This window comes from Arcobacter sp. AHV-9/2010, assembly GCF_004116575.1.
Taxonomy (GTDB): Bacteria; Campylobacterota; Campylobacteria; order Campylobacterales; family Arcobacteraceae; genus Aliarcobacter; species Aliarcobacter skirrowii.
This window is the reverse complement of record NZ_PDKH01000003.1, coordinates 57672-173014: the sequence shown is the minus strand read 5'-3', so window position 1 is coordinate 173014 and position 115343 is coordinate 57672. Positions and strand designations below refer to the sequence as shown.

Genomic DNA, 115343 nt, shown 5'->3' with positions numbered 1-115343 from the left:
GATATGCCAGATGAGTTTTTTGAAGAGTTATGGAAAACTATAAAACAGGGTATTATATGGAGAAATATAATAAAAAATAGAACAAAAAATAATGGTTATTATTGGGCTGATACTGTTATTAGTCCAATTGTAGATATAAATAGAGTTATTACTGGATATATAGCTGTAAGTAGAGATATAACAGATTTTGTACACAAAAATGAAGAGCTTGAGTATCGTGCAAATTATGATTTATTAACTAGTCAATATAGCAGAAATAAACTACTTGAAGATATAGAAAAATTTGCATCTCCTATTTTAATAGTTATAAATATTGATAGATTTTTACAGATAAATGAACTATATGGTCATAAATTTGGAGATGAAGTTTTAAAGAAATTTAGCCAATTTCTTAAAAGTGAGTGCATTAAAGAGTTTAAAAATTTTAATCTTTATAGATATGGAGGGGATGAGTTTGCTATCTTATTGGAAAATTACAATCAAGATTCACTTTTATCTTCTGTTAGAAATATTTTAAGAGATTTAGAAAATAAAATTATTGTAATTGAGGATAAAGAGATTAATTTAAATCTAAGTTGTGGTATCTGTGTTGAAAAAACTGATATTTTACTAAGTGCAGAAATGGCTTTACAAATATGTAAAAAAAATAGAGTAGATTTAGTAGTGTATGATGAAAATATTAGTCCACATAAAGAGTATCAAAATAATATTTTATGGTCAAAGAAGATTAAAGAAGCTATTGAAGAAGATCGTGTTATTGTATTTTTTCAAGCAATTGTAAATAATGAAAATTTAAAGTATGAGAAATATGAGGTATTAATTCGTATAAAAGATAGAGATGAGAATATCATATCACCATTTCTCTTTTTAGATATTGCTAAAAAAACAAAACAGTATCTTAAGCTAACTAAAATTGTTATAGATAAAAGTTTTGAAATGTTTAAAGATAAAGAAGTAGAATTTTCTATAAATTTAACAAATGAAGATATATCTAACAAAGAGATTAATGATTATATATTTAAAAAATTTGATGAGTATCCCAATATTGCTAAAAAACTTGTTATTGAATTGGTTGAATCTGAATCAATAGTAGATTATGAAATTGCTATTGAATTTATAAAAAGAGTAAAATCAAAAGGTTGTAAAATTGCAATTGATGATTTTGGTAGTGGTTATAGTAATTTTGAATATTTAATAAAATTAGAAGCTGATTATATTAAAATCGATGGCTCTTTAATTAAAAATATAGTTACTCAAAAAGAGTCATTTGCTGTAGTTTCAACAATAGTTAATTTTGCAAAACAGATGGAGATTAAAACAATTGCAGAGTTTGTTGAGAATGAAGATATATACAAAATCATTAAAAACATAGGTGTTGATTTCTCTCAAGGCTACTATTTTACTCCACCAAAAAAGGAGTTGGATTAGTAAAAATAATTTATTTATATGAGTTTTATTATTTAAAAAGCCTATATAAATGGATTATATTAATTATAAAGTCCATAAGATTAAAAAATAATATTTATTTGTAGAATTTATACATAATTTAATATTATTTTAATACTATTCAAAATCAAAATTTATAATAAATTATAGATTTAGAATTGTAAATTAAATAAGAATTATAAATCTATATTTTAAATATAAGTTTGGTAAAAAATTAAACAAAGGTCGCACAATGTTAAGTAGAATAAATACAAAAATGAAGTTACTACTATTTCCAATTATATTTTTGTTAATAGTAGTAGCAGTAGGTGCTGTATATATACATTATAGCAGTATAGCAGATGCAAGAAATACAATTGCAATAAAAACTGATATTTTTATTCAAAATATATTAAAAGGTAGAATATCGGTATATCAATTTTTAAGAAATCCAAGCCAAGAGGCTGCTAAAAAAGTTAGAGAAGATTTTGAACTACTTCAAAATGATGTTGAATCATTTAAATCTACACTCTATTTAGAAAAAAATATAAAACTATCAGATGAGATAATCTATCTATCTAAAGCATATGTTAATTTTTTTGATAATTTTGCACCAACTAGAATAACAAATTTCCAAAATGGAATTTTACAAGAGACAAGTGATGTGCTTGAGAAAATTTCTCAAATGGTTAAAATAGGTGCAGAGCTAGAAAATAGACTTCACGAAATTAATATAAGCGCAATAAAGTTGAAAGAAGAATCAAATCAGTTTTTAAATAATTTGTTAATTACAATCTCAATTATTGCAATTTTACTATTTTTAGTTTTCTCTTTATATATATCACAAGTAATAGTAAACTCTTTAAATAGATTCAAAGATGGTCTTTTAGGGTTTTTTGCATACTTAAATAGAGAAGCAAATGATACTATCCTTTTAGATGAAACTTCTAAAGATGAGTTTGGAGTTATGTCAAAGGTTGTAAATGAAAATATCTTAAAAACAAAAAAAGGTATTGAAGAGGATAGGGTTTTAATAGATGAAACAATAGCTGTTTTAGGTGAGTTTGAGCAAGGGGATCTTTGTCAAAGACTTCATATTGAAGTATCAAATCCAGCTTTAAAACAGTTAAAAAATGTAATAAATAGTATGGGAGATATTTTAGAAAAAAATATTGAAAATATTTTGGATGTTTTAGAGAAATATTCATCATACAACTATTTAAGTAGAGTATCTACAAATGGTTTAAAAGAGCAACTATTAGAGTTGGCAAATGGTATAAATAGTCTTGGAGACTCTATAACTAATATGTTAGTAGATAATAAAGCAAATGGTATGACACTGGATGAAACTTCTGATATTTTATTAATAAATGTGGATAAACTAAATATAAGTTCAAATGAAGCAGCAGCATCTTTAGAAGAAACTGCAGCAGCTCTTGAAGAGATAACAAGTAATATTAGAAATAATACACAAAGTATTGCAAAGATGTCACAACTTGCAAATGGAGTAACAAAAGCTGTAACAGATGGACAAGAGATGGCTAATCAAACAACTATTGCTATGGATGAGATAAATACACAAGTAAATTTGGTAAATGAGTCAATTAGTGTAATTGATCAAATTGCATTTCAAACAAATATTTTAAGTCTAAATGCAGCAGTTGAAGCAGCAACAGCAGGAGAAGCTGGAAAAGGTTTTGCAGTTGTTGCTCAAGAGGTGCGAAATCTAGCAACAAGAAGTGCAGAGGCTGCAAAAGAGATTAAAGAGATAGTAGAAAAAGCTACACTAAAAGCAAATGAAGGTAAAAGTATTGCTTCAAGTATGATAGATGGATATAAAAATTTAAATAATAATATCTCTTCAACAATGAATTTAATAGCAGATATAGAGAATGCTAGTAAAGAGCAACTATTAGGAATAGAACAGATAAATGATGCAGTAAATCAACTTGATCAACAAACACAACAAAATGCAATGGTTGCTAGTCAATCTCATGATGTTGCTGTAAGTACAGATAAGATAGCTAAACTTATAGTTTCAGATGCAAATCAAAAAGAGTTTGAAGGTAAAAATGATGTAAAAGCAAAAGATTTTGGTATGGATAAAGAGCTTAAAGAGCATATTTTAGCAAGTGGGAAAACTACTAAAACTAATAAAGAGATTTCTAAACCAAAAATTAGTAGCACAAAAGAGATAAAATCTAACTCTAAAATCAAGGATGATGAATGGGAGAGCTTTTAAGAAAAATAATCAAATAACTCAAAAAATAATGCAGAGTTCTATTTCAAGACTCTATTTAAAACTTTAAATAGAGTCTTTTTATTACTAATAGATGAAGTTAGATTTTATCAATATCAAAAAGATAGAATTTTTTTATAAATTCATCATCTATATCTATAATTTTTCTCTCATTAAGGCTCTGTAAAACAGATTTTGTACAGTTTACATCACCTGGCCAACGCCTAGTAAATCCATCAAGAGAGTTTTTGTTTGTTCCATCAAGACAGATAGTATTTCCTTCTATATGTAAATCTCTATTTGAATCCATATTATTTGTTACTCTCCAAATTAGCATATAAGGATTTTCTATATCATTTGTCTTATAATCAACAATTACTAAAATTTTTATATGAGAATATAGAGGTTTCAACTCTTCAAAAAGATATTTTTGACTTCTAGTTTTATCTACACTTATAACACAAACTGGATTTTTTGTATCTTTGTAATACTGTTTTAAACCTTTTATCTCTTTTGTAATATCCTGCATTTTATTTAAAAGTTCACTATCTTCTAAAATAGAAATTCCTAACTCTTTTATCTCTTCACCTGTGCAATCAATTCCAAGTTTTCCACCAACTGCAAATTTAGGAGATGTATGGTCAAGATGATCCGTAGCACCTTTTGAGACTAAAAGATCATCAACATTAATTCTATTTAAAATATATCTTATTATCTCATCATGTGAAGTTAATTTTGGAGCATCAGAGTTCACAAAAATTGCGTGTTTTACAAAACTCATCTGTCCAACTCCCCAAAATGCATGCATCATTTGACTCGCATGTCCTGGATAAAATGTATTTATTTTTGCCAAAATAAGATTGTGATAAACACCATTTTCAGGCATATAATAATCAACTAAATCAGGTGCAGTTGTTCTTAAAAGTGGTAAAAATATTCTCTCTGTTGCATACCCCATATATTTATCTTCTAAAGGTGGTTTTCCAACAACTGTTGCTAAAAATACTGGATCTTTTTTGCTTGTAATTGCACTAACTTCCATAAAAGGAAACTCTTCATCAAGTGTGTAATAACCTGTGTGATCTCCAAAAGGTCCTTCAATTTTTAGTTTGCTTGTATCAACAAATCCTTCTATAATATAGTCATTATCTTCTGGAACCCAAATATCATTTGTAATAGATTTTACAAGCCTTGCTGGTCTATTTTTCACAAAGCCATAAAGCATTAGCTCAAAAACTCCAATTGGAAGTGGAGCTTGTCCACACCATATATACATAGGGTCTCCACCAATTCCAATGCTTACTGGCATCTTTTTACCAGCTTTTTTGTACTCATGAAAAAAGTGATTACTATCTTTATGAATTTGCCAATGCATTCCAAGAGTGTTATCAGGGAATACTTGAAGTCTATACATTCCTAAGTTTTTTAGCTCGCCATTTAAACTTTGAGTATAAACTTGCCCCATAGTAATAAATGGACCAGCATCCTCTTCCCAAGTTGTAATAACTGGTAAATCACTAAGTTTTGCATCGCTTCCAAGCTTTATAATCTCTTGACAAGAACCTTTACCTTTAATTTTTTTTGGAATGGCGTTTTTTAGTGAGAATAGTTTTGTAAAAGTTGAGATTTTTTCACTAAATGTTACAGGCGGTTTTAATTTTAAAAGTGATTCAATCTCATTTGCTATCTTATCACCATCACCAATAAATAGTTTAACCGCCTCTTCATTACAAAAAACATTCATTAAAACAGGTTCTTTAAATTTTTTATTATTTTTTCTATCAACTACATTTGTAAATAAAATTGCTTTTGAATCAGCTTTCTTAACCTCTACATAAGCAACATGCGGAATTTCTAAATTTATATCAAGTTCATCATCTATTATCTTTAAAAGATTATGTTTTTTTAAAAGTTCAATAGCTTTTTTCATCTCTACCTCTACTTAAAGTATTTTTGGATTTAACTTTAGCATTATATTTATTAATGCTATCTTTCATTTATGAGAATTAAATATATGTTTCATTTTGTATCAATTAAAATAGCTATTACTTTTTTTCACATATTAGAACTAGAAGTCGATTAATTGGGCTTTGTAAAATATAAAAAATTAAAACAAATGATATTTTTTTGCCTTTTTTACACACTAAATTATGATTTTTGTTCAAAAGTATAATAAATATTTGTTTACTTCATAAAATTTGTGTACAATCAAATTTGATTTTTAATTTTTGAACTAGGAAAAAAGATGTCAGCTGAAATAGTCTTATCTTCTGTAGTTTTTGTTGTAATAGGTTTGATACTAGCAGGTGTTTTTGTACTTACAAAATTCATAGGACCTAACAATAAAAACTCAGTTATAAAAAACAATGTTTATGAAAGTGGTGTTACAAATCCTATAGGAACAGCAAATGTAAGATTTTCTATTAAGTTTTATCTTGTAGCAATCTCATTTTTACTGTTTGATGTTGAAGTAATTTTTATGTTTCCTTGGGCTGTAAATGTTGTTGAACTGGGCTATGCGGGATTAGCTAAAATGTTCATCTTTATGGGATTACTATTTATTGGGTTAATCTATATTTATAAGAAAAAGGCTTTATCATGGGATTAGGAGTTGAGTCAACTTTAGGTGATAATATACTTACAACAAAGCTAGATGCTGCTGTTAATTGGGGAAGATCTTACTCTCTTTGGCCAATGGCATTTGGAACTGCTTGTTGTGGTATTGAGTTTATGGCAGTAGCTGCTGCTAGATATGATGTTTCAAGATTTGGTGCTGAGGTTGTAAGATTCTCTCCAAGACAAGCGGATTTACTTATTGTTGCTGGAACAATCTCTTATAAACAAGCTCCAATTTTGAAAAAAATTTATGAGCAGATGTGTGAACCAAAATGGGTTATATCTATGGGTGCATGTGCTTGTAGTGGTGGTTTTTATGATAACTATGCAACTGTTCAAGGAATTGATCAAATAATTCCTGTTGATGAGTATATAGCTGGTTGTCCTCCAAGACCTGAAGCTGTACTTGATGCAATTATGAGAATTCAAGAAAAAGCTAAAAACGAATCAGTGTTAAAAGATAGAGTTAAAGAGTACAAAGGATTTTTAGATGCTTAAGTGTGATTTATTAGTTGATTCAAAAGATTTAAGATCTACTCTTTTAAATTTAAAAAATAACCAAGATTTTACTATTCTTTTAGATATGACTGCAGTTGATTATCTAAAATTTCCTGACTCTACACCTTCTAGATTTGCAGTTGTTTATGTTTTAAGAAGTAGTGACTTTAAAAAAGAGACAACTGTAAAGGCTTTTGTAGATGATAATACTTTAAGTGTTGATTCTGTTCATGATCTATTTGCTTCTGCAAATTGGGCTGAAAGAGAGGCTTATGACCAATATGGGATTAAATTCTTAAATCATCCAAATTTAAAAAGAGTTTTAAACCATAAAGAGTTTGTAGGTCACCCTTTAAGAAAAGATTACAAGATTACAGATGGACAAATTAGTAAAGAGACTGATGATTTAATGGATGAGATGACTCCTTTGTTAAAATCAAAAGGGTACTCTGATCAAGAGATTGAAGATTTAATGCTTTTAAATGTTGGACCATCACACCCAGCAAGTCATGGAACTATTAGAAACTTTTTAGCAATGGAGGGTGAGACAATCACTGCTTGTGTTACAGAGATTGGATATTTGCATAGAGGATTTGAAAAAGCTTGTGAACATCATACTTATTCGCAAGTAATTCCTTATACAGATAGATTAAACTACTGTAGTGCTATTTTAAATAATATTGGTTGGGCAAAAGCTATTGAAGAGATGCTAGATATTGAGATTACTCCTAGAGCAAAGATGATTAGAGTAATTATTGGTGAGTTAAGTAGAATAATTGATCATATCGTTTGTAATGCTGCAAATATGGTTGACCTTGGTGGATTAACAAGCCTTTGGTATCTATTTTCTGCAAGAGATAAAGCTTATGATCTATTATCAAAACTTACAGGTGCTAGACTTACAAATACTTACACAAGAATTGGTGGATTAGAGTTTGATCTATATGATGGTTTTGCTGCTGATTTAGAGGATGTTTTAAAAGCTACAGAAAGTGGTGTAGATGATGTATTATCACTAATTGCACACAATAGAATATATCATGATAGAACTCAAGATGTTGGAGTTATTAAAGCTGATTTTGCTTTAGCAAATGGAATTAGTGGACCAAACTTAAGAGCAACTGGTGTTGCACATGATTTAAGAAAAGATAAACCATACTATGGATACGAAAACTTCGATTTTGATGTAGTTGTTGGAAGTCATGGAGATGTTTATGACAGAATGATGTGTAGATTTGAAGAGATTACGCAATCAATTAAAATTATTAGACAAGCTATGAAAAATCTTCCAGATGGTGCAATTAATGTATATGCTCCAAATGCTGTTTTACCACTTAAAAAAGATGTTTATGGAAATATTGAAGGTTTGATGAATCAATTTAAACTTACATTTGAAGGAATCATGGTTCCAAAAGGTGAATATTATAGTTCAACAGAGGCTACAAATGGTGAGTTGGGATTCTTTATTGTAAGTGATGGAAGTGGAAGACCATATAAAGTAAAATGTAGACCACCATGTTTTTACTCACTTGCAGCTTATTCAAAAATTGTTGAAGGTACAATGCTTGCAGATGCTGTTATTACAATGGCTAGTTTGAATTTTATTGCTGGGGAGTTTGATAGATAATGAGTAGTTTTAAATATACACCGCAAAATGAAGCAAAATTTCAAGAGTATGTTTCAAGATATCCAAAAATTGACTCTTGTATGTTACCAGCACTTTGGTTAGTTCAAGAGCAAGAAGGTTGGGTAAGCCCTGAAGCTATGGTTTATGTAGCTTCAAGAGTAGAAAAAAGTCCTATGCAAGTATATGAAGTAGCAACTTTTTATACTATGTTTAACTTAAAACCAAAAGGTAAATATCATATTGAATTATGTAAAACTGTATCTTGTATGTTAATGGGTGCAAGAGAGTTAAAAGCTTATATAAAAGAGAGTTTAGGACTTGAACCTGGACAAACAAGTGCTGATGGACTATTTACTTTTAGTGAAGTTGAGTGTCAAGGTGCTTGTGGTGATGCTCCAATGATTGCACTAAACAATGTTTATCATGGAAAATTAACAAAAGAGAAGTTAGAGAAAATAATTTGGGAGTGCAAAAATGATAACTAAAATAGTAAGTAAAAATTTTGATATCCCAAATTCACATAAACTTGAAGTTGCACTTGCAAATGGAAGATACTCTTCTATAGATAAACTTTTCACTATGAAACCTGAAGATGTAACTGCTGAAGTTACTGCATCAGGACTTAGAGGAAAAGGTGGAGGAGGAGCTGCTTGTGGTCCTAAATGGGAACTAATGCCTGCCGTTGATGAAAGACCAAGATATTTAATAGTAAATGGGGATGAGAGTGAACCAGGAACTTTTAAAGATAGACAAATTTTTCAATACGACCCACATCTTTTAATTGAAGGAATTATCTGTACTTGTTGGGCAATTCAAGCAAATCATGCTTATATTTATATAAGAGGTGAGTATAAGTTTTTTATTGATAGATTAAATGAAGCAATCCAAGAAGCTTATAAAGCAAAAATTATTGGTGATAAAATCATGGATAAATATGATTTTAAAGTTGATATTACAGTTCACAGAGGTGGAGGAGCATATATTTGTGGAGAGAAATCTGCACTTATTGAATCTTTAGAAGGTAAAAGAGGACATCCAAGACTTAAACCTCATGGAAAAGAGTGTGAATGGTTTTATGATAATCCAGCAACTGTAAACAATGTTGAGACTATCTCATCTGTACCAAATATTGTTGAAAATGGAGCAGAGGGTTATACAAAATATGGTACAGAAAAATCTCCTGGAACAATGCTTTTTGCAATCTCAGGACCTGTTAAAAACCCAGGTGTTTATGAACTTCAATATGGAAATAAAATGATTGATTTCTTAAATGAAGTTGGTGGTGGGATGCTTGAAGGTAAAAAACTAAAAGCAGTTATTCCAGGTGGAACATCTTGTCCTATATTAACAGCCGAAGAGGTTGAGAAAGCTGTATTAGATTATGAATCAATGTGGGATATAGGTTCAACTTTAGGTACAGGAGGTATGATTGTAATTGATGATAGTGCATGTATGGTTGATGTTGCTAAAAACATTATTGAGTTTTATCATCACGAATCTTGTGGACAATGTACACCTTGTAGAGAGGGTTGTGGTTGGATTGATAAAATTATAAGAGATATACTAGAAGGTTGTGGAACTTCAAATGATTTACAAACTATTTTAGATGTGTGTGAAACAATGAATGGAAAAACAGTTTGTGTTTTTGCACCTGCTGTTAAAGATATTATTGCAAGTATTATTAAGAAGTTTAGAAGCGAATTTGACGCTTATATTAAAAATAATCAAAACTAAGGAGAACAAATGGCAAAAAATACAATGACTTTTACAGATAACAGAACTGGTAAATCTTATGAGTACAATATTATTGATGGTACAAGAGGACCAAGTGTTGTAGATATTTCTACTTTTTATAAAGACTCTGGAATGTTTACATTTGACCCAGGATATACTTCAACAGCAGCTTGTGAGTCAAAAATTACTTTTATTGATGGTGAGAACTCTGAATTAAAATATAGGGGAATTGATATTGCTGATTTAGCTGGTAAACACTCATTTTTAGATGTATCATATCTGCTAATGAATGGAAGATTACCAACTAAAGATGAGTCAAAAAATCTTGATTTAGAGATTAGACATAGATCATTTGTTGATGAGGGAATTATTAGACTATTTGATGCACTTCCAGATAGAGCACACCCAATGGCAACAATGGCATCTGCAACAATGGCACTATCTGCATTTTATAAAGATCATTTACATTTAGAAGATGAAGATGAGTATAGAACAATGCAAAATAGAATTATGGCAAAAATGCCTACAATTGCAGCGATGGCTTATAGAAATTCAATTGGAACACCACTAATTTATCCAGATATTAATAGATATTTCACAGAAAACTTCTTATATATGTTAAGAGCATATCCAGGTGGGAAAATGAAATATTTAGGAAATGGTAAAAATCAAGAGATTTCTCAAATAGAAGTTGATGCACTTGATGCTATTTTAACACTTCATGCAGACCATGAACAAAATGCTTCTACAACAACAGTTAGAAATGTTGGATCAACAGAAGCTCATCCATATGTTGCAATAGCTTCTGGTATTTCAGCACTTTGGGGAGCAGCTCATGGTGGAGCAAATGAAAAGGTTATGGATCAATTAAGAATGATTGGTGATGTTAAAAATGTACCTTCATTTATTGCAAAAGCAAAAGATAAAAATGATCCATTTAGACTTATGGGATTTGGACATAGAGTTTATAAAAATAGAGATCCAAGAGCTGAAACATTAAAAGGGCTACAAGTAAAACTAAGACAAGAGTTAAAGCTTGATTCTAAACTTTTAGATATAGCTGCTGCTGTTGAAGAAGCTGCTTTAAGTGATGATTACTTTAAACAAAGAGGTCTATATCCAAATATTGACTTCTACTCAGGAGTTATTTTAACAGCACTTAAAATTCCAGTAGAGATGTTTACACCAATATTTGTTATAGGAAGAACTCCAGGATGGATTGCTCAATGGGCAGAGTTCAAAAGAGATCCAAAACATAAAATTGCTAGACCAAGACAATTATATACAGGTAAATAAATAATAAGGGGATATGAATTTATGGCTGATCAAGTTAGTATAACAATTAATGGAGTTCAATTTCAAGCTACTAAAGGTAGCTTGTTGATTGATAAATTATTGGATGAGAAAATCCATATCCCTCACTTTTGTTATCATCAAGCGTTGGGAAAAGATGGAAATTGTAGAATGTGTATGGTTGAAATAGAGGGTCAAAAAAGACCTCAAATTGCATGCGATACACCAATAAAAGATGGAATGGTTATAAGAACAAAGGGTTCAAATATTGAAAAAGTTAGACGAGATATTTTAGAACTTGAACTTATAAATCACCCAATTGACTGTCCTACATGTGACCAAGCAGGAGAGTGTAAACTTCAAGATTACTATATGGAATCTGGATTTTATGCTTCAAGAGTAAATCTTGATTATAAAAATAACGCAAACAAAAGAGTTGATTTGGGTTCAAATGTGATGCTAGATCAAGAGAGATGTGTTTTATGTCTTAGATGTGTGAGATTTTGTAAAGATATTACAAAAACAGGTGAGTTAGGTGTAATTAGTAGAACTGACCACTCTGTAATTGGAACTTTCCCTGGAAAGCCACTTAATAACCCTTATGCTATGAATGTTGTTGATTTATGTCCAGTTGGAGCATTAACAAGCAAGGATTTTAGATTTAAACAAAGAGTTTGGTTTTTACAAAGTTTTGAGGCTATTTGTAATGGTTGTTCGAAAGGGTGTAATATAAGTGTAGATCATAGAAAAGAGAAATATAAAGATGATATGATTTATAGATTTAGACCTAGAGTAAATAAGGCAGTAAATGGTTGGTTTATGTGTGATGAGGGAAGATTGTCTTATCATAATGAATCAAATAATAGATTCGAAACAGCTTTAATAAATAATAGTGAATCAAACATTTCAAATACTATTGCAAATATCTTCAAAGAGTTATCTACTTCAAAAGATATTTTGATGCTTTTAAGCCCAAATCTATCTTACGAAGAGATGGCAAATTGTAAAAAATTGTGTGAAAAATTAAATATAAAATTAAGTGGTTACTCTCCAAACAGTTATGATGAGAGTTTTGCTGATGATTATTTAAGAAAAGCAGATAAAAGTGCAAATAGAGCATCATTTAAAGAGTTAAATATTGATGAAACTAAAGAGTATTTTGAATCAGCTTTAAATAGCTCAAAAACTATATTTATTGTAGAAAATAGTTATTTCGAAAATAATTTAGAGGCTCTAAAAGATAAAAAAGTAATATCTTTATTTTCTCATAACTGTTTAACAATAGCAAAATCAAATATAGCTTTAGGTGTTGCATCTTTTTATGAAAAAAGCGGTACATATATAAATTGTGATGGAATTAGACAAAAAGTTGTTTCAAAAATAGATAGAAATAAGCCTATGAAAACTATAACTACAATTATAGAAGATATTAAATATATGATTGAGAAGGGAACTATATGAGTAATACAATTATTATTCTAGTAAATATTATCTTAGCCGTAGTTCTTGCAGTTGGACTTACTCCTGTTTGGGTTTGGTGGGAGAGAAGAATTGCTGGATTTATACAAGATAGAAGTGGTCCAAATAGATGTAATATTGGACCTATGAGATTAGGTGGACTAATTCAGGCTTTAGCAGATATGTTAAAGCTTGTTTTTAAAGAGGATTTTACTCCAGCTCATGTAAGACATAAATTCTTTTTTACAGTTGCTCCTGTTGTTGTTTTTATGGCTTCTTTTTTGACTTTTGCAGTTATTCCTTATGCAGATGTTTTAGTTATTGATGGTGAAGCTCATACAATGCAAGCAATTCCAACAGAGCTTGGAATTATGTGGTTTTTAGCATTTGCAGGACTTAGTGTTTATGGAATTATTCTTGGTGGTTACTCATCTGGAAACAAATATGGACTTTTGGGATCTATTAGAGCTTCAGCACAAGTTATATCTTATGAAGCTGCAATGGGATTATCATTGATTTCTATAATTATCTCTTACGGTTCAATTCATCTAACTGATATGGTAAATGCACAAACAGGAACTTATCTTGGAGTTATTCCAATGTGGGGAATTTTTATTCAACCACTTGCTGCAATAATCTTTATAGTTTGTTCATTTGCTGAAACTAATAGAGCACCTTTTGACTTAGCAGAAGGTGAGAGTGAGATTGTTGCTGGATATCACACTGAGTATAGTGCTATGAAATTTGGACTTTTCCAAGTTGGTGAATATGCTGCTATGAGTGCTTCAAGTGCACTAATAGTAACTTTACTTTTTGGTGGATATCAAATCCCTTGGATGGATACAGCTTCTATAAAAGAGAATATTGATTATGTGATTATGGCACTGGTTATTCTTCTTCCAATTAAAGTATTTATATTTACAAGATGGATGAAGAAAAATAATAAAGCTGTAGGAAATGATAGAAGTAGAGAAAAAGAGACAAAAATTTTAACTTTTGTTTTCTGGACTTTATGTTTAGGTGTTGTAGCACTTTTAATTTCATTTTTAACAACAGGTCTTGGAGAAAATGGAGTTAATATTGCAACAGCAGTTATTCAAGTTGGAGTATTTTTAACAAAATTCTTTTTAATGGCATTTGTATATATTTGGGTTAGATGGACACTATTAAGAGTTAGATATGATCAACTTCAAATGTTAGGATGGAAAGTTTTAATTCCATTAGCACTTTTAAATATAGTAATAACAGCAACTTTTGTTGTGGTAATAGGAAATTAATATGGCAGTAAAAGTAGTACCAAGATATGGAAAATCGTTAAAAGATAAGTTATTTCTTCCAGCAATTGCTGGAGGAATGAAGACAACTTTCAAACACTTCTATAAAAATTTAAAAGATCTTGATAACTTAAATACTTTACAGTATCCAGAGGTTCAACCAAGTGATATTACTGAAAGATATAGAGGTGTTCATAGACTTACAAAGCATGATGATGGAAGTGAAAAATGTGTTGCTTGTTTTATGTGTGCAACTGCTTGTCCAGCTGAGTGTATCTTTATTGAAGCTGAAGAGAGATTTGATGGAGTTGATGAAAAAAGACCAAAAGAGTTTAAAATAGATCTTCTTGAGTGTGTATTCTGTGGATATTGTGTAGAGGCATGTCCTTGTGATGCTATACGAATGGATACTGGAATTTTTTCATTTACAGCTTCTACAAGAGAAGAGTTTGTACTAGATAAAAAAGCTCTTATGAAAAATGAGAGATCAAAGGATTTTGAATAATGGCTGATATAATTTTTATTGCTTTAGCATTTTTTGCAATTACAGGTGCAATTGCTATGCTTGTATATAAAAGCCCAATGTATAGTGCATTAGGACTTCTAATTACAATGTTAAGTATTGCTGGAATGTTTGCACTTTTAAATGCAACACTACTGTTTATGGTTCAAATAATAGTTTACGCAGGGGCTATTATGGCGCTACTGTTATTTATTTTGATGTTCTTAAATATTAAAGATGAAGATCTTCCACAAGAACCAGCAAAATATAAATTAATAGCTTTGGGTGTAGCTTTAATGATCCCTTTAAATATCTTAGTTTTAAAAGCTGTTTCAAATCTTCCAGCTAAGGATTTGTATCCAATAGAAAATAGTGATTTTGGAGATATAAAACCTGTTGGAATGATACTTTATAATGAGTGGATTATAGCATTTGAATTAATCTCAATTCTTCTATTAATTGCTCTTGTAGGTTCTGTTGTTCTTGCTAAAAAAAGAGATACAAAACTAATTTCAAAGGGGGATGAATAAGATGATGACACTAAATTCATTCGCATTTTTATCAATGATACTTTTTTCACTTGGTGCAATTGGAGTAATTGCTAGAAGAAATATATTTGTTGTTTATATGTCAATTGAACTTATGTTAAATGCAATTACACTATTTTTAGTAACTTTTGCAAGATACTATTTTGATATAGATCCACAAATTATAACTATTATGGTTATATCAATTGCTGCTGCTGAGGCTGCAATATTTTTATCTGTAATTATTCTTCTATTTAGAGCTAAAAGATCACTTGATACAGATATCTTTACATCTTTATCTCAAGGAGAAAAAAGATGAGTACAAATTTACTAATATGGATAATCTTAGCACCACTTATTGGTGCAATATTAAATGGTGGTTTATACTTTTATAGTATTAAAAAACAAAAAGTTTCTGAACTCTATTTTGCAGCTATTGGAACAGTAACACCATTTATAGCATTTATCATTACACTTTGTCTATTTTTGAATATGGTAAGTGAAAATATAGTTTATAATCAATACCTATTTACTTGGTTAAATATTGGTTATTTAAATATTGATATGGCTCTTTTGGGTGATAATCTATCAATTTTTATGTCAATGTTTGTTACATTTGTTGGTTGGTTAATTCATATTTACGCAGTTGGTTATATGAGAGGTGATGAAGGATTTGGTAAATTCTTTGCTTACTTTAATCTATTCTTAGCATCTATGTTAATTCTAGTTCTTGCTGATAACCCAATTATTTTATTTATTGGTTGGGAAGGTGTTGGAGTTTGTTCATATCTTTTAATTAAGTTCTATTATGGAAGTAAAGAGAATGTTGAAGCTGCAAATAAAGCATTTATAGTTAATAGAGTAGGGGACTTTGGATTTTTACTAGGAGTTGCTGCGCTATTTTTTGCTTTAGGAGAAGTTGATCTATCTTTCTCTTCAATTGAAGAAAATTTAACAAATATTTCAAATGGTTGGTTAGTGGTAATTGGTATATTACTATTTGTTGGAGCAATGGGTAAATCAGCTCAAATTCCACTATATACTTGGCTTCCAGATGCAATGGCAGGTCCAACTCCAATTTCAGCACTAATTCACGCTGCTACAATGGTTACAGCTGGGGTTTATATGGTTGCAAGATTTCACTTTTTATATAGTGGAATTGAAGAGATTGGAATTTTTATTGCATATATTGGAGCATTTTCAGCTCTGCTTGCAGCAGTTATTGCAACAAGACAAACAGATATTAAAAAGATACTTGCTTACTCAACAATGAGTCAATTAGGTTATATGTTTATAGCTGTTGGTTTAGGTTTTTATGCAAGTGGACTTTTCCATGTATTTACACACGCATTCTTTAAGGCAATGTTATTTATGGGAGCTGGAGGAGTTATTATTGCACTTCACCATGAGCAAAACATATTTAATATTGCAAAACATAGAGCAAAATTACCAATTATATCTGCAACATTTTTAATTGGTGTTATTGCAATATCAGGAATTCCTCCATTTTCTGGATTCTTCTCAAAAGATACAATCTTAGCAGCAGCATTCCAAGAGGGTCAATATTTAATTTATGGTTTAGCACTATTTACAGCATTTTTAACAGCATTTTATATGTTTAGATTATATTTTATTGTATTTGTTGCACCAAATAAAAGTGCCCATAAAGATTATGTTTATACAAGCAGAACAATTACATTTCCATTAGTAATTCTTGCAATTGGAGCAGTTGGAGCTGGTTTTTTAAACTTCCCAGCGGTATTTGGTGGAACTCATTTAGTTGATACATGGTTAAGCTCTCTTAACTCAAAAGCAATTACTCTATCTCATAGTACAGAGTATATACTAATGGCACTTTCAGTAATAGTTGCTGCAAGTGGTATATTTATTGCTTATAAGAAATATGCAAATTATGATTTAGATAAACCAGAGTTAGAGACAGGATTTATTGGAAGAAAACTTTATGTTGATGAGCTTTATGATTTACTATTTGTAAAAACTACAAAAGCTCTATCAAGATTTATTGATAAAGTTGTTGACGATAAAATTATTGATGCCTTTATTATGAAGTCTTCAACAAACTTTGTTGAGATTGGTAAAAAAGTTGCATTAATTCAAAATGCAAATGTACGATTCTATGCAGCATTTATGCTAATTGGAATGGCTTGTATATTTGTATATTTATATATTTCATTAGGGTTATAATATGAGTGCAGATATTCTTTCATTTATTATATTTTTACCAGCTGTTGTAGCAATTGGATTAATGATTACTACAAAAGATGTAAATACTATTAGAAATATAGCATTTTTAACAACAACTGTTATTTTAGCGCTTGTATTAAAAATCTATATTGAGTTTGAACCAAGTGCTGGTATGCAGTTTGTTACAAATGTATCTTGGATAGAAACATATGGTATTAATTACTATATTGGATTAGATGGTTTCTCTTTAACAATTCTTATGATGATTGCAATTTTAATTCCAACATCATATCTTCTTTTATGGGAAGGAAAAACTAAAGGTTATTGGATAAATATGCTTTTAGTTCAAACAGGAGTTACAGGAGCACTACTATCACTTGATGTAATTTTGTTCTACTTCTTTTGGGAGATTATGCTTCTACCAGTATTTTTAATGATTGGTCAATATGGATTTGGAGATAAAGTATTTACAACTATTAAAGTAACAGTTTATACAATGGCTGGATCACTTTTAATGTTAGTTGGTATTTTATATCTTGGAGTTGCTTACTTTAATGAGTTTGGAGTTTGGTCTTTTGCTTATGATAACTTAATGATGGTAACAGAGCTTGATAGATCAACTAGAGTTTGGTTGTTTTTAGCATTCTTAGCTGCATTTGCTATTAAAGTTCCACTTTTCCCACTACACACTTGGATTATGGAGACATATAAAAATGCTCCAACAGGTGCTGTGTTTTTACTATCATCAATAATGGCAAAATTAGGAGTTTATGCAATTGTTAGATTTTTAATTCCAATTTTCCCAGATGTTTATGTTGAATATGCGACTTGGTTTGTAGTTCTTGGTCTATTTGGTTTGGTATATTTTGGAGTTGCAGCGCTTATGCAAGATGATATTAAAAGAATGTTTGCATACTCTTCAGCTTCTCACTTAAGTTTTATTGCTGCTGGTATATTTTCACTAAATAGTTATGGTATTAATGGAGCACTATATTTAGTAATTGCTCATGCAATTGCAACTGGAGCACTATTTTTGCTTGTTGGTTTAATGCAAGAGCAAACTGGATTTAAAACAATTAAAGATTTAGGTGGAATTGCGAAAAAAGCACCAATATTTACATTTATTTTTGCAATTATGCTTTTTGCAAATGTTGGACTACCTGGAACAAATGGATTTGTATCTGAACTTCTAATTATTTTTGGAGTATTTAATTTTAACCCTTATTTAGGAGCAGTTGCAGCACTATCAGTAATTATTGGAGCTTCATATATGTTATGGATGTTTCAAAGAGCAATATTACAAGATAGACCAGAAGGTTCAATTGAACTTAAAATGAGAGATTTAAAAATCAAAGAGATTATTGGATTAATTCCGTGGGTTATTTTAGTGTTTATAATGGGTGTTTATCCAGAGATTTTTATTGATAAATTTGAACCAACAGTTACTCACTATTTACAAGATATTTTACAAATTGGAGCAACAAAATGATGAGTGAATTTATATATTTAATGCCAACTTTGTTGGTATTGTTTGGAGCTATTACACTACTTTTTATGAGTATGTATGAAAATATTACTATAAAGAGCCATATATTTGTATCATCACTTTATTTAGTTGTTGCTTTGGTATTTGCACTTTTTAATGTAAATACACTATATTCAGTTCAACCATATGAAGGATTTTTGAATAATGTATTAACATTTGATACTTTTTCAAACTTCTTTAATATTCTTCTAATTTTAGGAACACTTCTTACAATTTTAATTGGTGAGCACTACATTCAAAATAGAAAATATTTTAAAGGTGAATTCTTTAGTATTTTGTTATTTGCTCTATTTGGAATGATGGTTTTAGCACAAGCAAATGAACTAATAACTGCATTTATTGCATTAGAAATTGCATCATTTAGTGTTTATATTATGGTTGGATACAATAGAGATGACTCTAAAAGAGTTGAAGCAATTTTTAAATACTTAGTTTTAGGTGCTTTTATTGGAGCATTTTATCTTCTTGGAACAGTATTAGTTTACGGAGCTGTTGTAAGTACAAACTTAGCTGATATATACAGTTATGTTTTAAATCCAAATAGTCAAACTTTACCATTAGTTTATATAGGATTAACACTAATTTTATTTACATTTCTATTTAAAATTGCTGCATTTCCATTCCAATCATGGGTACTTGATATCTATAGAGGTGCCCCAATGGTTATTACAGCATATATGGCATCAACATTTAAAATTGCAATTTTCTCATTCTTCTTAAGAGTTATGCTAGAGTACATATCTCCAATAGTTGATTTTTGGGATGGAATATTACAAGTAATTATTATATTAACACTAATTTTTGGAACATGGTTAGCAATCACTCAACAAATAGTAAAAAGAATGTTAGCAGCTTCATCAATTGTTCATACAGGATATTTACTACTAGCATTTTTAGCATTAACATATGCGGATGATAAAATTATAAATATTGATGCTGCTTATGCAATAATGTTCTATTTAATTGCTTATCTGTTATCAGCTCTTGGAACTTTTGGTTTAGCATCACATATAATTTCAGATACAAATGCAAAAGTTACTTATGATGACTTTAAAGGTTTAGCAAAACAAAGACCATTTTTAGCAGCAATGATGACAATATTCCTTTTATCACTTGCTGGAATTCCAGGAACTATTGGTTTTATAGGAAAAATTTATGTATTTACAGAGACTATAAAAGCTGGATATATTGCTCTTGCTGTTTTAGCAATAGTTGCAACAATTATCTCTATGTATTACTACTTAAGATTAATTGCAGTTATGTATTTTTATCCTGCAAATAGTGAGTGCATAAGTCAAGAGTTTGATGATAGTAGAGTTTCAACTTATGCAACACTTTTCGTAGCTATTCTAACAGTGATTGGAGGAATTGGATCTGCTATTGTATTCTTTATACCTGCATTAAATATTGATACATTAATTAATTTTGCACAAGTAGCAGTACAATCTCTTTTTCTAAAATAGAGTATAATTTTTACACACTTATTAAATAAACATTTAGCCTTTAATAGGCTAAATGTAACTTTTCTACAATCTTACAGATAAAACCGATAAAATAACATTTACTTGATATATATTAAATCTATATTTAGATATTATTATGTGTAAAAATTAAATCTTGAAGAAAGGATAGGATATGAGTGACCTAATAGAGGGTTATTTAGGAAAAACAACAGAAGGTAAAAAGAGCAGACTTCCTGCAAAACTTGATTTTATTCAAAGTTTTACAGGTGGATTTTTAGCTCTATTTATGTGGGCACATATGTTACTTGTTGCATCAATTTTAGTGTCAAATGATTTTATGTACCAAGTTACTAAATTATTGGAGGGTAGTTTTATATTTGAAGGTGGAAATCCACTTTTAGTATCTATTGTTGCTTTAATTATTTTTATTATTTTTATAGTTCATGCTGCTTTAGGTATGAGAAAATTACCAGGGAATTTTAAGCAGTATCAAGTAATAAAAGCTCACTCTAAAAGTATGGGTCATGATGATACAAAACTTTGGTTTACACAAGCATTTACAGGTTTTGCAATGTTCTTCTTAGGTTCAGTGCATTTATATGTAATTATGACTCATCCAGATCAAATAGGACCATATGAAAGTAGTGCTAGAGTTTGGGATGAGTATATGTGGCCACTATATATTCTTTTACTATTAGCAGTTGAATTCCACGGAACAATTGGTTTATATAGACTTTGTGTTAAGTGGGGATGGTTTGATGGTGAAAATCCAAAAGCTACTAGAAAAGCACTTAAAAAAGTTAAATGGGCTTTAACAGTATTTTTCTTAGTTTTAGGATTTGCTTCACTAGCAGCTTATATGAAAATCGGTTATGAAAACTCTAAAAATAATATTCCAAGAGATTCATTCCAGCCGTCTGCTAAAATTATGAATTATGAAATGAAAACTAAAAGTGTTGGAGGAATCGCATAATGAAAATTAATTACTGTGATGCATTAGTAATTGGTGGAGGACTTGCAGGTCTTAGAGCTGCTGTTGCTGCACAAAAAAAAGGTTTAAGTACTATTGTATTATCTTTAGTTCCAGTTAAAAGGTCTCATAGTGCTGCTGCTCAAGGTGGTATGCAAGCATCTTTAGGTAACTCTAAAATGAGTGATGGTGATAATGAAGATTTACACTTTGCAGATACTGTAAAAGGTAGTGACTGGGGATGTGATCAAGAAGTTGCTAGAATGTTCGTACACACTGCACCAAAAGCTATTAGAGAGTTAGCAGCTTGGGGGGTTCCTTGGTCAAGAGTTGAAAAAGGTACTAGAGAAGCTGTTATAAATGCTAAAAAAACAACTATTACAGAAGATGAAGATAGACACGGACTTATTACTTCAAGAGATTTTGGTGGTACTAAAAAATGGAGAACATGTTATACAGCTGATGCAACTGGACATACAATGTTATTTGGTGTTGCAAATGAAGCTTTAAAACATAATGTTGATATTAGAGATAGAAAAGAAGCTATTAGTTTAATTCATGAAGATGGAAGATGTTATGGGGCAGTTGTAAGAGATTTAATTACAGGTGAATTAGAAGCTTATGTTGCTAAGGGAACTTGTATTGCAACAGGTGGATATGGAAGAGTATTTAAACAGACTACAAATGCTGTAATTTGTGAAGGAACAGGTGCTGCTATTGCACTTGAAACTGGAATTGCAACATTAGGAAATATGGAAGCAGTACAATTCCACCCAACTCCAATTGTTCCATCAGGAATTTTATTAACAGAGGGTTGTAGAGGAGATGGTGGAATCTTAAGAGATGTTGATGGTCACAGATTTATGCCAGACTACGAGCCAGAGAAAAAAGAGTTAGCATCAAGAGATGTTGTATCAAGAAGAATGATTGAACATATTAGAAATGGAAAAGGGGTACCTTCACCTTATGGTTACCATGTATGGTTAGATATCTCTATTTTAGGTCGAGAACATATTGAGAAAAATCTAAGAGATGTTCAAGAGATTTGTCAAATATTCAACGGTATTGATCCAGCTGATGAGGGTCCAAAAGGTTGGGCACCAGTTCTTCCAATGCAACACTACTCTATGGGTGGAATTAGAACTAAACCAACAGGAGAATCTCAAAACCTAAAAGGTCTATTTGCTTGTGGAGAGGCTGCTTGTTGGGATATGCACGGGTTTAATAGACTTGGAGGAAACTCAGTTTCTGAAACAGTTGTTGCTGGTATGATTATTGGTAACTATTTTGCAGATTTCTGTTTAGAAAATGATGTAACAATTCCAACTTCTGTTGTGCAAAAATTTGTTGATGAGCAAGAAGCATATATTGATGAGATTTTATCTTACAATGGAAATGAAGATATCTTTAAAATCAAAAATAGAATGAAAGAATTAATGGATGAGAAAGTTGGTATCTTTAGAAGTGGTGAACCACTAAAAGAGGCTGTTGAAGAGTTAAAAGAGCTTTTAGCTAAAACTAAAAAAATCAGAGTTAAATCTAAAGAGAGAGCTGGAAATCCAGAACTTGAAGAAGCATATAGAGTTCCAAAAATGTTGAAAGTAGCACTTTGTGTTGCTAAAGGTGCAAGAGATAGAACAGAATCAAGAGGTGCTCACTATAGAGAAGATTATTTAATGAGAGATGATAAAAACTGGTTAAATAGAACTTTAACATCTTGGCCAAATAAAAATGATATGGAACCAACTATAACATATGAACCACTTGATATTATGAAAATGGAGATGCCACCAGCATTTAGAGGTTATGGTGCGAAGGGTATGATTATAGAACATGAGGCATCTGCAATTAGACAAGCTCAAGTTGATGAGATTACAGAAAAAATGCAAAATGAAGGTAAAGATAGACACGCTATTCAAGATGCATTAATGCCATTTAATTTACCAATGAACTACAAAGAGAAAAACGAAAGAGCAGGAGATAAATAATGAGCGCACAAAAAGGTAGAGAAATTACAATTTCAGTTCTTAAATATAATCCTAGAAGTAAGGTTTCAAAACCTCACTTTGTAGAGTTTAAATTAGAAGAGACTCCAGGTATGACTCTTTTTATTGCATTAAACTTAATTAGAGAAAATTATGATGCTGATTTATCTTTTGACTTCGTATGTAGAGCTGGAATTTGTGGAAGCTGTGGAATGATGGTAAATGGAAAACCTGCACTTGCTTGTAGAACACTAATTGCAAACTATCCAACTGGAAAACTACAATTAATGCCAATGCCTGCATTTGAATTAATCAAAGATTTATCAGTAAACACTGGTAAATGGATGGATGCTATGAGTAAAAGAGTTGAGTCATGGATTCACTCAAATGAAGAGGTTGATATCTCAAAAATGGAGCAAAGAGTTGATCCAAAACTTGCAAACGATACATTTGAGCTTGATAGATGTATTGAGTGTGGTATTTGTGTTGCTTCTTGTGGAACAATGCTTATGCGTCCAAACTTTGTTGGACCAGTTGGATTAAATAGAATTGCAAGATTTGATATAGATCCACATGATAACAGAACTGCTGAAGATTTCTATGAATTAGTTGGAGATGATGATGGAGTATTTGGTTGTATGTCATTAATGGCATGTGAAGACCATTGTCCAAAACATTTACCACTACAAAACAAAATTGCTTACTTAAGAAGAAAATTAGTAGCACTAAGATAAAAATTTATGAGAGTTTTACTCTCATAAATCCAAATAATAGAAAAAGTTAAATATCATATTTAAATGGTATTTAACTTTTTTTATTTTAGGAGAGAAGATGAGTTTAGCAAGTGACTATTTTTTACTTTATCATGGATTAGTATTTGAAAAGAGTTTGGATTTAGAGCCTTTAAAAGATAATTTAGATGATAATCATTTAACAATTTTTGCACTTATAATTTGTGCAAATAGAAAGAACTATGATAAGTTTATAAACTTGGAATCATTTAAAGATTTATGCAGACAGCTAGATATAAAAACTCCAACAAGTTTAAGTGAGTTAAATCATATTCAATATGAGATTGTTGATAAGATTGCAAAAAATAGTACAAAAAATAGTTTAGATACTATTCATAACTCTCTTTTATACTTAAAAGATCAACATATAATAAACCAAGAGAGTTACACAAAACTTACTTCACTATTTGATTACAAAGAGTTAAATTTAAATATTGAAAAGATTGATACGAAAGAAGAGATTGAAAAAAGTTCATATAAAGATTTAAAAGCCAATTTTGAGAACTTAATAAAAGATTTACAAGAGTATATAAAAAGTAGTGAATTAAAAGATGAGCTTGAAACTATTAATGAGTATTTAAATAATCAAAAATTTTCTATTGGAATAACAGGTGTTATGAATGCTGGAAAATCAACTATGTTAAATGCTTTAATGGGCAAAGAGATTTTAGGAAGTGCAGTTGTTCCTGAAACAGCAAATTTAACTATCGTAAAACATAATCCTACTCCAAATGCAAAAGTCTTTTATTGGGATAAAAAAGAGTGGGAAAAGATTGAAAATAGTGCAAAAAATTTAGAGAGTATGAGAGAGTTTGTTGAAGAGACAAAAAGAGTATTTAAAGATGATTTAAAAAATTATATAAAAGATGTGTCAAGATTTGATGAAGTTGATATAAATGATTTAAAATCTTATACATCAGCAGATCATAGTGGAAAAAAATGTAATCTTGTAAAATATGTAGAGTTGGGGGCTGATTTAAAGTTTTTAAGTGATGGTATTGAAATAGTTGATACTCCTGGACTTGATGACCCTGTAATTCAAAGAGAGGAGATTACAAAAGAGTATATAAGTAAGTGCGATATGATGTTGCACCTTATGAATGTATCTCAAAGTGCAACATTAAAAGATGTTGAGTTTATAATTGATGCTGTTTTATATCAAAATATCTCTAAACTATTAGTTGTAATTACACGAGCAGATACTGTCTCTAAAAAGAGTTTGGAAGAGGTTATAAACTATACAAAAACTTCAATTCAAAGACAACTAAAAGCACAAAATAAAGATTCACAACTTGACCATATTTTAAAAAGTATAAAATTTATTCCAATATCTGGATATATGGCACTTCTTCATAGAACAGGTAGAGAAGAGGAGGCTTTAAAAGCTGGATTTAAAATCGAAGATACTGGAATTTTAGATATTGAGGATTATTTATACGATTCACTTTTTGGTACAAATTCACAAAAAGGTGATTTGGTAATTCAATCAACAAAAACTCAACTCTCAAGACTATTAGAGAAACAAATAAGCTTCTTTAACTATGAGTTAAAACTTCTTGGAAAATCAAAAGATGAACTAGAAATTGAACTATCTGAGCTTAAAAAGAATAAAGAGAAAAAACAAAGAGTTTTATTTAGTATAAAAGAGGATATAAACTTTTATAAAAGTGATGCAAAGAACTATATAGAATCACTTGATACATTTTTACAAAGTGAGTTAATAGAGCTTCAAAATGTTGTAAAACAAAGAGTTATAAATGATGTTAGATATAGTTTCCAAAAAGATAAAAAAAGAGCTGATGAACAAAGAGTTAAAACAATAGTTCAAACAGCTATTAAAGATGGAATTATTGATATTATTAGAGATTATAGATATAAATTTATAAAAAAATCTCAAACAATTGGTGAGCAGTGTGAACAAAAATATCATGATTTAGGATTTACTTTAGGACACAAAAATGATAATTTTGATGCTAGAGGATTTTTCCAAGATGATTTTAAAAGTGGTTTTTTAACTTCAAGTAATGAAGTATTGGTAAATTTAATTGTAAAAGAGACAAATAATTCAAAAGAGTCAAAATTAAATGAACTAGAAAGAGCTTTACAAGATGTTATAAAATCAGAGTTTGAACCAATTGTAAAAGATATTCAAAGTAAAGCAAAATCTTTAAGCCAAGTATTAATTGATAACTTCTTTAAAACTTTAAACACTCCAGTTATTGCTTATGAACAGAAGATAAAAAATGATGAAGCAACTTTAGAAAAAGAGATACAAAATTTCAAAGAAAATGATGAAAATAGAGCTAAAAATTCAGTTTTAATACATCAAAATATTAAAAAACTAGAGTCAATATTAGCAGATATTAAAGGATTAAATTAATGAGTGCAAATTTAAATATCTTAAAAAATTTTATTGAAGAGTATAATCAAAATCTTAGCGATAAAGAGATTGTTTATGAAGATGGATTAGTTGGAGAGATTAAAAAAACGATAGATAAACTTTTGGATGAGAAGTTTTTACCATCTAGTGAATTAAAAACAATTTTAAACAAACAGATTCGTCGTGCTAGATACCCAATGGAAGTTGCAATTACTGGACAATTTAGTGCAGGAAAATCGACTTTTTTAAATGCACTTTTATCTAGAAATATTTTACCAACAGGAATTACACCTGTTACTTCAAAAGTAAATTTTATAAATTATGGAGATGAGTTTAAATTAAAAATAACTTACTACTCAGGAGCAACAGAGTATGCACCAATTGAGAGTATTGCTGATTTTACAGATCAAAGACAAGATGATATGAAAAATATCAAATACTTAACACTTTATGCTCCAATGCCAATTTTAAAAGATATCTCATTTGTTGATACTCCAGGTCTTAATTCACAATCACAAAGTGATACAGATGTTACAAGAAGAGTTCTAAAAGATGTTGGTGGAATTATATGGCTTACACTTATTGATAATGCTGGAAAACTATCTGAAGCTCAAGTTTTAGAAGAGTATATGCAACACTTTAAAAATAAATCTTTGTGTGTTTTAAACCAAAAGGATAAATTAACACCACAGCAAGTTGAGACAACAACAAACTATGTAAAAGATAAATTTAGTAAATATTTTGCAAAGGTTGTCCCAATATCTGCTATTAAAGCTTTAAAAGGAAGAGCTAGTCATAAAGATATATTAATTGAAGATCAAAATAGAGATTTTATAAATAGTTTAAAAAATGAGCTTAAAGATGCCAATGAGAGCAAAATTGACTCTTTATTAAGAGAGTATAAAAATAGTATTAAAAATATAAAAAATAGTGATACAAGTGATAATACAAAACTTCTTGAAGAGTCAAATATTCAAGAGGTTTTAGATTTTATTAACAATTCAATAAGACCACAAGCAGCTGAAGCAAAAGAGTTTGCAATTAAAAAAGATTTAAGAAGTTTTTGTGATATTTTAATAAAAGAGTACGAGACAATTTTAAAAGTATATGATGCTTTAGTTGAAGTTTTAACTAACACAGAAGAGAAAGTTTTAAAAGCTTTTGATGAGATATTATCAAAATACTCAAAAGATCTATTTACAATATATAACTCACTAATTTCAGTTATGGAAAAAATAGCTCATGAAACATTTAAAAATATCAAAACAAAAAAAGCTTTTAGATTTGATGAGTCTAAAAATTTCTTTGGCGAAAAGATAGAAAAAGTTGAATATGAAACTTATTGGATAGATTCAGATGCAGTTTATAAAGCCCTTTTTTATGATGACCAAACAATTGATAAGATGTTTAAGCGTTCAATTAAACTTCTTAAAAATGTTGAATTAGATAGTGATGAGGCGTTTAGAGATGTTTATAGAATGATTAGAAATGATGTTGTAAATTGGCAAGAGCCTTATGAGCTTATAAGAAAGAATAGAGAGATTGCATCTGATGCTGAGTTCTCAAATACAAGACACTTTGCAGCAAAAGTTTATGAAAATGTTTTAAGAGAGTATCATAAAGCAATATTAGAGAATATTTCAGCTTTAAGAAAGAAATTTGCATATTTTAATGGAGCTTTGTCTTATTCATATATTCAAACAACACAAGCAACTATTGCTCATTTTGAGCAACAAATTATTGAAAGTGAAGAGCTATATAAAAAAGAGCCAACTAGATTTTCAATCTCTCATCCAAGAGAAGATGAGATAGTTGCAAAATTAAAAGCAAATTTTGCATTTGAAAAAATAGAGGATTTTTTAACATCAAAAAGAAACTATCTATTTAAAATTATAAAATACTCTAAAGAGCAATATTTAGAGATAAATCAAGATAGAATAGAGTTTGTAAAAAATAGAAAGAATCAATATTTAGAAAAAATTAAAGATTTAGAAAAGATAAAAAGTGAGATTTAAATGATAAAAAATATATTAAAAAATCAAAAATATATAGATATCTCTTCAAAAAATATAAAAGAGTCTATAGAGTTTTTACTTGAAGAGAAGATATATTTTGGAATAGTTGCAAATATTAAAAATATTAGTTTTAATCCAAAATTACCAGAAGATGTATTAAAAAATTTAAATGAGTACTCACTTTTTTCATTAGCTGGTTATACTTTTGAATCAGCATATACTAATGAGAGTGAATTATTCTTTGAAGCTGGATTTGGGCAAGATAATTTTGGAAGTCTATTAAAAGTACCATTTCAATCAATATTTCAAATAATTGTGGATGAAAATATATTAGTCTTAAATTTATGCGCAACTATAGAAAAAGAGAACAAAGAACCAAAGAAAAACTCTTTTGATGTTTTTAAAAACAATCCAAAAAATAGAAGATTTAATTAAAAAATAGTTTTAAAACTATTTTTTAGGCGAGAATTTAAATAGCGCTGATCCCCATGTAAGACCACCACCAAAGGCATCAAAAAGTACAGTATCACCAGCTTTTATTCTTCCTTGTTCATAAGCATAGTTCATAGCCATAGGAATTGATGCAGCTGAAGTATTGGCATATTTATCAACAGTTACAACAGTTTGTTCATCTGTTAAATTTAAAGCTTCACCAACTGCTTTTATAATTCTATAGTTTGCTTGGTGAGGAATAAAATGATTTATATCTTCATTTGATAAATTATGTCTTTTCATCATCTCTTGTACATCTGAAGTTAAAGTTTTAACAGCTAGTTTAAAAGTCTCATTCCCTTTCATAGAGATACATGCCATTTTTGCATCTAAAACCTCTTGAGAGCAAGGATGTTTACTTCCACCACCAGTTGTTTTTATTAAATCTTCATAAGTTCCATCACTAGAGCAACTAACATCAATAATAGCTTCATTTTTATCATTTGTTGCACTAATAATTGCAGCTCCAGCACCATCTCCAAAGATAAAACAAGTAGTTCTATCTTCATAGTTTAAAATTGAGCTATATTTTTCAGCACCAATAATTAGTACATTTTTTTTCAAACCTGACTCAATAAATGCTTTTGCAATATTTAAAATATATACAAACCCTGTACAAGCAGCACTAACATCAAATGCCATAACATTTGTAATACCAATTTTTGATGCAATCAAACAAGCAGTTGAAGGCATACATAAGTAATCAGGAGTAACTGTTGCACAAATAATTAAATCAATCTCATCTTTTGATATATTTGCTCTTTGTATAGCAACTTCAGCAGCTCTTGCTCCTAAATCAGAAGGAGCCTCGTGATCCTCAGCTAATCTTCTCTCTTTTATTCCTGTTCTTCTTGTAATCCACTCATCAGTAGTATCAATAATTTTTTCAAAGTCTGCATTTGTCATAATCTTTGGTGGAATGTAAGCACCAATAGATCTAAAAGCTGCATATATCATAAATTAATCCTTCATTATAAAGTAGTTGCAGTTGTTTCGCAATTACTCTCTTCTTCTTTAGCAGAATATTTTGCTAATCTCTTCTCAATAATATCTTCAAGATTTGAACTAGCAGATAAAAGTGATTGGAATATTGCATTTTTTATAGCTTTTGGATTTGATTTTCCATGAGATATAATAACAGGTGCTTTAACTCCAAGTAAAGGTGCTCCACCATATTCAGCATAATCAACTTTTACTTTTAGATTTTTAAATACTTTTCTCATTAAAACTGCACCAGTAATTGCAATTAAAGAGCGTTTTAAATCTTTTTTCATAATTTTACTAATTGTATCAGCAACACCTTCTGCCGTTTTTAATAGAATGTTTCCTACAAAACCATCACAAACAACAACATCAACAGTTCCTTTGAAAATATCATTACCTTCAACATTACCAGCAAAGTTTGGAATTTTAGAGATTAGTTTATAAGCTTCTTTCGTAACTTCGTTACCCTTGCTCTCCTCTTCACCATTGCTTAAAAGTCCTACTATTGGTTCATCCAGTCTTAATACAGTTTGAGCATAAGCTTGACCCATAACTGCAAATTCAAATAAATTTTTAGCATCACTATCCACATTTGCTCCAACATCAAGCACCAAAGTATTTTGATTTTCACTTGTAGGCATTAATGTAGCAATTGCAGGTCTACTTACACCTTTGATTCTTCCAATTCTTAAAGTAGCCAGTGACATAGTAGCACCTGAGTGTCCAGCAGATACAACAGCATCAGCTTTTCCTTCACGAACTAATTCAATTGCTTTATAAATTGTTGAATCTTTTCTTTTTAATGCATCAGTTGCATGATCATTCATACTAATTACATCTTTAGTATCAATAATTTCAATTCTATTTAAAAATGTAGTAGGGATTAGTTTTGATAAAATATCTTTATCACCAACAGCAAGTGCTGTAAAGTTATTGTTGTTTCTAATGGCTAATATAAGCCCTTCTATAATTGGCTCAGGACCGAAGTCCCCGCCCATTGCATCTATTGCTATTCTTATCATTAGTTTTTATATTCACCAGTGTTTGGATTAACCATATGAGGCATTTTCCAAGAACCATCACTATCTTTTACAGGTTTTTTAAGTGTAATTTTATAATGCGTTCTTCTTTTAGCCGCTCTTGAGTGTGAAACTCTTCTTTTTGGTACTGCCATATTATTCTCCTTTTAAAATTCTTTTTCAAAATTAGTGTTGTCATTTTTACAATCACTACATAAATAGTAATCACTTTTTATACTATTTATTTCACTTTTAATAATTTCATCAAAATCAATAATTTCATCAACTTCAATTACTAAAAAATCATCCTCTATGCCTTTAAAAATACCATTTGATATAAGAAGATTTAAATCCTCATTTAACTTTAACTCTATATCTTTAGGACATCTAGAACAATCAACTAAAACTTCACCTGTAAGTTTTGCTTCTATTTTTACTAAACTAGGTGAAATTCTACAAAAAGTACCTTCAATATTTACTGAATCAAAAGATACTTTTAAATCTTTTTTATCTTGTGGTACTTTTTTAAACTCTATTTTCATAGTTTATTAACAAATCTCTCTTTGTGAGAAGAAAAATGCAATTTCGATTGCAGCATTTTCTAATGAGTCACTTCCGTGAACTGCATTTGCATCAATTGATTCAGCAAAATCAGCTCTAATTGTTCCAGCTGCTGCTTCTTTTGGATTTGTTGCACCCATTAACTCTCTATTTTTTGCCATTGCATTAACACCTTCTAAAACTGAAACTACAACTGGTCCAGAGATCATAAATTCAACTAAATCTTTGAAAAAAGGTCTACTTGCATGAACTGCATAAAAAGCTTCAGCATCAGCTTTGCTTAATTGCATTTTTTTAGTAGCTGCAATTTTTAAACCAGCACTTTCAAATCTGTCTAAGATTTTTCCTACAACATTTTTTGCCACTGCATCTGGTTTAATAATTGATAGTGTTCTTTCCATCTTTAATTCCTCTTTATTTTTTTAAGTCGCGGATTATATCTGAAATCTTATAAAAAAGCAAGTTTTTTAATAATTATTCAACTACTGGTTCACCAGCAGCTCCTCTATCATCTTTTTCAATTTTACTAGAACCAGCTTGATCCCAAACTATACAACCCTCTGTTGGACAAGCATCAGCACATGCAGGTGCATCATTATGTCCAACACACTCTACACATTTATCTTTATATACATAATAAATATCTTCACCTGTTGGGTTATCATCATTATCAACAATTGCTCCAACTGGACACTCATCTAAACAAGCATCACAGCTTATACAAATATCAGTAATTAAAACTGCCATATTAATATCTCCATAATTTTTTTAGAAACTTTAGCTAAGTAAAAATAAAAATATTATTAAAGATAATTTTTATCTTTTAAAAAACTTTTTTATATTTAAGCTATTTCTAAATTTTTTTTGTTAAAATTGCACCATCAATTTAAAATTTATACAAAAGGATTAAAAATGTTAGTTACAAAAAAAGCTCCTGACTTTACAGCTACAGCTGTTTTAGCAGATGGAATGATAGTAGAAGATTTCAACCTATACAAAAATATTGGAGAAAAAGGTGCAGTACTATTTTTCTGGCCTTTAGATTTTACTTTCGTTTGTCCATCAGAAATTATTGCATTCTCAAACAGAATTAAAGAGTTCGAAGAGAGAGGAATTCAAGTAATTGGTTGTTCAATTGATTCACAATTCTCACACTTTGCATGGAGAGAAACACCAGTTGCAAATGGTGGTATTGGAAGAGTAAAATTCCCAATGGTTGCTGATATTACAAAACAAATTGCAAGAGATTATGATGTATTATTTGGTGATTCAGTTGCACTAAGAGGATCATTCTTAATTGACAAGGATGGAACAATTAGACATGCAGTAATCAACGATTTACCACTTGGAAGAAATGTTGATGAGATGATTAGAATGGTAGATGCAATGTTATTTACTAATGAGCATGGAGAAGTTTGTCCAGCTGGATGGCAAAAAGGTGACGAAGGAATGAAAGCAGACAAAGAAGGTGTTGCTGAATATTTAGGAAAAAATTCAGAAAAACTATAATCTTAGTTTAAATTTATAAAAGAGGTTATCTACCTCTTTTATCTCACCTTGACAAATTATAAAATATTAATTAAAATTTCACTTTACTTTATTACAAAGCTACAAAAAACTACAAAAAAAATAGATATATTTCTATCTAAATTCAAAGGTAACAACTTTTATGGAAGAATCTAAAGAAGAACAAAAAACAAAAACTACAAAAAAAACAAGAACACATGTACCTGTTGAAGGTTATAGGATAGAACAATTAAGAGAACTTCCTCTTGAGACTCTAATTGATATTGCAAATGAACTTGAAGTTGAAAATCCTCAAGAGCTAAAAAGACAAGATTTAATGTTTATGATACTTGCTTCTCAAATTGATGCAGGTGGTTTTATATTATTTACAGGTATTTTAGAGATAAAAGAGGGGGGATTTGGTTTTTTAAGAGCAATTGATGGAAATTTCTCTGATACTTCAAATGACTCTTATGTTAGTGCTACTCAAATTAGAAAATTTGCACTTAGAACTGGAGATATTGTTACAGGACAAGTAAGACCGCCAAACAAAGATAGCGAAAAATATAATGCTTTACTTAAAATAGAAGCCATAAATTATCTACCAGTAAAAGATTCTAAAAATAGACCACTATTTGATAATTTAACTCCTTTATACTCTACTACAAAATTTAAGTTTGAATTTGATTCACAAAAATTAACAGGAAGAGTTTTAGATCTTTTTGCTCCAATGGGTAAAGGTCAAAGAAGTTTAATAGTGGCACCTCCAAAAACTGGTAAAACAGAGCTTTTAAAAGAGTTAGCACATGCAATTAGCAAAAATCACCCTGAAGTTACTTTGATGGTTTTATTAATTGATGAAAGACCTGAAGAGGTTACAGATATGCAAAGAAGCGTAAAAGGTGAAGTTTATAGTTCAACATTTGACTTGCCAGCTCACAATCATGTTAGGGTTGCTGAAATTGTAATTGAAAAAGCAAAAAGACTTGTAGAGATGAAAAAAGATGTTGTAATTTTACTCGATTCTATTACAAGATTAGCAAGAGCTTATAATACAGTTACTCCAAGTAGTGGAAAAGTTCTTTCAGGAGGAGTTGATGCAAATGCTTTACACAAACCAAAAAGATTTTTTGGAGCTGCTAGAAATATAGAAGAGGGTGGAAGTTTGACTATTATTTCAACAGCACTTATTGATACAGGTTCAAAAATGGATGAAGTTATTTTTGAAGAGTTCAAGGGAACAGGAAACTCTGAAGTTGTGTTAAGCAGAAATGCAGCTAATAAAAGAGTTTATCCAGCTATTGATATTGTTAAATCAGGGACTAGAAAAGAGGAACTTCTTCTAAGTCCTGATATTTTACAAAAAACATGGATATTAAGAAATGCAATTGCAGAGATGGATGAAGTTGATGTTCTTAAATTTTTATATCCAAAAATGCAAAAAACAAAAAACAATGATGAGTTTTTTGCCTCAATGAATGAGTGATAATTACTTAAAACCTTCTTAAAAGTGTGTATAAATGTAAAATATTTACAAATTTGTAGATATTTTACATCCTTTTCAGCAAAATCAAATAAACCTTCTGGTAAGATTGTTTCCCGAAATTTGAACTAAAGGAAGGACAATGGCAAACTTAAAAGAGATTTTAGAGTATCTAAAAAGAACTAGCCCAGCACAAAATGAGTTTCATCAGGCCGTTGAAGAAGTAGTACACTCACTTGAACCACTATTTGATAAATACCCAAAATATAAAGACCAAAAAGTTTTAGAAAGGTTGTTAGAACCTGAAAGACAAGTAATGTTTAGAGTAACATGGATTGATGATAAAGGTGAAATCCAAATCAACAAAGGTTATAGAATACAGTTTAGCTCAACATTAGGACCATATAAAGGTGGATTAAGATTCCATCCTAGCGTAAATACGGGAATTATTAAATTCTTAGGATTTGAGCAAATATTCAAAAATGCTTTAACTGGTTTACAAATTGGTGGTGGAAAAGGTGGAAGTGACTTTGATCCTAAAGGAAAAAGTGATAATGAAATCATGAGATTTTGCCAAGCCTTTGTAGTAGAGCTTTATAGACATATCGGTGCAACTACAGATGTTCCAGCAGGAGATATTGGAGTTGGTGGAAGAGAAATTGGATATATGTTTGGTATGTATAAAAAATTAGCAAACAGATATGATGGAACTTTTACAGGTAAATCTTTAAAATGGGGAGGTTCACTTGCAAGAACTGAAGCAACTGGTTATGGTTGTGTATATTTTGCAAAAAATATGCTTGATGCTAGAGGAGAGACTCTTAAAGGAAAAAGATGTGCAGTATCAGGTTCTGGAAATGTTGCAATTTACACAATAGAAAAACTATATCATTTAGGTGCATTACCTATTACTTGTAGTGATTCAAAAGGTATGATTTTAGATGAAGAGGGAATTGATTTAGATTTACTTAAAGAGTTAAAAGAGAACCAAAGAACAAGACTTGCAGAGTATGTAAAATATAGAAAAAATGCAAAATATACTCCTGTTGAAGATTATCCAGCTGGAAGAAATGCAGTTTGGTCTGTTCCTTGTTATGCAGCATTCCCAAGTGCTACTCAAAATGAGTTAAATTTAGAAGATGCAAAAGAGCTTATTAAAAATGGATGTTTTTGTGTAAGCGAAGGTGCTAATATGCCATCAACGAATGAAGCTGTTGATTATTTTGTTGAGAAAAAAATAGCTTATGGACCTGGAAAAGCAGCAAATGCTGGTGGAGTTGCTACAAGTCAATTAGAGATGGCACAAAATGCGGCTATGATTAACTGGACATTTGAAGAAGTTGATGCAAAATTAGAGCAAATTATGCTAGGAATTTTCCAAAGAGTAAGTAAAACTGCTGAAGAGTTTGGACAGCCTACAAACTTTGTTTTAGGAGCAAACATAGCTGGATTTAGAAGAGTAGCTGATGCTATGATTGAACAAGGTGTTGTTTGATAAAAATATAGTTTAAGGAACCTTCCTTTCGCTCAAAACTTGACTGTTTCTTATTGTTTTTTAGCTATAATTTTGCGAAAAAATTAAATAAGGAATAGTTTGAGAGTAGGACTTTTTGACTCAGGTATTGGTGGATTAACAATACTAAATTCTATCATAAAAATGGTAAATCACACAGAGTTTTTTTATGTTGCAGATACATTATATACTCCTTATGGAGAGAAGGATAAATCAATTATCTTGAAAAGATGTGATGATATTACAAACTATTTATTAGATAATTATAAGATTGATATTTTAGTTATTGCTTGTAATACTGCAACATCTGTAGCAATAAAACACTTAAGAGAGAAGTTTAAAGATTTACCAATTATTGGAGTTGAACCAGCACTCAAACCTGCCATAAATTTTTCAAAAAACTCAAATATTGCTATTATGGGAACACCATCTACAATAAATGGTGAAAAATATAAAGAGTTAGTTGCAAATTTAACAAAAGATAAAAAATTAAATTTATACCATATTCCTTGTTCTGGTTTAGCAAAAGAGATAGAAGATGGAGAGATAAATAATCCTAAAACAAAAGAGATGCTAAAACTATATTTAGAACCTTTAAAAGATAAAAATATTGATAGTTTAGTTTTAGGTTGCACACACTATCCAATAATAAAAGATGAAATAAGCTCATTTTTTAATAACAACATAACACTTTTTGATTCAGCAAATGCAGTTGCAAAAAGATTATTTGAACTAAGTCTTTTAAAAGATTATGGAAGACATAGCTCAAATATAACTATTTTATATAGTAGTAAGATAAATTTCGATAAGGTAAAATTTATTTTAAAAGATAGTAAATATGAGCTAAGAGAGTGTAAAATATGAGTGAAAATATAGTAGAAAATAGAGTTTTAGCTCTAAAATATAGACCAAGAAGATTTGAAGATTTAGTAGGACAAACTACAATTTCACAAACACTATCTTTGGCTTTAGATTCAAATAGATTATCTCATGCTTATTTGTTTTCAGGACTTAGAGGAAGTGGAAAAACAAGTACAGCAAGAATAATGGCAAAATCATTTTTATGTGAAAAAGGACCTACAAGCAAACCTTGTGAAGTTTGTGAACACTGCATTAGCTCAAATAGTGGAAGGCATCTTGATATTATAGAGATGGATGCTGCTAGTAATAGAGGAATTGATGATATAAAAGATTTAATAGAGCATACAAAGTATAAACCAAGTAGTGCTAGATTTAAGGTTTTTATAATCGATGAGGTTCATATGCTTACACCTCAAGCATTTAATGCACTTTTAAAAACTCTTGAAGAGCCTCCAGGATTTGTAAAATTTATACTTGCAACTACAGATGCACTAAAATTACCAGCTACAATTTTAAGTAGAACTCAACACTTTAGATTTAATAAAATTTCTCAAAGTGATGTTGTAAATCATATTTCATCAATTTTAAATAAAGAGCAGATATCTTTTGAAAAACAAGCACTTGAGATTATTGCAAAAAGTGGACAAGGAAGTTTAAGAGATACATTAACACTTCTTGATCAAGCTATAATTTTTTCAAAAGCAAATATAGATGTTGCAAGTGTTGTTGATATGCTAGGGCTTATTGATCCACAAATGATGGATAAAATATTTAAAACTGTTTTAAATAAAGATGATTTTAATCCACTTTTGGAAGAGCTTCAAAATTATGAAGCAAATCAGATTTTAAATGAGATGACAAACTATTTAAAAACTGCAATGCTTGAAAAAGATAGCAGATTTAATACATTTTTTTACGAGAGATTTTTTAGAATAATTGGTGATTCAAAACACCTTTTATCACTTAATAGTGATGATAGTTTTGTAATTATTTTAACTTTTATGAAACTTATAGAGGCTACAAATTTAAAAACTATTGATGAGATTTTAAATCAAGTTGAATCTATAAAACCAATTCCTGAGCAAAAAATAGAGTTAAAATCTGAATTAAAAGTGGAAACAAAAATAGAGCCTTTAGTAGCTCAAAATAGTTTAGAAGCTAAGGTTGTTACAACTGATGTTGATGAAGTTGTTTATGAGGCTATTGAAGAAGAGAGTGATATTTTTATGGATAAGTATCAAATCTTAATTGAGAAGCTTTACGATAGAAGTAGTGAACTTGGAGAGTGTTTTGAGAGAAACTTTATTTATAATGGTTTTGAAAATGAGACTTTAAATATTGTATCTTATGCTAAAGATGAGGATAGAAACTTCTTATATAAATATTTTAATCTAATCAAAACATTTACTTGTGATATTTTTGGAGTAAATACTAAAATAGATTTTAAAAAGGAAGATGCCACCATAAGCCAAACAGCAAAGCCAATAAAAGAGCTAAGTGAAGTTTTTAATCCTAAAGAAGAGGAGAGTTTTGCTACAAGTTCAGGTTGTGTTGCAAGTAGTCTGGATAGTGGAGTTGAGAGCTTAAATCAAAAAGAGCTTGAGGTAAAAGATCTTTTAAATACAAAGATGATAAATCAAGCAAAAGAGCTTTTTGATATTAAAAGAATTGTAGTAAAACCAAAAATTTAATAGGAGAGATTATGAAAAATATATTTAAATTGGCACTTTTTTTTGCTATTTTTTTTAATGTAGTTTTTGCAAATGATAACTTAGTAATTGAGTTTGAGAAAAAAAGATTGAGTCAAAATCCAAATATTGTTTTAAATAGCGTAGAGGTTTTTTATAAGAAAAAACTTGATATAAAAGGTGATTGGAGTGCATATATACTAAATTTAGATTTAGATACACAAGATGGAAATATGAGAGTAAAAGATATTCTGTTTTCAAATAATCAAGTGGTTACCACTGAACTTTTTGATTTAAAAAGTGGTACCTCTTTTGGCTCTAATATTGCACCTGATATGAATGAGAGTTATTATGATAATTCAAGATTAATTGCTGGAAAAAGTAGTGCAAAAAATAGATTAGTTGTTTTTTCAGATCCCTTATGTCCATATTGCCAACACTATATTCCACAGCTTATAGATTTTGTAAATAAAAATGAAGAGAATATTGCTTTATACTACTATGCTTTTCCACTTACTAGAATTCATAAAGCATCAAATGATTTATCAAAACTAATAGAAATAGCTAAACAAAGTGATAAAAACATTCTAAAAAAAGCTTATGAGACAAGATGGGAAAAATATTTTGATGCAAATAGTGAAGATAGAAAACTTATCTTAAATAGTTTTAATAAGGCTTTAAAAACTAATATATCTTTAAAAGAGCTTGAAGATGAAAAATATCAAAAAGCCTTAGAAGATGAGGTTTTAATGGCTGAAAAACTATTGATTAATGGGACGCCAACTATTTATGTAAATGGTAAAAAAGATAATACAAAAGAAGAGTATAAAAAGTTAAAAGGAGTTAAATAATGCAAAAATTAGTTATTGCAACAAGAAGAAGCCAATTAGCACTTTGGCAAAGTGAGTATATAAAAGCTGAGCTTTTAAAACACTATCCAGATATGGAAGTAGAGCTTCAAGAGTTTACTACAAAAGGGGATAAGATTTTAGATGTTCCTTTGGCAAAAATTGGTGGAAAAGGGCTTTTTACAAAAGAGCTTGAAGTTGCAATGCTTGAAGGAAGTGCTCATTTAGCTGTTCATTCACTAAAAGATGTTCCAACACAGTTTGAAGATGGGCTTGTTCTTGCTGCTGTTTCAAAGAGATTTAATCCACAAGATGCACTTTTAAGCAACAAATACAAAACAATTGAAGAGCTACCAAAAGGTGCTGTTGTTGGAACTACAAGTTTAAGAAGAAGAATGGCTATAAAGATGTTAAGACCTGATGTTGAACTTAAAGATTTAAGAGGAAATATCAATACAAGAATAGCAAAACTAAATGCAGGTGAGTATGATGCAATAATACTTGCAGCAACTGGAATAGAGAAGTTACATTTGCAAAATGAGGTTAAATATTTTACTCCTATTTCAACAGATGTTATGATTCCATCTATGGGACAAGCGACTTTAGGAATTGAGACAACAAATGATCCAAAAATTATTGAGATAGTAAAAGTTTTAAATGACAAAGATGCACAAATTGAGTCAACAATTGAGAGAGGTTTTGTAGATACTTTACAAGGTGGTTGTCAAGTTCCAATTGGTGTAAAAGCAACAATTCAAGATGAAAAAAGTGTAAAAATATCTGCAATTGTAGGACTTCCTGATGGAAGTGAATATATAAAAGATGAAAAAATCATAGATATAAATAGTTTTGAAAATGCTGGAAGAGATTTTGCAAATGAGTTTATAAAAAAAGGTGCAGTTGAGCTTCTAAAAAGAGCTGAAGCTATGGCTTTTAAATAATAATTTCTATGATTTAAAAGCTAGTTTCTAGCTACACTATTTTGATATATTTCTTTTTCAAGACTTTATTAAATGAACGGTTCCTTTAAAATGGGAACCATTTAAAAGGAGAAAATATGAGAATAAAAATCGAAGATACACTTTTTTGTTTAGTTGATGTTCAAGAGAGACTTTTCCCACATATTGGGAATAAAGATGAGCTTTTAAGAACTCTTCCAATACTTGTAAAGGGAGTGAAAACTTTAGATGTTCCTATTATTGTAAATGAGCAGTATAAAAAAGGAATTGGTGAAACAATAGAGCCTTTAAAAGAGCTTGTAAGTGAGTATGAAGCTTATGAAAAAACTACATTCTCTGCTTGTCAAAATAGCGATATTTTAAATGCTTTTAAGAAATCTGGTAAAAAAAATATTGTAGTTGCTGGAATAGAGACTCATGTTTGTGTTCTTCAAACTTGTATTGATTTGCTTGAAAATGGTTTTAATGTGATTTTAGTAACAAACTGTTGTGGAAGTAGAACAAAGCTTGATCATAAAATGGCAATAAAAAGATTAATTCAAGCAGGTGCTGTGCCTACAACCTATGAATCAATTTTGTTTGAACTAACTTTAGATTCAAAAAACCCAAACTTTAAAGCAATATCTAGCTTGATAAAATAGAACTTTGCATTATTTGCAAAGTTCTTTTAACGCATCCTCTATTTTCAATGGTGGTCTTACTATAAAAGCTTTGTTGTTTGAGACTAAAATTGGTCTTTGTATTAAGATTGGGTTTAGCAAAACAGCATCTATTAGCTTCTCTTCATCTTTTATATTTTCTAGTTTTAACTCTTTGTAAATCTCTTCACCTGTTCGCACTATTTCAAAAATAGAGATATTTAATTTTTTTAAAAGCTCTTTTAGTTCACTTTTTGTTGGTGGATTTAGTAGATAATCTCTTATTGATATTTCATAACCATTTTGGTCTAAAAAATCTTTTGCACTATTTGATTTTGAGCAAGAGATATTGTGCCATAACTCTAATTTTTGCATTTTAACTCCTAAAAATAAAGGTTTATTGTAGCTAAAAATGGTTTGGAGATGATTTATTTCTCTTCATCTTTAATTTTAAATTCTTTTATTTGCTTTCCAAGATTATATAGTCACTAATCATTATAAATATTTTTAAATGTATCAAAAATAACTTTGTTTCCAAAAATTCCTAGATGATTGTTATCATAATATAAAGGCTTACCTTCAATTGAACCATAACAGAAACTATCATCACATAGATATTCTGTAGGATCTATAATTTTAATATCACACTGTTTTGAAGCTAAATCTTGAATTTCCCAAATTCTTTTATTCCTTTTAATATAATCAGATTTTTTAATTTTTATGTCTTCAAATGTAATGCTACTTTGTTGTTTTATTAAACTAGTTGGAACACTTACAGATATCTCAGGGATTGGTCTTGTTATATACATTTTATTGGTTTTTTTTCTTATATCACAAAGAGTTTTTATATATGAATTTTCAATTTTATTAATATATTCATCATTATATTCTTCATAAATTTTGTCATTATTGAAGAAAAAAAGTGGTAATCCAAAAAAGTTTTCTCTTCCCACTTCGTTTGGACCATAAAAATAATATGGCATACGATTTATTACTAAAACTTTATCTGCTAGTTTGCTTTCTTTTAATAAAGTATCTACATAATTTTTACAATCGAATTCTCCTCTACCTTTTTCCATACCAAATCTTGTATAAATAACATTTTCTATTAATGGACAACCACCTTGATTAAATAAAGAGAAATTCCAATTATATTTTTTTGATAAATCTTCTATAATTTTGCTACTAGCACCTGCATGACTATCTCCTAATAATAAAAGAGTACTTCCATTATTTAGTATTTCTGTACTGAATAATCCTTTTGAATCAGATAATTTATCTCCTTTACCAAATTTTTCAATATTTTCAATAAGTGCTTTCTTTTCTTTTGAAATAAATAATCTGTCAATATTATTTATTAATGCTAATTTAATAATATAAAAAATAAAAATAAAAACTACTAATATAGATATGTATAAAATAAATTCTTTTTTTGAGTCCAAATATGATAATTTTTTTCTAGTAGGTGTTTCTATGTACTGGTAAGACAAATCAGAGAGTATAAAACTCAAACTAATTCCTATTAATACAAATAGAATATCATTACTTAAACTATATTTATACAAAAATACAACAAATATCCAATGCCATAAATATAGAGAGTATGATCTTGCTCCTATATATTGCATTACTCTATTTGATAATAAAAAATTATTTGAGTTAGAGAGTATTATAAAGGCAGTTCCAATAACAGGTAAAATTGCATAATAGCTAGGATATACTTTTTGTTCGTTTATAAATACTAAGCCTATTGATATGATTATTAAACCAATATAAAATATTAATTTTTTGTAAGTGAATATATTTTGTTGTCTTTTTTCAATGAAAAAAATTAATCCACCTACTAAAAATTCCCAAATTCTTGTTGGTAAAAGATAAAAAGTAGCTACAGATTTTATTGGAGCAAAAATAATATTTAAAACAAAAGAACTAATTAATAAAAAAATAATTGATAAAATTAATATTTTAAACGATTTAAATATTTTATAAATAATAATTAAAAAAATTGGGTATAAAAAATAAAATTGTGCTTCTATACCTAAAGACCAAGTATGTAAGAGATATTTATCTAAAGCAGAATTATCAAAATAACCAGAAGTTTTCCAATAAAATATGTTTGAAACAAAAGCTATACTAGCAATAGTTTCTTTAATTAATGAGTTATATAAACTATTTGGAAGAACAAACCAACCATATAATATTAGAATAATAATAACAACCAACAAAGCTGGTAAAATTCTTCTGATTCTTGATAACCAAAATTCAAAAATTTTAAATCTATTATCTAGTAGCTTATTAACTATTATTGAAGTCATTAAATAACCTGATATAACAAAAAATATATCTACACCAATAAAACCACTATGTAAACCAATTAAAGAAAAATGAAACAGTATGACAAATATTACAGCCCAAGCTCGTAAGCCATTTATATCTTTCCTAAATAATGAGTTATTTATCATGAAGATTACTCAAAAAATAATTTAAATAAATTTTTTGATGAATTATTTTTATTTTTAACAATTTTATTTCCCCTAAAACATATAAAATAGGAATAATTTTCCGAAATAGGAAAAGATTATATACATATTATTCCTAATAATAAATTAAAGAGGAACAATAAGCCGAATTTTTTTAATAGATTGTTTCGTGTAGAGTTTTTTTATGAAATTAACACAACAAGATAAAGCAAGATTATTGGGCATTGATGCAAGAACTATAAGAAAGTGGCGAAAAGATAGACCATATTTATATGAAATTATAGAGAAGGGTTTCGCATTTGAAGAGTTTTTAAAAACTGCTCAAGAAAAAATAGATGATTTAAAAAAGCTTGAAGATAGTTTGAAAATAGATAGTATTAATAAAAAATAGAGTAAAAGATTAAAATCTTATAACTCTATTTTCAAGTTTTAGTTTTACTTTTTGATTAACTTCAATAGTATCATCAAAGCTATGTATTAAAAACTCTTGATTATTTGCAAAAACAACAACTTCATAAAAGTTTCCATAAAAGATAATCTCTTTTATAACACCTTCAATATCGCCATCATCTGATATTTTTATATTTTCAGGTCTTATATATAAGTTCTCATCAATTTTCGTAACTTTTCCTAAAAAGTTTGCACAATACAGATTAATTGGTCTATTATAAAGCTCTTTGCAAGTTCCAGTTTGTAAAATATCCCCACCATTCATAATAGCAATTCTATCAGATAAGAAAAAGGCATCCTCTTTATCGTGAGTTATAAATAGTGCAGTTATATTAAACTCTTTTATGGTCTCTTTTAACTCAACTCTTAAAATATTTCTAAGCTCTGTGTCAATATTGCTTAAAGGCTCATCAAGAAGAAGAATTTTTGGTCTGTTTATTAAAGCCCTTGCTAGTGCAACTCGCTGTTGCTGTCCACCACTTAATTCGTGTGGATATTTATTTTCATGACCTTTTAGTTTTGTTTTTTCTAAAATCTCTTTTAATTCATCTTTACTAGCATTGCTTCCAAAAACTATATTTGAAGCTACATTTAAGTGAGGAAGCAGAGCATAATTTTGAAAAACAATTGCAGTTTCTCTTTGGTTTGGTTCTATATTTGTTTTGTTATCAAAAACAACTTTACCATCTATTTTTATCTCTCCACTATCAGGTTTTTCAAGTCCTGCTAACATTCTTAAAAAAGTAGTTTTTCCACTTCCACTTGTTCCTAAAATTGTGAATATTTCACCCTCATATAAATCAAAATTTATGCTATTTGCAACACAAATATCACCTTTGCAAAATATCTTTCTTAAATTTTTTATTTCAACTATCTTTTTCATTTTGTTTTTCTTCTTTTTGGTTTATAAGCTAAAAATATAACTGCAATTGCAGTAGTGGTTACTAAAATAAGTGATGGAAAACCCGTTTTATAAAGCATCTCATTACTTGCTAATTCATAAATTCTAACTGCTAAAGTATCAAAATTAAATGGTCTTAAAATCAAAGTTGCTGGTAACTCTTTTGCAATATCTATATATAAAATTAAAAAGCCACTTAGTAAATATGGCTTTAATATTGGAAGATAGATTTTAAATATTGATTTGGCTTCATTTTCGCAAAATATTCTTGATACATCATCAATAGATGATGGAATTTTACTAAAACCATTTTCAACACTTCCAACACTTGCTGCAAAATATCTTGTAGTGTATGCAAAAATCAACACTATAAATGAGCCACCAAAAAACATCACTCCCAAACTTCTATCTATAAAATTTGAGATAATAAGCAATCCAACAGCAACAACAGCTCCAGGAATTGAGTAACCTAGCATTGATAATTTATGAGTTGCGTATGATATTTTTGTTGGAAAAAATCTTAAAAAATATACTATTAAAAATGCTAAAGATATTATAAACAAACTTGAAGCTATGTTTAAACTTAAAGTATTAAACAAATACTCAAATGTTGTAAAATCAATTGTAAAAATATCTAAAAATGCCCAATAAATCAAAATTGATGTTGGAATAAAAAGTGTAATTGAAGCAACTATAAAAGAGATTAAAAATGCAAAAAAATTCTCTTTTCCTTTTAACTCTATTTTTGATGCTCTTTGGCTGCTATTTGTTGAGCTTGAGAAACGAAGTTTTTTTCTAATATTGTACTCTACTAAAAGAAGTGAAAATACAAAAATAAGAAGAACAATAGCTATATTTATAGCTGTTGCTAAATCATCAAATCCAAACCAACTTTTAAAAATACCAACACTAAAAGTCTCAACTCCAAAATATAAAACTGTTCCATAATCACTTAAAGTCTCCATAAGTGCTAGAAGTGCTCCACCAAAAAGTGCTGGATAAGCAAGTGGAAGATATATTTTGAAAAAGGCTTTTGTAGAGCTTATTTTTTGTAAAGATACAAGTTCAAAAATAGATTTTGAAATAGAGCCAAAAGATACTCTTGCCATAATATAAACATAAGGAAACATGGCAATTGAGAATATAAAAATTGCTCCATATATATTTAAAATATCAATTTTTAAAGTGGGGTTTGCAAGAATATGAGAAAATATTCCTCTATACTCAAAGAATCCAACATAAGTGTAACCTAAAATATAAGCTGGATATGCTAAAGGAAGCACAAAACACAAAGCAAAAAATTTGCTTCCAAAATATGTAAATCTTGCACTTAAATATGAGGTAATTGTTCCTAAAATTAGTACACCAAAAAGTGTACCAATAAGTAGTATGGTACTATTTTTACTATATTCATAAATATAACCATCTTCTAAAAAAGTTTTTGAAAAAGAGCTATTTATAAAGAAGTAAAGTATTAAAATAATAATGGGAAATGATATACTTAAGCCCAGAATTGGGGCTAAGTATTTTTTGAAACTTTTTATCTCCATCTTCCTTTAGAAGCTATCTCTACAGCCTCTTGCGTATATTTTCCAACTTCATTTAAAGGAATTGTATCCTCTTTAAACTCTCCCCACGAAGCAACTGTTCCAGCTGGTTTTACCTTTGGATTTACAGGGTATTCATAATTTCCGTTAGCCAATTCACCTTGAGCTTCAATACTTGTTAGATACTCAATTAATTTTATAGCATTATCTTTATTTGGAGAGAATTTTGTAATACTTGCTCCTGAGATATTTATATGAGTTCCTGTTGTCTCTTGAGCTGGAAAAAATATAGCTAACTCTTTTGCAATTTGTGCATCAATTTTATCTTCACTATTTGCCATAACTCCAAGATAGTAAGAGTTTACAATAGCAATATCAGCTTCGCCAGATGCCACAGCTCTAATTTGATCTCTATCACTTCCTTTTGGATTTCTTGCAAAATTATCTGAAAGTCCTTTTGCAAACTCTAAAGCTCTCTCTTCTCCATGATGAGCAATTATTGATGCCATAAGAGATTTATTGTATGCATGAGTTGATGATCTAGTTATTACTTTTCCTTTAAATTGTGGTTTTGTAATGCTAAAATAGTCACTCAAATCTGCTTTATTAACATTTTTTGGATTATAAACAAAAATTCTAGCTCTTTTTGTAATAGCAAACCAGTTGCCATCTTCATCTCTTAAGTAAGATGGGATATTCTCATTTAAAGTTTTTGAACTAACACTTTGAGTTAATCCTCTTTGTTTTGCTAAATATAAATTTCCAATATCAGCAGTTATTAAAATATCAGCTGGACTATTTGCACCCTCAATTGATAGTCTTGAAACAAGCTCTTCAGCTTTTGCAGTTACAAGATTTACTTTAATTCCTGTTTTTTTCTCAAAATCTTTAAATATCTTTTTATCTGAATCATAGTGTCTTTGTGAATATACATTTACTTCATTTGAAGCAAAAAGTATTGATGAAAAAAATATTAAAATTAGTGTTATTTTCTTAAACATTTTATCTCCTTTTTTTATCTCTATTTTGAAATTTCGAAATATTATAGTAACAAAGCTTTGAAGTAACTTAGTATTAAGAATGATTATCAGATATTTTTTATTTAAATTTATAAATTATTGGTATAATAACACATTTTTTAATAGGAAAATAGATTTATGATTTTAATGATTGATAATTATGACAGCTTTACTTACAATATTGTTCAATACTGTTTAGAACTAAAAGCTGATTTGAAAATAGTAAGAAATGATGAGTTAACTTTAGAGCAGATTATAGAGTTAAATCCAAGTAAAATTATAATCTCTCCAGGACCAGCTACTCCAAATGAAGCTGGAGTTTGTTTAGATGTAATAAAATATTTTAGTGGCAAAAAACCAATTTTTGGTATATGTTTAGGACATCAAGCAATAGCACAAGCTTTTGGAGCAAAAGTAGTTCGTGCAAAAAATTTGATGCATGGAAAAACTTCAAAAATAAAGGTATTAAAAGATACAAAGATATTTGATGGTTTACCAAGTGAGTTTACACAAACAAGATATCACTCTTTAATAGTTGAAAAACAGAATCTTCCAGAAGAGATAGTAGTTACTTCAAAAAGTTTGGATGATGATGAGATTATGTCTTTAGAGATTAAAGATAAAAATGTTTTTGGAGTACAATTTCACCCTGAGTCTATTTTAAGCGAATATGGACATAAGATGTTTGAAAATTTTTTAAAGGTTTAAAATATGTTTTCAAAAGTAGCCTATAGCACTCTTTTTTATATTGTTCTCATTTTTATCCTATATATGATGTTTATTCAGGTAAATGATGTATTAAGCATCTCATATAAAGAGGCTTTAAACTACTTTGAAAATTTTTCTGTTTTGACACTTTTAATAAAAATATCTACAGCTTTTTTTGGACAAAATGATTTAGCACTTAGGTTCCCTTTTGTAATTTTCTATTTTTTGAGTGTTATTTTAATGTACAAAATTACAGATGGTTACTTTAAGCTACCAAAAGATAGATTTATTACAATTTTAATTTTTATGTTTTTACCAGGACTTTTAAGTGCAGCAATTCTTGTAAATAGTGCAATAGTTGTTACATTTTTCACACTTTCATATATATATTATTATAAAACTTACAATAAACATCTATACTATCTTTTACCATTTTTACTACTAGTTGATAACTCATTTGCTATATTGTTTGTAGCACTATTTTTATACTCATTTAGAGATAGTGATAAAAAGCTTATGTCTATATCTTTAGCTTTAGCAATCATCTCATTTTTTGTTTATGAATTTAGAGTTGAAGGGACTCCAAAAGGGTTTTTGCTTGATACATTTGGGATATATGCAGCTATATTTTCTCCAGTACTCTTTTTATACTTTTTATATGCAATTTATAGAACAGCTGTAAATAAAAAAGTTGATTTAATATGGTATATAAGTGCTACGGCATTGGTATTATCAATAATATTATCTTTTAGACAAAAAGTATATATTGAAGATTTTGCTCCATTTGTTGTAATTTTTGTACCTTCAATGATGGTGATATTTTTTCATGCTTATAGAGTTAGATTAAAAGAGTTTAGAAGAAATTATAATATTTTTGCCTATTTTGTACTATTTTTTCTATTTTTAAATGTTCTGTTTACTTTTGTAAATAAACCACTCTATCTAATTTTAGATAAGCCAACAAAACACTTTGCAAATGAGTACCATTTTGCAAAAGAGTTAGCAAATGAGTTAAAATCAAGAGGAGTTGAAAATATTGTTACTAGTGATAAAGTCTTAGCTTTGAGATTAAGATTTTATAAAATAGGTGATAAAGAGGATTATTTTTTATCTTCAGAAGAGTTTTACAACTATGATGAAAAAATTGTAATAACATATTTTGGTAAAGAGATGCTAACTTTTTATCTTAAAAAACTATGAAGAAGTCATTTTTTATTTTAGAACTTATTATAATTTTAACTATATTTTCAATAATTTATTCAACTATTTACATAAAAGATTCAACTTACAAATTTAATCTATTTGTCTCTAAAATAGAGTTATATCTTAATTTTTTAAGATATAAAGCTTTAATAGATGATAAAACAGATTTAGAAAACTCTACTTGGCATAAACAAAGATGGACAATGAAATTTTTAAGATGCAGAGAAAATGAAGGTGGTGGAGTTTATATCTCAATTTATACAGATAATAACACTTTAGGGCATACAAATAAAGAGGAAGCTTTAAAAGATCCATTAACAAATAGATATATTACAAATTCAAATTTTTGCAAAGATGATGATAAATATAGCCCTTTTTCACTTTTAAGAAATTACAATGTAAAAAGTGTTGATATATCTTGTAATAACACAACATCTCTTGGGCAAATATCTTTTGGTGAAGATGGAAGAGTATATTCAAAATTATCAAATGTTGATAATGAAACTTATGAGTATGAGATAACAAAACCTTGCTCTATAAAATTTACTTCAAATAATAATTATGAAAAAGAGATAATAGTTTATCCTAAAACTGGTTTTATAAATAGATTATAACAGATGATAATATTTTAAAAATATCCAGTTTTGAATATTTTGAATAAAGTAAAGTTTAAGAGCAATTAGATATAATGCAAAACTTTTTTAGAAAACACTCAAAGGTTTCCTAGAATGGTAGTATCGTTTCAAATATATTTTGAAAATTACGAGAAGCATGAGTAGGGCTATAGCTACTCAAACCAAATATTATAAAGGAAAGAAATGCCTACTATACAACAGCTTATTAGAAAAGAGCGAAAAAAAGTGGTTGAGAAATCAAAATCACCAGCTTTAAAAAAATGTCCACAAAGAAGAGGAGTATGTACAAGAGTATATACAACAACTCCAAAAAAACCTAACTCAGCTTTAAGAAAAGTTGCAAAAGTTAGATTAACTACTGGAATTGAAGTTATTTCATATATCGGTGGAGAGGGTCATAACCTTCAAGAACACTCAATTGTGCTTGTAAGAGGGGGAAGAGTAAAAGATTTACCTGGGGTTAAATACCACATTGTAAGAGGTGCGTTAGATAGTGCTGGAGTAAATAACAGAACTGTATCTAGATCTAAATATGGTACAAAAAGACCAAAAGTTAAAAAATAAGTAGAAGGATAGAAAATGAGAAGAAGAAAAGCTCCAGTTAGAGAAGTAATGGCTGATCCTATCTACAATAGTAAAGTTATTACAAAATTTGTTAATGCAATTATGCTAGATGGTAAAAAATCTGTTGCAGAAAAAATCCTTTACGGTGCAATAGATAACCTAGATAAAAGAGGTGAAGAGAAAGGTTTTGATCTTTTTGAAAGAGCAATAGAGAATGTTAAACCTCTTTTAGAAGTTAGAAGTAGAAGAGTTGGAGGAGCTACATACCAAGTTCCTGTTGAAGTTAGAGCTGTAAGAAGACAAACTTTAGCACTTAGATGGCTTATTGATGCTTCAAGAAAAAGAAATGAAAGAACAATGGTAGAAAGATTAGCAAACGAACTATTCGAAGCTGCAAACGAAAGAGGAGCATCTTTTAAGAAAAAAGAAGATGTACATAGAATGGCAGAGGCTAATAAAGCATTTGCACACTACAGATGGTAGGAATTAAATATGGCAAGAAAAGTACCCTTAAATAGAGTTAGAAATATTGGTATTGCTGCACACATTGATGCAGGAAAAACTACAAGTACAGAGAGAATTCTTTTTTATACAGGAATCTCTCACAAAATTGGTGAGACTCATGAAGGTACAGCAACAATGGACTGGATGGAGCAAGAGCAAGAAAGAGGTATTACAATTACTTCTGCAGCAACAACATGTTTTTGGAATCACCCAAAAACAAATGAACAGTTACAAATAAACATCATTGACACTCCAGGTCACGTTGACTTTACTATTGAAGTTGAGAGATCTATGAGGGTTCTTGATGGTGCTGTTGCAGTATTTTGTTCAGTTGGTGGGGTTCAACCACAATCTGAAACAGTTTGGAGACAAGCAAATAAATATGGAGTTCCTAGAATTATCTATGTAAATAAAATGGATAGAACAGGGGCAAACTTTTTTAGTGTTATGAATCAAGTAAAAGATAGATTAAAAGCTAATCCAGTTCCACTTCAAATTCCAATTGGTGCAGAAGATCAATTTAGAGGAATGGTTGATTTAGTAAAAATGAAAGCTTACACTTATACTCTTGATGCACAAGCTGGTGAGATGTATAAAATTGAAGATATTCCAGCTGATTTAGTTGATACTGCTAATGAATACAGAGAAAAACTAATTGAAGCTGCTGCTGAAGCAAGTGAAGATTTAATGGATAAATACCTTGGTGGTGAAGAGTTAACTGAAGAGGAAATTACATCTGGAATTAAAAAAAGATGTTTAGCAATGGAAATTACTCCAATGGTTTGCGGAACTTCATTTAAAAACAAAGGTATCCAACCATTACTTGATGCAGTTGCTATGTATTTACCAGCTCCAACTGAAGTTGCTGATATTAAAGGTGAGACTCAAGATGGTGAGGCTGTAACTGTTGCTTCAACTGATAAAGGTGAAGTTGCAGCATTAGCATTCAAAATCATGACTGACCCATTTGTTGGACAATTGACATTTACAAGAGTATATAGAGGAATTTTAGAGTCTGGAACATATGTATATAACTCAACAAAAATGAAAAAAGAGAGAATCGGAAGATTACTTAAAATGCATGCAAACTCTAGAGAAGAAGTTAAAGAGCTTTATGCTGGAGAAATTGGTGCAGTTGTTGGTCTTAAAGATACAATTACAGGTGATACACTTGCAAGTGAAAAAGATCCAGTAATTTTAGAAAGAATGGATTTCCCAGATCCAGTTATTAGTGTTGCTGTTGAGCCAAAAACAAAAGCTGACCAAGAAAAAATGGGTATTGCTTTAGGAAAACTAGCTGAAGAAGATCCATCATTTAGAGTAAATACAGATGAAGAAACAGGTCAAACTATTATTTCTGGAATGGGTGAATTACATCTTGAAATTCTTGTAGATAGAATGAAAAGAGAGTTTAAAGTTGAAGCAGAAGTTGGAGCTCCACAAGTTGCATATAGAGAGACTATTAGAAATGCTGTTAAGCAAGAGTACAAATATGCAAAACAATCTGGAGGTAAAGGTCAATATGGACATGTTTACTTAGAGATTAAACCTCTTCCAGCTGGTAGTGAACCAACATTTAAATTCAATAATGAAATTAAAGGTGGGGTTGTACCAAAAGAGTATGTTCCAGCTGTTGAAAAAGGTGCATTTGAAGCAATGCAAGGTGGTATCTTAGCTGGTTACCCAATGGTTGATATTGAAGTTACACTTTATGATGGAAGTTACCACGAAGTTGACTCATCTGAAATGGCGTTTAAATTAGCTGCTTCAATGGGATTCAAACAAGGTTGTAGAAGTGCAGCTGCAGGTGCAGTATTACTTGAGCCAATTATGAAAGTTGAAATTGAGACTCCAGAAGAGTACATGGGAGATGTTATTGGGGATTGTAATAAAAGAAGAGGACAAGTTCAATCTATGGATGATAGAGCGGGTATCAAACTTGTTACTGCAATGATTCCATTATCAGAACTATTTGGTTACTCAACAGATTTAAGATCTATGTCTCAAGGTAGAGCAACTTACTCAATGTTGTTTGATTCATACCAAGAGGTTCCAAGAAATGTATCTGAAGAGATTATCAAAAAAAGAAACGGATAATTTCATTAATTTAGGTTTTTTTAAAGGGGATGTGCTTTTGCATATTCCCTTTTTTTATTAGATTTATATGAGATATTTAATACAATCGATTTTTCATATAAATTTAAAAAAAGTTGGATGAATTGAGATTAGAAAAAAGTTGTGAACACTTAAAAAAGATTGAAAATATTGGTGTAGTTCTTAAACCAAATAGTCCAGAACTAAAAGATGCTTTTTTAAAAGTACAAAAACTATTTTTGGATAAAAATATAGAGTTGATTTTAGAAAAAAATAGTGCGCAAATGATTTCTCAAAATGGATTAGATTTTGATTTAATGTGCCAAAAATCTGATTTTTTAATCTCTATTGGAGGAGATGGAACACTTCTTGGAGTAGTTAGAAAATCTTTTAAATATAATCTTCCAGTTTTAGGAATAAATTTGGGAACTTTGGGGTTTTTAACAGATTTAAAACTAGAAGATTTACCAACTTTTATTGAAGATTTACTAATAAATGATTATAAAATTGAACCAAGAATGATGATAGAAGCACAAATAGGAGATAGAAAATTTATAGCATTTAACGATATAGTAATATCTAGAAAAAATCTATCTTCAATGCTTGAGATAAAAGCAAAAATTGATAAAAAAGAGTTTAATACATATTATGGTGATGGTTTAATAGTATCAACTCCAAGTGGTTCAACTGCATATAATTTATCTGTTGGTGGACCAATTGTTTATCCACTTACAAATGCGTTTATAATAACTCCAGTTGCAGCTCACTCACTAACCCAACGACCAATAGTTGTACCAGCTGATTTTGAAATTGAGTTTAAAACACCAAGTGATGAAGCGACTGTTATAGTTGATGGTCAAGACCTTTATGATTTAAAGCAAAATGAGATTGTAAATATTAAAATATCAAAAAAGAGTGCAAAGATGCTTTATAGAACAAAAAGAGACTTTTTTAAAGTTTTAAGTGAAAAATTAAGATGGGGTAACTAAGTTTGATAACAAGAGTTTATATAAAAAATTGTTTAAGTTTTAAAGAGCTTGAATTAGAGTTTAATAGTGGATTAAATATCTTTACAGGTCCAAGTGGAGCTGGAAAATCTATTTTGATGCAAGAGTTTTTAGCACTTTTTGGATTAAAAGAGATAAAAAGTGAGTTAGCTGAGCTAAATATAAATAATTCAAAAATAAAAAATGAAGAGTTTGATATAAACTTTGAAGAGGATATTGTTTTAAAAAGTATTAAAAAAGATAAAACAAGATATTTTTTAAATAATCAAAGCATATCAAAAAAATCACTAAGTGAGATATCAAATAGTATAATTAAATATTTAAGCTTAAAAGATACAAGTGATTTTAAAAGTGAAGTTTTAATAGATTTTTTAGATAGATATGCAAGTAAAAATTTTAGTGGATTTAAAGCACTTAAAAATGATTTTGTAAACAACTATAAAGAGCTTGTTGAGATAAAAAAGAGATTAGATAAATTAAATGAAGATGAGAAAATTTTAGAAGATTTAAAAGAGTTTGCAAGATTTGAGATATCAAAAATAGAAGAGATAAATCCAAAATTAAATGAGTATGAAGAGTTAAATAGTCTAAAAAAATCTCTTGCAAAAAAAGAGAAGATAGAGAGAGCTAGTTTAAAAGCTACAAAAATATTTGAGCATGTTAGTGGAGTTAATGAACTTTTAGAAATTTTAGAGATAAATAGTGCATTTTTTGATGAAGCTATAAATGAGCTAAATAATATTTTAGAAAAATCAAATGATACTTTAGGAGAGCTTGAAGATATTGATATTGAATCAACTCTTGATAGAATTGAAAAGATATCAAATCTAATAAAAAAATTTGGTTCAATAGAAGATGCACTCAACTATAAAGAGCAAAAACAAAAAGAGCTAGATAGTTATATGAATATTAGTTTTGAAAAGAGTGATTTAGAGAAAAAATATCAATCTTTGCAAACTTATGTTTTAGATTTAGCAAATAAGATGAGTGATTATAGAAAAGAGGGATTAATAAGACTCGAAAAAGATGTAAATTATTATTTAGAGTTTTTATATTTAAGTAGTGCAAAAATTGATTTAAAAAATCAAGAGCTTGATAGTAGTGGAGTTGATTACATAGACTTTAAGTTAAATCAAGTATCTTTGCAAACAATAAGTTCTGGTGAATACAATAGATTAAGACTTGCACTTTTAAGTGCAATTTCAAAACTTGATATTGGTGAAAATGGAATTCTGTTTTTAGATGAGATAGATGCAAATTTAAGTGGAAAAGAGAGTGAAGCAATAGCAAATGTGCTCATAAGCCTAAGTAAAAATTATCAAATATTTGCAATATCACACCAAATACAGCTTACATCAAGTGCAAATCAACACTTCTTGGTTGAAAAAACCAATGGAGTTTCAACTGTAAAAGAGTTGAATAATAATGAAAGAGTAAATGAAATAGCAAGAATGATAAGTGGCGAAAATGTTACAAATGAAGCAATAGAGTTTGCTAAAAATATAATAAAATCTTAATTTTTCTACAATTTTTATAATAAATGGTATAATCAAACATTTGTTGAAATGGAGAGATAAGATGATAAATAATATATCAATAAAAGCCAAACTTTTAATATTATCAATTCTTACTATAGTTATAATTTCACTTGCAGTTGCATTTGTTGCTATTTACTCTATAAAAGAGTATTCAAATGAGGGAATTGAGAACTATAAAAAAGAGGCTTACGCAAAAAAAGAGGAAGAGCTTAAAAATTATGTCTCTTTGGCTATGAAGACAGTTGAAGCGTATCATGCAAGAACTGATATAGAAAAAGTTAAACTTGAGTTAGAAGAAGAGCTTAAAAAACAGACTATGTTTTTATTTACTATTTTAGAAGGTGAGTATCAAAAATATAAAAATACAATATCAGAAAGCGCTTTAAAAGAGAGATTAAAAAATATTGTAAACTCTACTAGATATGGTTCTACTGGATATTTTTGGATTAATGATTTCGATGCAGTTGTTTTAATTCATCCAATAAATCCATCTTTAAATGATAAAGATATGTATAACTACAAAGATCCAAAAGGTAAACAGATTTTTAAAGAGTTTGCCTCTATTGCTAAAAAAAATCAAGAGGGATTTATTGATTATGTTTGGCCAAAACCAGGATTTACTGAACCACAATTAAAAGTCTCTTTTGTTAAACTATTTGCTCCTTATAATTGGGTTATTGGAACAGGTGAATATGTTGAAAATGCTACAGCTAGAATTCAAGAAGAGGCTTTAAAAACAATATCTGATATGAGATATGCAAATAATGACTATTTTTGGATTAATGACTCACATCCAAAAATGATTCACCACCCAACAAATCAAGCTTTAAATGGAACGGATTTAAGCACTTATGCAGATCCTTATGGAACTAAACTATTTGTAGAGATGTCAAAAATTACAAATGAGAAAAAAGAGGGTGGACTTGTAAAATATTATTGGGATAAACCAAATAAGAAAAATGATCCAAAAGAGAAGTTCTCATATGTTCAAAGGTTTGAACCTTGGGATTGGATAATTGGAACAGGTGCATATGTTGATGATATAGAAGAAGAGATTGCTTTAATGCAAGCTAGTGCTAATAGTAAAATAAATTCTATAATATATAGTATTATAGGCTTCTCTTTATTGATTATGCTTATTGCTAATTTAATATATAGCTATTTAGTAAATCATGCAATTATAAGACCACTTGATGAACTTGATATTGCAATAAATGATATATCAAGTGGAAATGAACAAGCTGATAGAATTAGAAAAAAATCAAATGATGAGATTGGAAAGATTGTTGATAGCTTTAATGGATATATTCAAAAATTAAAAGATGGATATGTAGAAGATGGGAAAGTAATTGCAAATGTTGATGAGGTTATTGAAAAGATCTCTCAAGGATTTTATGTATATAAAATTGAAAAGACCTCTTCAAATCCTCAAATTCAAAGTTTAAGAGACTCTATAAATGAGATGATTGAAAAGACTAATCAAAATCTTAATACTTTAAATAACACTTTGGTTGAATATGGTAGTTCAAACTTCTCAGATAGCAACTCACAAATTGATGTTACAAAAGTAAATGGAATAATGTCTTCACTTGCTACAAGTACTCAATTAATTGGTCATACTGTATCTGAGTTTTTATCAATGATAGTATCAACTGGAACAAAATTAAATGATGATACAGCAATTCTTTCAAAATCTGCAAAAGAGTTATCAACTTCAGCAACAGAACAAGCTGCAAGTCTAGAGCAAACAGCAGCTGCGATAGAAGAGATTACATCTATTATTAAACAGAGTGTTCAAAAGACTTCTCAAATGTCAATTCTGGCTTCACAGCTTCAAAAATCATCAAAACAAGGTGAAACTTTAGCTTCTAAAACAAATGAAGCAATGGATCAAATTAATAAAGAGGTTAGTTCAATAAATGAAGCTATTGAGGTAATTGATCAAATAGCATTCCAAACAAATATTCTATCTTTAAATGCAGCTGTTGAAGCTGCAACTGCTGGAGAGGCTGGAAAAGGGTTTGCAGTTGTTGCACAAGAGGTGCGAAACTTAGCAAATAGAAGTGCAGAAGCAGCAAAAGAGATTAAAAATATTGTTGAAATAGCAACTTCAAAAGCAAATGAAGGTAAAGAGATAGCAAATAGTATGAAAATTGGCTATACAGAGTTAAATAAAAGAATTGATGAGACTATTGTTTTAATAGAAGATGTATCAAAAGGTACAAAAGAGGAAGAGATAGGAATACTTCAAATAAATGATACTATTAATATTCTTGATAGAGTAACTCAAGTAAATGCTAACTCTTCAAGAGTTATAAGTAATCTTGCAAGTGAAGCATCAAGTTTATCAAGTAATCTTTTAAAAATAGCAGATAGAGCTAAATTTAAACAAGTAGATCCTAGCATTATTGAAGATATAGATTTAGTATTTAAAGTTTCAAAACTAAAAAATGATCATGTAAAATTCAAGCTTACAAACTTTGATAAAATAGGTCAAGGAAAAGTTGCTTGGAGTGTAACAAAATCAACAGAGTGTGATTTAGGAAAATGGATTATAGAACAAGAGAAAAATGGTTTAGTATTTACAAAAAATCAGAACTGGAAAACTTTAAAAGAGTATCATGAACTTGTGCATACAAGTGTTCAAGAGTATATTAATGAGGATTGTAAAAAAAGCCCTGATAAGAGTAGATTAAAAGAGTTATCAAAGCAACTTGATACATCAATTTTTAAAGTATTTAAATCGCTTGATCAAGTTAAAATTGATAATATATCTAAAAAAACTAATCTAAAAGTAGAGACAACAAAACCTGAAATAAATAAGCCAAAAGAGATAACAACAGAGGCTAAAGATATAAAAATTTTAGAGCAAAAACCAAAACAAGAGTTTAAAGCTTCAAAATCTGATGATGAGTGGGAGAGCTTCTAAAGCTCTTTGCTTGTCGCAAAACTTAAGATTTATCAAAAAAAAGATACAATCCCCTAAAAATTTAAATATTTTATTATATAAAAAATCAAAGGAATTTTATGAGTAAGCAAAAAGTTGAGTTGCTCTCACCTGCTGGAAATTTGGAAAAATTAAAAATTGCAATAAATTATGGTGCTGATGCTGTGTATGGTGGAGTTAGCCACTTTAGTTTAAGAATTAGAGCTAGTAAAGAGTTTACATTTGAGACATTTAAAGAGGGAATTGATTATGCTCATGCAAGAGGAAAAAAAGTTTATGCCACAATAAATGGCTTTCCTTTTAATGCTCAAATTGAGTTATTAAAAAAACATATAGCCTCTATGGCTGCATTAAAACCAGATGGTTTTATAGTTGCAGCTCCTGGAGTTGTTAGACTTTGTAGAGAGATTGCTCCCCAGATTGATATTCATTTATCAACTCAAGCAAATGTTTTAAACTATCTTGATGCTCAAGTTTTTTGGGATATGGGTGTTAAAAGAATTGTTGTAGCAAGAGAGATATCTTTAAAAGATGTTATTGAAATAAAAAAACATCTTCCAGATATGGAGATAGAGATTTTTGTTCATGGTTCAATGTGTTTTGCATATAGTGGAAGATGTTTAATTAGTGCTGTTCAAATGGGAAGAGTTCCAAATAGAGGCTCTTGTGCAAACGATTGTAGATTTGAATATACTTTATATGCTGGAAATGATGAACATGGAAGTCTGTTTAGACTTGAAGAAGAGCCAGGAGTTGGAACATATATTTTTAACTCAAAAGATATGAACCTTGCATCGCATATTAAAGAGATACTTGATAGTGGTGCAGTTGATAGCTTAAAAATAGAAGGAAGAACAAAATCTCCATACTATGCAGCAGTAACTGCAAAAGCTTATAGAGAAGCTATTGATGACTATTATGATGGTAAGTTTGAGGCTTCAAAATATCAAAAAGAGCTGCATACTACAAAAAATAGAGGTTTTACAGATGCTTATTTAATTCATAAGCCATTTGAAAAACTAGATTCTCAAAACCACGATTATGCTTTAAGTAAAGGCTCATTTGAAGTGACAGGTCTAGTATCTGAAGATGAAGAGCATTTTTATTGTAAATATAAAGTTTATCCAAATGAAGATATTGAAATCTTCACTCCACACAACACAGTTTTACAAGAGTGCGATAATGAGATTGGAAGAGTATTTAAAAAAGAGAATGGACTATATTATATAAATTTTAAAAAGATTTTAACACAAGATAATAAAGAGTTACAAAGCGTTCATAGTGGAAATGTAAATAAAATAAAACTTCCATGTAAATTACCTTATTTAACAATGTTTAGAGTTGAAAATATTGATAGTAATATAGAATAAGATATGGTTTTTTTTAGAGTTACAAATAGTATAAATATAAAAATAACAGATGGTACAATATTAAAGTATGATAGATTTAAAGCACCAGTTAGTTTAGAAAATGAGACGGTTTATATTACAACTTATGATGATTTTAAAGATTTGCAAGAGATTTTTTCAAAGGTTGATAAAAACAGATATCTTGCTAAGAGTTTAAATGAAAAAAGTGTAAAAGATAACCCAAATTTTCCAACTGAAATTGGGATTAGTTTTGAAAATGAGTATAAAATAAAAGAAGAGTTCAAAGATAATATTTTTTTTGATATAAAACCAAATTCACTTTTATATAGTCTTAATAGTTTTCATAAGCCTATTATTAAAGTTGCACTTATTGGAAGTTTAGGCTCAACAATTAGCGATATGATTAGCTCTATGGCTGCGCTTAGAATTTTTTATGAAAAGTTAAAAAGTATATACTCAAAAGTTGAGCTTGATATTTTTATTAAAGCTTCAAATAATAGCTACTATAAAAGAGACAAAAGTATTTATGAAACTCAAAAATATATAAATGGTGTATATCCACTTGCAATAAATAGTAAAACTATTTGTAAGTATGACTATTTTGTAGATAATAGTGTAGATATTAGTAAGATATTGGATATAAATATAGTAGATGCATGGCTTTATAAGTTTGGAATAGATTATAAAACAATTCCAAATTCTAAAAAGTATAGTGAACTTAATTGTGAACATTTTGAATTATCAAAAGGTTTAAGTCAAAAAATTATTGATGCTAAAAAAAGAGGTAAATTATTACTTTTTCATCCTTACAGTGCAACTATAAATAAATCAATTCCTCAAAATTTTGCTATTGAAATTTTAAAAGGTTTAATAGATAAATTGGATGATTATGTGATTATAACAACACTTTTAATTGATTCAAAAATAAAATCAGATAATTATATAGATTTATCAACATATTCAAAAACAATAGAAGATTTTATCTATATCGTTTCATCTATGGATAAGATAATCACAGCATATACTTCAGCTCTTCATATAGCAGATGCTTTTATGATACCAACTGTTTGTATAGCAACTTTTAAAGATTATGAAGAGGGTTTGAAATATTATAACTATACTAAAACAATCTATGTAAAAGATAGTTCAAAAAATTTATCAAAGTTTATTTATGAAAATGATACTTTAACTATAAATAAGTTTGAAGAGTGGCGAAATTTAAAAATAGAGGATATTATAAAAACCTTAGAAAGTTTTTGATACAATATGTATTAAAAATTTTAAAAATAGGATAATAAAATGAGATTTATTTCGATTATTATGGGTAGCAAATCTGATTATGATATTATGAAAAATTGTGCTGATACTTTTGAGCAGTTTAATGTTAAGTATGAGCTAATTATATCTTCAGCTCATAGAAGTCCTGAAAGAACTAAAGAGTATGTTAAAGAGGCAGAAGAGAAAGGTGCAGTTGCATTTATTGCTGCTGCTGGAATGGCTGCACACTTAGCAGGAGCTTTAGCAGCAACTACAACAAAACCAATCATTGGAGTTCCTATGAAAGGTGGTGCAATGGATGGTATGGATGCTATGCTTTCAACTGTTCAAATGCCAGCTGGTATGCCAGTTGCTACTGTAGCACTTGGGAAAGCTGGGGCAATTAATGCTGCTTATTTAGCAATGCAAATTTTAGCTATTAATGATAAAGATTTAGCTGCAAAATTAAAAGAGGATAGAGTTGTAAAAGCTAAATTAGTTGAAAGTGATTCAAAAGATATAGAAGTAATTTTATAAATGAAACCTATTGCGCTATTTACTATTCCAAATTGTAAATGGTGCAAAGAAGCTATAGTATACTTAAAGAGTAGAAATCTTAAATATAATCATATAGATTTAACAAAAAACAAAAAAGCTTTAAATGATTGTCAAAAAAGATGTCAAGGTGCACCTGTTTTTTTAATTGGAAATAGTTGGATTTGTGGCTTTGATAAAGAGAAATTAAATAAAGAGTTAGGAATAAAATAGAATGCTTACTTTTTCACAAATGTTATTAAAACTTCAAGAGTTTTGGGCAAAAGAGGGGTGCAATATTGTTCAACCTTACGATATTGCTGCAGGTGCTGGAACTTTTCATCCAGCAACCTTGCTTAGAAGTCTTGATTCAACTCCTTGGAGTGTTGCTTATGTTGCACCATCAAGAAGACCAACAGATGGAAGATATGGAGAGAATCCAAATAGGTTAGGAAGTTACTATCAGTTTCAAGTTTTAATAAAACCAAGTTTAGAAAATATTCAAGATCTGTATTTACAATCTTTAGAGTATTTGGGGCTTGATTTAAGCAGGCACGATATTAGATTTGTAGAAGATAATTGGGAATCTCCAACTTTAGGAGCTTGGGGACTTGGATGGGAAGTTTGGCTTGATGGTATGGAAGTTACTCAATTTACATATTTTCAGCAAGTTGGAGGACTTCCTTGTGATCCTGTTGCTGTTGAGATTACTTATGGAACAGAGAGACTTGCAATGTATCTTCAAGGTGTTGATTCTGTTTTTGATATTGTTTGGAATGAAAATAAGCATGGAATTACAACTTATGCAGATGTTCACAAAGAAGCAGAGTATCAATTCTCTAAATATAATTTTGAAGTAGCAAATACAACAAAACTATTTAGAGATTTTGATGAAGCATTTAATGAGTGTAAATCTTGTTTGGAAGCACAACTTCCACTTCCAGCTTATGATCAATGTATGATAGCAAGTCACGCTTTCAATACTTTAGATGCAAGAAAAGCAATAAGTGTTACGGAGAGACAAAACTATATATTAAAGGTGCGAGAACTTGCACAAGCTTGTGCTGTTATGTATAAAGAACAGGAAAAAATGCGTCAAGAAAGAGTTAGGGGCTAACTCTTTTAGCATTTTTTGACTTTTGTAGAAAGTTAAGAACTTTCACAAAAGGCTGGTGCGAACTAACGAAGTGTATCAATCGTAGCGAATGAAATGAGCTAGATTGTTGTGAGATGAACAATAGGAGTAATTTATTGAAAATAGAAGATATTTATAATTACTTAAATGAGCTTTCCCCTTTTGAACTACAAGAAAAATGGGATAACTCAGGACTTCTAGTTGGAAATATGAGCGATAGTTTTGAGAGTTTGTATCTTAGTATGGATTTGGATTTGGAACTTGTAAAAAGTTTAAAGCCAAACTCTTTAGTTATAACTCATCATCCACTTATTTTTAGTGGTTTAAAAAGAGTTAATTACGATACTTATAGCACTAAAATTTTAAAAGAGCTAATAAAAAAAGATATTGCACTAATTTCTATGCACACAAATATTGATAAAACACATTTAAACAGATTTGTAGTTGAAGAGATTTTAGGTTTTAAAATAGTTAATCAAAATGAGTTTATAGCAAATTGTGAAGTCAATATGAGTTTTGATGAGCTATTAAATTATCTATCAAAAAAATTAAATTTAAAAAATTTAAAATATGTTAAAACAAAAGAGAATATCAATACTATTGCAATTTGTACAGGGAGTGCAATGAGTTTAATAGATGAGGTTAAAGCAGATTGCTTTATAACAGGTGATATTAAATATCACGATGCAATGGAAGCAAAGGCAAGAGATTTGTCCTTAATAGATATTAGACACTATGAGAGTGAGAATAGTTTTAATATACTTTTAGAACAATTATTAAGCCAGTATTTGAAAAAAAATAAATTAAAAGCTATAATAACAGCTTCAAAAAATCCATTTGAGTTTTTTAAAGGAGAAACCGTTGAATAAGTATTTACAAGACTTAGTAACTTTATCAAAATATGATACAAGTATAAGTCAATTTGACCCAAAAATCGAGCAACAAAAAGCAAAACTAGCAGTTTTTGTTGAGACAGCAGAAGCATTAAAAACTTCTATAAATAGTGTGTATCTTGAGATTGATGAACTAAAATCAAAAAGAACAAAAAACAATATTCATCTATCAGAGTTAAAAACAAAACTAGATCAAATTGCTAAAAAAAATAAAGATGTAACAAATGAAAAAGAGTTAAAAGCTCTACAACTTGAAGAAGAGATTGCAAAAGAGCAGGTTAGTTTTGCAAATGAAGAGATTGAAAGATTAGATAAACTAACAGTTGCAAAAGAAGAGAGCTTAAAAGAGCTTCAAGCAAAACTTAAAGCAGAAGAGAGTGATATTGAAGAGATTAAAGTTGTTGTTGATCAAGAGATTGAAGCAATAAATAAAGATAGAGATGTAGTTTATGCAAAAAGAAATGAACTTTTAGAAAATTTTGATAAAAAAATCTTAACATTTTATGAAAAAATTAAAAGATGGGCAAAAGATACAGCGGTAGTTCCTGTTAAACAACAAGCTTGTTTTGGATGCTTTATGAAAATAAGCGACAAAACTTATGCAGAAGTTATAAAAGGTGAAGAGATTGTAAACTGTCTTCACTGTGGAAGAATTCTTTATAAAGGTGAAGAAGAAACTATTACAAACGAGGCTTAAAATTTGAGCCTCTTTACCCTTTTTTATAATCTAATTTTAATAATTACATATATCTTATTGACTCCATATTTACTATATAAAAAAAGAGAAAATAAGTATAAAGATGCAATTCCTGCAAAATTTTTTTTAAAAAACAATCCAAAGTTTGATTTTAGTGGTATTTGGTTTCACTCATGTTCAATGGGCGAAGTTAAAGCTATAAAACCTTTAATAAAAGAGTTTGAAACTAAAGCAAATATAAGTGTTATTACAAATACAGGTTTTGAAGAGGCAAAAACAATAAGCCAAAATGTAAGGTATCTTCCTTTTGAGATTTTCCTTCCTTTTTGGATAACAAAACAGAAAGTTTTGGTTGTTATGGAGGCTGAACTTTGGTATATGTTATTTTTATTTGCAAAAAGAAAAGGTGCAAAAACTTTACTTATAAATGCAAGGATTTCAGATAGATCTTATAAATCATATTTAAGATTTAAGTTTTTTTATAAAAAGATTTTTGAAAATATAGATAAAGTTTTTGCACAAAGTCAACTTGATAAAAAAAGACTAGAAGAGCTTGGAGCTAAAAATGTTGAGGTTATTGGAAATATAAAATTAGCACAACTTCCACAAAAAAAGCTAGATTTAAAAAAACCAAATTCAAAAGTAATAGTTGCAGCAAGTACACATGAAGGTGAAGAGGAGCTTATTTTAAACTCTTATAAAAAAGAGTATGGGAAACTAATAGTTGTTCCAAGGCACCCTGAGAGATTTTTAAAAGTTGAAGAGTTAATTAAAAATTTTATAAAAAACAAAGATATAAGTTTTCATAAATATAGTTTAAAAGAGGATTTTTCAAGTGATATTATCTTAATTGATAAAATGGGTATGCTAAATGATATCTACTCTATTGGTGATATTACAATTCTTGGTGGAGCATTTGCAAATGTAGGTGGTCATAATCCAATAGAACCAGCATATTTTGGAAATATTATAATAAGTGGTAAAAATATATTTAATCAAAAATCACTTTTTGAGTGTATTAAAAATTACTATTTAATAGAAAAAAATGAGTTAAAAGAGTATCTTGAAAAATCATCTACTCTTTTAAAACCAGAACTTACAAAAGAGGGCTCATTTGAGCCTATAATTAAGGAGATAGAAAAATGGCAGTAGAGTTTGACAAAGCATATAAACTTCTAGCAATTCAAGAGAGAATTTCAAATGCAAAGGCAAAAGAGCTTATAGATAAAGGTTTAGTAACAGTTTCTGGGAAAAAACTTTTAATAGCACGAGGTGAGATAAGAGTTGATACTAAATTTAGCGTAAAAGATATTGCAAAAATCAAAGTTATATTTGAAGATAAAGATATTTTAGCAGTTGATAAACCAGCCTTTTTAACAGCAGATGAAGTATCAAGAAAATTTGAAAATGCAATACTTTTAAATAGACTTGATAAAGAGACAAGTGGAGTTATGCTTTTTGCAAAAAATGAAGAGTTTCAAAAAAGAGCTATTAAAGAGTTTGCACAAAATAGAGTTTATAAAGAGTATGTTGCTATTGTTGAGGGAAAAGTTATCGAAGAGCTAGTAATTGATAAACCAATATTAACTACAAAAGATAGAGGAATGGCTAAATCAAAAATAGACAAACATGGAAAAAGTGCAAAAACAACTCTTATTCCGATGCTTGTAGAGGGAAATAAATCAAAGGTTAAAGTTGTAATTGAAAGTGGAAGAACTCATCAAATTAGAGTTCACTTAGCTGCTTTAGGATTTCCAATTATTGGAGATAGTTTATATGGAAGAACTGCTTCAAATGTAAATAGAGTTTTGCTTCACTCAAAAGTTACAAAAATATTTGATTATGTTTTCGAATCAAAAGAACCAAAAGAGTTTAAGGTGTATGATTTTAGTTAATTTTAAGTTTTAAAAAATTAAAAAGTCCATAAAATAGGACTTTATCTAATTTTCCAATCTGAAAAGTTACTTAAAATAAATCATATATTTAAACTGAATTAAAGCAAAAAAGATGTAATATCTCAAAATTAAAATTATGGAGTATAAAATTGTTTGATTCAATAACTAGCTCAATTAGAGGTGTAGTAAATAAGATAAGACATCAAGATGATGTTGCGTCATTAAGTCGTGCTATTAGTGAACTTAAAAAAGCATTTTTAAAAGCTGATGTTCACCATAAAACGACAAAAGAGTTATTAACTAATATTGAGTTGAGTGTAAAAAATATTGGAATTGGACAAGATAACTTCATAAAAGTTTTAAAAGAAGAGCTTGAAAAAGTTTTAACAGCAAATGGAAATCAAGGTTTTGTCTTCTCTTCAACTCCTCCAACAAAAATTTTAATGACAGGTCTTCAAGGAAGTGGTAAAACTACTACAACTGGAAAATTAGCATACTATTTAAAACTAAGAAATAAAAAAGTTTTAGTAGCAGCCTGTGACTTACAAAGATTAGCAGCTGTTGAGCAATTAAAGCAAATAGCAGCCTCTATTGATGTTGATATCTATTTTGATGATAATGAAAAAAATCCTGTAAAAATTGCACAAGCAGCAGTAGAGAAAGCAAAAAAAGAGCATTATGATGTTGTTTTAATAGATACAGCTGGAAGACTTGCTATTGATGATGAGCTTATGAGTGAGCTTAAAGATGTTAAAGATGCTATAAATCCAAGCGAAATTTTTTATGTTGCAGACTCTATGACTGGTCATGATGCAACAAAAACAGCAACTACTTTTAAAGAGAAAATTGGAATAGATGGAGTTATATTATCAAAATATGATGGTGATACAAAAGGTGGAGTAGCACTTAGTATTGCTCATCAAGTAGAAGTTCCATTAAGGTTTATTGGTATTGGTGAAAAAATGCCAGATTTAGAAGTATTTATTCCAGATAGAGTTGTATCAAGACTTTTAGGGCTTGGAGATATAGCTGGACTTGCTGAAAAAACCGCTACTTTAATAGATGAGAAAAAAGCAAAAGAGGTAAGTAGAAAGATAAAAAAAGGTGAGTTTAACTTTAATGACTTTTTAGAGCAACTTCAAATGTTAAGCAAACTTGGAAGTTTAAAATCTATTATGGGAATGATTCCAGGATTATCAAATATGATGCCAGCTTTAAAAGATATGGATTTTGAAAACTCTAAAGAGATAGTTAGAATTAAAGCTTTAATTAGTTCAATGACTCCTAAAGAGAGAGAAAATCCAGATTTACTAAATCCTAGTAGAAAAAAAAGAATCTCAGCAGGTGCAGGTTTGAGTGAAGTTCAAGTAAATAAGATTTTAAAACAGTTTAAAAATGCTTCAAAAATGGCAAAACAGCTTTCAAGCAAAGGTGGAATGAAAGGTTTTACAAATATGTTGTCTCAAATGGGACCAAATGGAATGCCAAAAATTCCAAGATAAATTTAAAAATAGTGTTGAGCTATAAACTTTTTTGGAGTTTAAAGCTCAACACTATAAATTAAAAAAAGGAAAAAACAATGACAGTGATTAGATTAACAAGAATGGGAAGAAACAAAAAACCATTTTACAGAATAGTTGTAACAGACTCAAGAAAAAGAAGAGATTCAGGGTGGATTGAATCAATTGGTTACTACAATCCAGTAGTTGAGCCACAAGTTTTTAAAATTGATGAAGAGAGATATAACTATTGGCTAAGTGTTGGTGCTAAGCCATCAGAAAAAGTTAAAAAATTAACTTCAAAATAGTATAAAATGATTACAAACTTTATACAAAACTATGCGAAACTAATAGTTTCAATTCCAGAAGATGTTGAGATTTCTCAAGAGAGAGTTGATGAGAACTTTGTTCTAATAACACTTAGTGTAAATAGTCTGGATATTGGTAAATTAATTGGTAAAAATGGAAATATGATAAATGCTCTAAAAACAATTGCAAATGGTTGTAAGGCTAAAGATGGAGTATCTTATAAAATTCAAGTAGTAGCAAAGTAGTTTATGAATAATAAGGTTTATGTAGCAAAATTGGGAAAAGCAGTAGGATTAAAAGGTCATTTAAGGCTTTTTATTGACTCTGATTTTCCTGAGCAATTTAAAAAAGGCTCAACTTTTCTTACAAATAAAAATTTCCAACTTACAATTTCAGAGTATTTAAAAGATAGAGATCTTGTCTCTTTTGAAGGTTATAGTGATATGGAAAGTGCTAAAAAACTAACAAATACAGAGTTGTACACTACAATTGAGCAGACAAAAGAGTTTTGTAAATTAAAAGAGAATGAGTTTTTCTGGTTTGATTTAATATCGTGTGAAGTTTATGAAGATAGCTTAAAATTAGGTGTTGTAAGCGATGTTCACAGATTTCCATTAAATGATTATTTAGAAGTTAAAACAGATTCACAGCTTGTAGAAAAAGGTCTTCCAAAAATCTTTTTAATTCCTCACATATTTGAAACTTTTATTCAAAGAGTTGATATTGAAAATAAAAAGATATTTGCAATAAATGCTTTTGATATTTTAGAGAACTCTTAAAATCAATAGTTACATCTTTTATCAAACTCTTCTTTTGCCATCTCTAAACTATAGGCTTCATTAAAACCAGCTTCTAAGAGTCTATTTAAAAGATTTTCTTGTTCTTTGCTATCTTTAAATGGTCCAAAATATATCTCAATATTGCCTAAAGAGTCTCTGCAAAGTAAAACAGAACTATCTATGTTATAAATTTTATCGTAGTAAGATTTTTTTAGATTTCCTTTTATTTTTGCAACACTTATTATTTTTAAAAATTCATATTTGTTAATGTCCAAAACTTTTACATCTTCACTTTTGGATTCATCTTCAATAACTATTAAAGATTTTGACTCTTTTGATATCTTAATCTCTTTTTTCATACTATTAGTAGGTTCTTCTTTTGCATCTTCTAAAGTTTTAGTCTCTATTGATTTCTCACTATTCTCTACTGTTTCACTCTCTTTTGCTTCACTATTGATTTTAATATTTTTTTTCTCAACATCATTCAAAGTTAATACTTCATTATTAACACTCTCTTGAACACTATTTATGCTATTTTCTGCTTTAGAATCATTTGATTCAATAAAAATAGATGAAGCATTATTTGATTTTTTCTCTTCTTTTTCTAATAATGACAACTCTTCTAAAGTCTTTTGCTCTAGACTTTTATTAGTTAGTAGCTCTAGCTGTTCATTTAATTTATCTGGTTCAAGATTATTAAAGTCAAATTTAAAATCACTATCTTCATTTTGAACACTTTGATTCTCATTTATCTGTTTATTCTCTTGAGTTTCTTTACTTTGTTCAATTTGAGTTGTTGATTGAGTGCTAGAAGCCTCTTCAGAACTATTTGGCTTTTTTGTTAGTATTAAAACTAAAATAATGAGTAAAAAAATAACAAGGATTGCTATACCTGCTATTAAAGCTTTTTTTATTAAATTTGCTTTAGCTAAATTATGATTAGTTTGATTCTCTTTGTTATCTAGTTCATCAGTACTATTAGAAGCATCTTCTTTTTTTATATCTTCAGCCATTTAATCCTCTTTATATTTAGATTCTTTAATTTTCTCATAGTATTTTCTTCTATACTCTTTTAGCTCTTCTTTTTTTCTCTCTCTATACTCTTTATCATACTCAAGCCTTTTCTCTTTATTTTGCTCATAGTACTCTCTTTTTTTCTCTTGATACTCTTTTATCTTATTTTTTATTATAGATTCTCTGCTAAATATATACTCTTTTTGACTTTTTGCAATTGATTTCATCTTTAGCAAAAAGCCATCATCTTTTAATTCATCTTCGTAATCTATCTCTTTATTAAGCTTACTCTTTAAGTAGTAAGCTCTTTTTTTTAATTTGTGCCTACTTAGATTTCTCTCTCGTCTTTTTTTTAGCTCTTCAAAATTCATAACTACTAAATATTATTAATTTTTCAATCTATTTACAGTGTCTAACATACTATCAGCAGTTGTAATTGCTTTTGAGTTTGCCTCATAAGCTCTTTGAGCAGTAATTAAATCTACCATCTCATTTACCAACTTTACATTTGAACTTTCAAGCATAGATTGTCTAAGCCCACCAAACTGTTCAGTTAGTGGCTCACCTTCTAATACATCCCCGCTAGCATCTGTTTGTAAAAATAGAGAGTCTCCAAGTGGAGTTAAACCAGAAGGATTTATAAAGTCTGCTAAAATAATTTGACCAAGTTCAATAGTATCTCCAGTTTGAGGATCTTTTGCTGTTACAAATCCATCATTTCCAATACTTATATCTTTTACATTCTCAGGAACTACAATTTGTGGCTCTAGTAAATAACCATTTCCGTTTACAACATTACCATCAGCATCTAACTTAAAATTTCCATTTCTACTAAATGCAATCTCTCCACTTGGAAGAACTATTTGAAAAAAACCTCTTCCAGCAATTGCAATATCAAGTGGATTACCAGTTACTTTTAAATCACCTTCTGTGAAATTTTTTTGAATATTTGAAAGTCTTACTCCAAGTCCCACATCAATACCTGTTGGATTCATAGTATCAATAGTAGTTTGACCCGCTGTATAGTTTAAAGATTCATAGATTAGATCTTGAAACTCAGCTCTATCTTGCTTAAAACCTGTAGTATTAACATTGGCAATGTTATTTGATGTTACATCAATTTGATGCTGCATAGCATTCATACCAGTTGCAGCTGTATAAAGACCTCTAATCATAGAATTCTCCATTTTTGAAATTAACTTAGATTGTACTAAAACAAGGATTAAATTAAGATAAAGTTATTTAATTTAATAGTTTTGGTTTTAAGTAAAAATTTAAAACATTTTTTATATAATGCATACTTTATAGAAATACTTTAATATAAAGAGGCAAAAAATGAGAATTCTAATAGTTGATGATAGCTCAACAATGAGAAGAATTATTGGAAATGTTGTAATGCAACTAGGATTTAGTAAGGACAACTTTGATGAAGCAGAAGATGGACTAAAAGCTTGGAAACTTCTTACTGAAGGAAATTATGACATTATCCTAACGGACTGGAATATGCCAAATATGAATGGTTTGGAGTTGGTTAAAAAAGTTAGAAGTGAAGGAACACACCAAAAAACTCCAATCATTATGATTACTACTGAAGGTGGTAAAAGTGAGGTTATTACAGCTTTAAAAGCAGGTGTAAATAACTATATTGTAAAACCTTTTAATGCAGAGGTATTAAAAGAAAAACTAGATGGTGTATTAAAAAAATAGTCAAATAAAGGTTTACTTATGGGAATGAGTCAAGAAGATATAGAGGCTTTAATGGGTGGAATTGATATTCCAACTGATGAACCAAAAGAAGATATTAAAGTTGAAAAAAATTTAGATGAAAATATTAAAACAGAGGAACTTGAAGCTATTTTAAATAGTGCGATACAGACAGAACAAACTAATACTAACTCTTTAAAAGATAGTAAAATTGAAGAGATAGGTACTTTACTTAACGAAATAGAAAATATAAATCCCGAGATCTCTATTGAAGAAGATAGTAAAGAGCAAAATAGTTCAAAAAAAGATGAATCTGAAAATAAGAGTATAGATAAAGATGAGATTGTCAAAGAGTGGTCATCTTCAAAAATAAATGAGGGAGTTTTTCCTTTTCCAGCTGAAAATGATACAAAAGTAGTAAGCCAATTAAGTCAAGTTGCTAATGACTCTGAAGAAAAAGTTTCACAAATTTTTGATGTATTGAGTTTAACTTTAGATAATAACAATGACATTAGAAAAAAGATAAAAGGTTTTGAGGAGATTGCGGTTTCTCAAATAGCATTTTTGAATCTATTATGTGATAAATTTCCAAATGTTTCTAAATTTAATGAACAGTTAGAGAAGATAAATCAACTACAGTTAGATTTAAAAGATTTGAAAACTCTTTTAGATAATGAAGATGTTAATATATTCCAAGGTATGGAATTAATGCAATTTAATGATATAAATAGACAAAAAATAGAGAGAGTTATGTCTGTTATTAGAAAATTATCGTTATATTTGAACAATCTTTTTGAAGAAGATTCTCCAAAAGATATACCAATGGCTAAACATATTCATGGTGATACAGGTACTGAAGATTTAGTAGGCGATGATTTAGATAAATTAATTGCTGAATTCAATAAATAGAAGGAAACTTTAAATGAATCAAGGAATGTATCCATTAGCAGCATCTATGATAAACCAAGTAAATAGGTTAGATCAAATAAGTAATAACTTAGCAAATGCTGATACAATAGGTTTTAAGCAAGAGGGAACTGCTGAAACAACTTTTAATTGGTACTTAAAGAGAATGGAAAATAGTAGTGATAAAAAGTTTGTAGAATCAATTACTATAAATAATATTCCAAAAATTGATACAAGATATACAGATCCTCATATGGGAGCAATTAGAACTACTGGAAATGAGTTAGATTTTGCTTTAAACTCTCATGATACTTTTTTTAAAGTACAAGATCAAAATGGTGACATTTTATATACAAGAAATGGAGCATTTAAGAATTTAGATGGTTTTTTAGTTGATGGAAACGGAAACAATGTTTTAAATGCTGATAATGAGGCAATTGTAATAGAAGATGGTTTTGAATTTCAAATAGGAGTTGCACAAACCTCATTTAAAAATTTAGAAAAAGTTGGAAATAATAACTATACGGCTATAAATTTAGATGAAGTTGAAGATTTAGAGAATAATGACAATAGAATTATAAAAGGATCTGTTGAGCAATCAAATGTAAATAGAGTCTCTACAATGGTAGAGTTAATTGATGCGCATAGAAGATTTGAACAATCACAAAAAGCTATCAAGACAATTGATGAATTAAATGCAGGCTTAATAGAAAAAGTTGGGGGGAACACTAGATAATGCACGCAAGTAATGTATCAGCAACACTATTTGAGCAGTTAAACTTTAGAGGTGAGAGACAAAAGGTAATATCAAGTAATATTGCAAATATTAATACACCAAACTACAAAACTAAAGATTTGGTTTTTGAAGATGAGTTAAAAAAACAGCAACTTATTCAAATGACAAGAACATCTTCTATGCACATGCAAAATATTGATTATAAACCAAATTCAAATCCAAGATTGATAGAAGTTCCTGACTTAATAGAGCAAAATGATGGAAATAATGTAAATCTTGATAGTCAAATTAGTGAACAATCAAAAAATAAGATAATTTTTGATGCTATACAGACATCTATAAAACGAGATTCAAAACTATTTAGATCAGTGATTGATTCATCTGGTAAAAATTAATTAGGATAGATATTGCTAGATCAACTGATAAAATTTATAAATAACTTTAATAAAGCCCAAAAAATGGCTATTTTTGGTGGAATAGGTTTGTTGGCTCTTTTGATTGTAGGTTTTTTAATATTTACAACCGTAAAAAGTAAAGAGAAACAGTACAACTACATAATAGCTTCAAATCTTACTCAAGCAGATGTTATGAGAGCTACTGAAGAGCTTGAGGGTGCTGGAATTGATTTTATTGTAACAGGTTCTGGAAGTGATTTAACTTTGAGAACAACTCAACAGTTTGTAAATATTGCAAAAATAAAATTAGTAACTAGTGAAGCCTCTTCAAATAAACATGTTGGTTGGGAGATTTTTGAGAAATCAACTATTGGTACAACAAATTTTGAGAATAAAGTTAAATATTTAAGAGCATTAGAGGGGGAATTAAGCCGTAGTTTAGAGTCACTTTCAAGTGTTTTAAAAGCTGATGTAAAAATTGCAATTCCAAAAGAGACAATATTTACTGAAAAAAGGGCGCAAACAACTGCTTCGGCTGTTATTACTTTAAAGCAAGGTCTATTTTTAACGCAAAAACAAATTGATGGTATTAAAAACTTTATAGCTTCAGCTGTTCCTGAATTAAAAAATGAAAATATACAATTAATTGATAGTGAGGGTAATTTACTTGAGCTTAGCACTGAAGATATAAATAGACAACAATCAACTGTTCAAACAAAATTTAAAGATAAAGTTGAAGAGGATTATGAGAAAAAGATAATATCTTTGCTTGAACCTGTTGTTGGATTTGGAAGAGTTGTTGCTAAAGTTAATGTTGTTTTAGACTTTGTAAAAAAAGATATTGAAGAGGAGATTTATAGTCCAGAAGGAACTATTAGATCTCAACAAGTAATAGAGAGTACAAGTGATTCAACAGGATTACCAAATGATATGCAAGTTGTTGGAGTTGATAATAATATTCAGCCACCACAAATTGCAAGTGATGGAAATAAAACATCAGCTAGTAGTGAAAGCTCAAATACAGTTACAAACTATGAGATCTCTAGAAAAATAATATCTCAGAAAGATTCAAATTTTTCAAACATAAGAAGAGTTACAGCATCTGTTACTTTTGATTCAACTGTATTAGAAAATCATCCACAAAAAGATCTCTTTTTGGCTAATCTTCAATCTTTAGTTGAAGATGCAATTGGATTTGATAAAAATAGAGGAGATAAAGTATCTGTAAAAGATTTTAAGTTTTTAACTCTTAAATCTTATGATGCAAATGGTCAAGCTATTGATGAGTTTGGAAATGTAATAGCTGGACAAAATGAGTATTTTGATGCATCTACTATAAAGACAATATTGGATGAGTATAAAGAGTATATTCAATATTTAATAATAGGAATAATACTGTTTATATTTTATAGAAGATTTGTATCAAATAGTGAATTAGTAATTTTAGGTGAAGGTAAAAAAGAGGAACTAAGTATTGATGATGAAGATCTAGTTAAAGATATGCTTGCAGGACTTGATGATGAACTTGATCAAAATACAGCTCAAGGAAGATTAAAATCAAAAGTAAAAAGTCAAATCTTAAATAATATTGATGGGCTTGATGAAGAGTCAGCAGCAAAATATGAGGTGTTTATTGAAGAGCTAGATAGAGAGATAAACAATAATCCAGCTGATATAGCAAGAATGATAGAGTTGCTATTAAGCGAAGGTAATGTAAATTTTAAATAAGGATAAATAAATGGCAATTGATCCATACGGCGAAATTGATGTCTTAAAAGGTCTATCAATGATTGAAAAAGTTGCTAGGTTTTTTGTTCTTATTGGAGAAGAATCAACTGTAAAAATTTTTCAATTTTTAGATAAAGAGTATGTTGAACAAATTTCAACAGCAATTACTCAGATTCAATCAATAAACAAAGAGGTCTCTTTAGCAATTCTTGAAGAGTTTCATCTTTATACTAGAACTAAAGGATTTATTAGTTCAGGTGGTTATGATTTTGCAAGAGATATATTATATAAGTCTATTGGACAAGAGGCAGCAGATGAAGTTTTAGAAAAACTTTCAAGAATGAAGATGGCAAATCAAGCATTCTCATATCTTGATGGTGTAAATCCAAAACAGTTAAGTGATTTTATTAAAGATGAATCACCTCATACAATTGCTGTTATTTTATCACATATGGATCCATCAAAATCAGCTGATGTTTTAATGGAGTTAGATGAAGAGACAAGAGTAAAAGTAAGTATTCAAATAGCAACTATTAAAGATGTTTCTCCAGATGTTGTAAGAACTATTTCAGCAGTTCTAGAGAGAAAATTAGAATCTTTACTATCATCTATTGTAGATGTTGGTGGGGTTAAAGTTGTTGCTGATATGTTAAATAAAATGGGACCAAAAGCTATTGATATTCTTAAAAATATTAATGGTATTGATACATCTTTAGCAAATAGAATTAAGGATAATATGTTCGTATTTGAAGATTTACTAAACTTAGATACAGAGTATATTATGAAAATCATACAAGGTGTTGAATCAGCTGATGTTGTAGTTGCTATGAAAAATGCAACTGAAGAGCAAATCAGAAAAGTAACAGGTGCAATGTCTCAAAGGGTTAAAGATAGATTTAACGAAGAGAGTGAGATGTTAACTAAGGTTAAAATTAAAGATATTGAAGCAGCACAAAGAAGAATGTTAGCAGTTGCACAAAAAATGATTGAAGATGGTGTAATAGAAAGAGAGAATACATAATGGCAGATAGTATCTTTGCAAGTGCAAAAATAGTAAGCAATAGTGATAATATTAAAAAATTTGAGCTAAGTAGTTTCTCTAAAAAAAGTAAATCTTTAGATGAAAAAGATTTAGATAGCAATTTAAATGAGAAAGAAGATTTAGAAAAAGATATTAAAGCAGAATTAGCAAAAGAGATTCCAACAAAAATAGACAATAGTGAAGTTTTGAATAAAATTGAACCAATTTTTGCAGAATTTTCATCTTTAGCACAAAAAATAGAGGCAATTTCTCAAAAAATATTGGGAATTGAGGGAGATATTGTATCTAAAAATAAAGAGTTAGATTCTCAAGTTGTAAAAGCAATAAAAGATTTAAAAGAGCAAGCAATTTTCTTTGAAAAAACAGCAACTCAAGTTGAAAATAAGATGCTAAAAACATCACTTACAATTGCAAAAAAAATTATTGGAATTGAACTTAGTCAAAATTCAGAAAAAATTGCAAAACAGACAATATCTCAACTTTTAGAGAAGGTAAAAGGTGCGACTAAAGTAAAAATTCATTTAAATCCAAAAGATTATATTGTTTTGAAAAAAGAGCTTGAACTTGAAGAGTATATAGAGCTAGTTGAAGATATAAATGTAGTTGCTGGTGGTGTTGTAATTGCTAGTAATATTGGAAATTTTGATGGAAATATTGAAGCTAAAATATCTTCAATGTTGGAATCTTTAGATTTAATAATATAAAAAAGTTTTTGTGATATAATATTTATCAAATTAAAAAAAAGATAATAAAAATGGAAATAAGTGAAAGAGTTTATGATTTACTAGTTGATACAGAGATAGTTGTAGATGTTATGCTAGGATATACAAATATCTCTATTGGTGAATTTTTAAAGTTGACTGAAGGTGATATTATCTCACTTCACAAACCAGCTGGAAGTGGTGGTGAGATTTATGTAAACTCGAGAATTATTGGTACAGGTGATATAATCGTGATGGATGAGAAACTTGCAGTTAGAGTTCAAGATGCTATGGATTCAGATAATGTTGTAAGATATTTCTTTGAAGAGCATATGATATAAAAGGAGCTTAAAATGGCAGATGGTATGACAGTAAATAGTACAATAGATTCTTATGGTAATAAATATACTCAAAGCGTTACAAATGATCAACTAACAACAAATGATTTCTTAAAGCTTATGATTGAAGAGTTAAAACTTCAAGATCCAACTAAGCCTATGGACTCAGCAAAAATGCTTTCAACTCAGATGCAAATGAGTACATTAAATGCAAATATGGAGATGATAAAATCTCTACAAGCAATTCAAACTGCATTTAATCAAAATTCACTTTCAACGGCAACTGGAATTATTGGAAAAAATATTGAAAATGGAAGTGTAAATGAAGATGGAGCTTTAAAGGCTTTTAAAGTTGATTCTATTGAGATAATTGATGGTGAAATTATGGTACAAGCTAGTGAATGGCAGTATCTATATAATGGTATTGCTTTAAAAGATGGTGAAGAGTATAAAGCTGCAAATTATGATGAAGAAGGAAATCTTTATGATCATAAAGGAAATAAAACAGGTCAAACTATAGTTTTAGAATCTTTAGGAAAGCCTTTGATAAAAGATGGAAAATTTGTAATTAAAGATGAGAATGGTGGTGAAGTTTCTAGTCATGATTATGTTTTAAGTGGTAAAAATACAATTGTTACAGCAGATCAAACTATTTCTATACCATTTTCATCAATTACTAAAATTTTCTAGAAAAGGTAGTTTTTTATGATAGGTTCATTATGGAATGGAATGTCTGGTATTTGGCAACAAGATAAAGGAATTTCTATTGAATCTAATAATATAGGAAATTCAAATACAGTTGGACATAAAAAAGATGAGATAAGTTTTTCAGATCTTCTTTATTCGCAAAGTGGTGTTGGAAAAGGAGTTCAAGTTCAAAGTATTTCTAAAAGTTTTACTCAAGGTCAAATAGTTGGAACTGGAGTTGGAGTTGATGTTGCTATTGAAGGAAAAGGTTTTTTTATAGTAAGAAACAGACAAGATGATTCTATTTCATATACAAGAGCTGGAAATTTAGTAGAGGCAAAAGATGGATTTTTGGTTACACAAGAAGATTATAAGATTCAAGGACTTCTTCCACAAGAAAGATTAACAAGCTCAACAAATCCTAATTTAAATATATTTACAGATGGTTTTGGAGTAAGTATTATTTCTAGAAATATAAGCGATGGAAATGGAACAATTTATAATATAAATGCTAAAGCTACAGATTATGTAAGTAGTGCTAAAAATGATCCTATAGAAAAAGATGCAGATGGTTTTAAAACAGCACAAGATAAAATAGGGGATATAAAACTTTTAATTGTAAATTACAGTGAAAAATTAGCTTCATATCAAAATAATCAATCACAAAATAGTGTAGCTTCACAAAATCAAATCTCTCAAATTGACTTCTCAAAGCAAAGATGGGATTTAAAAAGTGAAGGAAATATTTTAAGTTTTAATATAGATGGAAAAACATATAAAGTTGAATTTGATAAAGATATCAATATAGATGAGAATAAGATGAAAGAGTTATATGATTTTTTGAACCAAGAGGGAAAATTTTTATATAATCTTACAGATCCAAATCAAATACAATCTCAAGAAGATATAGATAATATGCCAGTTACAACGCCTGAAGAGATAGCTTTAAAGGATATTGCTCAAACAAGAAGAGATAATCAAATAAGAAATTATGTTGATGTTTATTCGCTTGTAAATGCTACAAAAGAGTTAGCAAATAAAATATCTTCAACAACAGGTTATAGTGCAACTGTAAAAAATGGAACACTTGATATTGAAAATTTAGTTTCAGGTAAAGCTTTTAAAATTAGTGACATAGAGGCTAATAGTGAAAAATTAAATCCAAATAGTATACAAGAAGCAGTTAAAGGTAGTGGATTAGCAATGGTTGAAAGTGCTAAAAACTCTTTAATGAGTGCGTTACAAAGAGCTGATGCTGAATTTTTAGAGATAACAAATGTTATGAATTATGGTGATTTAACAAGTTATGGAGTTAGTGATATTAGCGTAAATTTAGCTGCTCTTGGAATATCAGATAGTAGTTTAGTTGATGTATCAATAAGTGATGATGGTTTTGTTTATGCTACAAATGGTGGTCATAAATTTTTAGTTGGAAGACTTAGCACTGTTGCTTTTAGAAATGAGCAAGGTTTAGAAGCACAAGGTGGAAATTTATATAAAGCAACTGAGTATAGTGGAAATGCTTTTAATGCAGACTCTATGAATACAATAAGAGGTGGTTCACTTGAAAGAGCAAATGTTGATTATGGTTCAACTTTAACCTCTTTAATGGTATATCAAAAAGCATTTGAAGCAAATTCGAAATCTATAACAACATCAGATGAGTTTTTAAAAACAGCAATTGAGATGAAAAGATAGATAGTATAGACTCAAGTGTTTATACTTTTGTACAAATATTGTATAGAAGTATGAACATTTATGTTCATTTACCTTAAAAATAAAGGATAAGATATGATAGGCGCATTATGGACTGGAATATCAGGATTATCAGCACATCAAAAAGCTTTAGATAATGAATCAAATAATATAGCAAACGTTAATACAGTTGGTTATAAAGCGGGAAGAATCTCTTTTGCAGATCAAATTTACCAAGGACAAATTGGGAAAGGGTCATATGTTCAAGATGCAGAGAAGATTTTCGTAACAGGTGGTTCAAAAATTACTGGAGTGGATTATGATGTTGCACTTCAAGGTGATGGATTTTTCACTGTAATAAATAAAAATACTCTTGGAACTGCAGAGACATTCTATACAAGAGCTGGAAACTTCAGAATGGGAGAGAATGGAACTTTACAAAATCCAGATGGATTTGAGATTCAAGGTTGGGCTATGAGCTCAATAGATCAAAAAAATGATGTAGTTAGTACAAATCAAAATGCTTCAAGATTTACTGATGACTATATTAAAACTATGGGAAATTCAATAATAAGACATAAAGATTTTATTGAAACAATTGCTGCTAAAGCTACAAACTATAATGAAACAGCAAAATCAGATCCAGTAAGTGTATTTAGTGGAGCTGGTGGTAAAACAAAAGCAACAAAATTAAAAGATATTGATATGGCACTTTCAAACTATAATCAAATCTTACAAAAGTATCAAGAAGATCCAAATGTTCCATCAAAAGGTTCAACTGCACAAATATCTCAATTAAACTTTAAAACAGGAACTCCTCCTACTTCTATTATTGGACAAGAGGGAGATATGATTGAAGTTATTATAAATGGAAATACTTATACTCAAAAATTTGTTGTAACAAAAACAACACCAGATTGGAGATCAAATCTTTGGAACTCTCTTACATTGTCACCTATAAATGAAAGAGAACTTTATGACTTAAAAGATCCATCTCAAATAGATATTATGCCAACATCAACAGAAGCTGAAAGATCAGCAAAAGATCAAGAGATAGCAAAATATGATAGATTAGCTGGAAAAATTGAGACTTATAAAGCAATGGCTGATCAAATATCTAATAAAGAGTCAGGAGTTGTTGCCTATTTAGCAAAAGATAGATTAAATCCAACAAGTGATGTTTTAAATCCAAATGGAATGTATGAAGAGAGTACTAACTTAGCTGATATGTTAAGAGGAGTTGTTCAAATTAAAGGTTTAATTCCTGGAAAAGAGTTTAAAATATCTCAAGTAGCTGAGTATTCAGGTGAAAATACAAATTTCTCAGTAAAAGGAACTTATCAAACAACAGCAACAGCAACTCAAGGAACTGGAAAACAAGCACTTGAAGATGCTAGAGATGCTCTTTCAAAACTTGTTACTGGAAATCAAAGAAGTGTTTATTCAGTTCAAGACCTATATGGAGCTGCTGACAATAAAACTTTCTCATTTAGCATAAATATATTTGATAAAGATTTAGGTTATGTAATTCCAGTGCCAAATGATGGAGCTGTTCCTCCTCAAGCTGTTCCAATTGAAATTGGAAATGTAGAGACTGGAGATATAAATAGTATAGTAGATGCAATAAACAATATAAGAACATCTTCAGGTCCTCAATTAGGTGATTATGTTATTGCAAAAAATATAAATGGTCATCTTGTTATTGAAACAAATGAACAAAATTATGATGTTGAGTTTGATGCAAGATTAGCAACTGATCCAACAGTTGATTTAAATGCTTTGGTAAATGAAGCTACATATACTTATGATATTAAAGTAGGAAATTCAACTATTTCAACACCATTTACAACTACAACACCAATAGATCAAAATGCTATTTATACAGCAATTGCAGGAAATATTGCAACATATAATGCTGCAAATCCAGGAAGAGAGCTTGTAATTAGTCCTATGAATGCAGGGATTTTTACTATAACAGCTGCTGATGGAGAGAGAATTGAAGGTGATTTAAGACTTACAGTTGGAAGTACAAATCCACCAACATCAGCTTCTTCTTCAAATGCTGGAACTAATACAGTTCTAGAGCAAGGGACATTGACTGTTGGTGCAGTTGCTGACTCTACAACATACTCTATATCAATAAATGGTACAGCATACTCATATACAACAGGAGTTGGATATGCAGGAACTCAAGCTGATATTAGAAATCAAATTTTAGCTCAAATACAAAATGATCCAGCATTAAATGGTTTAGTAACAGCAACTTCTAGCGGAGCAGATGGAATTAGTATAGTTCAAAAAAGAGTTGTAGATACTTCTAATACAGCAACAAATTTAAATATAAGTGCTACAAATGGTGTTTATAATGCTACTACAACTTATAATGCTGGTACACCAGAAGAGAGAGTTTTTGATATTGATTTTACAGCACCAAAATCAAGATCTGAGTTTGTATTAAACCTTATGGGAACAGAGATAAAAGTAACTTCTAGTGAATCAGAAACAGAAGCAACTTTAGCAACAAAATTACAAGCAGAGCTTGATAAACAACCAAATCTAAGAAATAGATATGAGGTAGTATTTAGTGCAGGAGATACAGTATTAAGAGAGAAAGCAGGAGCCTCAGGATTTACAGGGTTTGCTGGAACTTTACCTACTTTAACAATTAATGATTTAAATGTTCCTGTTTGGGATTTAAAAGAGGGATTTATTGAAGTAAATAGTGATTACTCTGGAAATAGAGGTGCTGGTGGAGAGTTTATGGAGATTACAACAAGAGTTGATCAAACTTCAACTCAAGAGAGTCTTCAATTAAGATTAGATCTTTTAGATATTTCAGATAGTAAATTTGGTGCATTTAAAATTGATAGTACAGGATTAGTAACTATCACTGATGGTGGAGTTGAGTATGCTGTTGGGCAGGTTTCAATTGCTAGATTTACAAACAATAGAGGACTTGAGGCTGTTGGTGGTAATAATTTCAAAGCAACACAAGAGTCTGGAAATGTAATTTATAGTACAAATAATAACAACACAGATGGTGTAATGGGACAAGCATTGGAGATTAGTAAAGCAGATTTAAGTGAAAGCTTAGTAAATTTAATGGTATTTCAAAGAGCGTTTGAAGCAAATGCAAAATCTATTACAACTTCAGATGAGCTATTAAGTACACTGATTAACCTGAAAAGATAAGTAGTAAATTTTAGACTTAAGTTAAAACTTAGGTCTAAAAAATTAAAAAGTAGGAAGATTATTTTGAGTTTTATCATAATTGCAGTTTTAATTGTAGTTTTATTATATTTTTTATCAACAGCTCATACATACAAAACTATGTATTTTAAGATTAAAGAGGAAAAAAGCCTTACAGAAGAAGAGGTTTTAAAATTAGAGGCTTTAATAAAAAGATATGAAAAGCAGGTTAAAATAGGTACAAAAAGTTTACAAAATAATCAGGAAAATCTTCATATAGCAAGAGATGATTTACAGAAGTTAAGAATGGAAAACATTACTTTAAAAAATCGAATAAATGATCTTCAAAGAAGAAATGAAGAGCTATTTGCTCAAGTAAATGCAATTATTTAAGATGTTTTTTTTGAATAAATTTATATATAAAATATTTCTTACAATTTTATTAATAAGTAATATTTTATATGCAAACGACATATTAAAATCACAACCACAAATTATTTTTGAACTTGATAAGTTAGATGAGTTAGAAGTATCAAATGAGTTTAATAAAGCAGTTTTACTCTTTAATAAACAAAGATATAAAGAGGCTTATGATATTTTTGAGAAGACAAAAGTAGTGTATGAAATACCATCTTTATTAAATATGGCAATAATACTTTTAAAAGATAATAAAAAAGAGGAAGCAATAACTCTTTTTTCTGAAATATACTCAAAAAAATCAAACTTATTAAATGAACCATATGCTTTTATAGCCTCTTGTTACTATCTATTTACTCTTACTTCAGATGATAAATATATGATAGATTTGGTAACCATTTTTCAAAATAGCGATAAACTAAAAAATCAAAGTGAGATTATATTAAATATAAAAGATATTATTTTAGAAGAGCTTGCAAATAGATATTTAATGGTAAAAGATTATGATAATGCTTTAGGGGCTTTAAATGCTATGAGTTATTCACTTGATTTAAAAAAAGCTCTTGTATATATTAAACAAAATAATCTACTACGAGCTGATATAATTTTAAAAAAATTAATTGATACCCAAAAAGATGAAAATAGATTAGATGAGATATATTGGTTTAGTGTCTTTGTAAATTTAAAACTAAATAAACTGGATGATGTAAAAGAGATTTTAGAGAAGATAAATAAAAGAGGAAGTGACTATAAAGTACATATAAATTTACCTTTTGAAATATATTTTAATAAAGATTTATACTCATCAAGTGATTATTTAAAATCTATTTTAAAATTTGATGAAGAGAGAAAATTAGACTACTTGTACTATTTTGCACCATTTGTCTTCTCTGATTCAAAAGAGTTAATGTATGATACTGTAAAAGGTATGGTATCAAAAGATAAAAGTAGCTTAGAGAGTCTCGAGGCTATGTTTAACTATAATATAAATTTTATAAAAGCTATTAGAAATGACCCTTTTGTAAGAATAGATCAATTAAAAAATGAGTTAAATGAAAACTCAAAAGCATACAACTACTATAATTTAGCACTAGCTTTCGCTCAAATTAAAGATTTATCAAATGCATATAAATATTTTGAAAAAGCTTACAAATTAAGTCCAGGTAATAAGTTATATGCTGTTATGTATCTAATAACATCAAATAAAGTTTCAAAATCAATGGATGATAAGCAAAAAGAGTTGATTAAAGAGAGAATAAAAAGTAGTGATGGATTGTATAACTACTTTGCAAAAGAGTTATATAGTATTTATGTTGATATAAGCTTTGAAAATAAAGAGGAACCATATTTACAAACTACACTATTTTTTAAAGCTTTAGATTTTCTAAAAAAGCTTGAAAATAACGAATATGTAGCAGATCATCCTCTTTTAATAGAGTGGGAAAAAGACTCTTTTATATATTTACTAAAATTAGTTCAACAAACAAAAACTGAAGATGATTATAAATATTTTTCAAGAATGCAAGATACAATACCATTAAAATATAATAATAATTTTTTAAATAGCTCTTTAATAACTTCACTTTACTATATTGATATTTTAAAAGCTTTAGGTATATTTAGTAGAGCAGATTTTTATATACCAAAAGATAACTCTCCTTTATATTTACTTACAAATGCTTATTCAAGTCTATACTTAAGTAAAGCTAATGAGTCTATAAACATATTAAATAGATTAAAAAATGAATATAATATTGAAAATAGATTTACTATGTATTTGCTTGTTGCATCCTATTTAGAAGCTCAAAGAAGAGAGGAAGCTTCTATTCAAATTACACTTATAAAAGCATTTTATAATGATACAGATACAGATTTTTTAACAGCTATTCAGCTGATTCAAACTTTAAATATTAATGCTGCAATACAGTTTTTAAATAAAGCATATAACAATCAATTTATAAGTTTTGATATTATTGGTTTTGATGAATTTATGCTCTCTTTATAGTACTATTTGAAAATTTTTGTTATAATAATTTCAATTTTCTTTATTCAAGGATAACAAATGGAGATAGGACGAACTGCACAAATTGATTTAGCAAAAGAGAATTACACTTTAAAATCAAAAGAGGTTAGTAGTGTTGATGAAAAAGAAAAAGTTATAGAGGATGAAGAGTATAAAAAAAATCTACCTATAGATCCAAATAGTAAACTAAATGAAGTTATATTAGATAATGTACAGTTTGGTTACAATAAAGATTCACAAGATTTTTTTGTAAAAGTTACAAGAGGTAGCATTGAAAATAAATATCCTACGGAAGATATGATGAAGATAAAAGCTTTTTTAATTGAAGAGCTTCAAAGAACATTAAAAAATTAATATAAGGCATATAAATTGGCATCAGATTTATCACAAGTATTTAAAAATGAACTTACAAATACATTAGAGCAACTTTTAGGAAAAAAAGCTAAAGTTGAGGGAATAAAAAAGTTAGAAGATCTTTTAGAATCATCTTTTATTGAGTGTGATGTAAAGGTTGAATTTAAAGATATAAAAAGTGGAATTACATTTTTTATCCCAGCCTCTAGTGCTACTAAATTTGAATATCTTATGTTAGGTGGAATGGGAGATTTAAAACAAGATATAGATGATGAGACTACTGATGCTGTAAATGAGATAGTTTCAAATATCTCTGGAAGTTTTGCAACAGCTTCAAATGCTCAAGGTTTAGCTGATATATCGGGAGTTAAAGTTGAAATAAAAAGTATAAAGGTAGTTGATGTAGCTGTTTTAAAGGATAAAGAGTTATATATATTTAATACAACTTTAGATGGCGAGCAAAATCCAGTTATTTTATCTTTTGATAAAATAATATCTCCATTTTTCTCTTCAATAACAGGTGCAAAAGAATCAGTTAAGAGTTCATCTGTAGCAGCTGAAGCTCCTATTGTTGCACAAAACTCTAAATCTATGCAAACTATATCAAATCCTTCAAAAAATTTAGAACTTTTATATCATGTTAAATTAAAATTAAGTGTTAGATTAGGATCAAAAATAGTTTTATTAAAAGATATTTTAAGATGGGATGTTGGTGAGATAATTGAGCTTGAGCAGATGGTAAATGAGCCTTTAGAGATTTTAATAAATGGTGTAAAAATTGGTGAAGGTGAAGCTGTTATTGTTGAAGGAAAATTTGGTATTAAGATAAGAAGAATAGTAAATGAAGATTTGCAACTAGATAAAATAGGACTCTAATATGGAAATTAATACAAGTAATTTATACAACAAAGATATTCTACAAACAAATAAATTTGAAAATATTAATCAAGATAAACTAGGCCTTGTAGAAGATAAAAAATTAAGAGAAGTAAGTAATGAGTTTGAAGCATTTTTTTTAAATCAAATTTTATCAACATCTCTTCAAGGAAACAACTCAATTGCTGGAAGTGGTGCTGGAAGTGATATTATAAAAGGGATGTATTTAGAATCAATTGCAAATCATAGTAGTGGAACTTTTGGAATAAGTGATATGTTATATAACTTTTTATCACAAAATAATAAAAAAGAGCAGGTACTATAGATGGTAGATAATATTTTAAATAGTATGAATGAAGAGATAAAAAGTTTAAAAGAGGCAATTATTCAAGATATTGCTGATATTAAATTAGGTAAAAATGAAGAACTTTTTAAAAGAAATGAGGCAAAACATAATATCATAAATGAGATTATGCAAAAAAAAGTAGATTTAAATAATGAACTTGCAAAGTTAATACAAGCAAATTTTGATGTAAATATTTATAGAGAAAAAGTAGATTTTCTTGAAGAGAATTTAAAAGAGCTTTACGAATTAAATAAGAAATTAGCAAATATCGTTTTACCTATTCAGCAGATGTATAAAGGATTAGTAGAAGAGGTTAGTCAAAAAGCGGGGGGACAGATTTTTGATATTAAGGCTTAGTTTTTTAAGTTTAATATTCTTTAACTCTCTTAGTGCAATAACAGTTTTAGTAACAAAAGATGCAATAAAACTTGATGAGAAAATAACAATTTCTAAATTGGAAGAGAAAGAGTATGAAAGTGTCTCTAGAACTTGTACTCCTATGACAAAAAAAGAGATTGAAGATGGTGAGTATATAGCAACTCATTATATAAATAAAAATAGTGTTCTTTGTTTAAGAAGTGTGAAGTTATTTGAAGATTACACAATTATATTTAATTTTGGCGGAGTAAAAATAGAGAAAAAAGGTAAAATAATCTATGAAAATGATGAGTTTATAAGATTTAAAAACCTTGATGGACAAGTAGAACAGATATATAAAGATGGAAGATTAAGATGAATAAATACTCATTTTTGGGAGAAACACCAGCAGAAGCATTAAGAGAAGCACAAAAAAAGTGTGGTGAAGATGCAATAGTAATATCTACAAAGAAAGTTGAAGGTAAAACTCCTTATGATAAAGGAATGTATGAAGTTGTTGTTATGTTAGAAGATGAGACAATCATGCAAAATAAAGAGTTTACAAAAGTAGCTATTACAAAAGCAAGTAGTCATGATAATCAACCATTAAAAGCTCAAGTTTATGATTATAGAGAAGAGATTTTAAAGATGCAAAATCTTCTTGAGCAAGTTCAAAAAACTCTTTGGAAACCAAAGTCTCAACTTTTTGATTTAACTATTCCACCTGAATTTATTGATATTTATACAATATTTGAGAAAAATGAGTTTGATAGTGAGATGACTTACTCTATTATGAAAAAAACTATAAAAGAGTTACCTGTTGCACTAAAAGTAAACTCTAAAAAGGTAAATGATTTTTTCAAATTAATTTTAAGAAAAGTGATACCTATAAAAATAGAATCACCCCTTAGAAAAGAGCAGAGAAAAATAATGATGATGGTTGGACCAACTGGTGTTGGAAAAACTACAACAATTTCAAAATTAGCAGCAAGATTTGCATATAAAATGGAGCAAAATTATAAGGTTGGAATTGTAACTTTAGATACTTTTAGAGTTGGCGCAATAGAGCAACTTCAAGCATATACAAATATCATGAGAATACCTTTAGAAGTTGTAAAAAGACCAGAGGATTTAAGTGAAGCACTTTTTAGATTAAGAGAGTGTAGTTATATTTTTATAGATACAGCAGGTTCAAGTCAATATGATATTGATAAAATAGAGCTTTTAAATGAGTATAGAAAACAAGTTGATGAGTTGCCAATTGAAAAGACATTGGTACTTCCATCAAATGTAAAACATAGCGATTTATTGGAAGTTTATAAAAACTACTCAATTTTAGATATAGATAATTTAATCTTTACAAAACTAGATGAGACAAGAAGTTTTGGAAATATTATAACATTTGCTCATAAGACAAAAAAAGCTATAACATACTTCTCTGTTGGACAAAATGTTCCAGATGATTTAATTCCAGCAGATGCAACATTTTTAATAGAGTGTTTTATGAAGCAAGAGTTTATTAGGAGTTAATAATGCTAGATGAAAAACTATCTCAAGCAAAAAATCTAATAAATCTTACAAAAAATATTGAGGATAGAGTAAATACAAAAACAAAACTTTTAACAGTAACATCTGGTAAAGGTGGAGTTGGAAAATCTACTTTTAGTGCAAATTTGGCATATTTTTGCTCCTCAAAAGGTTTTAAAACAGCAGTTTTAGATGCTGATATTGGTTTGGCAAATATGCAAGTTTTATTTGATATTAGACCAGAACTTACTCTTTTTGATTATGTAAATGGTAAAAATAGTTTACAAGATGTCATATTGGAGACTAAATATTCAAATTTATATTTAATTGCTGGTAAAAGTGGTTACCAATATAGTAATACAAATAGTAGTTTTGTTTTTTCAAGATTGATAAATGATATTTTAGCTTTAAACTATTTTGATATTTTAATAGTTGATACAGGTGCTGGATTAAATGATTATGTAAAAGAGTTTTTGCAAGTATCTACAAATATATTAGCAATAACATCAACAGATCCAAGTGCTTTAACTGATGTTTACTCACTTATAAAACTTTTATCATTAGATAAAGATGAGTTGATGTTATGCTTTAATCATACAAGAAGTGATAATATTGGAAAAAATGTTACTAACTCTTTAATAACTCTTGCTAGAAAAAATAGACTAAAAGAGAATTTTATGATAAAATATATAGGAAACATTCCAAATAGTTCTATGATATCATCTGTTGCTAGAACTAGAAAACTTTTTTTGAAAGAGTTTCCAAGGGATGATGTATCTATGCGATTTGTTGAAGTTGCAAAAAATATTTTAAGAAATCTTAAATAAAGGAATAGCTTTGGTAGTTGAAAGATTTTCTCAAAATCTAATAAATACTGGAATTTTTAAGCTTTATGTTGCAGTTGGATTTTGTGCAACCTTAATATTTTTTATTTTAAATAGCCAACTTTTTGCACCAATAGAGATAGTTTTTGGTGCTATTCTTGTGACTCTTTTTTTAAGAGGAGCTTCACATATTATTTTTTCTTTTATAGTTAGAAACTTTAGTTTAGATAAAAAAGTAGAAGATTTTGATATTAAATATAATGAAGAAAAAATAGGATTTTTATTAAATAAATTTAAAAGCGAAGATTATGTTGAGGAAGATGAGTTAGAAATTAAAGAGAAAGAGATTGCTTCTGAAGTAAACAGTTCTCAAAATTTAGAAGAGAATAAATAAAAGGAATAGAGTATGCAAATAGGTTCAGTAAATTTTTTAAATCCACTTGAACAAGTGACAGGAAATGCTGTAGATAGTGCAACAGCAACAAATCAAGTAGATAGTAACTATGCAAATAAATCTTTTAAAGATTTACTTCAAAATGCAGTTGATGATGTAAATAATACTCAAATACAAGGTTATAACTCAATGAGAGATATTGCAACTGGTAAGGTTCAAAATCTACAAGAAGCTGTTCAAAGAATTGAAGAGGCTGAACTTAGTTTGAAACTAGGATTAGAGGTAAAAAATAAAGCTTTAAATGCATATAAAGAGATTATGAGAATGCAAGTTTAGGTTTAGGAGGATTATATGGGATTTTTTGATGGATATAATGTAGCAACTTCTGGAATGAGTGCTCAAAGAACAAGAATCAATGTAACAAGTGCAAATATTGCAAATGCAAAAACTACTCATACAGCTGAAGGTGGACCATATAAAAAGCAAGTTGTACTTTTTGAAGATGTACTTTTAGCAAACAAAAATAAAAAAACAAACTCAAATGATATTGAAGTTACAAACTCTACAAATTCGGAGTTAAGTCTTAGAGCAGTAGGAGTTAAAAAGATTATAAAATCAGATGCTCCTCCAGTTTTAAGATATGATCCAACACACCCAGATGCAAACGAAAAAGGTTATGTTGCATATCCTGATATTAATCCTGTTGTTGAGATGGTTGATTTAATTGAAGCAATGAGATCTTATGAAGCAAATGTTACAGCTTTTAATACTCACAGAGGAATTGATACAAAGACTCTTGATATATTAAATGGAAATTAGTAGTTAAATGACAACTTTAATAGATTTATCTTCTCAAGCTAGTGAATCAAATGGTGATAATAAAGCATCTAATAACTTAAAAAATGATTCTATAAAAACTGCACCAAGCTTATTTGATACACTTTTAAACAGTGTTAAAAATAATCAAGAGCTAGAAAATAGTGAAAATAAAAATCTTGAACTTAAAAATAAAAATACAAAAGATAATATAGTAACTGAGCAAAATATCGAAAACAAAGCAGATATTTTACTAGATGAAGATATTTCAAATAGTGCTGAAAATAGTATTAAAATAGATTTAGATGATGATAAAACAACTGATTTTGAAAAAGTAGAAAAAGAGGATAAAAATTTAGAGTTAGATATTAAAAAAGATAATAAATCCTCAAAAGATAATAATAATTTTGTTAATAAAAATAGCTTATTAGATAGAATGATTTTAGAGGTAAAAAATAGTGATAATACTCAAAAAAGAGATTTAAATATAAGAGTAGAAAATATCTCTAATAATTTTGATAATAGTATAAAAGGTGATACAAAAAAATCTCAAACAGATATTTTAAAAATAGATAATCAACAAGAAGAACAATTTTTTTCTAAAGAGCTAAGTTTAGATAATACAAAAGAGTTAAAAACTCTAGAGGATGGTATAGATAATTTTGAAGATAGTTTAAATATATCTAAAGAGATTAATAAAGAAGATAGTGTATCAACTAAAATAGATAATCAAAAAATTGATGAGCTTGTTATTGAAAATAGTAAAGATGAGGTAATAAAAAATAGTACAGAAATTTTTATAGAAGATACTATAAATAAAGATAATTTAAAATTAGAAGAAATATCAAAAGATTTAAAAGAGAATGAAAAGAGTTCTCTAATGGATAAATTAATAGAAAAAAATAGTTTAGTAGTAGAAACAAATAAAACAAATAGTGTTATTTTAGTTGAAAATAAAATAGAAAAAAACATAACAGAAGAACCAATTATAAATGATTTAAAATCTTTAGAAAATAAGCAAGTTGATTCTATATTAGTAGATTCGCCTAAAAAAGGTTTAGAAGAGCTTAAAAAACCTAGTTTAATGGATACTTTAATATCTCAAAATAGTAATCAAAATAGTAATCAAAATAGTGATAAAAATTTGGAAAATTCAAATAAACTTACAGATATTGAAATAAGTTCCGAAAAAATAGCTAACAATAAATTTGTTAGTGAAGAGATAAGTAGAGTTGAAAAGCAACTTTTATCTAATAAAAAAGAGGCAATAAATATTTTAGAGAGTGCTAAAAGTATTGAAGATATAAAACATAGTGCTCAAATTTTAGATTTAAAAGCAAGTGAGCTTGAAGTATCAAAAGAGATAACAAAAGATAGTTTAAAAAATTTAGAGCTTGAAGATAAAAAGAGTTTAGAGAGAAAAACTATTTTAAATACACTTTTAAATGAAAAAAATATAAGAAGTGTTGATGTTAGAAACCTAATAACAAACTCAATTGAAGCTTCAAATGCACTTTTAGAAAATAGTCTAAATATAGCAGATGATGTTACAATTGATGTAACAAACTCTTTAACAAATCAATTTTCAGCAAAAATTGTTGCAGCAAGACAGCAAATGTCATCTATGATGTCTGATATTGCAAGACAGATGTATGAAAATTATAAGCCACCTGTTACTGCTTTTAGAATAAATATTAATCCACAGGATATGGGGACAATTTCTGTTTTAATGAAGCATGATAGACTTAGTGGTTTAAATATTACTCTTAGTGTTTCAAGTTTAACAACTCTAGAGCTCTTAATGGAAAATCAAAATATGTTAAGAAGCTCTTTAATAAAAACTTTTAGTGACTCTTCAAGTTTTAATTTAGATTTTAATCAAGGAGATAATAACTCATCTTCAAAAGAACAATCTTCAAATAAAAATAGACAAAATAGTAGCAAAGATACTCAGACTATATTAAAACTTAAAGAAGAAAATAGAGATTTTGAAGATAAAAATGATTATATGTAATGGAAGAATTTTTCTCTTTATTAAACTCTGCTGTAGTTTTTAAATTTTTATTACTTTTTGCAAGAGTTGTATCTTTTGTTGCTTTTATGCCAGTTTTTGGACATGCTGCTATTAGTGTAACAATAAGAGTAGCATTTGCTTTTTATTTAGTAATTTTTCTATTTCCTTTTGTTGGTGAGTTTGAGTATATAGATGAGAATAGTTTTATTCTTGCACTTTTAACTGAGATTACTTTAGGATTTATAGCTGCGATGCTATTTAATGTTATGTTTTCAGCTGTTAGAATTATTGGAGAGTTTGTAGGATATGCAACAGCTCTTTCTATGGCTATGATGTTTGATCCAGCAACTGGTTCTCAAGAGGGTTTGGTTTCAAAACTTCTTTTTTGGATAGCATTAATGGTTTTTTTTCAAGCAGGACTTTATGAATCTACTCTTGTAATGTTAGCAAAAAGTTTTTCAATGGTTCATTTGGGAGCTTTTAATATTTTTAGTTTTAATGGAATAGAGATAGCCATTAGTGAAATTTCAAGAATGTTTGCTTTTGCATTTATTTTTGCTTTTCCTCTATTTTTTATCGGATTTATTATGGATGTATATTATGGTTATGGTACAAAATCGATGCCAGCATTTTCACCATTTATTATTACATTTCAGTTAAAGTTTGCTTTAATATTTATATTTTTAATATTTGGTTTAGAAGTTTTAAATGAGGCATTTGTAAACTATTTTATTGATAAGTTTGAATAAGGATTTTTATGGCTGATGATGAAAAAACTGAAGAACCAACATCCAAAAAATTAGAAGATGCTAGAAATGAAGGTAATGTTGGTAAATCTATAGAGGTAGTTGGTGCTGCTGTTTTAACTTTGGGATCAATTTATCTAATATTTTTTTCAGATCATCTCTTTTTTGAAATAAAAAAGACAATGCAATATATATATGGATTTATGACTGAAGAGTTAACAAGCGCAACTTATTTTACAATTACCTATGCAGTATCAATGACTTTAATGAAAGCATTAATGCCTATTTTTTTATTTATCTTCGTAATAGCACTAATAGGAAATTGGATGCAGTTTGGTTTTTTATCAACTCCACTAAAATTTGATTTACAAAAGTTAGATCCTATTAAAGGTATTAAAAATGTTTTTAGCTTAAAAAAAGCATTAGAGGCATTAAAATTAACACTAAAATTAACAATAATTGTTATTGTAATGTTTGTTTTGTTTGCTTTAACATATGAAGATTTTTTAGGAATGATGGATAAAGAACTTAATGCTACCATAGATATAATTATTGAGTTATCAATTATATTTATCTTTACAATTCTTTTTATTATCATAATATTTGCTATAATAGATTTCTATTTTTCTAAACACTATTATATAAAATCTTTGAGAATGAGTAAGCAAGAGATTAAAGATGAGTATAAGAATATGGAGGGAGATCCTCAGGTTAAAGGAAGAATACGAAGAATTCAGATGCAAATGGCTCAAAAAAGAATGATGAGTAGTGTTCCTGAAGCTGATGTTGTAATAACAAATCCAACACACTACGCTGTTGCATTAAAGTATGATAGTAGTAAAAATCAAGCTCCAATTGTTATTGCAAAAGGGATAGATTTTTTAGCTCTTAGAATAAAAGAGGTAGCAAAAGAGAATAGTATCACGATAGTTGAAAATCCAGCATTGGCAAGAGCTTTGTATGATCAAATTGATTTGGATAGAGAGGTTCCAAATGAGTTTTATAAAGCTGTTGCAGAGATTTTCACATATATTTATGACTTAAAGAAGAGAAGGTAAAATTTGAGAGTTTTTTTTATTTTTCTATTGCTTATTAGCTTTTTAGATGCAAATAGTAGAGATTTTTATTATAGTTTTATAGGTTCTCAAGGTAAACAAATACCAGAATCAACTAAAGAGCAAATTTTATCAACTCTTGATGGAATTGATGAAGCAAGAGAGCTTTATTATGAAGGAAAACCAAAAGAGGCTTTTGAAAAAATTGAAGAGATAAAAAATAGTAATAAAATATCTATTTTAAAAACAGATATTTTACTTTTATATTCAGAGTTAGTTTTGAAATTTCAATCAAAAAAGATATTAAATGATGCAACAAATGAGTTGGAAAAAGCTGTAAATGATGGAACTGTAAATCAAGAAAATCTACTTCAAGCATATTTGCTTTTGGTTGAATTAAAACTTTCAATAAATAGGATTGATGAAGCTAGATATTACTCAAAAACTTTAGTGGATATATTTGATACTCAAAAAGCTAAAATAAGAGGTAAAATTTCTCAATCAAAAATATATAGATATCAGAAAAATTATCAAAATGCTGAAAAGGTTTTATATGAAGCTTTAAATTTAACAAATGATAGAAATGAAGCTTCAAATATTGCAAATGAACTTTTTGATCTCTATTTGCTTTCTGGTAAAACAGACGAAGCAAGAAGTGCTATGGAGCAAATTTTAAATCTAACACCATCTTTTTATTCAAATGATTTTATATTAGCAAATAGCAAAGCTGATATGCTTTTTAAAATTGGAATGGATGATTTGGGTATAAAAATTTTACAAGATATTATTCTTAACTCTAAAAATAGTGATATTTTGAATAAAACTAAATATAAGTTAGCAAATATTTATCTTAATTTATATAAAAGAGGTGATACAACTTCTTTGAATATTGCAAAAGTTTTATTAAAAAGTTTAGTAGATGGAAATAAAGAGGATCCTTTATATAAAGATTCAAAAATCTATTATGATGAGATAAAAATGAGAAAAAGAGAGGTTGAACCAACTGAAATTTCACATGAATATACTCAAGATGAGACAATGCAACAAAAAGCTATATTGCAAGAGTTCTTAAACTATAGCGATGATAAAAAGTATGAAGATATAGTAAGAGGTAAAGATATCTATAAAAAAATTCCAAAATCGATACAAAAAAGATTTGATATAAATAATCTTGAAGATATGATTGATAGTGCTTATTTAGAGCTAATCAAAGATTATATTGCAAAAAAAGAGTGTGAGAAATTAAGAAGCTTATTAAAAGATACAAAAAGAGATATATTTGTACAAATTTTAAATGATGAGCTTTTAAAAAATGGTTTAATAGCTTGTATACAAGAGAAACCTGATGAACAAACTTACGAGCAGTTAAAAGATATTTTAAAAGAGACAAAAGATGAGAATATATATTTTGTTTTAGAGAATATTGCTTTTGGAATAGGAAAGATTGATGATGCTGTTTATTACTCTTCAAAAATCTCTAATAGTAAAAATATTGAGCTTTTAAAGGATGAATTCTTTACTAAATATCAGGTTTTAAAAGAGAAAAATGATTTTGTTCTTTTTGATAGATTTTTAAAAGATAATTTAAAGAATAATTCAATTGTTGAAGCAAATTCAAATAATCCTATGATTATAGATTTTTATTATGATTTATATATGTATTTAAAGAAGATAAAAGATGAAGAAGGTGCTAATAAAACTCTTGAAGATTTAAATAATTTTCAAAATAGTTTTAAAGTTTTTGTATATTCACCAGTTGTAGAACTAGAGTTAGCAAAATTAGCAAAAGATAGTAAAAACTATGAGCTAGCTATAAAAAATCTAAAAGATGCTCTTTTGCACACAAGAAATATAAAAAAAGAGGATGAAGTTAGAGTTTATTATGAACTTGCAAATTTATATCAAGAGCTTAAAGATAATGAAAATAGATTTGAATTTTTACAAAAGTGCAAGGATATAAAATTAGAGGATAATTTATATAAAACAATGTGTGAGAGTATGAATTGAATAATTTAGATGATATATTAAATAAAATCAACTCATCAAACTTAAATATTGCTTTTGGAAGAGTTACAAATATCTCTTCAATAACACTTAGTGCAACTGGACTTGATGTTGCTGTTGGTGATATTGTAAGAATTGAATCAGAACAGAAACTTTATTCTGTTTTAGGAATGGTTACAGTGTTAAATGCTAACTCATTTATTGTAGTTCCTTTTTCATTTGTTGATGGATTTAGGGTAAATGATAAGGTTTTTTTACAAAGAGATGGACTTAACATAAAGTGTGGTAATGGACTTTTAGGAAGAGTTGTAAACGCTTTGGGTGAGCCTATTGATGATAAGGGAAAAATAAGAGATATTGATACAAGTTGCCCTATAAATAAAGAGAGTATATCTCCACTTGAAAGAGGAATTATAGATAAAAAATTTGCAACAGGCGTTAAAGCAATTGACTCAATGCTAACTTGTGGAAAAGGTCAAAAAGTTGGTATTTTTGCTGGAAGTGGAGTTGGAAAATCTACACTTATGGGAATGATAGTAAAAGGTTGTGAAGCTACAATTAAAGTAATAGCATTAATTGGTGAAAGGGGTAGAGAGATACCTGAATTTATTCACTATAATTTAGATAATGATTTAGAGAATACTGTTATTGTAACTGCAACTTCAGATGAATCAGCTTTGATGAGAAAATATGGTGCATTTACAGCTATGGCAATTGCAGAATATTTTAGAGACAAAGGTCATGATGTTCTACTTATGATGGATAGTGTAACAAGATTTGCTATGGCTCAAAGAGAGATAGGGCTAAGTACTGGAGAGCCACCTGTAAGTCGAGGTTATCCGCCATCTGTTTTTGCACTTTTACCACAACTTATGGAGAGAGCTGGAAATAGTAGTAAAGGCTCAATTACAGCTTTTTTTACTGTTTTAGTTGATGGAGATGATATGAATGATCCAATTGCAGATCAAAGCAGATCTATTTTAGATGGACATATTGTATTAACAAGAGATTTAACAGAGCAGGGTTTTTATCCCCCAATAAATATATTAAAATCAGCCTCTAGGGTTATAGACAAGGTAGTTACAAAAGATCATTATAATGATTTTTTAAAGTTAAAAAGAGTATTATCTCTAATAAAAGAGAACGAAGTTTTAATTAGAGTTGGTGCATATAAAAAAGGTGCTGATTTAGAACTTGACAACGCAATATCAAAAAGGGAAAAAGCAAGAGAGTTTCTTACTCAGGGAACTTTAGAAAACTACTCTTTTGATGAGATTGTCGCAAATTTAAAAAAGGTGTTATTATGATATCTGGTATAGATTCAACAACATATAGATTAGGAAATTTGGATAAATATCAAGCAAAATTAAATTTTCAAATGAGTGGAAAACAGCTTCAGTACGGAAGTGATGACTCTGTTACTTTTGGAAGATTGGTTCATACTCAAGATCAAATAAGATTAAATGAGGGTATAGTTAATCAACTAAATAGAGCAAAAGTTTTAAACGATAATTCAGATAGTACTATAAACGAAATCAAAAAAATAATGGATAAAATAAATGAGGAGCTTATTAAGGCAAATACTTCAACAACAGGAGTTGAAGGACTAGAGGCGATTGCTCAACAATTAGTTGGTTATAAACAAAGCTTAATGGATTTAGGAAATACTCAAACAGAGGGTCAATATCTATTTGCGGGAAGTGATGCATCTGTAAAACCCTTCTCAATGGATACAAATGGAAAAGTAACATACCATGGAGATTCACAATTGAGAAAAATGGCAGTAGATGATGGTTCGTATCATGACAGAGGAGTTAATGGTATTGATATTTTAACTTTTGTTGCAAATACAGCTTATGCAAATGGAACATTAACATTTAAAGAGGGTGATAAAATTGTTGATCAAGATGGAAATGAGTGGGTTTTAGATACAGCGACAAACCAGATTGAAAAGACTAGATGGGATGGTTCAAAAGAGATTTTAACAGCAGTTCCACCAGTTCCACCAGCTTCAGAATATACTGTAGATTTAACAGCTTTAGGTGATGGTATTAGATTTGATGCAAGAAGAAACACTTTTGATATGTTAGATGATGCTATTAAGAGTTTAAGAGGATTAGATGACTTAGGAAATCCAGCATTTCCAGCTGATGAGGCTGCTAATTATGCTTTTAGAAGAGAGGGAATCTCTCAAGCTGTTGATGATATAAAAAAAGTTTACGATGCAGCTGTTATAGCTCATGCAGATTTGGGTGGTAGAAATAAAACTTTTGAAACTGCTTTGGATAGATTAAGTTCAAAAATTGTTCAACTTAATATTGTAGATACGGAATTAGGTAGTTCAAATTTAACAGATGTTGCTATGCAACTAAAGTCTTTAGAAATTTCATATACAGCTATGTATTCAACGGTAAATAAAACATTTGAATTATCTTTAGTTAATTTTATGAGATAAGTTAGCTAATTTAGTGATATATGAAATTTAGTCTTAAAAATTTATTCTCTAGGGATTTAATTGCAGTAGCACTGTTTTTATCAATGCTTGCAATTATAATTGTACCTTTAAGTCAAACAGCTATTGACTTTTTTATATCACTATCTTTAGCTTTGTCATTTCTTATACTTTTAATATCTTTATATATTCAAAAACCAGCTGATTTAACAACTTTCCCAACACTTTTATTAATACTTGTTATCTTCAGACTTGCACTTAGTATTGCAACAACAAGATCAATTTTAAGTGAAGGTCATAATGGTCCTGAAGCTGTTAGTACAATAATTAGTGCATTTGGTGAGTTTGTTGTTGGTGGAAACATGGTTATTGGAATTGTAATATTTATAATATTAGTTTTAATAAACTTTATGGTTGTAACAAAAGGGGCAACAAGGGTTGCTGAGGTTACTGCTAGATTTACACTTGACTCAATGCCTGGAAAACAGATGGCTATTGATGCTGATTTAAATGCTGGATTTATTGATGATAAAGAGGCACAAATTAGAAGAAAAGCACTTATAACAGAAGCTAACTTTTATGGGGCTATGGATGGATCTTCTAAGTTTGTAAAAGGTGATGCCATTGCTGGTATTATAATTACAATTGTAAATATTATTGGTGGTCTTTTAATTGGAATTTTCCAACATGGTTTAAGTGCAGGAGATGCTTCAAATATATATACAATTTTAACAATTGGTGATGGGCTTGTAAGCCAAATTCCAGCACTTTTAACATCAACTGCAACTGCTATTATAATAACAAGATCAAATACAGATGAAGAGAGATTTGCAACAAGAGCTGTAAACCAATTAATGAAAGATACAAAATCTTTGATTTTAGTTGGTATTGGGCTTATTCTTTTCTCATTAGTTCCAGGCTTTCCTACAGGTATTCTATCTTTTATGGGAATTTTATTAATAGCTTTAGGTTATACAATTATAATGATTGATAGAGGTGATGATAATATTGTAACTAGAATGTTTAAAGCTCCAGTTGCTAAAAAAATTGAACAACCAGCTGAACTTAAAGAGCAGAAGAGAAAAGAGGCTGCTATGGATGAGAGTCAAAGTATTGAAACAGTTATGAAGCTTGAAGTTTTGGAGTTGAAGCTTGGAATTAGACTTCTACAACTTGTTCAAGGAAACTCTGAGCTTCTTGATAAGATAAAAGCAATTAGAAAAAATATTGCTAGTGAGCTTGGATTTATAATTCCACAAATAAGAATCTCAGATGATACAAATCTTGGAGCAAATGAGTATCAATTTTATCTAAAAAGAATACCAATTGTAAAAGGAAGAATTGAAGTTGATAAACTTTTAGCAATGGGTGGATTAGCAAACGAGAAGCTAAATGGTATAAAAGTTAAAGAGCCAGTCTTTAATTTAGATGCAATTTGGATAGCAAAAGAGTTAAAAGAGGAGGCTTTAATGAAAGGCTTTACAGTTGTTGATGCTCCAACAATTATCTCTACTCACATATCTGAAATTATTAGAAAACATGCTGAAGATATTATAACTAGACAAGATATTGTTGATATTATTGATAGATTGAAAAAAGATTTCCCAATTGTTGTAGAAGAGGCTATGAAAGTTGCATCTTATGGAAGTTTATTAAAAGTTTGTAAAGATTTACTTCATGAAAAAATACCAATTATTGATATGCTAACAATCATTGAAGCAGTTGCAGATATTGCTGAGTTTACAAAAGCTCCAGAGATTTTACTAGAGCATGTTAGAGCAAAGCTATATAGACTTATTACTCAAAAATATAAAGATAGTGATGGAGTCTTACATATAGTTACAATTAAACCAGAACTTGAGCAACACTTTATTAGTAAGCTTCAAGATAATCATGGAGCTAGTCAATTAATGCTTAGTATCGCAGAAATTAATAATCTTGTAACAAAAACAAAACAGCTAATTGATAGTGTTGAGAAAAAAGGTTTCTCAAAAATAGCTATGGTTGTTGATCCAGTTTTAAGAAAAAGAGTCTCTGAGATATATGAGAAATTTGGGATGGTAATTCCAGTTTTATCTCATGCAGAGCTTGATTCTAAAGCAAATTTTGCTATTGAAGGAACTTTAGAGTTCTAATCTTTTTTATACTTTTTAAGGAATTTTTTGAAATACTATTTTACTTTTTTAAGAGATAATCCAATTATTAGAGGACTATCTTTAGTTAATTTTATTGGATCGTTTGGTGCATGGTTTTCTACAGTTGCAATATATACAATGGTTGTTGATTTTGGTTCAAGTGAACTTGCAATTGCTATTGTTACAGCTATGCATTTTTTACCAGCAATTTTAATAGCCCCTTTTAGTGGAGCAGTTATTGATAGAGTAAGAATAAAACCTTTAATGGTTACCTTGCTCTTTATAGAACTCTGTATGACAGCCTGTTTTTTATTGATTTCAAATGCTAGTGATTTGTGGTTACTTTTAATAATTATATTTATACGAATGAGTGCAGCTTCAATGTTTTTTTCAAGTGAAATGTCGCTTTTAGCAAAATTGGCAAGTGGAAAAGAGCTTCAAACTGCAAATGAGATTCAATCAATTATTTGGTCTTTTACATATGCAGTTGGAATGGCTGCTAGTGGATTTATTGTAAATTTATATGGAGTTAAAACAGCTATTTTAATTGATGTTATTATTTTTATATTAGCATTTATGGTTTTTTTACCAATTAAAATAAACTTAGAGTACAAAAAAGTTGAAGAGAAAATTTTAGAGTTAATGCTTGATGGTTTCAGATATATTAAAAAAAATAAAATTATTTTGCATCTGATTTTTCTTCATGCAAGTGTTGGATTAACATCTTATGATGCACTAATTACAATTTTGGCAAAAAATGAGTACAAAGAGTTAATTGCAGTTCCTTTAGCAATTGGATTATCAAATAGTGTAAGAGCAGTTGCGCTTATGATTGGACCACTATTTTTAAATAAGATTATAAATAAATCAAATCTTCAATATCTACTTGCATTTCAAGGTCTTACAATTATAGTTTGGGCATTTGTGCAAAGTGATTTTTATCTATCACTTGTAGCACTATTTTTTGTAGGATTTAGTACAGCATTTTTATGGTCATACACTTATGCTCTTTTACAAAATTATTGCGATAAAAAATATATAGGAAGAGTGATTTCATACAATGATATGTTTTTTATGTTTGTTAATGTTTTAACAACTTTGTTTATAGGTTTTATGGCACATATTATAACTACAACGCTGATTACAGTTTGTTTAGGATTTGCATTTATACTTTTTGCTTTTTACTATACTAAGATAAAAGCATTAATATCTTAAAATAAAGACAAAATTTCAAAAGGAATATTATGGTACTTGATTATAAAAATGTAAATGATTTAGATAGATACAAAATCATGTCTGGAAGTATAGTTCCAAGACCAATTGCATGGATTGTTACAGAAGATGATGGAGTTTTAAATGCAGCACCTTTTTCATATTTTATTCCAATCTCTACAAATCCAGCACTTGTAATTGTGGCAATTGGGAAAAAAGATGATGGAAGTTTAAAAGATAGCTTAGCAAATATTCTTAAAACAAAAAAAGCAACTATCTGTTTTCCAAACAAAGAAAATGTAGAACTTGTTCAAAAGTGTGCAACACCACTTTGCAAAAGTGAGAGTGAAATAGAGAAGTTTCAAATTGAAGTTAAAAAAGAGTTAGAAGATTATCCACCAATGATAAGCTCAACTCAAACAGCACTTTTTTGCAGCTATTATGATACATATAAAGTAGATGGGGATACAACACCTGTTATTTTAAAAATAGATTATCAATTTATTGAAGATAGCAGAATTAATGAAAGAAACCATACAAAAATAGATAGTATTGGAAGATCTGGAATTACTTTTAAAGCTATGGTAGATTTATAATTTTGCTAAGTTTTATACTTAGCAAAAACTATTTTGCACTTTTTATAAAAGCACTTCCTAAAACTCTATCTCCATCATAAAAAACAGCCAACTGCCCACTAGCAACTCCAAAAGCTGGTTCTTTTAATTTTATAATTGCTTTATCATTAATAATCTCAACATCACAAGGAGTTGTTGTTGACCTATATCTTAGTTTTACACCACATGAGAATTTTTTATCATCAATATAGAGATTAAGCTCTTCTCCAACAACTTCATTAACTTCTAAAGCTGGTTTTTTTCCTACAACAATAGTGTTGTTTTTTGGATTTAATTTTAAAACAAAATGAGGCTCTTGAGCACCTTTTACACTAAATCCTTTTCTTTTTCCAATTGTATAGTGTGCATAACCTTTATGTTTTCCTACTACATTTCCATTTTCATCTAAAACATCACCTTCTATATCTATATTTGCATGTTTTTTTACAACATCAGTATAAACTGACTCAACAAAACAGATCTCTTGAGACTCATTTTTTTCAGTTATCTTTTTATATGCAACATCTAAATTTGCTCCAAGTTTTATGATGTCCTCTTTTTTATAGTTACTTAGTGGAAACATCATATAAGCAAGTGCATTTTTTGGAACTTGCGACAGAAAATAGCTTTGATCTTTTGATAAATCATCTGCAACATAGAAAAAGTTACCATCAGTTTTTACATAGTGACCAGTTGCAAGAAATGAAGCTCCTTGCTCTTTCGCAAAATCTAGCATTGCACCAAATTTTATCTGTTTATTACATTTTACGCATGGATTTGGAGTAGTTCCATCTATGTAAGAGTTTACAAAGTAGTCATAAACCTCTTTTTTAAATTTTTGCGATAAATCTAAAATATGGTATTTAATACCCAAAAATTTTGTAACTCCATCAATATAACTTAAATTTGATTCATGGTAACCATCTGTTCTATTATGAAGTTTTAGATAAACTCCTTCAACTTCATATCCCTCTTTTTGTAAGATATAAGCTGTAACTGATGAGTCAATTCCTCCACTCATTCCTACCATTACTTTTTGTTTACTCATCTTTTACCTTTTTATTTGTAAAAACTTATAAAGCCACCACCAAGACAATAATTACCAGAGTATAAAACTAGACTTTGACCTAGTGTTACAGCTCTTTGAGGATTATCAAACTCAACTACTACTGTTTCATTATTTGCCTCAACTACTGTACAAGCTTGTTTTTGTTGTCTATATCTAACTTGTGCCATTAGTCTATCCCCAACTTTTGGTGTCTCTTCTAATACCCAGTGCATCTTTTTTGCTTCAACTGTTTTACTCATTAAAAGAGGATGATTTGTATCTTGAACAATAGTTAGTGTATTATTTACTACATCTTTAGAAGCTACAAACCAAGGTTTGTGGGTGTTGTTTTCATTTTCATTGCCTTTAACTCCACCAAGACCTATACCTTTTCGCTGACCCAATGTGTAACATACTAAACCTTTGTGCTTTCCTAAAACCTTTCCATTTTCATCAATAATATCACCTGGAATTGCTTTAAGATGTTGAGTAATGAACTCATCAAATTTTTGATTTCCAATAAAACAAATTCCAGTGCTATCTTTTTTATCACTAACTGGTAAATTATGAGCTCTTGCTATCTCTCTAACCTCTTTTTTTGTTAAATCTCCAAGTGGAAACATAGCATGAGATAGTTGTTCACTTGATAGTGCATGTAAAAAATAGCTTTGATCTTTTGAACTATCTTTTGGAGTATCTAGTACAAAATGATCTTTGTATTTTGCAATTTTTGCATAGTGACCAGTTGCAATCATCTCTGCACCCATTTTTTTTGCTTCATTTAAAAATACATTAAATTTTATCTCTTTATTGCACAAGATATCTGGATTTGGGGTAAGACCTTGTTTTAAACCCTCTAAAAAAATATCAAAAACTCTATCTTTGTACTCTTTAACAAAATCTTTTCCTAATACTTCAATACCTATTAATGCACCAACTTTTTTTGCATCTTCAAACTCTATACGATTAGGACACTGGCTACCTTTTATTCCATATTCCCAGTTTCGCATAAATAGTCCAACAACATCATATCCTTGTTGTTTTAACAATAAGGCTGTAACAGATGAATCAACTCCACCTGACATTCCTACAACTACTTTTTTATTTTTGTTCATTTTTTACCTTTAAAAAGTTTTTTATATATATTTTAAAGGAATAATCACTGACTCTCTATTTGCCCAATTTTTGTGAGGTATAATTAAATTTTTTGAGTTTATCTTTTTTTTATCAAAAAATATAATATCTATATCTAAGGTTCTAGGCGCATCTTGAAAGGATCGCTTTCTTCCAAATTTTTTTTCATATCTTTGCATAGCTTGTAAAAACTCAAATGCACAAAGATCTGTTTGAAGACGAATTATACCATTTAAAAAATCACTTTGTTCTAAAAAACCAAATGGAGGATTTTTTAAAAGAGGAGAAGTTTTAAGTAAAGTAAATCTTGAATCTTTTTTTAAACATAAGATTAATTTATCAAATATTTTTTTTGTATCTCCAATATTCCCGCCAATTCCTATAGTTACAATATATTTTTTGTTTGAACTAATATTAAAAATTTTTGGAAAATTTGGTGTATAAAAAAGTGTTAAACTAGGCGATAATTTTTTTTTCAAATTTCTCTCTTTTTATCTTTATAAAATTTCAGCTTTGTTATTTTTTATATAAACTGTATCTTCAATTCTTACACCAAACTCATTTGGAATATAAATTCCAGGTTCTACTGTAAATACCATATTCTCTTCAATTATAAGCTCATTTTTGCTATTTATATTTGGAAACTCATGAATATCAAGTCCAACACCATGACCAGTGCTATGAACAAAATATTTTCCATAACCAGCTTGAGAGATAAAATCTCTAGCAATCTTATCAACTTCACATGCTTTCATTCCAGCTCTTGCCTCTTTTATAGATTTTTCTTGAGCCTTTAATATAATATCATATATTTTTTGATGCTTTTTATTCTTAAAAGTTTGCTTTCTTTCAAAATTAAAGTTATCAAAATTTGCAACACTTGTACAAGTTCTATCAGAACAATACCTTTTATATTTAACTCCTGCATCAACTAAAATTAGGTCATCTTTTTTTAATCTTTTATTGGTAGCAAGTGCGTGAGGTTTTGCTGCATTTTCATTTATTGCAACAATTGGATTAAAAGAGGTTTCAAGCTCTCCTTTTTGACTCATAAATTTGTAAGCATTAAAATATAGCTCTTTTTCACTCTTTTTAAATCCACTATTTTTGATATATTTTGCAAACTCTTTAAAACCATCTTTTCCTAAAGATGATGCTTTTTTTAGAAGTTTTATCTCATAATCACTCTTTATTAATCTTTTTGTTTTTGAAAAATTTATCTCTTCAACAAAATTTATATCTAAATCTTTTATAATATTTTTATACTCAAAAAAAGTAAAATCATTTGGATCAAAAGTTATAGATTTGATACTATTTTTTTTCAAAATCTCTTTAGCACTCTCAATTAGATTAGCACTTTCAATAACTTCACAATTTTTAGCATACTCTTTTGCTTCAATTGTATATCTAGCATCTGTAATAAAAAACTTCTCACTTCCTAAACTCAAAAAAATTACATTATCACAAGAAAAATTAACTTCATAATATATCGCATTCTCATTTTTTAAAATAAAATTCACAAATATCCCTTATAGTAAGCTTTAACAAAAATTTAAATATAATCTTACCCAAAATTAATAAAAGGAAAATAATATGAAAATAGCAGTAATTCAAGGACCAAATATAAATATGTTAGGAATTAGAGAGCAACATATTTATGGTGGAATGACAATGGATCAAATTCACGAACAACTAAATAATGCTGCAAAACAAAATGGAGTTGAGTTAGAGTTTTTTCAATCAAATTTAGAGGGTGAGATTGTAGATAGAATTCAAGAGTGTTTAGGGACTGTTGATGCAATTATGATTAATCCAGCAGCATATTCACACACTTCAATTGCAATAAAAGATGCTTTAAGTGCCGTTAATCTTCCTGTTGTTGAAGTTCATATTTCAAATATTTATAAAAGAGAAGAGTTTAGACAAAAATCAGTAACTGCAGGTGCAAGTACTGGAGTAATCACTGGATTTGGAGCTTTTGGTTACCACTTAGGAATGATATCTTTAGTTCAAATTGTAAATGAGATAAAAGCTGTAAATGAAGCAAGAGCAAAACAACAAGAGCAAAAATAGTTTATGAAAATTTTAAAAGCAAAATATCTTTTAACATTTGATGAGAATTTTAAAGTTATAAAAGATGGCGCTGTTGTATTTGATGATAAGATTTTAGAGGTAGCCACATATAGTTTTATAAAAAGAAAATATGCTCATCTTGAAGTTGTTGACTTAGGAGCAAACTCTGTATTGATGCCTGGACTCATAAATTCACATCTTCATTTGGAGTTTAGTGCAAATAAAACTACACTAAAATATGGAAATTTTTATGATTGGTTAAACTCTGTTATAAAATATAGAGAGCCTTTAATAAACAAAGCAAAAACATCTTTAATAAAAAAAGAGCTTGATAAGATTTTAAGAAGTGGAACAACTACTATTGGCGCAATCTCTTCATACTCTTTTGATCTGGAAGCTATTTTAAAAAGTCCAATAAATAAGATATTTTTTTGTGAAGTAATCGGATCAAAACCAGATATGATAGATGCACTTTTTGCTGATTTTAAAGCAAGATTGCGTGAAGCACAAAAGCACAATAGCAAAAATTTTAAAGCTGCAATTGCAATTCACTCACCATACTCAGTTCATCCGTTTTTAACAAGAGAGGTTTTAAATCTAGCAAAAATTGACAATCTTGTGGTTACTTCTCACTTTTTAGAGTCAATTGAGGAGAAGAAGTGGCTTAGAAAAGATAAAGGGAGCTTTTTAGAGTTTTTTACAAATTTTCTAAATCAATCAACAGCAACAAATAGACCAATGGAGTTTTTAAATCTATTTAATGGGGTAAAGAATCTATCTTTTACTCACTGTGTAGAGGCAAAAAAAGAGGAACTTGATAAAATAAGAGAGTTAAATGCATCTATAAACCACTGTGCTGTTTCAAATAGATTTTTAAATAATAGCAGGCTCAATTTAGATAAATTAGAAGATATAAATTTAAGTATTGGAACAGATGGACTTAGTTCAAATAGCTCTTTAAGTATGTTTGATGAGTTAAGAGCACTCTTAAATATTCATTATGAAAAAAATATAGTTAAATTTTCAAAAACTTTATTAAACGCTGCAACTGTTGGTGGAGCAAAAGCTTTAGGTTTTGAATATAGCAAAGGTAGATTAGAAAATGGTTATGATGCAGATATTATAGGTTTTTCTCTTCCTTCAAATATAGAGGATATAGAAGATATTTATATGCATATAATTTTACACACAAAAGAGATAAATAGAGTTATTATAGGAGGAGAGTTTGTTTGATTTTATAAAAAAACTTTTTTCACCAGTTATTTGGTTTTTAGATTTTGTTACAAAATATTTTAAAACTATTGTTTTTTTAACAATTGTATATTTTTTATTTTTTAGCTCAAATGATGAAGAACATATGAGTAACAGTTTCGCAAACTTGCAAAAAATAGATTTAATAGGTGAGATAGTTGATCCTACAAAAGTGTTAGAAAATATTGAAAAAGCTAAAAATGATACAAATATAAAAGGTGTTTTACTATTTGTAAATAGTCCAGGTGGTGCTGTTGCTCCATCTATTGAAATAGCACTTGCTATAAAAGAGTTGCAAGAGTTAAAACCAGTTGTTGTATATGCAAGTGGAACAGTTGCAAGTGGAAGTTACTATGCATCTATTTGGGCTAATAAAATTGTTGCAAATCCTGGAACAATTGTTGGTTCTATTGGAGTTATTATGCAAGGATTTGATGCAAGTGAACTTTTACAAAAAGTTGGAGTTCAAACTCAAACTGTAAAGGCTGGAAAGTATAAAGAGAGTGGAACAGTTACTAGAAAGTGGACTGATTTTGAGCAAAAAGAGCTTCAAGATTTAATAAATAGCACATATAATATGTTTGTTTTAGATGTTGCAACTGCTAGAAATTTGAATATAAAAAATCAACAAAATTTTGCTGATGCAAAAGTTTTTACAGCACAAATGGCAAAAGATGTTGGACTTGTAGATGAGGTTTCAAATATTACTTTTGCAAAAAATAGTTTAATAGAACTAAGCCAAGTTGAAAAAGCTGTTTGGAAAAAAGAGGATAAATTTGAGAAGTTTATGGATAAGTTTTTAACTGAAGCTATCTCTAAAATTGTTATGAGTTTTTCAAGTAGTTTAAAAGCGATTTAATATATGAAATAAAAAAGATAAAGAGAAAAATCTTTACCTTTTTTAAAGAAGAAAATAAAGACTATTTTCTTCTACTTCCACCAGAAACGATATTATAAGTATCATTTGCTATCACATACTCTTCTTGAGTTGGAATTACAAAAATTCTAGCAGGTGATGCGTTTGTAGAGATATCTCTAGCTTCACTTGATCTAACATTGTTTTTAGTTGGATCTATTACAAGTCCCATAGCATCAAGACCAGCACAAACTTTCTCTCTAATTAATGCTGCATTTTCACCAATTCCACCTGTAAAACAGAGTGCATCAACACCATTTAGTGCTGCAACATAAGCTCCAACATAAGATTTGATTTTATATGCAACCATATCAATAGCAAGTCTACATCTATCATCACCTTGAGCCATACCATCTAAAACTTCTCTTAAATCTGAAGATTTTCCAGAGATTCCTAAAATTCCCGATTTTTTATTCATAATATCAAGTGCTTGATCAATAGTAATATCTTCTTGTTTCATCATATATTGAATAGCTCCAGCTCCAATATCTCCAACTCTAGTTCCCATCATAAGACCTTGAACAGGAGTTAATCCCATAGATGTATCAATACATTTTCCATCAAATACAGCACTTACAGATGAACCATTTCCTAAGTGACAAACAATAATTCTAGTATTGTGTTTTTTCTCTAACATAGCTCTTGCTTCATTTGATACAAAGTAGTGGCTTGTTCCGTGGAAACCATATTTTCTAATACCATGTTTTGTATATTGATCATAAGGAAGTGCATACATATAAGCATAATCAGGCATTGTTTGGTGAAATGCTGTATCAAATACACCAACATTTGGTTTACCTGGCATTAACTCTTGACAAATTTCAATTCCCGTAATATTTGCAGGATTGTGTAAAGGAGCCAATGGAGATAATCTTTTCATAGCATCAATTACTTCAGGAGTAATTAAAACAGAACTTGCAAACTCTTCTCCACCATGAACAGTTCTATGACCGATTGCTTCAATATCATTAATTGAGTCAATAACTTTACCTTCACCACTTGTAAGAGTAGTTAAAACAGCATTAATAGCCTCTTTATGTGTTGGCATAGGAATATTTAAAACAAGTTTTTTCCCATCTTTATACTCATGTTTTAAAACACCATCTATACCAATTCTTTCACAAATTCCTGAAGCAAAAACTTTTTTAATAACTGGATTCATTAATTGATATTTAACCGATGAACTTCCTGCATTTAATACGAAAACTAACATATTTTTCCTTTTTTTGAAATTTAAATTTTTATTTAATTTGTGTTGCTGTAATAGCTACTAAATTTGAGATATCTTCAACTGAACAACCTCTTGAAAGGTCATTTACAGGTTTATTTAAACCTTGAATAATAGGTCCATGAGCCTCTGCATTTGCAAATCTTTGAACCAGTTTGTAACCTATATTTCCAGATTGTAAATCAGGGAATACTAAAATATTTGCACATCCAGCAACTTTTGAATTTGGAGCTTTTTTAGAACCAACACTTTCAACAATTGCAGCATCAGCTTGAAGCTCTCCATCAAATTCAAAATTTACACCTCTTTGTTTTAATATGTCACAAGCATTTGTTACTTTATCAACAAGTGGATGAGCAGCACTTCCTTTTGTAGAGAAGCTTAACATTGCAACTCTTGGTTCAAGTCCAACAACGCTAGCAGCAGTTGCAGCAGTTGCACTTGCAATATCTGCTAATTGTTCAGATGTTGGATCTGGAATAACAGCACAATCTGCAAATAAAATTAGACCATTGTCTCCAAATTTACCATCAGCTGTCTCCATTATAAATGTAGAAGAAACTGTATTTATTCCTGGAGCTGTTTTAATAACTTGAATAGCAGCTTTTAAAACATCAGCAGTTGGAGAGTTAGAACCTGCAACTAAACCGTCAGCATCACCAAGTCTTACCATCATACAACCAAAAAATCTTGGTTCGTTTAACATTAAATTTGTAGCTTCTTCTTTTGAAAGATTTTTACTTTTTCTAAGTTCAACAAGCTCATCAATATATCTATCTATATTTGCAAATTTTTTTGGATCTATGATTTTTGCACCTTCTATATTTACACCACACTTTGCAGAGTCTGCTTTTATAGTATCTTCATTTCCTATTAAAATGATATTTGCAGTCTTATCTTTTAAAACTTGCTCAGTAGCTTTTAAAACTCTCTCATCTTCACTTTCTGGAAGAACGATAGTTCTTAAATTTTGTTTTGCTTTTGCTTTAATATTTTCAATTAAACCCATCTTGCAATATCCTTTCTTTATTCAAATTTAGGAAAAATTATAGTTAAAAGAAATAGCATTAAAGTAGCACAAAAGTAGCTTTTTTTTGAGTGAATTTTTGTAAAAAAAAGAGCAAAAATGTGTAGATTTTACATTTTGCTCTAAAATATTTTATAAGATTTTTACTTTTTTAGTAGATTATAAGTATCAGTTGCTATAACTAATTCTTCATTTGTAGGAATTACAAATATTTTAGTTTTAGAATTTTTAGAATTGATCTCTCTGTTTCCTTTCTCTCTTTTAGAATTTTTCTCTTTATCAATTTCAATTCCCATAAACTCTAAACCTTCACAAACTTTCTCTCTAATTAAATCAGAGTTCTCTCCAATTCCAGCTGTAAAACAAATAGCATCAACACCGTGCATAAGTCCAGCATAAGAGCATAGGTATTTTTTGATTCTATCACATAACATTGTTATTGCAATTTTAGATCTTTTATCGCCATCATTAGCAGCTTTTATGACCTCTCTTAAATCAGAACTAACTCCAGAAACTCCAAGAATACCTGATTTTTTATTTAAGTAATCAAGAATTTGTGTGTGAGATAGACCTTTTCTCTCCATTAAATATGGAATAACTCCAGCATCAATATCACCACTTCTTGTACCCATTACTAAACCTTCAAGTGGAGTAAGACCCATAGATGTACTTATTGATTTTCCATCTTTAACGGCACAAACAGATGAACCATTTCCAAGATGGCAAACTATAACCTTGCTTTGTTGTTTATTTAAAAGTTTAATAGCCTCTTGTGAAACATAGTAGTGACTAGTTCCATGAAATCCATATTTTCTTAAGTGATGCTCTGTATAATCAGCATAAGGAACGGCATATAAGAAGTTTTCCATTGGCATTGTTTGATGAAATGCTGTATCAAAAGTTACTACATTTGGAACTTTTGGCATTAACTCTTGACAAATTTTTACACCCATAATATTTGCAGGATTGTGTAAAGGAGCAAGTGGAATTAACTCTTCGATTTTTCTAATAACTTCATCATCAACTAAAACGGACTCTTTAAAATGCTCTCCGCCATGAACAACTCTATGTCCAATAGCCTTTATCTCATCAATAGAGTTTATAACTTTTGTCTCATTGTTTGTTAGAATTCTAAGAACTAATTCAATTGCCTCTTTGTGTGTAGGAATTGGAAGTTCAAAAGTAAGTTTCTTATTCTCTCCAATTTCATGTTTTAAAATCCCATCAATTCCAATTCTCTCAACTAAACCACTAGCTTTTAACTCTTTTGATTTTATATCAATTAGTTGATATTTTAGTGAAGAAGAGCCTGCATTTAAAACGAAAACCAACATCTTTATCCTTTTTCTTAAATTTATATTAAAATTTATAATTAATTGTTTGAAATAATATCTAATTAAAACTTAAATATTTTCTTTACTCTGCCCATTCAAAATCAGTTGTAAAAACTATTGTAAGCCAAAGATTTGGATCCTCTTTTCCTAGATTTTTCTCTATCTCATCTCTTAGCATATCCCACTCTTCAAGTCTTTTAGCAGGCCAACTTTTTGGAACTATAAAATAAAGTTCAATCTGTCTTCCTCTTCCAACTCTTGCAACATAAGCTCTAAAAGAGTCAAATCCATATTTTTTTACAATATTTTTTGCAACAATATCAACATGATTTTTCAAAGAAGATGGAGTTACAAGTAAAATATCTGCAAGTGCTTGTTTAACAGTTTTAAAAGGCATTGGAATTACTAAAATTGATACTATTATTAAAATAAAAGGGTCAATAAAAGGTGTAATCCAAGATAGTTCACCATCTTTTACAAAATATCCAAAACTAAATGCAATAAGATAAGCAAAAGACATAGAAGCTGAGATTAACCAACTAATAGAGTCTAATTTTAAAAATTCAGAATTAATTTTTTTATTACTATTGTGAATAAAAATTCCCAAAGTAATCTCAACTACAATAGAAATAGCAGTTATAATAATTGCATATGAAAAGATTATCTCTCTTCCTCCAAGCAAAATACTATCAATCGCATTTACAAAAGCATAAATTGAAGCACCTATTAGAAGTATTCCATTTACACCTAAAACAATTGGTTCAAGGTGCCAAAATCCCATTGTAAAATGTTTTTCTAATCTATTTGAGATAGTATCTTTTGAAGTTGAAGCTGTAATTAATTTTGCAACAACAAGTGCTAAAATAGTCATTAAAGCATCTATCATGCCATAAATACTATCAAAAATGATAGTTGCAGAACTAGCTAGTAGACCAAAAAATAAACCAAGAATTGCTAAAAGAATTGTGCTAAATATAGAGAGTTTTAGTATCTCTTTTTCTGATTTAAGATTTAGTAAATTCATCTATTTTATTTTTACATTTGGATGATTTTTTAGTTTTAAAAATATCATTGCAGTCATTATTGCATCATTATAAGAGTCATGTGCTCCAAACTGTGGAATATCTAAATCATTTACAATAGATTTAAATTTTAAATCCACAAAGCTTTGAGGAATTAACTCAATTTTAAAATCGTGATAAATCTCTGATACCTCTATGCTTCTATTTGGTAGAGTTATTCCAAGCATTGGCTTTAAATATTTATTTATCATATTTTTATCAAAATCTAAAAAATATCCAACTAAAGTTCTATTTTCAATAAACTCTAAAAACTCTAAAATAACATCCTCTATCTCACAAGCATTTTCTAAATCACACTCTCTTATATGGTGTATTTTAATTGATTTTTCATCTAAAGAGCAGTTTTTAGGCTTAATATATCTTACAAACTTTTTACTTGAAACTATTGTATTGTTTTTTATAATCACAGCACCAATAGAGATAATATCATCAATTGTTGGATCTAATCCTGTTGTTTCACAATCAAAACAAACATACTCATTTTTTATATTTTTATCAAATAAAAAACTATATTTTTTATTCTTTAAATTTTTTTTATTAAAGTAGTTTGAGATTTTTTTAAACATAGTTAAGCTTAAAGTGATTTTCTAATCTTTTTTTAAGTTTATTTACTATTTTAAAAGAGTCTTTTAGTAAATCTTTTTCCATGATTGTTAATTTACTAGGATTTACAAAGTTGTCTATTTTCTCTTTTTTATCAAGTTTTTCTAAACTCGCTTTTAATTTTAGACTATTTAAAATATTAAATGCCATAATCAACTCTTTTGCACTCTCATCATCTAAAACTTTTAACTCTTTTAAGCTATTTATTCTTTTTATTGTATTTGTATTTAGAACTCTGTTTTGAATACTTAAAGATCTAATTCCTTGAACAATTATAAAAA

Annotated in this window: 113 protein-coding genes (2 of these 113 cut by a window edge); 88 read left to right on the top strand and 25 right to left on the bottom strand. The window is 28.8% G+C overall.

What is annotated here, in order from left to right:
• Positions 1-1428, top strand: the 3' portion of a protein-coding gene (locus tag CRU94_RS06450) for a bifunctional diguanylate cyclase/phosphodiesterase (RefSeq protein WP_129105964.1). 1167 nt of this gene lie to the left of the window's left edge; 1428 of the gene's 2595 nt are visible here — the last part of the coding sequence; its start codon lies off the left edge, out of view; it ends in the stop codon at positions 1426-1428.
• Between the two features lie 250 nt (positions 1429-1678).
• Entirely contained in the window at positions 1679-3667 is a 1989-nt protein-coding gene (locus CRU94_RS06445) for a methyl-accepting chemotaxis protein (RefSeq protein WP_129105963.1), read from the top strand.
• Positions 3668-3764: 97 nt separating this feature from the next.
• Here the strand turns inward: CRU94_RS06445 and CRU94_RS06440 are convergent, their stop codons facing one another.
• A complete protein-coding gene (locus CRU94_RS06440; protein WP_129105962.1) occupies positions 3765-5594 on the bottom strand; it encodes a menaquinone biosynthesis decarboxylase in 1830 nt (609 codons plus the stop codon).
• Positions 5595-5909: 315 nt separating this feature from the next.
• On the opposite strand from CRU94_RS06440, the gene CRU94_RS06435 reads away from it, so the two are divergent.
• From CRU94_RS06435 to CRU94_RS06340, 20 genes are all read left to right on the top strand, one after another.
• Entirely contained in the window at positions 5910-6272 is a 363-nt protein-coding gene (locus tag CRU94_RS06435; RefSeq protein WP_066160072.1) for an NADH-quinone oxidoreductase subunit A, read from the top strand.
• A complete protein-coding gene (locus CRU94_RS06430) occupies positions 6263-6778 on the top strand; it encodes an NADH-quinone oxidoreductase subunit B (protein WP_129105961.1) in 516 nt (171 codons plus the stop codon). Before CRU94_RS06435 ends, CRU94_RS06430 begins: the two co-directional genes overlap by 10 nt.
• Complete coding sequence (locus tag CRU94_RS06425) at positions 6771-8405, top strand: NADH-quinone oxidoreductase subunit D (RefSeq protein WP_129105960.1); 1635 nt, start codon at positions 6771-6773, stop codon at positions 8403-8405. The genes CRU94_RS06430 and CRU94_RS06425 overlap by 8 nt, the downstream gene beginning before the upstream one ends.
• Complete coding sequence (locus tag CRU94_RS06420) at positions 8405-8890, top strand: NADH-quinone oxidoreductase subunit NuoE family protein (protein ID WP_129105959.1); 486 nt, start codon at positions 8405-8407, stop codon at positions 8888-8890. The genes CRU94_RS06425 and CRU94_RS06420 overlap by 1 nt, the downstream gene beginning before the upstream one ends.
• On the top strand, positions 8880-10139 hold the full coding sequence (gene nuoF, locus CRU94_RS06415) for an NADH-quinone oxidoreductase subunit NuoF (protein WP_129105958.1): 1260 nt from the start codon (positions 8880-8882) through the stop codon (positions 10137-10139). The genes CRU94_RS06420 and nuoF overlap by 11 nt, the downstream gene beginning before the upstream one ends.
• 9 nt (positions 10140-10148) lie before the next feature.
• Positions 10149-11435, top strand: a complete 1287-nt coding sequence (locus CRU94_RS06410) for a citrate synthase (protein WP_129105957.1) — start codon at positions 10149-10151, stop codon at positions 11433-11435.
• 21 nt (positions 11436-11456) lie between these two features.
• Positions 11457-12893 (top strand): 2Fe-2S iron-sulfur cluster-binding protein, encoded by a 1437-nt coding sequence (locus tag CRU94_RS06405; protein WP_129105956.1) that lies wholly within the window; start codon positions 11457-11459, stop codon positions 12891-12893.
• A complete protein-coding gene (locus tag CRU94_RS06400) occupies positions 12890-14167 on the top strand; it encodes a complex I subunit 1/NuoH family protein (protein WP_129105955.1) in 1278 nt (425 codons plus the stop codon). The genes CRU94_RS06405 and CRU94_RS06400 overlap by 4 nt, the downstream gene beginning before the upstream one ends.
• A 1-nt stretch (position 14168) precedes the next feature.
• The gene (locus CRU94_RS06395) at positions 14169-14669 is read left to right on the top strand and encodes a NuoI/complex I 23 kDa subunit family protein (protein ID WP_129105954.1); all 501 of its coding nucleotides are present in this window, start codon (positions 14169-14171) and stop codon (positions 14667-14669) included.
• Entirely contained in the window at positions 14669-15196 is a 528-nt protein-coding gene (locus CRU94_RS06390) for an NADH-quinone oxidoreductase subunit J family protein (protein WP_129105953.1), read from the top strand. Before CRU94_RS06395 ends, CRU94_RS06390 begins: the two co-directional genes overlap by 1 nt.
• A gap of 1 nt (position 15197) precedes the next feature.
• Positions 15198-15512, top strand: a complete 315-nt coding sequence (gene nuoK, locus CRU94_RS06385; RefSeq protein ID WP_129105952.1) for an NADH-quinone oxidoreductase subunit NuoK — start codon at positions 15198-15200, stop codon at positions 15510-15512.
• The gene (nuoL, locus tag CRU94_RS06380; protein ID WP_129105951.1) at positions 15509-17398 is read left to right on the top strand and encodes an NADH-quinone oxidoreductase subunit L; all 1890 of its coding nucleotides are present in this window, start codon (positions 15509-15511) and stop codon (positions 17396-17398) included. The genes nuoK and nuoL overlap by 4 nt, the downstream gene beginning before the upstream one ends.
• Before the next feature lies 1 nt (position 17399).
• Entirely contained in the window at positions 17400-18887 is a 1488-nt protein-coding gene (locus CRU94_RS06375) for a complex I subunit 4 family protein (RefSeq protein WP_129105950.1), read from the top strand.
• Positions 18887-20407 (top strand): NADH-quinone oxidoreductase subunit N, encoded by a 1521-nt coding sequence (locus CRU94_RS06370; protein ID WP_129105949.1) that lies wholly within the window; start codon positions 18887-18889, stop codon positions 20405-20407. Before CRU94_RS06375 ends, CRU94_RS06370 begins: the two co-directional genes overlap by 1 nt.
• Positions 20408-20579: 172 nt before the next feature.
• Positions 20580-21380: a fumarate reductase cytochrome b subunit gene (locus CRU94_RS06365; protein WP_129105948.1), complete on the top strand. Its 801-nt coding sequence runs from the start codon at positions 20580-20582 to the stop codon at positions 21378-21380.
• A complete protein-coding gene (locus tag CRU94_RS06360) occupies positions 21380-23365 on the top strand; it encodes a fumarate reductase flavoprotein subunit (RefSeq protein ID WP_129105947.1) in 1986 nt (661 codons plus the stop codon). Before CRU94_RS06365 ends, CRU94_RS06360 begins: the two co-directional genes overlap by 1 nt.
• The gene (locus CRU94_RS06355; protein ID WP_066160114.1) at positions 23365-24096 is read left to right on the top strand and encodes a fumarate reductase iron-sulfur subunit; all 732 of its coding nucleotides are present in this window, start codon (positions 23365-23367) and stop codon (positions 24094-24096) included. Before CRU94_RS06360 ends, CRU94_RS06355 begins: the two co-directional genes overlap by 1 nt.
• Before the next feature lie 97 nt (positions 24097-24193).
• Complete coding sequence (locus CRU94_RS06350; RefSeq protein ID WP_129105946.1) at positions 24194-26533, top strand: dynamin family protein; 2340 nt, start codon at positions 24194-24196, stop codon at positions 26531-26533.
• Positions 26533-28548 (top strand): dynamin family protein, encoded by a 2016-nt coding sequence (locus CRU94_RS06345; RefSeq protein ID WP_129105945.1) that lies wholly within the window; start codon positions 26533-26535, stop codon positions 28546-28548. The genes CRU94_RS06350 and CRU94_RS06345 overlap by 1 nt, the downstream gene beginning before the upstream one ends.
• On the top strand, positions 28549-28983 hold the full coding sequence (locus tag CRU94_RS06340) for a hypothetical protein (protein ID WP_129105944.1): 435 nt from the start codon (positions 28549-28551) through the stop codon (positions 28981-28983). It begins immediately after the preceding gene.
• A gap of 15 nt (positions 28984-28998) precedes the next feature.
• Here the strand turns inward: CRU94_RS06340 and CRU94_RS06335 are convergent, their stop codons facing one another.
• The 6 genes from CRU94_RS06335 to CRU94_RS06310 all read right to left on the bottom strand — a co-directional run bounded on the left by CRU94_RS06335 (position 28999) and on the right by CRU94_RS06310 (position 32351).
• Positions 28999-29997: a beta-ketoacyl-ACP synthase III gene (locus CRU94_RS06335; protein ID WP_129105943.1), complete on the bottom strand. Its 999-nt coding sequence runs from the start codon at positions 29995-29997 to the stop codon at positions 28999-29001.
• A gap of 14 nt (positions 29998-30011) precedes the next feature.
• Positions 30012-31046, bottom strand: a complete 1035-nt coding sequence (gene plsX, locus CRU94_RS06330; RefSeq protein WP_129105942.1) for a phosphate acyltransferase PlsX — start codon at positions 31044-31046, stop codon at positions 30012-30014.
• A complete protein-coding gene (gene rpmF / locus CRU94_RS06325) occupies positions 31046-31198 on the bottom strand; it encodes a 50S ribosomal protein L32 (RefSeq protein ID WP_066160132.1) in 153 nt (50 codons plus the stop codon). The genes plsX and rpmF overlap by 1 nt, the downstream gene beginning before the upstream one ends.
• Before the next feature lie 12 nt (positions 31199-31210).
• Complete coding sequence (locus tag CRU94_RS06320) at positions 31211-31585, bottom strand: hypothetical protein (RefSeq protein WP_066160135.1); 375 nt, start codon at positions 31583-31585, stop codon at positions 31211-31213.
• Between the two features lie 6 nt (positions 31586-31591).
• On the bottom strand, positions 31592-32005 hold the full coding sequence (gene ndk, locus CRU94_RS06315) for a nucleoside-diphosphate kinase (RefSeq protein ID WP_109065401.1): 414 nt from the start codon (positions 32003-32005) through the stop codon (positions 31592-31594).
• A gap of 73 nt (positions 32006-32078) precedes the next feature.
• On the bottom strand, positions 32079-32351 hold the full coding sequence (locus tag CRU94_RS06310; protein ID WP_129105941.1) for a DUF362 domain-containing protein: 273 nt from the start codon (positions 32349-32351) through the stop codon (positions 32079-32081).
• Positions 32352-32516: 165 nt separating this feature from the next.
• Between CRU94_RS06310 and CRU94_RS06305 the strand changes: the two genes are divergently transcribed.
• From CRU94_RS06305 to CRU94_RS06270, 8 genes are all read left to right on the top strand, one after another.
• Positions 32517-33113, top strand: a complete 597-nt coding sequence (locus CRU94_RS06305; RefSeq protein WP_129105940.1) for a peroxiredoxin — start codon at positions 32517-32519, stop codon at positions 33111-33113.
• Between the two features lie 160 nt (positions 33114-33273).
• The gene (rho, locus tag CRU94_RS06300) at positions 33274-34596 is read left to right on the top strand and encodes a transcription termination factor Rho (RefSeq protein WP_129105939.1); all 1323 of its coding nucleotides are present in this window, start codon (positions 33274-33276) and stop codon (positions 34594-34596) included.
• Between the two features lie 139 nt (positions 34597-34735).
• A complete protein-coding gene (gene gdhA, locus CRU94_RS06295; RefSeq protein WP_129105938.1) occupies positions 34736-36088 on the top strand; it encodes an NADP-specific glutamate dehydrogenase in 1353 nt (450 codons plus the stop codon).
• 99 nt (positions 36089-36187) lie between these two features.
• Positions 36188-36970, top strand: coding sequence for a glutamate racemase (murI, locus tag CRU94_RS06290; RefSeq protein ID WP_129105937.1), 783 nt, complete (start codon positions 36188-36190; stop codon positions 36968-36970).
• Complete coding sequence (locus CRU94_RS06285) at positions 36967-38658, top strand: DNA polymerase III subunit gamma/tau (RefSeq protein WP_129105936.1); 1692 nt, start codon at positions 36967-36969, stop codon at positions 38656-38658. The genes murI and CRU94_RS06285 overlap by 4 nt, the downstream gene beginning before the upstream one ends.
• An 11-nt stretch (positions 38659-38669) precedes the next feature.
• The gene (locus tag CRU94_RS06280) at positions 38670-39506 is read left to right on the top strand and encodes a DsbA family protein (RefSeq protein WP_129105935.1); all 837 of its coding nucleotides are present in this window, start codon (positions 38670-38672) and stop codon (positions 39504-39506) included.
• Positions 39506-40444 carry a hydroxymethylbilane synthase gene (gene hemC / locus CRU94_RS06275; protein ID WP_129105934.1) on the top strand — a complete coding sequence of 313 codons (939 nt, stop codon included), beginning with the start codon at positions 39506-39508 and terminating at the stop codon, positions 40442-40444. Before CRU94_RS06280 ends, hemC begins: the two co-directional genes overlap by 1 nt.
• Before the next feature lie 116 nt (positions 40445-40560).
• Positions 40561-41103 carry a hydrolase gene (locus CRU94_RS06270; RefSeq protein ID WP_129105933.1) on the top strand — a complete coding sequence of 181 codons (543 nt, stop codon included), beginning with the start codon at positions 40561-40563 and terminating at the stop codon, positions 41101-41103.
• 9 nt (positions 41104-41112) lie between these two features.
• On the opposite strand, the gene CRU94_RS06265 is transcribed toward CRU94_RS06270, so the two are convergent.
• Complete coding sequence (locus CRU94_RS06265) at positions 41113-41475, bottom strand: ArsC/Spx/MgsR family protein (RefSeq protein WP_129105932.1); 363 nt, start codon at positions 41473-41475, stop codon at positions 41113-41115.
• Between the two features lie 113 nt (positions 41476-41588).
• Positions 41589-43562 carry an acyltransferase family protein gene (locus CRU94_RS06260; protein ID WP_129105931.1) on the bottom strand — a complete coding sequence of 658 codons (1974 nt, stop codon included), beginning with the start codon at positions 43560-43562 and terminating at the stop codon, positions 41589-41591.
• Positions 43563-43764: 202 nt separating this feature from the next.
• Between CRU94_RS06260 and CRU94_RS06255 the strand changes: the two genes are divergently transcribed.
• A complete protein-coding gene (locus CRU94_RS06255) occupies positions 43765-43971 on the top strand; it encodes a hypothetical protein (protein WP_129105930.1) in 207 nt (68 codons plus the stop codon).
• A 9-nt stretch (positions 43972-43980) separates the two neighbouring features.
• Here the strand turns inward: CRU94_RS06255 and CRU94_RS06250 are convergent, their stop codons facing one another.
• From CRU94_RS06250 to CRU94_RS06240, 3 genes are read right to left on the bottom strand one after another with little or no spacing between them, the layout of a single operon-like run.
• A complete protein-coding gene (locus CRU94_RS06250) occupies positions 43981-44913 on the bottom strand; it encodes an ABC transporter ATP-binding protein (protein WP_129105929.1) in 933 nt (310 codons plus the stop codon).
• Positions 44910-46481, bottom strand: coding sequence for an ABC transporter permease (locus tag CRU94_RS06245; protein ID WP_129105928.1), 1572 nt, complete (start codon positions 46479-46481; stop codon positions 44910-44912). The genes CRU94_RS06250 and CRU94_RS06245 overlap by 4 nt, the downstream gene beginning before the upstream one ends.
• On the bottom strand, positions 46472-47479 hold the full coding sequence (locus CRU94_RS06240) for a Fe(3+) ABC transporter substrate-binding protein (RefSeq protein WP_129105927.1): 1008 nt from the start codon (positions 47477-47479) through the stop codon (positions 46472-46474). The genes CRU94_RS06245 and CRU94_RS06240 overlap by 10 nt, the downstream gene beginning before the upstream one ends.
• A gap of 156 nt (positions 47480-47635) precedes the next feature.
• Between CRU94_RS06240 and CRU94_RS06235 the strand changes: the two genes are divergently transcribed.
• From CRU94_RS06235 to rimM, 22 genes are all read left to right on the top strand, one after another.
• Complete coding sequence (locus CRU94_RS06235) at positions 47636-48205, top strand: anthranilate synthase component II (protein WP_129105926.1); 570 nt, start codon at positions 47636-47638, stop codon at positions 48203-48205.
• 3 nt (positions 48206-48208) lie between these two features.
• A complete protein-coding gene (locus tag CRU94_RS06230) occupies positions 48209-49405 on the top strand; it encodes a hypothetical protein (protein WP_129105925.1) in 1197 nt (398 codons plus the stop codon).
• Positions 49402-50022, top strand: coding sequence for a type II secretion system protein (locus tag CRU94_RS06225; RefSeq protein ID WP_129105924.1), 621 nt, complete (start codon positions 49402-49404; stop codon positions 50020-50022). The genes CRU94_RS06230 and CRU94_RS06225 overlap by 4 nt, the downstream gene beginning before the upstream one ends.
• Positions 50023-50226: 204 nt before the next feature.
• Complete coding sequence (rpsL, locus tag CRU94_RS06220) at positions 50227-50607, top strand: 30S ribosomal protein S12 (RefSeq protein ID WP_066160183.1); 381 nt, start codon at positions 50227-50229, stop codon at positions 50605-50607.
• Positions 50608-50622: 15 nt separating this feature from the next.
• Complete coding sequence (rpsG, locus tag CRU94_RS06215) at positions 50623-51090, top strand: 30S ribosomal protein S7 (protein WP_129105923.1); 468 nt, start codon at positions 50623-50625, stop codon at positions 51088-51090.
• 9 nt (positions 51091-51099) lie between these two features.
• Positions 51100-53208, top strand: a complete 2109-nt coding sequence (gene fusA / locus CRU94_RS06210; RefSeq protein WP_129105922.1) for an elongation factor G — start codon at positions 51100-51102, stop codon at positions 53206-53208.
• Positions 53209-53330: 122 nt separating this feature from the next.
• Complete coding sequence (locus tag CRU94_RS06205) at positions 53331-54194, top strand: NAD(+)/NADH kinase (protein ID WP_129105921.1); 864 nt, start codon at positions 53331-53333, stop codon at positions 54192-54194.
• Between the two features lie 2 nt (positions 54195-54196).
• Complete coding sequence (locus CRU94_RS06200) at positions 54197-55729, top strand: AAA family ATPase (protein WP_129105920.1); 1533 nt, start codon at positions 54197-54199, stop codon at positions 55727-55729.
• Between the two features lie 61 nt (positions 55730-55790).
• Positions 55791-58679 (top strand): methyl-accepting chemotaxis protein, encoded by a 2889-nt coding sequence (locus CRU94_RS06195; RefSeq protein ID WP_129105919.1) that lies wholly within the window; start codon positions 55791-55793, stop codon positions 58677-58679.
• A gap of 98 nt (positions 58680-58777) precedes the next feature.
• Entirely contained in the window at positions 58778-60067 is a 1290-nt protein-coding gene (locus CRU94_RS06190; protein ID WP_129105918.1) for a peptidase U32 family protein, read from the top strand.
• Between the two features lie 3 nt (positions 60068-60070).
• Positions 60071-61327, top strand: a complete 1257-nt coding sequence (locus CRU94_RS06185; RefSeq protein WP_129105917.1) for a hypothetical protein — start codon at positions 60071-60073, stop codon at positions 61325-61327.
• 39 nt (positions 61328-61366) lie between these two features.
• Complete coding sequence (gene purE, locus CRU94_RS06180; RefSeq protein ID WP_066160392.1) at positions 61367-61861, top strand: 5-(carboxyamino)imidazole ribonucleotide mutase; 495 nt, start codon at positions 61367-61369, stop codon at positions 61859-61861.
• On the top strand, positions 61862-62092 hold the full coding sequence (locus CRU94_RS06175; RefSeq protein ID WP_129105916.1) for a glutaredoxin domain-containing protein: 231 nt from the start codon (positions 61862-61864) through the stop codon (positions 62090-62092).
• 1 nt (position 62093) lies between these two features.
• Positions 62094-62975: a glycine--tRNA ligase subunit alpha gene (gene glyQ / locus CRU94_RS06170; RefSeq protein ID WP_129105915.1), complete on the top strand. Its 882-nt coding sequence runs from the start codon at positions 62094-62096 to the stop codon at positions 62973-62975.
• A gap of 134 nt (positions 62976-63109) precedes the next feature.
• Positions 63110-63862: a Nif3-like dinuclear metal center hexameric protein gene (locus CRU94_RS06165; protein WP_129105914.1), complete on the top strand. Its 753-nt coding sequence runs from the start codon at positions 63110-63112 to the stop codon at positions 63860-63862.
• Positions 63855-64583: a zinc ribbon domain-containing protein gene (locus tag CRU94_RS06160; protein WP_129105913.1), complete on the top strand. Its 729-nt coding sequence runs from the start codon at positions 63855-63857 to the stop codon at positions 64581-64583. The genes CRU94_RS06165 and CRU94_RS06160 overlap by 8 nt, the downstream gene beginning before the upstream one ends.
• A 3-nt stretch (positions 64584-64586) precedes the next feature.
• Entirely contained in the window at positions 64587-65735 is a 1149-nt protein-coding gene (waaA, locus tag CRU94_RS06155; RefSeq protein WP_129105912.1) for a lipid IV(A) 3-deoxy-D-manno-octulosonic acid transferase, read from the top strand.
• Positions 65726-66478: a pseudouridine synthase family protein gene (locus CRU94_RS06150; RefSeq protein WP_129105911.1), complete on the top strand. Its 753-nt coding sequence runs from the start codon at positions 65726-65728 to the stop codon at positions 66476-66478. Before waaA ends, CRU94_RS06150 begins: the two co-directional genes overlap by 10 nt.
• Before the next feature lie 149 nt (positions 66479-66627).
• Positions 66628-67980, top strand: a complete 1353-nt coding sequence (ffh, locus tag CRU94_RS06145) for a signal recognition particle protein (RefSeq protein ID WP_129105910.1) — start codon at positions 66628-66630, stop codon at positions 67978-67980.
• Between the two features lie 77 nt (positions 67981-68057).
• Entirely contained in the window at positions 68058-68285 is a 228-nt protein-coding gene (rpsP, locus tag CRU94_RS06140; RefSeq protein ID WP_066160414.1) for a 30S ribosomal protein S16, read from the top strand.
• Between the two features lie 6 nt (positions 68286-68291).
• Positions 68292-68531, top strand: a complete 240-nt coding sequence (locus CRU94_RS06135) for a KH domain-containing protein (protein ID WP_129105909.1) — start codon at positions 68292-68294, stop codon at positions 68529-68531.
• A 3-nt stretch (positions 68532-68534) separates the two neighbouring features.
• A complete protein-coding gene (rimM, locus tag CRU94_RS06130) occupies positions 68535-69065 on the top strand; it encodes a ribosome maturation factor RimM (RefSeq protein WP_129105908.1) in 531 nt (176 codons plus the stop codon).
• A gap of 2 nt (positions 69066-69067) precedes the next feature.
• Here rimM and CRU94_RS06125 read toward each other — a convergent pair whose 3' ends face one another.
• From CRU94_RS06125 to flgG, 3 genes are read right to left on the bottom strand one after another with little or no spacing between them, the layout of a single operon-like run.
• Entirely contained in the window at positions 69068-70078 is a 1011-nt protein-coding gene (locus tag CRU94_RS06125; RefSeq protein WP_129105907.1) for a hypothetical protein, read from the bottom strand.
• A complete protein-coding gene (locus tag CRU94_RS06120; protein WP_129105906.1) occupies positions 70079-70450 on the bottom strand; it encodes a hypothetical protein in 372 nt (123 codons plus the stop codon).
• Between the two features lie 15 nt (positions 70451-70465).
• The gene (flgG, locus tag CRU94_RS06115; protein WP_129105905.1) at positions 70466-71254 is read right to left on the bottom strand and encodes a flagellar basal-body rod protein FlgG; all 789 of its coding nucleotides are present in this window, start codon (positions 71252-71254) and stop codon (positions 70466-70468) included.
• Between the two features lie 160 nt (positions 71255-71414).
• Here flgG and CRU94_RS06110 point away from each other — a divergent pair, with 160 nt between their 5' ends.
• The 32 genes from CRU94_RS06110 (at position 71415) to CRU94_RS05950 (ending at position 103348) form a co-directional block, all read left to right on the top strand.
• Positions 71415-71786 (top strand): response regulator, encoded by a 372-nt coding sequence (locus tag CRU94_RS06110; RefSeq protein ID WP_066350365.1) that lies wholly within the window; start codon positions 71415-71417, stop codon positions 71784-71786.
• A gap of 18 nt (positions 71787-71804) precedes the next feature.
• Positions 71805-72692, top strand: a complete 888-nt coding sequence (locus CRU94_RS06105) for a hypothetical protein (RefSeq protein WP_129105904.1) — start codon at positions 71805-71807, stop codon at positions 72690-72692.
• A gap of 13 nt (positions 72693-72705) precedes the next feature.
• Entirely contained in the window at positions 72706-73425 is a 720-nt protein-coding gene (locus CRU94_RS06100) for a flagellar hook-basal body protein (protein WP_129105903.1), read from the top strand.
• Positions 73425-73820, top strand: a complete 396-nt coding sequence (gene flgB, locus CRU94_RS06095) for a flagellar basal body rod protein FlgB (RefSeq protein WP_129105902.1) — start codon at positions 73425-73427, stop codon at positions 73818-73820. The genes CRU94_RS06100 and flgB overlap by 1 nt, the downstream gene beginning before the upstream one ends.
• Positions 73821-73832: 12 nt before the next feature.
• Positions 73833-75548, top strand: a complete 1716-nt coding sequence (gene fliF, locus CRU94_RS06090) for a flagellar basal-body MS-ring/collar protein FliF (protein ID WP_258237420.1) — start codon at positions 73833-73835, stop codon at positions 75546-75548.
• Between the two features lie 10 nt (positions 75549-75558).
• Positions 75559-76569, top strand: coding sequence for a flagellar motor switch protein FliG (fliG, locus tag CRU94_RS06085; protein WP_125296909.1), 1011 nt, complete (start codon positions 75559-75561; stop codon positions 76567-76569).
• Complete coding sequence (locus CRU94_RS06080) at positions 76569-77294, top strand: FliH/SctL family protein (protein ID WP_129105901.1); 726 nt, start codon at positions 76569-76571, stop codon at positions 77292-77294. Before fliG ends, CRU94_RS06080 begins: the two co-directional genes overlap by 1 nt.
• A gap of 50 nt (positions 77295-77344) precedes the next feature.
• Positions 77345-77632 carry a FliM/FliN family flagellar motor switch protein gene (locus CRU94_RS06075; protein WP_066160451.1) on the top strand — a complete coding sequence of 96 codons (288 nt, stop codon included), beginning with the start codon at positions 77345-77347 and terminating at the stop codon, positions 77630-77632.
• Positions 77633-77644: 12 nt separating this feature from the next.
• Positions 77645-78319: a flagellar hook assembly protein FlgD gene (locus tag CRU94_RS06070; protein WP_129105900.1), complete on the top strand. Its 675-nt coding sequence runs from the start codon at positions 77645-77647 to the stop codon at positions 78317-78319.
• A gap of 15 nt (positions 78320-78334) precedes the next feature.
• On the top strand, positions 78335-80014 hold the full coding sequence (locus CRU94_RS06065; RefSeq protein WP_129105899.1) for a flagellar hook-basal body complex protein: 1680 nt from the start codon (positions 78335-78337) through the stop codon (positions 80012-80014).
• 93 nt (positions 80015-80107) lie between these two features.
• Entirely contained in the window at positions 80108-83203 is a 3096-nt protein-coding gene (locus CRU94_RS09730; protein ID WP_258237419.1) for a flagellar hook-basal body complex protein, read from the top strand.
• Positions 83204-83266: 63 nt separating this feature from the next.
• The gene (locus CRU94_RS06050) at positions 83267-83593 is read left to right on the top strand and encodes a hypothetical protein (RefSeq protein WP_066160464.1); all 327 of its coding nucleotides are present in this window, start codon (positions 83267-83269) and stop codon (positions 83591-83593) included.
• 1 nt (position 83594) lies between these two features.
• Entirely contained in the window at positions 83595-85622 is a 2028-nt protein-coding gene (locus CRU94_RS06045) for a hypothetical protein (RefSeq protein WP_258237418.1), read from the top strand.
• A gap of 57 nt (positions 85623-85679) precedes the next feature.
• Positions 85680-85994: a flagellin gene (locus CRU94_RS06040; protein WP_129105897.1), complete on the top strand. Its 315-nt coding sequence runs from the start codon at positions 85680-85682 to the stop codon at positions 85992-85994.
• Between the two features lie 15 nt (positions 85995-86009).
• Positions 86010-86870 carry a FliM/FliN family flagellar motor switch protein gene (locus CRU94_RS06035; protein ID WP_129105896.1) on the top strand — a complete coding sequence of 287 codons (861 nt, stop codon included), beginning with the start codon at positions 86010-86012 and terminating at the stop codon, positions 86868-86870.
• A gap of 1 nt (position 86871) precedes the next feature.
• On the top strand, positions 86872-87195 hold the full coding sequence (locus CRU94_RS06030) for a hypothetical protein (protein ID WP_129105895.1): 324 nt from the start codon (positions 86872-86874) through the stop codon (positions 87193-87195).
• Positions 87196-87573, top strand: a complete 378-nt coding sequence (locus CRU94_RS06025) for a hypothetical protein (RefSeq protein ID WP_129105894.1) — start codon at positions 87196-87198, stop codon at positions 87571-87573.
• Positions 87557-87952: a hypothetical protein gene (locus CRU94_RS06020; RefSeq protein ID WP_129105893.1), complete on the top strand. Its 396-nt coding sequence runs from the start codon at positions 87557-87559 to the stop codon at positions 87950-87952. The genes CRU94_RS06025 and CRU94_RS06020 overlap by 17 nt, the downstream gene beginning before the upstream one ends.
• A complete protein-coding gene (gene flhF, locus CRU94_RS06015; RefSeq protein ID WP_109065640.1) occupies positions 87949-89103 on the top strand; it encodes a flagellar biosynthesis protein FlhF in 1155 nt (384 codons plus the stop codon). The genes CRU94_RS06020 and flhF overlap by 4 nt, the downstream gene beginning before the upstream one ends.
• A 2-nt stretch (positions 89104-89105) precedes the next feature.
• Entirely contained in the window at positions 89106-89927 is an 822-nt protein-coding gene (locus CRU94_RS06010) for a P-loop NTPase (protein ID WP_129105892.1), read from the top strand.
• Positions 89928-89937: 10 nt separating this feature from the next.
• On the top strand, positions 89938-90318 hold the full coding sequence (locus CRU94_RS06005) for a hypothetical protein (protein ID WP_258237417.1): 381 nt from the start codon (positions 89938-89940) through the stop codon (positions 90316-90318).
• Positions 90319-90330: 12 nt separating this feature from the next.
• On the top strand, positions 90331-90654 hold the full coding sequence (gene fliE / locus CRU94_RS06000) for a flagellar hook-basal body complex protein FliE (RefSeq protein WP_129105891.1): 324 nt from the start codon (positions 90331-90333) through the stop codon (positions 90652-90654).
• Positions 90655-90669: 15 nt separating this feature from the next.
• Positions 90670-91137, top strand: coding sequence for a flagellar basal body rod protein FlgC (gene flgC, locus CRU94_RS05995; RefSeq protein ID WP_066160488.1), 468 nt, complete (start codon positions 90670-90672; stop codon positions 91135-91137).
• 7 nt (positions 91138-91144) lie between these two features.
• Positions 91145-93148, top strand: a complete 2004-nt coding sequence (locus CRU94_RS05990) for a flagellar hook-length control protein FliK (protein ID WP_129105890.1) — start codon at positions 91145-91147, stop codon at positions 93146-93148.
• Positions 93148-93897, top strand: a complete 750-nt coding sequence (locus CRU94_RS05985; protein WP_129105889.1) for a flagellar biosynthetic protein FliR — start codon at positions 93148-93150, stop codon at positions 93895-93897. Before CRU94_RS05990 ends, CRU94_RS05985 begins: the two co-directional genes overlap by 1 nt.
• Before the next feature lie 8 nt (positions 93898-93905).
• A complete protein-coding gene (flhB, locus tag CRU94_RS05980; RefSeq protein WP_129105888.1) occupies positions 93906-94952 on the top strand; it encodes a flagellar biosynthesis protein FlhB in 1047 nt (348 codons plus the stop codon).
• 3 nt (positions 94953-94955) lie between these two features.
• Complete coding sequence (locus tag CRU94_RS05975; protein WP_129105887.1) at positions 94956-96956, top strand: tetratricopeptide repeat protein; 2001 nt, start codon at positions 94956-94958, stop codon at positions 96954-96956.
• A complete protein-coding gene (gene fliI / locus CRU94_RS05970; RefSeq protein ID WP_129105886.1) occupies positions 96953-98260 on the top strand; it encodes a flagellar protein export ATPase FliI in 1308 nt (435 codons plus the stop codon). Before CRU94_RS05975 ends, fliI begins: the two co-directional genes overlap by 4 nt.
• Complete coding sequence (gene flgL / locus CRU94_RS05965; protein WP_129105885.1) at positions 98257-99408, top strand: flagellar hook-associated protein FlgL; 1152 nt, start codon at positions 98257-98259, stop codon at positions 99406-99408. Before fliI ends, flgL begins: the two co-directional genes overlap by 4 nt.
• Positions 99409-99428: 20 nt before the next feature.
• Positions 99429-101540, top strand: coding sequence for a flagellar biosynthesis protein FlhA (flhA, locus tag CRU94_RS05960; RefSeq protein WP_129105884.1), 2112 nt, complete (start codon positions 99429-99431; stop codon positions 101538-101540).
• Positions 101541-101567: 27 nt separating this feature from the next.
• Positions 101568-102755 (top strand): MFS transporter, encoded by a 1188-nt coding sequence (locus tag CRU94_RS05955; protein WP_129105883.1) that lies wholly within the window; start codon positions 101568-101570, stop codon positions 102753-102755.
• Between the two features lie 29 nt (positions 102756-102784).
• Entirely contained in the window at positions 102785-103348 is a 564-nt protein-coding gene (locus CRU94_RS05950) for a flavin reductase family protein (protein ID WP_129105882.1), read from the top strand.
• A gap of 28 nt (positions 103349-103376) precedes the next feature.
• Here the strand turns inward: CRU94_RS05950 and mnmA (CRU94_RS05945) are convergent, their stop codons facing one another.
• Genes mnmA (CRU94_RS05945) through CRU94_RS05930 form a run of 4 tightly spaced genes read right to left on the bottom strand, consistent with a single transcriptional unit; the run spans position 103377 to position 107068 of the window.
• The gene (gene mnmA, locus CRU94_RS05945; RefSeq protein ID WP_129105881.1) at positions 103377-104414 is read right to left on the bottom strand and encodes a tRNA 2-thiouridine(34) synthase MnmA; all 1038 of its coding nucleotides are present in this window, start codon (positions 104412-104414) and stop codon (positions 103377-103379) included.
• An 11-nt stretch (positions 104415-104425) separates the two neighbouring features.
• Positions 104426-105529, bottom strand: a complete 1104-nt coding sequence (gene mnmA, locus CRU94_RS05940) for a tRNA 2-thiouridine(34) synthase MnmA (RefSeq protein WP_129105880.1) — start codon at positions 105527-105529, stop codon at positions 104426-104428.
• Positions 105530-105550: 21 nt separating this feature from the next.
• Positions 105551-106027, bottom strand: coding sequence for a 2-amino-4-hydroxy-6-hydroxymethyldihydropteridine diphosphokinase (gene folK, locus CRU94_RS05935; protein ID WP_129105879.1), 477 nt, complete (start codon positions 106025-106027; stop codon positions 105551-105553).
• An 18-nt stretch (positions 106028-106045) separates the two neighbouring features.
• Positions 106046-107068: a M24 family metallopeptidase gene (locus CRU94_RS05930; RefSeq protein ID WP_129105878.1), complete on the bottom strand. Its 1023-nt coding sequence runs from the start codon at positions 107066-107068 to the stop codon at positions 106046-106048.
• Between the two features lie 73 nt (positions 107069-107141).
• Between CRU94_RS05930 and aroQ the strand changes: the two genes are divergently transcribed.
• The 3 genes from aroQ to sppA are packed head-to-tail and all read left to right on the top strand — an operon-like array spanning position 107142 to position 109731.
• Entirely contained in the window at positions 107142-107621 is a 480-nt protein-coding gene (gene aroQ / locus CRU94_RS05925; RefSeq protein ID WP_129105877.1) for a type II 3-dehydroquinate dehydratase, read from the top strand.
• A gap of 3 nt (positions 107622-107624) precedes the next feature.
• Entirely contained in the window at positions 107625-108854 is a 1230-nt protein-coding gene (gene mqnF, locus CRU94_RS05920; protein ID WP_129105876.1) for an aminofutalosine deaminase family hydrolase, read from the top strand.
• Positions 108847-109731, top strand: a complete 885-nt coding sequence (gene sppA / locus CRU94_RS05915) for a signal peptide peptidase SppA (RefSeq protein ID WP_129105875.1) — start codon at positions 108847-108849, stop codon at positions 109729-109731. The genes mqnF and sppA overlap by 8 nt, the downstream gene beginning before the upstream one ends.
• Positions 109732-109792: 61 nt before the next feature.
• On the opposite strand, the gene CRU94_RS05910 is transcribed toward sppA, so the two are convergent.
• The 6 genes from CRU94_RS05910 to CRU94_RS05885 all read right to left on the bottom strand — a co-directional run.
• Positions 109793-111001, bottom strand: coding sequence for an acetate/propionate family kinase (locus CRU94_RS05910; protein ID WP_129105874.1), 1209 nt, complete (start codon positions 110999-111001; stop codon positions 109793-109795).
• Between the two features lie 28 nt (positions 111002-111029).
• Complete coding sequence (gene pta, locus CRU94_RS05905) at positions 111030-112025, bottom strand: phosphate acetyltransferase (RefSeq protein ID WP_129105873.1); 996 nt, start codon at positions 112023-112025, stop codon at positions 111030-111032.
• Between the two features lie 161 nt (positions 112026-112186).
• Positions 112187-113377, bottom strand: coding sequence for an acetate/propionate family kinase (locus CRU94_RS05900; protein WP_129105872.1), 1191 nt, complete (start codon positions 113375-113377; stop codon positions 112187-112189).
• 82 nt (positions 113378-113459) lie between these two features.
• Positions 113460-114401 (bottom strand): cation diffusion facilitator family transporter, encoded by a 942-nt coding sequence (locus tag CRU94_RS05895; protein ID WP_129105871.1) that lies wholly within the window; start codon positions 114399-114401, stop codon positions 113460-113462.
• Positions 114402-115025: a 3'-5' exonuclease gene (locus CRU94_RS05890; RefSeq protein WP_129105870.1), complete on the bottom strand. Its 624-nt coding sequence runs from the start codon at positions 115023-115025 to the stop codon at positions 114402-114404. It lies immediately after the preceding gene.
• Positions 115018-115343, bottom strand: the 3' portion of a protein-coding gene (locus tag CRU94_RS05885; RefSeq protein ID WP_258237416.1) for a putative nucleotidyltransferase substrate binding domain-containing protein. It continues 1510 nt past the right edge of the window; the window shows 326 of its 1836 coding nt (coding positions 1511-1836); its start codon lies off the right edge, out of view; it ends in the stop codon at positions 115018-115020. Before CRU94_RS05885 ends, CRU94_RS05890 begins: the two co-directional genes overlap by 8 nt.

What these genes read in the sequence shown, in the direction of transcription:
- CRU94_RS06045 (WP_258237418.1), top strand. Translation starts at nt 83,595, where the DNA reads ATGTTTTTTTTGAATAAATTTATATATAAAATATTTCTTACAATTTTA.
- rpsP (WP_066160414.1), top strand. Translation starts at nt 68,058, where the DNA reads ATGACAGTGATTAGATTAACAAGAATGGGAAGAAACAAAAAACCATTT.
- CRU94_RS06365 (WP_129105948.1), top strand. Translation starts at nt 20,580, where the DNA reads ATGAGTGACCTAATAGAGGGTTATTTAGGAAAAACAACAGAAGGTAAA.
- CRU94_RS06010 (WP_129105892.1), top strand. Translation starts at nt 89,106, where the DNA reads ATGCTAGATGAAAAACTATCTCAAGCAAAAAATCTAATAAATCTTACA.
- CRU94_RS05890 (WP_129105870.1), bottom strand. Translation starts at nt 115,025, where the DNA reads ATGTTTAAAAAAATCTCAAACTACTTTAATAAAAAAAATTTAAAGAAT.
- CRU94_RS06395 (WP_129105954.1), top strand. Translation starts at nt 14,169, where the DNA reads ATGGCAGTAAAAGTAGTACCAAGATATGGAAAATCGTTAAAAGATAAG.
- CRU94_RS06425 (WP_129105960.1), top strand. Translation starts at nt 6,771, where the DNA reads ATGCTTAAGTGTGATTTATTAGTTGATTCAAAAGATTTAAGATCTACT.
- rpsG (WP_129105923.1), top strand. Translation starts at nt 50,623, where the DNA reads ATGAGAAGAAGAAAAGCTCCAGTTAGAGAAGTAATGGCTGATCCTATC.
- CRU94_RS05990 (WP_129105890.1), top strand. Translation starts at nt 91,145, where the DNA reads ATGACAACTTTAATAGATTTATCTTCTCAAGCTAGTGAATCAAATGGT.
- CRU94_RS06355 (WP_066160114.1), top strand. Translation starts at nt 23,365, where the DNA reads ATGAGCGCACAAAAAGGTAGAGAAATTACAATTTCAGTTCTTAAATAT.
- nuoL (WP_129105951.1), top strand. Translation starts at nt 15,509, where the DNA reads ATGAGTACAAATTTACTAATATGGATAATCTTAGCACCACTTATTGGT.
- CRU94_RS06340 (WP_129105944.1), top strand. Translation starts at nt 28,549, where the DNA reads ATGATAAAAAATATATTAAAAAATCAAAAATATATAGATATCTCTTCA.
- CRU94_RS06100 (WP_129105903.1), top strand. Translation starts at nt 72,706, where the DNA reads ATGAATCAAGGAATGTATCCATTAGCAGCATCTATGATAAACCAAGTA.
- CRU94_RS05985 (WP_129105889.1), top strand. Translation starts at nt 93,148, where the DNA reads ATGGAAGAATTTTTCTCTTTATTAAACTCTGCTGTAGTTTTTAAATTT.
- CRU94_RS06320 (WP_066160135.1), bottom strand. Translation starts at nt 31,585, where the DNA reads ATGAAAATAGAGTTTAAAAAAGTACCACAAGATAAAAAAGATTTAAAA.
- CRU94_RS06250 (WP_129105929.1), bottom strand. Translation starts at nt 44,913, where the DNA reads ATGAAAAAGATAGTTGAAATAAAAAATTTAAGAAAGATATTTTGCAAA.
- flgB (WP_129105902.1), top strand. Translation starts at nt 73,425, where the DNA reads ATGCACGCAAGTAATGTATCAGCAACACTATTTGAGCAGTTAAACTTT.
- CRU94_RS06410 (WP_129105957.1), top strand. Translation starts at nt 10,149, where the DNA reads ATGGCAAAAAATACAATGACTTTTACAGATAACAGAACTGGTAAATCT.
- rpsL (WP_066160183.1), top strand. Translation starts at nt 50,227, where the DNA reads ATGCCTACTATACAACAGCTTATTAGAAAAGAGCGAAAAAAAGTGGTT.
- CRU94_RS06265 (WP_129105932.1), bottom strand. Translation starts at nt 41,475, where the DNA reads ATGCAAAAATTAGAGTTATGGCACAATATCTCTTGCTCAAAATCAAAT.
- CRU94_RS06195 (WP_129105919.1), top strand. Translation starts at nt 55,791, where the DNA reads ATGATAAATAATATATCAATAAAAGCCAAACTTTTAATATTATCAATT.
- CRU94_RS05950 (WP_129105882.1), top strand. Translation starts at nt 102,785, where the DNA reads ATGGTACTTGATTATAAAAATGTAAATGATTTAGATAGATACAAAATC.
- fusA (WP_129105922.1), top strand. Translation starts at nt 51,100, where the DNA reads ATGGCAAGAAAAGTACCCTTAAATAGAGTTAGAAATATTGGTATTGCT.
- CRU94_RS06310 (WP_129105941.1), bottom strand. Translation starts at nt 32,351, where the DNA reads ATGGCAGTTTTAATTACTGATATTTGTATAAGCTGTGATGCTTGTTTA.
- CRU94_RS06345 (WP_129105945.1), top strand. Translation starts at nt 26,533, where the DNA reads ATGAGTGCAAATTTAAATATCTTAAAAAATTTTATTGAAGAGTATAAT.
- CRU94_RS06110 (WP_066350365.1), top strand. Translation starts at nt 71,415, where the DNA reads ATGAGAATTCTAATAGTTGATGATAGCTCAACAATGAGAAGAATTATT.
- CRU94_RS06065 (WP_129105899.1), top strand. Translation starts at nt 78,335, where the DNA reads ATGATAGGTTCATTATGGAATGGAATGTCTGGTATTTGGCAACAAGAT.
- CRU94_RS06230 (WP_129105925.1), top strand. Translation starts at nt 48,209, where the DNA reads ATGTTTTCAAAAGTAGCCTATAGCACTCTTTTTTATATTGTTCTCATT.
- CRU94_RS06175 (WP_129105916.1), top strand. Translation starts at nt 61,862, where the DNA reads ATGAAACCTATTGCGCTATTTACTATTCCAAATTGTAAATGGTGCAAA.
- CRU94_RS06030 (WP_129105895.1), top strand. Translation starts at nt 86,872, where the DNA reads ATGGAAATTAATACAAGTAATTTATACAACAAAGATATTCTACAAACA.
- flhA (WP_129105884.1), top strand. Translation starts at nt 99,429, where the DNA reads ATGAAATTTAGTCTTAAAAATTTATTCTCTAGGGATTTAATTGCAGTA.
- CRU94_RS06285 (WP_129105936.1), top strand. Translation starts at nt 36,967, where the DNA reads ATGAGTGAAAATATAGTAGAAAATAGAGTTTTAGCTCTAAAATATAGA.
- CRU94_RS06255 (WP_129105930.1), top strand. Translation starts at nt 43,765, where the DNA reads ATGAAATTAACACAACAAGATAAAGCAAGATTATTGGGCATTGATGCA.
- CRU94_RS06405 (WP_129105956.1), top strand. Translation starts at nt 11,457, where the DNA reads ATGGCTGATCAAGTTAGTATAACAATTAATGGAGTTCAATTTCAAGCT.
- nuoF (WP_129105958.1), top strand. Translation starts at nt 8,880, where the DNA reads ATGATAACTAAAATAGTAAGTAAAAATTTTGATATCCCAAATTCACAT.
- mnmA (WP_129105880.1), bottom strand. Translation starts at nt 105,529, where the DNA reads ATGAACAAAAATAAAAAAGTAGTTGTAGGAATGTCAGGTGGAGTTGAT.
- CRU94_RS06390 (WP_129105953.1), top strand. Translation starts at nt 14,669, where the DNA reads ATGGCTGATATAATTTTTATTGCTTTAGCATTTTTTGCAATTACAGGT.
- CRU94_RS06260 (WP_129105931.1), bottom strand. Translation starts at nt 43,562, where the DNA reads ATGATAAATAACTCATTATTTAGGAAAGATATAAATGGCTTACGAGCT.
- CRU94_RS06350 (WP_129105946.1), top strand. Translation starts at nt 24,194, where the DNA reads ATGAGTTTAGCAAGTGACTATTTTTTACTTTATCATGGATTAGTATTT.
- ndk (WP_109065401.1), bottom strand. Translation starts at nt 32,005, where the DNA reads ATGGAAAGAACACTATCAATTATTAAACCAGATGCAGTGGCAAAAAAT.
- fliG (WP_125296909.1), top strand. Translation starts at nt 75,559, where the DNA reads ATGGCAATTGATCCATACGGCGAAATTGATGTCTTAAAAGGTCTATCA.
- CRU94_RS05900 (WP_129105872.1), bottom strand. Translation starts at nt 113,377, where the DNA reads ATGTTGGTTTTCGTTTTAAATGCAGGCTCTTCTTCACTAAAATATCAA.
- CRU94_RS05895 (WP_129105871.1), bottom strand. Translation starts at nt 114,401, where the DNA reads ATGAATTTACTAAATCTTAAATCAGAAAAAGAGATACTAAAACTCTCT.
- flgL (WP_129105885.1), top strand. Translation starts at nt 98,257, where the DNA reads ATGATATCTGGTATAGATTCAACAACATATAGATTAGGAAATTTGGAT.
- pta (WP_129105873.1), bottom strand. Translation starts at nt 112,025, where the DNA reads ATGGGTTTAATTGAAAATATTAAAGCAAAAGCAAAACAAAATTTAAGA.
- CRU94_RS06305 (WP_129105940.1), top strand. Translation starts at nt 32,517, where the DNA reads ATGTTAGTTACAAAAAAAGCTCCTGACTTTACAGCTACAGCTGTTTTA.
- gdhA (WP_129105938.1), top strand. Translation starts at nt 34,736, where the DNA reads ATGGCAAACTTAAAAGAGATTTTAGAGTATCTAAAAAGAACTAGCCCA.
- CRU94_RS06375 (WP_129105950.1), top strand. Translation starts at nt 17,400, where the DNA reads ATGAGTGCAGATATTCTTTCATTTATTATATTTTTACCAGCTGTTGTA.
- CRU94_RS06225 (WP_129105924.1), top strand. Translation starts at nt 49,402, where the DNA reads ATGAAGAAGTCATTTTTTATTTTAGAACTTATTATAATTTTAACTATA.
- rimM (WP_129105908.1), top strand. Translation starts at nt 68,535, where the DNA reads ATGAATAATAAGGTTTATGTAGCAAAATTGGGAAAAGCAGTAGGATTA.
- CRU94_RS06025 (WP_129105894.1), top strand. Translation starts at nt 87,196, where the DNA reads ATGGTAGATAATATTTTAAATAGTATGAATGAAGAGATAAAAAGTTTA.
- aroQ (WP_129105877.1), top strand. Translation starts at nt 107,142, where the DNA reads ATGAAAATAGCAGTAATTCAAGGACCAAATATAAATATGTTAGGAATT.
- CRU94_RS06270 (WP_129105933.1), top strand. Translation starts at nt 40,561, where the DNA reads ATGAGAATAAAAATCGAAGATACACTTTTTTGTTTAGTTGATGTTCAA.
- fliE (WP_129105891.1), top strand. Translation starts at nt 90,331, where the DNA reads ATGCAAATAGGTTCAGTAAATTTTTTAAATCCACTTGAACAAGTGACA.
- flhB (WP_129105888.1), top strand. Translation starts at nt 93,906, where the DNA reads ATGGCTGATGATGAAAAAACTGAAGAACCAACATCCAAAAAATTAGAA.
- CRU94_RS06335 (WP_129105943.1), bottom strand. Translation starts at nt 29,997, where the DNA reads ATGATATATGCAGCTTTTAGATCTATTGGTGCTTACATTCCACCAAAG.
- CRU94_RS05910 (WP_129105874.1), bottom strand. Translation starts at nt 111,001, where the DNA reads ATGTTAGTTTTCGTATTAAATGCAGGAAGTTCATCGGTTAAATATCAA.
- flgC (WP_066160488.1), top strand. Translation starts at nt 90,670, where the DNA reads ATGGGATTTTTTGATGGATATAATGTAGCAACTTCTGGAATGAGTGCT.
- CRU94_RS06135 (WP_129105909.1), top strand. Translation starts at nt 68,292, where the DNA reads ATGATTACAAACTTTATACAAAACTATGCGAAACTAATAGTTTCAATT.
- CRU94_RS06125 (WP_129105907.1), bottom strand. Translation starts at nt 70,078, where the DNA reads ATGGCTGAAGATATAAAAAAAGAAGATGCTTCTAATAGTACTGATGAA.
- CRU94_RS06040 (WP_129105897.1), top strand. Translation starts at nt 85,680, where the DNA reads ATGGAGATAGGACGAACTGCACAAATTGATTTAGCAAAAGAGAATTAC.
- CRU94_RS06440 (WP_129105962.1), bottom strand. Translation starts at nt 5,594, where the DNA reads ATGAAAAAAGCTATTGAACTTTTAAAAAAACATAATCTTTTAAAGATA.
- flgG (WP_129105905.1), bottom strand. Translation starts at nt 71,254, where the DNA reads ATGATTAGAGGTCTTTATACAGCTGCAACTGGTATGAATGCTATGCAG.
- purE (WP_066160392.1), top strand. Translation starts at nt 61,367, where the DNA reads ATGAGATTTATTTCGATTATTATGGGTAGCAAATCTGATTATGATATT.
- flhF (WP_109065640.1), top strand. Translation starts at nt 87,949, where the DNA reads ATGAATAAATACTCATTTTTGGGAGAAACACCAGCAGAAGCATTAAGA.
- CRU94_RS06190 (WP_129105918.1), top strand. Translation starts at nt 58,778, where the DNA reads ATGAGTAAGCAAAAAGTTGAGTTGCTCTCACCTGCTGGAAATTTGGAA.
- CRU94_RS06075 (WP_066160451.1), top strand. Translation starts at nt 77,345, where the DNA reads ATGGAAATAAGTGAAAGAGTTTATGATTTACTAGTTGATACAGAGATA.
- CRU94_RS06280 (WP_129105935.1), top strand. Translation starts at nt 38,670, where the DNA reads ATGAAAAATATATTTAAATTGGCACTTTTTTTTGCTATTTTTTTTAAT.
- CRU94_RS06370 (WP_129105949.1), top strand. Translation starts at nt 18,887, where the DNA reads ATGAGTGAATTTATATATTTAATGCCAACTTTGTTGGTATTGTTTGGA.
- CRU94_RS06235 (WP_129105926.1), top strand. Translation starts at nt 47,636, where the DNA reads ATGATTTTAATGATTGATAATTATGACAGCTTTACTTACAATATTGTT.
- CRU94_RS06240 (WP_129105927.1), bottom strand. Translation starts at nt 47,479, where the DNA reads ATGTTTAAGAAAATAACACTAATTTTAATATTTTTTTCATCAATACTT.
- glyQ (WP_129105915.1), top strand. Translation starts at nt 62,094, where the DNA reads ATGCTTACTTTTTCACAAATGTTATTAAAACTTCAAGAGTTTTGGGCA.
- CRU94_RS06420 (WP_129105959.1), top strand. Translation starts at nt 8,405, where the DNA reads ATGAGTAGTTTTAAATATACACCGCAAAATGAAGCAAAATTTCAAGAG.
- CRU94_RS06080 (WP_129105901.1), top strand. Translation starts at nt 76,569, where the DNA reads ATGGCAGATAGTATCTTTGCAAGTGCAAAAATAGTAAGCAATAGTGAT.
- rpmF (WP_066160132.1), bottom strand. Translation starts at nt 31,198, where the DNA reads ATGGCAGTACCAAAAAGAAGAGTTTCACACTCAAGAGCGGCTAAAAGA.
- mqnF (WP_129105876.1), top strand. Translation starts at nt 107,625, where the DNA reads ATGAAAATTTTAAAAGCAAAATATCTTTTAACATTTGATGAGAATTTT.
- CRU94_RS06360 (WP_129105947.1), top strand. Translation starts at nt 21,380, where the DNA reads ATGAAAATTAATTACTGTGATGCATTAGTAATTGGTGGAGGACTTGCA.
- CRU94_RS06070 (WP_129105900.1), top strand. Translation starts at nt 77,645, where the DNA reads ATGGCAGATGGTATGACAGTAAATAGTACAATAGATTCTTATGGTAAT.
- CRU94_RS06105 (WP_129105904.1), top strand. Translation starts at nt 71,805, where the DNA reads ATGGGAATGAGTCAAGAAGATATAGAGGCTTTAATGGGTGGAATTGAT.
- CRU94_RS06430 (WP_129105961.1), top strand. Translation starts at nt 6,263, where the DNA reads ATGGGATTAGGAGTTGAGTCAACTTTAGGTGATAATATACTTACAACA.
- CRU94_RS06185 (WP_129105917.1), top strand. Translation starts at nt 60,071, where the DNA reads ATGGTTTTTTTTAGAGTTACAAATAGTATAAATATAAAAATAACAGAT.
- CRU94_RS06445 (WP_129105963.1), top strand. Translation starts at nt 1,679, where the DNA reads ATGTTAAGTAGAATAAATACAAAAATGAAGTTACTACTATTTCCAATT.
- CRU94_RS06245 (WP_129105928.1), bottom strand. Translation starts at nt 46,481, where the DNA reads ATGGAGATAAAAAGTTTCAAAAAATACTTAGCCCCAATTCTGGGCTTA.
- nuoK (WP_129105952.1), top strand. Translation starts at nt 15,198, where the DNA reads ATGATGACACTAAATTCATTCGCATTTTTATCAATGATACTTTTTTCA.
- plsX (WP_129105942.1), bottom strand. Translation starts at nt 31,046, where the DNA reads ATGATAAGAATAGCAATAGATGCAATGGGCGGGGACTTCGGTCCTGAG.
- CRU94_RS06120 (WP_129105906.1), bottom strand. Translation starts at nt 70,450, where the DNA reads ATGAATTTTGAAGAGCTAAAAAAAAGACGAGAGAGAAATCTAAGTAGG.
- rho (WP_129105939.1), top strand. Translation starts at nt 33,274, where the DNA reads ATGGAAGAATCTAAAGAAGAACAAAAAACAAAAACTACAAAAAAAACA.
- mnmA (WP_129105881.1), bottom strand. Translation starts at nt 104,414, where the DNA reads ATGAGTAAACAAAAAGTAATGGTAGGAATGAGTGGAGGAATTGACTCA.
- CRU94_RS09730 (WP_258237419.1), top strand. Translation starts at nt 80,108, where the DNA reads ATGATAGGCGCATTATGGACTGGAATATCAGGATTATCAGCACATCAA.
- CRU94_RS06435 (WP_066160072.1), top strand. Translation starts at nt 5,910, where the DNA reads ATGTCAGCTGAAATAGTCTTATCTTCTGTAGTTTTTGTTGTAATAGGT.
- CRU94_RS06150 (WP_129105911.1), top strand. Translation starts at nt 65,726, where the DNA reads ATGGCAGTAGAGTTTGACAAAGCATATAAACTTCTAGCAATTCAAGAG.
- hemC (WP_129105934.1), top strand. Translation starts at nt 39,506, where the DNA reads ATGCAAAAATTAGTTATTGCAACAAGAAGAAGCCAATTAGCACTTTGG.
- CRU94_RS06400 (WP_129105955.1), top strand. Translation starts at nt 12,890, where the DNA reads ATGAGTAATACAATTATTATTCTAGTAAATATTATCTTAGCCGTAGTT.